The sequence below is a fragment of the Cyclobacterium salsum genome, assembly GCF_010119245.1.
GTDB classification, from domain to species: domain Bacteria; phylum Bacteroidota; class Bacteroidia; order Cytophagales; family Cyclobacteriaceae; genus Cyclobacterium; species Cyclobacterium salsum.
This window is the reverse complement of the sequence record NZ_WNKG01000001.1, coordinates 115,343-230,685: the sequence shown is the minus strand read 5'-3', so window position 1 is coordinate 230,685 and position 115,343 is coordinate 115,343. Positions and strand designations below refer to the sequence as shown.

The window sequence follows — 115,343 nt, the reverse complement described above, 5'->3', positions numbered from 1 at the left end:
ATTCGGCGGTGTACTGGCTTTAAACCGTCCCTTACATCCGGTAAAGCCCTGGAAACAATTACCGACATCGAATAATCGATGTAGGCACCACGCATTTCTTCCTCAATATTGATCGGGATGATGTTCTCGTTCTCTCCTTGAGCCATAATTAAATTTCCTCGCTAATAACCTGCAAGATAGCAAAAAGAACAGGTTTAGAAAAATATAATTTTTCTAATATAGCTCCAAACGGGTATTCAGTTTATTTTCATGGAGTTAATATCCCAATTTTAGTCAAAAAATTTGGGGTTTGGGTTAAGAAAAGCTTTTTTTCACCCTTAGATTACCATTGCCCGACTTTTCGGTTTTGTCTGTTCCAAATGGAACTACCCCGGTATTCGACCCCATTGTGTAAATGTTTCATGACTACCCGGCAGCCTCCTACTTTACATTTTTTGGTACCTGGCAAGCTGATGGACACGCCTACCTGAAGATTGTAAACGCGTTGAAGTAGGGATTGTGTTTCCGGAATCTCCGGATTGGTATACGCAAAGGAGCGGAATTCCACTGCTGGCTTTATAAAGGCCCTGGTATATTCTGAAAAATCGTATTCCAACTGTAGTCCCAAACCGTAATAAGGATCCGGAGCACTCAGGTTTGGATCCACGGATTTTCGAAGCATCATGGAACCAAATTCTCCTTCTACCATAAATCGCCAGGGATAAATCTGTCTTGCCCGCTGCTTTAGCTCCGACTGCATGTAAATGTTATTCTCCGAGTAATTTCGATATTGCCAGCGGAGAACGGAGCGACGCTTGCCAGCATCCCACAGTATTAACCCCAGGGTGCCATACAGCTTGTCGTAGGTATAGGCCTGCTCCTGGAAATCAAAGGAATATCCCTGAGCCTCCAACGGAGAAATCCGCCCCCATTCTCGTCCATAGCCAACGCCCAGACTAATAAAGTCAAATACATTGATGCGCATGCCGATATTTAGTGGATACGCAAAATTTCCGCTACTTAAGGACAAGGTATCTCCTGCTGCCAAATCCATGGTCTGCTCCATACCGCTACTGATCGGATAAGAACCGGGCATTTCACTTGAAAAATCAAATTCGTGCTCCTGATATCCCGCTCCGGTAGACAGTTCAAAGGAGAAGTTACTAACCATGTTTCTAAAAACATTCCCTAGTTCGTTATCACTTTTCCGACCATTTAATTTCCGTTCAATGCCAAAAATATCTTCCTGAGCAACAAGAGGACTAATAAACAGGCTGCTGCCCATCATAAGCAGCCACACAAAAAGCAGGGTATTTTTCCAGAGAGATCTCATACCGGTTTTTCCTAACTAACGTAAAAAACAAAAAAACCCTCACAAAAGGGAGGGTTTTTTTCAATTTTATTTTGAATTGGTCTTATTCTCCTGCGTCCGGCTCCGCTTCTTCAGAGTCTTCACTTCGCTTTTCTTTCAATTCGGCCATCATCATGTCTACCTTTTCTTTGATTTCCGGATTTTCCTTGATGGCTTTATTCACTTTATTATAGGTAGCGACTCCCAGAATCTCATCGTTTTTGATCAAACCGATTTTAAGATCCCTTACCTCATTTCCAAGCGAACTCATAAATTCCAGGATAGCCTCGTAAGCTGTTTTTTCTTCGTCAGTCACCTCGATTTCAGCCATTTTTTCCTCGTCTTCCCAGGCATCCTTGATTTCATTGTATCGGGCGGCCCCATCTATCACCTCGTTGTCTTTAATCATCGAAACAAGCTCTTCATTTTTTTGCTCATAAAAAGCCATTACAGAATCTTCCATGGCAGCAAATTTTGCCAATTCCTCATCGGTGATCTCCTCTGCAGCTTCATCCTGCGCATGAGCCGTAAATCCGATTACACCAACTAACAAGAAAGCCAATACAAATAATTTTTTCATAATTTCCATTTCAGTTTATTAAACGCTATATACTCACGAATTAAGTTAGAATCCATTTATTTCGCAAATAATAAGGCAAAAAATGCGCCATAATTTATATGTACCCCCTATAATTTGAATTTAAACGATATTTTTTAGCTTTTTAATGGTTTCTTGTGGATTTTTTGAGGAAAAGACAAAATTTCCAGCTACCAGGATATTGGCACCGGCATCAAATAATTTTTTTGCATTTTCCATGCTGACTCCTCCATCGATCTCAATCTTCGCATGAGAACCGGTTTCCACGATTAATTTGGTAAGCCGGTGGACTTTTTTGTAGGTATTATCAATAAATTTCTGTCCGCCAAAGCCCGGATTTACAGACATAAGGATGACAAGGTCCACCTCCCGAATAATATCTTCCAATTGTGATACGGGCGTATGGGGGTTCACCGCAACGCCTGCTTTACAGCCCAGTTCTTTGATGGATTGGATGGTTCGGTGGAGATGCGGGCAAGCTTCACTATGCACCGTAATGTGTGCGGCACCGGCTCTTTGAAAAGCAGCCAGATAATGGTCCGGATTTACGATCATCAAGTGGACGTCTAAGGGCTTGTTCGCATAGCGCTTAATGGCTTCTACCACCGGTAAACCCATGGATATATTAGGCACGAAAACACCGTCCATGATATCTACATGAATGTAATCGGCATCGGAGCCATTAATCATTTCCACTTCCTTCTGAAGGTTGGCAAAGTCAGCAGCAAGAACGGACGGGGCAATCAATGGGTTCATAAAATGGGGGTCGATTTGAAGGAAATCAGATTATAGTTATCTGATACAATACAAAAAAAGGAAAAATTATTCTCATTTCCTTATTTCTTCCACAACTTCATGCGGGCTGCAGAAGAATCATCCTCTAACTCAAGCCAATACATACCCGGGACGAGGGTACCCATATCTACCCGATAAGGATCGCGCATAACGTACCGGTCTAACTGAAGCGAACTGATCAGCTTTCCCTGCAAATCATACAGCGTGAGCTGACAGGAATTTTCCTGGCCGAATTCAACAAACAATTCTTTATCATCCAGCGGATTTGGGTAGATTCTGGACGGTAAATCCACCAGGGTCCCTTCTTCCCTACTATACATCGCTCTAAAATAGTTTGGAACACCATATCCCAATTCCATATCCGGTTGCGCTGCCTGGGAACCACTTTGCAAGAGCTTTTCCATCAGTTCGGATCTTGTAAAATCGGGATTGGCCTGCCACAATCCTGCTGCCAAAGCCGCTACCTGCGGTGCTGAAAAGGAGGTACCACTGGAAAGACTAGTCCCTTCAACCTGGCGCCAAAGGGTCACTCCGGAACCATACGCTACCAATTCCGGCTTGATACGCCCATCACTGCTGGGACCGATGGAACTGAATCCGGCCTTAGTAAACTGATTGTTGATTGCGCCAACCGCTAAAATTCCTTTGGCATCTGCGGGTACGGTGATGGTCTGCCATCGGATATTACCTTCATTTCCAGAGCTGCTGACCACCAGAATGCCTTTCTCAGCAGCCATGCCTGCTCCCCTGGAAATGACCGCCGTGTTGCCGTCTAGGTCTTCCTTGCCGTAATTCATTTCCGGATCATCGAAAGTATTGTAGCCCAGCGAGCTATTGATAATTTGTACGCCCAGGCTATCGGCAAATTCCGCGGCCCGAACCCAATTGTATTCTTCTATACGAAACTCAGAATCCACGTCTTCTGTAATGCATAAAATATAATTCGCCGCATAGGCTCCTCCTACCAATTGGCTGGGGTCGTAGGAAGCCAGTAGGGACAAGGCACCTGTGCCGTGCGTATCGGTACGATAGACCGAAGATACTCCATTCCGTACGAAGTCCCGGGTAGCCAAAATCCTGTTTTCGTTAAAAAGATGCTGCAGTCCAATAATTTCATCGGTATTTAAAAACCCCGCATCAAAGACAGCAATCGTGACCCCCTCCCCCTTGTAGCCATCTTCATGCATTTCCGGAATTCCAAGAATGTGATTTTGAAAGTCAAAGGTATAGCTCGCTTTTGCTTTATTGCCTCGGGCTTGTTTTGGATCCAGGTAATTCTTTGTTCCTTCGTTACCATTTACTTGCTGGCCTCCCCTTCCCACATACAGCACTTCCTCAACGAAGGGAAAGGACCTGATTTTTTCAACAGCCGTCGGGTCCGCCAAAACCACGGATGCATTGAGCCATTTTGAATGGTAGAAAATTTCCTCGACTTCATTGGCTATCAAGGAGGCATACTGACGGGAAACCGGTAAATCAGTACTATCCAACGCGACGTGTTCCCTTTCCCTCCGCAAAAGGGCCTTCTCGCCCAGCAATTCCTCCGGCCGATCCAAACTATAGGTAGTCGTTGGCTTAAAGCGGTAATGCACCGCATACCGGTCTTGTCCCAGCAGGGAAGTCCAGCTGCTAAACAGGAAAAAAATAAAAATGACAGACCTAGTCTTTCCCATAAGAAATCAATTTTAAATGAGTAAAACGTCCTTCCTGAATAATTTGTTCTCCCAGGCATTCATTTCGGGAACAGTACTTGAATACCTCATAATAGCTTTCTATCAACCCCACCTCTTTGCCATATACCTCGTAACGGATATCCCGCAGCGTTATCTGGTCATCCTCTTCGCTTTGCCTTACGGTGACGGTTTCAGGAAAATAGTTGTTTTCTACCAGGTAATCTCCCATTCTTTCGATAAAAAAATAAGTGGTAGGAAGCGAATTATAGGCATTGCCATTCCATTCAGTGTCCGCTGCCAGCGGGTAGCTTAGCACTATTTCCTGTAGGTTATCATCATGACGAATAATCCGGCTATTGGAAAACGTCAGCGTATAGCTTTTTTCATCGCTCCAACGATTCCGGTCTTCCGAGTACTGCCTCCTTACCCGGTATACCAGGTCATTATCGGCATTCAGGTATTGGTCCACTATTTCATCCCGGTAAAAAAATTTGGTGGTTTCAAAATCCTCTTCACCAAAATACCGGGTATTGTCAACCTGATACTCCCAAAAATTCCCAATTGCCAATGGATAATAAGTGGAAGTAATGATGGGAGGTTCTTCCCGCAGCACCTCACAGCCCATCGCAAAAATCCCTAACAGCAGCATCCAACTGCTTTTTTCCAAAACTTTCATTCTCTATCTTTGAAATCTTTGAAAATTACATAAATAATACTCCAAATCGAAATGGCTCTAAAAACTTTTGTAAAGATAAGCAATGTAAACAATTTAAGCGATGCGAGGTATTGTGCGGGAATGTATGTAAATCTGATGGGATTTTGCCTGGAGGAGAGCTCAGAATACTTTGTCTCCCCCGTCGAATTCAAAGAAATCACCGGTTGGCTTTCGGGCCTGCAATACGTAGCTGAGTTTAACCTTTCCCATCCGGACCAAATCCTTGAAACACTTCGGGAATACGAGGGCTTCAAATGGATTCAGGTACGCGAAAAACACCACCTGCAAATGCTGGAAAACAGTGGTTATGGATTGATTTATTCCTACACCATCAAAAAGGCAGCCGATTGGGAAGACATGCTGGCATTTTCGAAAAGCCTGGGAGAACACGAGATTATTCTAAATCTGGAAGCGGACACCGGAGTAGATACGATCGGAGAAAAGGAAGTGGAAATGATTGCGCAACTGGCAACAAACTGTGAGGTATTGCTGGGTTTTGGATTTGATGCTACGAACATTGACTCCCTTCTTGAAGCCACGGATATAAAGGGCATTAGCATGAAAGGAGGGCATGAAATCCGACCTGGAATTAAGGATTTTGATGAATTGGCCGATATTCTTGAGGCACTGGAAGTCGAAGATTAAAGGGGAATCAAGGAAAATTCGATGTATTTGATGGTTTCTCCTTTTTCCATAAACATTTTCTCGTAGCGTGTCCGAATACCGTGATGTTCTTCTTTCCATTCGGATTGGTAAAAATCCCTGGTTTTTCGTTCTACACTTATATCCTGCCTGCCGGAAAGAAGTGCTTCTGTGTAGGTATAAAGGCCGGTGTTATCGGTTTTAAAATGAATCGTTCCGGCGCCATCCATGATTTGCCGGTAGATTTGAAGAAACCGGGGGGAAGTGAGCCTTTTTTTCTCATCCCGGTCTTTGGGTCGGGGATCAGGAAAGGTAATCCATAATTCATCAATCTCGCCGGGGCCAAAAGACGCTTCCAGATTTTCAATCTGCGTTCGCAGAAAAGCCACGTTTTCCAGGCCCTCTTCGGAAGCCTGACAGCTTCCTTTCCATATCCGGGACCCCTTGATATCTACTCCGACAAAGTTTTTCTCCGGATAGTGCCTGCCCAGGCCCACGGTAAATTCCCCTCTGCCACAGGCAAGCTCTACCACCAATGGATGGTCGTTTTGAAACTGTAGTTCCTTCCATTTGCCCTTTATTTCCTCAAAACGCTGTTTCCCGGGTTGTACCACATTGGGATTGGCTTCATTTTGCCTGAAGCGTTCCAGTTTATTTCTACCCATACCGATTAAAGTTCCTTTATTTCTGCAACGACAAATGTACTGCCTCCAACGAAAATCAAGTCATCGATCCCGGCATTTTTTTTGGCATAGGCGATGGCAGCATTTACATCCGTTATGCAGGTTCCCTGTAAGCCATGCAAGGCCGCCTTTTCTTTTAACGCTTCCGCAGGAAGGGATCGGGGCTGGTCTGCCTGGCAGAAAATGTACCGTGCCCCTTTGGGCAAAAGTGCCAACACCTGCCCCTGGTCCTTATCCTGAACCATTCCCAGGACCAGGTACAGGTTGCGATGTGGAAGGCGGTTGAGTTGTTCTATAATAAGTTTAATTCCATCTGCATTATGTGCTGTGTCACATACTACTAAGGGGTTTTTTTCAAGTATTTGCCAGCGCCCTTTCAATCCGGTATTGTCCCTTATTGCTGCCAATCCTTGCAGAAGTTGGCCGGAAGAAATGTTATATCCCATTTCATTGAGCCTGGAGGTGGCCAGCAAGATTCCCGGCAGGTTTTTGGCCTGGTAATCTCCCAATAAATCCATCGAGACTTCCCAGGTGCTACCATCGGCTTCCCGGATTTCATAGCGCGCCAGGGTTTCCATGTCAGCCGCTTGCTTCCATCCTTTGGGCAGAACTTCAAAGCATTGGTCAGCAAAAAACAGCGGGGCATCTTTTTCCCGGGCGGCCTGCTGAAAAACAGGAGTTGTCGATTCCTGGGTTTGCCCGATGATTACCGGTACCCCTTCCTTGATGATACCCGCTTTTTCGCCCGCAATTTTCTCAAGCGTATCCCCCAAGAACTGAACATGATCCAGGCCAATATTCGTAATCAGACAAAGCAGGGGCAGCAGCACATTGGTACTGTCGAACTTGCCGCCCATTCCCGTTTCGATGACCGCAATATCGACTTTTTCCCGGGCAAAGTAGGAAAAGGCCATGGCCACGGTCATTTCAAAAAAACTGGGCTTTAGCGTTAACAAAAATTCTCGTTGCTCGTCCACAAAGTGACATACTTCTGTTTCCGGGATTTCCTGGCCATTGATTTTGATCCGCTCGCGAAAGGACTTTAAATGGGGAGAGGTGTACAAACCCGTTTTATACCCGGCTTCCTGAAGCACCGAGGCAAGGGCATGGGCCGAACTGCCTTTTCCATTGGTACCGGCAATATGGATACTTTTGAATGCCTGAAGCGGATTTCCCAGCCGTTCACATAGTTGGAGGGTGTTCGTTAGGTCTTTTTTAAACGCCGGAGCCCCGACCCGCTGAAACATGGGTAAAGCCTGGTACAAAAAGTCAAGGGATTTCTGATAGTTCATGAAAAAGGCTTAATCTACGCGGATAACAAAGGTAATTCTCCCGGTGGAATATTCGGCAGTGGGGTTTCCACTTTGTCGTTTAAAGGAAAGGCCATTGACCACGGTTCGATAGTAATTCAATACTTCATTGCTGACGTTGTATTCAAGAGGGATGGCTTGAACGATCCGGCCGTCGTCGTTGACGGTAATCCGGAATACAATGCGGCCGTTTCGGTTGGATAGATTATCCTCAATGGAGGGCCTGGAGGCAAAGTCCCAGCCGGCCAAGTCCAGGTTGTAGCCGGAACCATCGCCTGTATTCCCGCGTCCGGATTGCAAGATGGACCGTCCATCTACGGTACCTTGAGGGTTACCTTCATTGCCCTGCTGATTGGAGGTCCCTTCATTGTTTCCTGCAGCGGGTTGGTTGGAGGTTCCTGTTTTACCTCCCCCACCAAAAATAGCACGCGGATCCACGGTAGGCTTTTTCTCTTCCACTTTTTCCGGAGCCGTCTTTTCGGCCGGTTGATTTTCTACCCGGTCTTCGGTAGGATTCTCGTTTGTTTCGGTAGGCGTATCCGGAGTCGGTTCCGGTTCTTCGTTGGTTTGTACGGGGCTGGGAACCTGTGATTGCGGCTGCTGTCTGGGTTGACTTTTGCTGGGTTGGGCTGGTGTGGGTTGCGGTTCGGGAGGGCTAACCGGTACCACATTTTCAGTCGGTTGGGAAGCTGGATCACCCGGGGCTGCTGCTTCTTCGATCGCCTCCGTATTGGAAGTAGATTCCGTCGTTGCCTGCTCGCTATCCATTCCGGCATCCGAGAAGCCCAGGTTCAATTCCAGGCCAAATTGAGACATGGGAGGAACTGGTTGTTTCCAAACCACAATAAAATAAAAGCCTACCAAAATCAATGCGTTTACTAAAAACGTGATGAGGATGGCTTTCTTCTTATTCTCCAGGGTTTCTTTCCGGTCTTCCCAAACTTCCATTTTGAAATCTTACTTGTATGGTTTTGTGGCGATGGTGACGTTGGCTTCGAGTGAGGCGGCGATCCCTCCTACCTCTACTAGATGCTCCACCGGTACTTCCTGATCGATGTGCAAGACAACGTACCCTTTCTTCTCTTTCAATAACGTTGTTAACGCTTCTTTAATTTCATTTCGGCTTACCTGCCGGTCATTTACTGCATATTTGAGGTCTTTGGTGATACTTACGGTCACTTCCTGCATCACGATATCGGAGGCCTCACTGCTCGGAAGGTTTACGGGTAAGCCCGAGGGGGTAATGAAGGAAGAAGTAAGCATGAAAAAGATCAACAGCAGAAAAATGATGTCGGTCATCGATGACATGCTAAAGGCGGCTTCGATTTTATTTTTTGACTGTAGGGCCATATTATTTCTTATCCTGAAGTAAATCTATAAATTCGATCGTGGTATATTCCATATTATGGATCAGTTTGGAGACCTGTGTAACCAGGTAGTTGTAACCCAGGTAAGCGACGATCCCGACCACCAAACCCGTAGCGGTGGTAATCATGGCCTCATAGATCCCGGTAGAAAGCAGTTTGGGAGAAACCATTCCTTCTTCCTGTGCCACTCCGATAAATGCCCGGATCATTCCAGCGACGGTACCCAAAAACCCGATCATCGGCGCAGCACCCGAAACAGTTGCCAGCAGCCCCAGGTTTTTTTCCAACTTATAAATCTCAATTTTACCAACGTTTTCGATGGCCACCTCAATGTTTTTCAAAGGACTACCAATGCGTTCCAGCCCTTTGCTAATCATGTTTGCCACCGGGGTTTCCTCTCCCTGGCAAATCATCTTTGCCTGCTCAATATTTCCACTCTGAACCATCATCTTAACCTGATCGATCATGCCTTTGGGGGTTTTGGAGGCTTTTTTTAAGGTGATGACGCGCTCAATAAAAATAAAAATGGCTAAAATAAAGAGCAAGTAAAGCGGGATCATCATGTACCCCCCTTTGATCAATAACTCCAATAGGCCAATATCGGATGACCCGGCCCCCTCCATGAGAGCAAGTGAATCGACGGCCTGCTGGCCGTCTGAGGTTGACAACGTTTGTAATAGGATCATATTAATATTTCAGTACCCATAAATTTTCTTCGTATTCCGTTTGGGAAGTATCCATGGCCTCCAGTGCCAGGTCAAGGTTTTCATACTGTCCGACTGCCAGACGGTAGAAATGGATGCTTCCATAGGGATGCACCAAAAACGTTTCCAGTCCGGCTTTATTGAGTCGTTCTGAATAATCTCTGGCAAGATCATCATCAATGAAACTACCAACTACCAAAAAATACCTCGGAGAATCGGCTCTTTCGGCAATTTCTGTCAATACCGGCGTAACCGCTTCAACCGCTGGGGCTGGGTCTTCGGTTACCGGGTCAGGAACAGGCGCAGGTTCGGGTGTTGCCTCTGCCGGTTCTTCTGATTGGGCAACCGGTGCATCACTTTCTTCCGGATTTGGGTTAAAATAGCCGAGATTACCCCAATAATAAGCCCCAAATCCAATTAGTAAAACCAAAAGAAGGATAAGCCACAACGCCCAGTTGGAACGCCGTTCTTTTTTCTCTTTTTCAATACTTTTTGATCTTCCCGTTACCGTTTTACCCTTTCCTACCGGCACCGGTACGGGAGATGCAGCCGTTTTGGCAATGGGACTTTCCAGTGGCCTGACGGAAACCGGAGGTAGCCCAAAGTCCTCATCGTTATTTGGTTGGCTGTTTTGATCCTTGGATTTATTTTCAGACATATCAAAAAAGATTGTTTCAATCTGCTAAGCTAAAGTAAAACCATCAAATCGACAATATTGGCACCATATTTCCCCGATTTCACCTACCCTTGCTAAACGACTATGCAAACTAAAATTTAAACCCAACGCCTCCAATCACCTGAATGGTACGCACGGGATAATAGTTAAAGCGTTCGTACTGCTGGTTTAATAAATTATTCCCCTTAAGGAAAGCCGAAAACCGGCTGGAAAACGCATAATTCGCATGTAAATGCAAATCCAGCAAGGGATCCAGGTCTCGTTCGGTATCGGAGGCTAGATTGATGGCATTGATTCCTCCCAGTGCATGCAAGTTGGCATAAAGCGTCCATCGTTCATTGGGAGTAAAGGAATTATTTATACGTACCTCCCACTCTGGCCGGTGCCAGGCGATCCCGATCTCATCCAGGGTGTATTGGTAAAAATGCAAGGAAGCATCCATTCGGTAGATTTCATCAAAACTATAATTTAGCTTTCCGTGGTATTCCAGCACCTTGGTGTTGTTATCATAAATGAGCTGAAACCGGGTACTATCCATCGCATTGTTTCCATAGAAATGCATATTGGTAAAATCTCCGTATTTCAATCCAAGTCGGTAATTGAAAAGGTCATTGGCATTACCAGAAATACCGGCATCAACCTGAAAATTCTGGATGGTATTCCTGAGCTGCTCAGATGGCCCTAAAAAAGGATTCTCCCGGATAAAGCTATAATAGGTGTTTCGCTTTACATCTCCCTCGTAAGTTCCATAAATACCAAATTCAGGCATCAATTGATACGAAACGGATGCTACTGGCAATACATAAAACTCCTTTAATTTGTTTGGAACGATGTCGTTTTCATGAATCACATTTGCCCCTATTTTAATGTCCAGCCCTTCCTGCCGGTACTGAACAAAAGGGTGCAGCTTAAAATAATTTCTATTGATGGCTTCGTAATTCACATCACTGGGAGAAGTAAATGCCAATTCGGTTTCTATTCCCCCATTTAGGTTGTCGTTAGCGCGAAAGCCCGCAGCGGCCTTCACCAGGGCCTCACTTTCCTGGGCCTCGTATCGGTCATTAAAAAGCCTCAGGGAAAGGCTCGCCGAGTAATTGAATGGTTCTGCCTTTTCAACTCTTCTCAAACCTATCTGCGTATGAATGGTATTAAAAACCTGCTGTATGGTATCGGCAAGCACTGTATTTTCAGGTTGAGGGGTGTAGCCATAAAAATGGTACATATCTCTTTGGTATCCCAGTTTACCAAATATTTCGACGATATCTTTATACAAACTGCCATTCAAAAAAATATCCGTATGATCCTCTGCCGAATTCTGCCCATCCACCGGCCCGGTGTAAAATCCCTCATGCTTTAGGTGCAAACCATAACCAGCTTCTTCATAGGGCTGAGGAAAAAGATCCAACTGGAAAAATGGAGCGGAGTAATTTCCGAAACCCAATTGGGCCATCCCCATGGTTTGGTCCGTTTCAGGCTTCGGGAAAGGTTTTTGATAGGGCTGGGTTTCCAGTGCCACCGGAGCCAATGGAAAAAAATAATCGTTTACCTGATAGGTATAATCGGTAGAGGTACTTACCGGCGGTAAAGCGGGACTTTTTTCAAAAACCCGGGACTGTTTGGGAAGGCTTAACACCCTGTCTTTCCGGATAATAAACTCCGTATCCCGGATTTCTCCCCGTTCCGGCTCCCCCGTATCCTGACTCTGAACAGGTACCACCACTACAACTGCCAATACAACTCCTGAGACTATTAACTGTATGAACTGCTTCATTCTGCGGTCGTGTTGATGGTTTCCAATAATACTTCAGCTTCCGTTCTGACTGATTCCATGTCCGAATTTTCAATCACTGATTCCAGAGTGGCTTTGGCCTGGAACGTTTCATCCAATGCGATGTAATTTTTTGCCAGCAGTATAAATTGCTTACCGTACCACAACTCATACGAGCCAAAAGGCTGGGAGTACTCGAAAATCAGCTCATTGGATGCCTCATAGGCACCTGCTTCATGGCTGAGCGAAGCAAGCCGGAAAAGGGCTTCAGCACCTTGTTCCGATTTGTAGTTATCGACCAATTCCCGGTAAACCGGTTCTGCCTGGGCCGGCTGATTACTGTTTTCCAAAGCCTTTGCCTTAATCAATAAAGCGCTGGGAGCCGCATCTACGGTAATATTGCCCAAGTCCAGGATTTTATCAGCATGGCTGACCGCCTCCGTGTAGTTTTCGGATTCAAAATGGGCTACCATCAATCCATAATACGCTTCGTATTCCTCCGCGGTGCTTCGCGCATTTTCGGCGGTAAATTGGAAATAAGGGATGGATTTGGTAAAGTTTTCCCGCTCAAATTCTATAGCAGCAATCTTTTGAAACACCCTGGTTTTCAATTGGGTATCCCCGGAATTTTCCAATTCGTAGTACAATTCCAGGGCTTTGTCGGTATTTTCCATCCGGAAATGAGCATCGGCCAGGTAATACCTGGCTTCAGGTACCTGAGAAGAATTGGGATAGTTCCGGAGAAAATCCTCTAATGCCCGGACTGCCTGCTGGTAGGATTGGTTAAATAGCAAGCTTTTGGCAGCCTCAAACTCTACATTCTGTAGATTACTGCTGGCGGGATTGGATTTCCGGTATTCTGATAGGTAAGTAGAAAACTCCTCAGACCTTCCCTGAAGGGAAAGACTCTCCTGCAAGCCAACCAGCGCCGTTTCCCCATTGGATGCATTGGGAAAACGGTTCAATATCGTCTTGTAATCGGCAATGGCCTGATCATAATCTTTAAGCGAATAATTGGCCACCGCTCTTCCTTCCAAGGCATAAGGTATAAAGGGGCTGTTGGGTTTTAATGAGATAAGGTTGGAAAAAACTTCCCTGCCCAGCCGGTAATTCAAATCTTCCATATGGATTTGGGCTTTTTGAAACAAGGCATCTTCCAGGTAAAGACTATTGGGATACTTGTTTATTACCTGGTCCAGTTGCCGGATGGCTTCCAGGTTTCGGTTTTGAAAGTTAGCCACGACTCCTCCTCTAAAATGCGCATAATCACTGTAAGGGCTGTCTTCCTGAATGGCTCTTCGGAAAGTGGCTGCCGCTTCTTCAAATTTTTTCTGTACGTAATAAGCGTCTCCTAACCTTATCAGGGCATCGTGATACTGTTGCTTTTCATTGCTGCCTCGTAGCTTATCGGTATAGGCCTTAAACTGATTTTCGGCTTTTTCATAGTTTGACTGATTAAAATAGGCGTAACCCAAGCCATAATGCGTCTTGATTAGGGCTGGATCAGCTGCCGGTGGATTCATGGCCAAAACCCGTTCGTAGGCTTGAATGGCAGCATCCGCTTGGTTGTTGGCGGCATAAGCCTCTCCTTTCCAGTATTGAGCCAGCGTTTGCAGGGACTTATCCTGGGGGAAATCGAGTGATTTGTTCAGCATCTGAATGGCTTCACGGTGGTTATTGTCCCGGTAATACACCATCGCTTGAAAAAAGCTTACTTTCTGGTAGGCTTCCTTTATCCGGGGCGATTTCTGCTGCATGCTTTCTATATGCCGAATGGCCCTTAGGTAATTGTTGGTATTGATAAGCGCATCGCTGAGTAAGTTCTCCGCTGCTGAGGCTTGGGTACCGTTCGGGTACTCATCCAGATACTGGTCCAGTGCGGTGATGGCCTCCTGAAATTTACCCATCTCAAGATTTACCTTGGCATAGTTGAATAAGGCTTCTTCTTTTAGTTCCGGATTATAATCCATCGTAAAAGCGGCACTGAAACTGTTGGCTGCGAAGGGTAAATTCTCCTGCTGAATGTAGGAATGCCCCAGAAAATAGCTGGAAATCTGTCCCAAGGCATCTTTTTTCAGGGCTACTTCCTTAAAAAAGGTACTGGCCCTCTCATATTGATTGCTTTCGTAGTGTGCCACACCGGCTTTGTATTGCTGGTCTCTGGATAACGTTCCCTTACTGGCAGCGACGAAGGACTGATAGTATCCCGCTGCCTCCGGATAGGCGTTGTTATCGTAATAGGCCTCTGCCAGCAGCAATTGAATTTGCTCGCGGTTTTCCAGGCCTGCCTTACCGATCAAGAGGGAAGCATAATCAATTAGGCGTTGCAACTCCCCCTGCCGATAATAAATGGCAGACAACATGTAGGGAACCTTCAGGCTATATTCCCTGGATTTTTCCGCCTCCTTAAAATTGGTGACTGCTGATTCAAAATCATCTTGCTGAAACGCGCTGAAGCCTGCATAATAATACGAAGATGCCAGGAAAGGACTTCGGTATCGTTTGGCCCGCTCAAAATAGCGTTGGGCTTGTTGGTAATTTTTCAATTGAAAAAAAGCATAGCCTGTTTTGAAGAAAAGCTCCGGATGGCGCTCTTCGCTAAGGGCGACGTTGCTCAACAAACCAAACTTCTCAATGGCTTTTCGGTAGTTTCGGGTGGTAAAATAATGATTGCCCAGAATCCAGGCCGCTTCATGTCCCAGGATTTCTCCGGGATATTCCAGCAAAAAGGCTTCCAAAGCCGATGACCCTTCCGGAAAATCCCCCTTCAAAGAGGAAAGAGCGAGGTAATAGGAAATCTCCATCGTTCGATCACCCTGTTGATTATGGAGCTCCATTCGTTCAAATGCTTCCCGGGACGCAGCAAACTGATCCTTCTTAAATAAATCCAGGGCCGCCTGGTATTCCAACTCGGGATGCATCTGACTAAGACTGGCCTGCGCCCATGCCTGCATTGGTGCCCCTGCCACTAAATAAAATGCGAATATTACTAACCGTATCCTGTTCATTATCCGGATCAATGAAGAATTTTAAAAATGAGTTCTTTCAGAATTTTTGACTCTTCCATATTGTTGGCCGCTATGCCTTTTGAACGTAAATCTGCTTCTCTCAGGTATCCGATGATATCAATAATCTTGCCTAAAGGATAATTTTTTGCAGCAACGGTGTATTCTTTTATAAAGTAGGGATTAACTTTCAGTACGCCGGCCAATTCTTTATCTCCCATTCCCTTGTTGGCTTTTACCTGGAGCAAGCGGCTAAAATGCATGTAAAGCAGGGATAACAGGGGAATCAGTGGATGGGATTTAGCATTCTGTGCGAAATACCAAATAATGGTATTGGCTTTATTCACGTCTTTGTAGCTAAGCGATTTGGTGAGCTCAAAGTTATTAAAGTCCTTACTAATCCCAATGTATTGCTGGATATGGGCGGTGCTAACGGTTACCGGTTCATCAAAATTGATAAGCATTTTATCAATTTCATTGGTCAGCACTTCCATATTATTTCCAATGGATTCCGCCAGGACCTGACAGGCCTTGGGTTCAATCGTAAATCCCTTTTCCTTCACATATTGATCAATGTAGGGCGCCAGTTTGTATTCCTGTATCTTATCCGATTTGACCAACACCGCTTTTTTGTCCAATTCTTTGGCCAATGCTTTCCGGCCATCCAATACCTTGTATTTATGGGCGAAGACAAGAATGGTACTGGGCAGTGGATTATTAATGTAATTGATCAGCAATTGATCTCCCTGCTCCCTGCCCAGTTCCTGAATATTTTGCGCTTCCTTTACAATAACCACCTGCCGGTCAGACATCATGGGAAACCGCTTGGCATTGGTAAGAATTTCACCTATGGTTGTATCCTTTCCATACATGATCGTTTGATTAAAACCACGGTCCTGTGGTGCCAGGGCATTTTTTTCAATGAACCCTGTAATTTTATCTATAAAGTAGGGTTCTTCTCCCTGAAGAAAATAGATGGGGGCAAACTTATTTGCTTTCAGATCTTTGAGAATACTTTCCGGCTTACTGGGCATACCTGATTTAAAAATGGCTCGATAAGAGATCAAATATAAAAAGAATATAGGATTAACAAGGATGAAAGGAAACATTACCTTGCTTACTTTTGTATATATAGTGTATCAAAGAAAAGCATGGTGGAAACGTTGGAAATTGGAATTACTTATTATAAAGAAGGCAAATTTGAGGAGGCATTGCAGGTATTTGATCGGTTGGTAAGTTTGGAGGGACCCAAGGCCGATTACCTGCACTACCGGGCAAGGGTACAATCCCGACTTGGATCCTTGGAACAGGCCATCAGCGATTTTGATGCCTTGATGGAATTGGAACCTTACAATACGACCTTTATCAGTGACCGGGCTGTGGTACTTCACCTTCTGAAACGAAATGACGAAGCCATGCGGGCATTTGATCAGGCATTAAACCTGGATCCTCAAAACCCATATCGATACTCTAGCAGGGCCTATTTTAAGGATCGTATCGGTGATTTTCAGGGCGCTATTGAAGATTACGAGCGCGCCATTGCACTGGATCCGGAAGATGCGGTTGCTCAAAACAATAAAGGGATAATAGAGGAAAAATTGGGGCATCTGGGCGCTTCCCGGAAGAGTTTTTCGGTCGCCGACGAACTTACCGGTCATTCACCTTCCGAATCGCCTGAACCGAAACCGGAAAAGGCAGACGGACCACGAGCATCAAACCTGCCTTTCCAGTTGGAGCAAGAGGAAAAGTCCAATAATCTGAGCCACTTTTTCACTACGCTGAAACAGCTATTTACCGACAAAGAGACCCGAAATGAGTTCAAAACCTTTATTCTGACAAAGATTAAAGGTTCTTGATCACAAATAGCGGCTTATTGATAAAGTAAGACATCTTTTTGGAAAGATTACTTGTAAATAATTGTTCAAACCAGGTTTTCTTTTTGCTCAGGGTAAAGAGGATATTTCCTTTGGCCGTGATCAGGTAGTTCTCCAGGCCTAGGCCTGGCTCGTCTCGATAAGATTTCAGTACAAAATTCACTTTTTCATAGTGGATAAAAGGCTGAAGCTCCTCTACCATACTAAGATGAAGGGCTTTATCTATGGATCTTATTTTGGTACTGACGTGAACTACGTCCAATTCCGCATCATACATCCGGGCGATTTCCACCACCCGCTGAATGGCCAGCTTATCCTCTTCCAGGTAATTGGTTGCGTAAACCAATTTTCTTGGCACCTTGAAAAAGACCTTTCGCGGGATGATAAAGACATCGCAGGCTGCCCTCAGCACTACTTGACTGGATTTAGTGCCAATGTAATTCTCCTTGAATTCATTAACCCCTTCGGTACCCATGATGACCAGGTCTGCCCCTTCACTTTCAGAAAATTCCAATATGGTGGCTACTGTTTTTCCTTCCTGTATGACACTCTCACAAGAGGAAAGCCCCTTCGCCAGGCTTTCTTCCTCCACGGTAGCTTTTAACGATTGCAACTTTTTCTTTGCGGTATGCAGGCTTTCGTCCAAAATATTTCCGGGAAAAAGGTTTTCGTAATCTTCTCTATCCGGTACATGGAACAGAATCAGCTTTGCCTGCAATTTTTCTCCCAGTTTGGCAGCATATTCGATCGCATTTAACGAACATTCCGAAAAGTCGGTGGGGCAAAGAATGGTGTAGGTTTTCATAAAGAAATAATAGGTTTAATAGCCCTGCTCTTTGTTAATTTGATTCATCAGGGGAAGGTTTTGCTGCAGGTTCCGGTAATTTTCCATAATCTGCGGTGCTGCCGCTTTATGGTTGGTGATACTGGCAATATGGGGAGTAATGGTAATCTGCTCCTGCTTCCAGAAGGGATGATTAGCAGGTAATGGCTCTTTCTGAAATACATCCAATAGGGCTCCTGAAAGGTGACCGGATTCGATGGCCGGAATTAAATCCGCTTCTATGAGGTGTTTTCCTCTGGCCACATTAATCAGATAGGTGCCTTTTTTAAATTTCCGGAACAAGTCCTTGTTCAGAAATCCCTCGGTTTTTGGGGTCAGTGGTAGCAGGCAAACGACCACATTCACTGCATCTAAAAATTCCTGAAGCTGTCCTCCATGAAAATAGGGATGCCTGAAACCGGATTTAGGGCGATTCCCAAAGCCAATCACCGGAATACCTAAACCGGCCACTTTGTCGAGAACATCGCCGCCCAGTTCGCCGACTCCCATCACCCCTACGGTAATGGGGATTTCGGGATTGCTCATATCCCAGGTTTTTGACTGCTTATCCCGGACATAGCGAAGAAACTGCCGATGGTAATTTAAGATCCCCATCACCACATAATTGGTCATGGAAAAGGTCAACCTGGGATCCACTATCCGGGTAATGGGCACATTGTCAGGAACGTAATCCGCCATGATGTGATCCACGCCGGAACCCATGGAGCAGATTAGTTTTAAATTTGGAAATTCGGTTAAAATTCCTTTGGGATGTTGCCAGAGAACCACTACTTCTACGGATTCTTTCTGATTGACATCCGGATAAACCTGAAGTTCAATATGAGGATCAATTTCTTTGAAAACCGCAATCCAGGCAGCGATTTCTTGCTTTGATTTAGTTGGTGCAATAATTGCAAGTCCCATTGAAAGAATGTTGTCGTTTATATTAAAAACCAGTTAAAATAATTTTCGGATGTTCGTAGTAGCCATGGACTCCGGTTGGACCGACTCACCGTAAGAACTACGAAAATCCACACAAATATTGATGGTAATTTAACTATCTTTGCCCACATACCTGATACCACTGCTATAAAGAAAAAACCAGTCGTATAAACCGGTTATGTTTTGTCGTCATTACATCTTCAAATTAATTATAAATATCTATGAAAACAAAAAAAATGCTTTTTCTAGCAACTATTTTGTCATTGGTTCAATTAGTAGCTTTTGCTCAGATCAACATGCCGCCGGCAAGTCCTAACAGCAAAGTATCTCAACAAATGGGATTGACCGTCCTGCACCTGGATTATTCCAGACCGGGAAAAAAGGGACGGAAAATTTTTGGAGAACTGGTGCCGTTTGGGCAGGTTTGGCGAACCGGTGCCAATAATCCCAGCACACTTGAATTTGATTCCGAGATTCGCGTAAACGGGCAGGCACTACCTGCGGGAAAATACGCCCTTTACACCATTCCGGGAAAAAAGCAATGGACCGTCATTTTTTCCAAAAAGACCGAACTATGGGGAGCGATGGGGTACAGTGCAGAAGATGATGCCCTTCGTATACAGGTACCGGCAAAGAAGCAAAAACCAGTGGTGGAAACCATGACCATTCGATTTGTGGATCTTTCGGATACCGGTGCTACCGTTAACCTGTCATGGGATAAAACTCAAATTGAATTCCGAATCGAATCTGAAGTAGACCCGATTGTCATGAAACAAATCAGGGAACAGTTAATTGACCAGGAATCGGATAATCCCGGCCTGTATTTTCAAGCAGCTAATTATTACTTCACCAATGACAAGGACCTGAAAACCGCACTTGAATGGATCACCAAATCCGTGGACCAGGACGCCAAGTACTATACGGTGCACCTTAAAGCGAAAATTCAGGCAAAATTAGGTATGGATGACGAAGCCATCGCTACGGCAGAAAGATCAAAAACCATGGCCGAAGAAGCCAAAAATCCTGATTACGTAGGATTAAACGATCGATTGATTGAATCACTTAAATAATAATGACACATTGGAGCTGCAAAAAAAGCAGCTCCAATGTTTTCTATTCAGTTGAGTCGCTGGCCGATTTCGGTTCCGGTCCACGCCATCCCTGAATCAGCATGGCCATCAGCATTACCAATAAGCAACCAATGGCGTTGTACCAGAGGTACCCTACATCCACCGCAAAACCATACACGGTGGTTCCATTGAAGTAGTGCAGGGTTAAAATCATCAATTCTGCAATAATGGCTGCGGTAAACACCGCCTTACCCCCTACCCATTTCAGAAAAAACCCAACCAGAAAAATGCCCAGAATAGTACCATAAAACAAGGATCCGAGCAAGTTTACCGCTTGTATCAGGTTTTCAAATAAGGTGGCATAGGTGGCAAATAGCACGGCAAACAAGCCCCAAATAGCCGTAAACCATTTCGAGGAAAGCATGTAATGCCGGGAGCTCCCTGAGGTGTGCAGGGAACGCTTGTAAATATCGATGGTGGTGGTAGACGACAGGGCGTTTAGCTCGGATGCGGTAGAAGACATGGCTGCGCTGAAAATCACTGCGAACAACAGTCCCACAATCCCATTTGGCAGGTAATCCATTACAAATCGCATAAATACATAGTCGGTATCGTTTGTCTCTGCCAGTGGATCGTGTTTGACAATTAACGCTTTAACTTGCTCCCGTACCTGCTCCTGTTGTTGAGAATGTTCAAAAATCTCTGTTTGATACCGCTCCGTTTCGATGGTATTGTCTGATTCAATGGCTTGTAACATCTCCTGAATGCGTTCGCTCTTGCTTTCAAATACCTCCGTATATTCCTTTTCCAAGACGTCAAACTCCTCCAGGTATTCGCTCTGCTTGAGCTTATCCAACTGAATGGTATTAAAGATGACGGGAGGCTGAAAAAACTGGTAAAACACAAAAACCATCACCCCGATAAACAGGATCACGAACTGCATGGGAACTTTCAAAAACCCGTTCATCATCAACCCCATCCTGCTCTGGGTCAGCGACCGTCCCGTCAGGTACCGTTGGACCTGAGATTGGTCGGTTCCGAAGTAAGAAAGAAATAAAAACAACGCCCCGGTCACTCCTGACCAAAAATTATAGCGATCCGACAGGTCAAAATCAAAATTGACAATGTTCAATTTTTCCATCTTGCCTGCCAAATGCAAGGCCTCGGTAAATTTCACGGGAATCATTTGGATTACGATGATTCCTGCTAAAATCATCCCTCCCATCATGACCGTCATTTGTTGCTTTTGGGTAATGGATACGGCTTTTGTCCCCCCGGATACGGTATAAATGATCACCATCAGGCCGATAAATATATTGGTAATCGTCAAATTCCATCCCAAAAGAGTGGATAAGATAATGGAAGGAGCGTAAATGGTGATTCCCGCCGCCAGGCCACGTTGAATCAAAAACAGGCCGGCGGTAAGGGTTCGGGTTTTAAGATCAAAACGGGTTTCCAGAAATTCATAGGCTGTGTATACCTTTAGCCGGTAATAAATGGGTAAAAAGACAACCGAAATGATGATCATCGCCACTGGCAATCCAAAATAAAATTGGATAAACCGCATGCCATCTGCATAGGCCTGTCCCGGTGTACTTAAAAACGTAATCGCCGAAGCCTGGGTGGCCATAATGGAAAGCCCGATGGTCCACCAGCTAAGATCATTCCCTCCCCGGAGGTACTTGTCCATGTCTTTGGGGCCGTACGTTTTGTAAATGCCATAGGATGCAATGGCCAGCAAGGTGCCAAACATGATGGCCCAGTCGAGGTAACTCATGAAAAAGCCAGGGTTAACCAATAAAACAACCCGATCAGTATGGCCAGTACCACCACCTGCATCCAGTACAAACCGGTCCAATGCCGAAAGTCCTTTTCCTTACTCATTGCCTTGTTCGATTAAATTTACAAATAATTTGATGGCGCCCGGCACGCCTGCCGGTAATAATCGAAACCAGGAAATGCCCGAATAACTGTAATGTCCGGATCCATAGCGGGTCACTAAAAGGGATCCCCGTGTCGGTGGTTCGTTCGGATCCTGCATTTCAAGAGGCGTTTGGTAGCGATCATCCCAATTCCCGGGAAAATACAAGCCCCTTTCCTGTACCCATCCCTCAAAATCACTTTCGCTGATCTCATTTGGAAAATTCAATACCGGATGTTCTTCCAACAGTATTTTTACCGGTGATTCCTCTACGGTAATTCGGTCTCTGGATAGTTCCAGGGGATAGGGCCCAAAATCTCTGGACAGCAAGGGGGAGCTGGTATTGTACTGAACGATCAAATTACCCCCATTCTTGGCATAGTCCATCAATGCCGCCGTCTGATTGGCCAGGTTTTGGTTCACATTAAAGGCCCGAATTCCCACTATCAGCGTGGAATAGTTCCTAAAAGTCCCAGGCCCCATGTTACTGTTTTCCAAAATTTCCACGGTATAGCCCAGGTTTCTCAACACTTCGGGAATATCATCTCCCGCACCCGGTATGTAGCCGATGGTTTGGTTTCGCATGTCCATATTTAGCCTGATGAGGTTAAAGGAAGCCTCGGGAAAATAGGTCAGGTTGGGAATATGAGGATGCACAATTCGTTTTTTCCCCTGTTCGTAAACCGTTCCATCCCTGGTCTTATAAAATACCGTATGGGAAGATCGCGCTTCCCCGTTTGAGTTGGTCAACCTTAGGCTAAAATAGATGCTTTTATTGGCTGTATCCTCTAAACGCTCTTCTACGACATAATCTCCGCTATCCAATCCGCTGATGCCCAGCGTTCCTTCTTCCAATTCCCCTTCGAATGAAAGGGTAACCCCTAGCTGCGCTTCCTGCTCTCCCAGTAAAAAAACGTTTTCCTGGTCAATGGAAAGCGATATTTTTGGCACCACGGTAAAAGGTTGAATGATTTCTCCGTTTACCTGATCATTGTAGCGGTATTGTAGCGGGATGTTTACCTCGAAACGTTGGTTTTCAATCCTAAAATGCAGTTTTCCCGAAACGGCAGGATCATTAAAGGGTTTTCCTATCATTTGCTGAGAATCAACGACATAAAGGCTTTCCCTGGGAGGGCTTTTCAGCCAGTAAGGCTGCGATACAGGGTGGGTTGCCGGTACCTGGAGTTCCTGCTCCCATTCAAAGGGCTGATTATCCGCTACCCTGCCCGCTAACTCATAGGCGGAATCCAATACCTCAAATTTCTCCAACCGTACCCCCCGATCCCCCGGTAAATTGACAATCAGTTTCCCTTGAATCTGATCTGATGGAAACGACAACTCCTTGTTTGCCAGAAACAACGCTTTCCAACCCAGCACATCCAGAATAATCTGATCTAGCTGGTCTTGTTTTTCCTTGACCCAGGGTAAGCCTTCCTGAACCTGGTTTAACTGAGCTTTCATTTCCAATAAGCGGGGTAAGTTGTTTATGGGATTTGTAAAATCAAAGGCATCCAGGAGCGCTTCGACTTTTTTAACGAATGCGGTACCTCCCTCCAGGCCTTGCCAACGGTCCGGAATCCCCTCGAAGGGGTCGTTTTCAAAAGGCGCACCGGCCACAAATTCGAGAAAATCGCTACTTTCTCCTATGCTGGCCGTGGAGCCGAAGCCTTGAGATTTATGCATGGTACGGCTATCAGCAGCAATCTGCGAATAACTGGTACCCAAAAGGAAATTGAATTCACCGACCGGAAAGGTGTGGTAGGGAATATCGGGTTTGGGTTCGTATTGCCCTCCCCAATTGTAAGCATTCCAGAATATCCGTTTCGGAGACCAGGGTTTCACCCATTTCAACTGCTCGGGAAACGCATCGGGATTTCCCGCCAGCTCAAAAGCCTCTCCGCCAAGAATGGCTGAGGTGGTATGGTGGCCGTGGGTAGTTCCAGGAGTGGTATTAAAACGGGTGATGAGCAGGTCCGGTTGAAAATTACGAATGACCCATACCAGATCGGATAGTAACTTATTTCGATCCCAATTACTGAGTGTTTCATCAGGATTACGACTGTATCCAAAATCAATGGCCCGGGAAAAAAATTGACGGCCACCGTCAGTTTCCCTTGCCTTAAGCAATTCCTGCGTTCGGATCATTCCCAATTCAATACCCAATTCCTTTCCGATCAGGTTTTGACCCCCATCTCCGCGAGTTAGGGACAGGTATCCCACTTCTGCGTGAACGGAATTAGCCAAATAGGCGATCAGCCTTGTGTTTTCATCATCCGGATGAGCAGCCAGGTACAAGACCCGTTTGGTTTCACGGAGTTTCAGTAATTCATGGTAAATTTCGGAACTGCTCTGGGCGTTTGTGAACGAATAAAGTCCCGGGAAAAAGCCCAGGAAGAATAGGAATACGAAAGGTAAAAGACGAGTTGGTGTAGGTTTCATATTTCAAGCTAAGCATAGTGTAAGCGATCCAAAAACTAATTTACATTAGTGGGCATATAAGCAGTTTAAAAACCCGAGGAAATTTATTCGGACGGAAGTACTGCTTGGTAAAGTAAATATTTACCAGTATATTCTGCCTGTAAGATAAGTAAATTTTACCATGGCCATTACGAAAAAACATAAAGATATTCCGGGAAATCCTTCTGCAACCGCTAGCGGGAAGGTGAAATTGAATAATCGATCCCAAGGCAAACCATTGAAGGTATTAACAGATGTTGATTGGAATTTCTGGAAGGAAAATGGGTATGTGATTGTCAAAAAGGCAGTTCCAATGGACTACACCCAGCGTCTGCAAAGGCTCTTGTGGGAATTTGAGGAGATGAACCCTCAGGATCCTAAAACCTGGTATGCTGCGAACAAGGAGGAAATGAAAATGAAAGAGCTCACCAACAGCGGCATGGTGGAAATATATAATCACCAATACCTTTGGGATATCCGTCAATATCCCAAAGTTTACGAAACATTCTCCGATATATGGGGAATTGACGAATTGTGGGTAACCATAGATCGGGCCAACCTCAATATCCCTGCCCGACCGGATTTTGAATTCAAGGGGTTTATCCATTGGGATTACGATCCGGAATCAGACGAAGATAACGTGCAAGGCTTGGTGGCGCTGAATGATCAGACCGATCCCAATGTAGGTGGATTTCAATGCGTACCGGAACTGTACCGCAATTACGATTCCTGGAAAAAAGACCAACCGAAAGATCGGGACATTTTTAAACCCGATGTCAGCGGCTATCATCTGACGAAAGTAAAACTGGAGGAAGGAGATTTGCTGATTTTTAATAGCAAGTTGCCCCATGGTATTCGACCTAATCGCAGTAAAGACAGCGTTCGAATGGCTCAGTACATCTCCATGATGCCAGCGGAAAATGAAAATGAAGAACTAAGAAACTGGCGGATCAGTTCCTGGCGGGACCGCATTGCTCCGGATGGTTTTGCGTTTCCCGGTGATCCCCGAAATTGGGAACAAACCAACTATCCGCAGGCCAAACTTAGCCCGCTGGGTAGAAAACTATTGGGCCTGGAGCTGTGGTAAGCCTACCAGGTCCACCAATAGGTGAATTTTAGGGCTAAGGTTCTGTTTTTTACGTAAAACGGCGCTGGTAAATAGTTGTCCGTAAACACCAGATACAAATCGGAAGCCGGCTTAAACCGCCATTGAAACCGGGTATTTAGGTTGATATTGTCAATTTGTTCGTTGTACTGGGCAAAAGCCGTAAAAAACAAGGTATTGGTAAAGGTTACATCCACGCGGGGCCCCACTAGCCAAAAACGGGTATCTCCCCAGGGTTCCGGCAAATCCAATTGGTTATAGTTACCGGTTAAGGCCAATCCTACATAGGGCTGAAAGCGGTATCCCAATTCCCCGGAAAAGTTAAATCGCTCCCCCTCTGCAAAATAGCCCCCGTATTGGGAGGATAGCGAATACGTAAAAAGACTTTGAGGTTTGGAAACGTATTCCATGCCGACGGAACTCCAGGTATGATTGGTAAAGGCCGCCAGGGTATCTCCACTAAAATTGGTTGGGTCAAAGGGTTGTTGCAACCAAATCCGGTTATAGGCATACCTCGCCGTCAAATTACTCTGACTTCTAAACCGGACCGTATAGCCCAGTTCGGTAATGTTGTCGGTCTGTTCCCAATTCATATTGTAAAATAAAGATGTATTGACCGTGGGACCGTGGCGCAGGATTTTTTTGCTTTTGGGGAAAAACAAGTAAGCCGTATTGGGATTGATCCGGTAGTAACCATTTCTGGGAACATACCCCACTTCGGCGGTGTATCGGGGCGAAACGTACTCGTGTTTCCACTCCCAGCTGAGGTTTCCGCTGGAATATTTCAGGTTGGCGGCATGCACCAGGCTTTCTCCGGTTTGGTCGGGACTAAATGATTTTAAGAAAAAAGCCTTTCCAGTCCATAAGTTATTGGAAGAAGCCAGGTTGTATTCCAGCCCCAGGTTTCGATTATATGACGTGGTTCCAGCAGCATCGGTCCCATTGATCCCGGGAATCTCTCCAATAGATGCCCTATTGACAAAAATAGCCCCAATATTAGATCGTTGCCCCACGCGCCGCTGGGCTGCCATGACCGTAAAATTCTGAGAAGGAGTCTGCGTCTCTTCCACCTGCCCCGTTTGCATGTTCATGGCTCCGATTCGCCAATCCCGGTTGATTTTTCCGCTTAATCGGGCACCAAACTGAATAGGTGCATTCAGCCCAATCCGTCTGGAAAAGAAGGGACGTATGGTTTCGTAACCAAAATTGGCAAACAAATCCCCATTTTCAAGGAAGAATTGCCTTCTTTCTGGGAAAAACAATTCAAATCTGTCCAGATTGGTAATTTGCCGGTCCACTTCCACCTGAGAGAAATCAGGATTTACGGTTAGGTCCAGGTTTAAGGAAGAACTAATGGCGATTTTTGCATCTACTCCTACCCTGTTTTGATAATCGGTAGGCAACCCGCCTTCACGGTCTTTCACCCTGCCTCCCATAGCATAGGGAATGATGGACACGTTCATGCCTGCTTCTGGGGGCGCCTCGTCCCAAACCAAAATTCCGGTATAAGCCAAAGAAGCGGAGGGAAATTGTCTGGGAACCGGTGCCCAGGCCGATTTTTCGGTGGTCTTCAGATCCAGCCGGCTGAAATTAATACCCCATTCCTTAATCCCTTTTTTATATCGAATGGATTTAAAGGGAATGGCCGCTTCAAAGACCCATTTGTCTTCATAATTCTGAACTTTGGAAATCCATTTATTGTCCCAGCTTAAATCTACCTTTCCCCCTTCATACATGATGCCATCCCACTGGGCACCGGCGGCATTGGCACCGAATGAAAAGCCATTGGTCTGATCATCAAAAGTGTCCATAAACAACAGGAAATTGTCATTTTTTCCAAACGAAAAATCCCGCCGCAAGGATTCTACATAGTAAGGCCCCGGCACCGCATGGTGGTTGATAACCAGCAGGTACAGGTGCTCCGAATCGTAGGTCATCATCACTTCGGTTTCTACCTGAGAATAACTGGTATCCATGGGAAGAATCATGTAAAAATCCTTGGCCACCTCTGCATCCTCCCAGGCTTGTTCGTCCACCATTCCGTCGATCGAAATGGACGAACTGGCACGCTTGATATGCAACTTGTAATCGTCATTGATCTTTTGACCCAATGCCGGAAGGCATAACATAACTCCCACTAAAATCAACCAACCATTTCGTAACGCTTTTCCCATATTATTCAACAGCCAATCCGGCAGACGGACCGTACCCATGCTTAGATTAATACATTTTTGAAGCGCAATTATAGCCTAAATAATATAATTACAGGCTTTTTTTTGGGCTGAATTCTGAAATAATACCGAATTTTACGTTGATAGCCCATGGAAGGTATAAGTGGTCAGTTTTTTACGGTGACCTGTTTGATTTCGCCCGTTACCTTGTCTTTCAGGATTACTTTCGCTTCGCCATTAGGCAGTAGTTCTTTTTTGATTAGATAGTACTTTTCATCGTAAGAGACCTGGCTTTTTTCTTCGGAGCCGCTACCTTCTCCTCTCCAGTCCTCCAGCTTCACCGTTTCCCATTTCTTGCTTTTGGCAGAGAGAAAGGCGGCATCCAAAATGGCATTCACCACATACCCATCATAAAAGGTTTCCAATGGTTCCCTTCCCTGCTCCATGGCATCAAACATATCGCTAAACATTTGCGGATAGCCGAGTTCATGTGCCTCGTCACCAACCGGAAACAACCAACCGGAATCAGATTCAGCTTTTTCGGCAATATAGTTTTCTCCTTTTCCCGTCGTAAACATCTCAAATCCAGTGCGTAAAAAACTATTTAGCCAAACCGTACCCTCTGTGCCCATCACCTCGTCCCGTAAATCCATTCCGCCCCGAAAGGTCCAGCTTACTTCAAATTGCCCGATGGCCCCGTTTTCATACTTCACCAAACCAATGGCATGGTCCTCCGCATCAATGGGGTGCACCTGGGTGTCCGCCCAACACATCACTTCCATAGGACGAACCCCTTTACCTATAAAGTTTCGGCTTATTTCTACACAATGGCAGCCCAAATCAATAATGGCTCCCCCACCGGATTTTTCCTTATCCCAAAACCAATCGCTGTGGGGACCCGGGTGCGCTTCCCTGGATTTGGTCCAAAGGATTTTGCCCAGACTTCCCGCTTTTATGCTGGCCAGGGATTTCAAAAACTTGGAGGTATAACACAGGTCCTCCAGATAGCCGGCAAATACACCTGCTTTTTCCACCGCTTCCAACATGCGTTTGGCTTCGCTGGCATTGCGACCCAGGGGCTTGGTACACAAAACCGCCTTATTAGCGGCTGCACAGGCCAGGACGGCTTCTTCGTGTAAATGATTGGGTAGCGCCACAATCACAGCATCCACCGCTGGGTCTTGGATGATTTTTTCCATTTCACTTCCGTAACTACTCAATCCATAATCAGCCGCAAACTTTTCGGCGTTAGCAATGTTTCGGGAGTAGACGGAGAGAATCCGGTCCTTTCGTCGTTGGTCGTGAAGGGTGTTGGCATAAAAGCGGGCAATAAAGCCCGAACCGAGCATGGCGATATTCATGGATCTGTTTTTTTGGGTTTGAAAATAAATGTAGTAAAATTGACGGGTAATGAAAATGGATGTGCCACGAATCTAGCGGTTTTCTCCATCGATCGAAAAGTAACCATCCATTTAACCAACCATGAATTTCCCAACTCCAACATGCACAGACTGATCAAAGCCGATACCCTACCCGTATTTTTGGAATGGATCGCAGATAGGGCGATGGAATGGGAGTACCTTCCTAAACAGCACAAACTGACGATATATAAAGCAGGAACACGTGTGGGTGCGTTACGGCTCCCTCTAAATTATCAATGGGAGAATGAAACCGGAAAAACCTTGCCACAGGAAAGGAACTGGGTACTGTTTATGGTTCGCGCCGGAATGGCCGCCGTGGGGTATTTTGAACGTGGCGACAACCTCTCCCATCGGGTTTTTCGGGCCTATATGGTCCGAAAAAAACAAGGAAAAAGCCAAATCAAATACTTGAAAACCAAAGGGAAATCCAGGGCTGGTTCAAGGGTCCGTCTGGGAGAATCGGAGGTTTTTTTCCAGGAGATTCATGATAAAATCACCGCCTATCTACGCCATCATCCAGTGGATGTGATCGGATATTCCTGTTCCAAAACCTTGTGGCCGTTTATTTTCAATGCCGGTACCGGCTTGGATAAAGAGGATCCCAGGCTTTACAAGATCCCGGTACATGTGCAACATCCCACTTACCAGACCCTTCTGCAGGTCAACGAAACACTACAAGAGGCAACACTGGAATATGGAGAAGAGCTATCAGATTGGTTTAAGGATTTGGACAGACCCGGTGAGCCTCTTGACCGGGATAAGGAAGACGATCAGTGGTAGTCCGTATCCCTGATGAAATTTGGAGAACTTCCGTAGGCCTTTGAGAAAAATTGCCTCGGTCCCATTATCTTTGTTTTCGAAGTAATCAACAACTATGCGATACGATATAACCATTATTGGCGGAGGAATTGTGGGATTGGCCACGGGATTAAAGATCAAAACCCAGCGACCGGATCTGTCTGTCGTAATACTGGAAAAAGAAAACTCCTTAGCCCGGCATCAAACCGGAAATAACAGCGGGGTAATTCACTCCGGGCTTTACTACAAGCCTGGAAGTTTGAAAGCCAGAAATTGCATTGACGGATACCGGCAGCTCCTGGAATTTTGCGATACGCATTCGGTTCCCTATGAAATAACCGGCAAGGTAGTCGTGGCTACGGAAAAGGCACAGTTGCCCCAGTTGAAGTTTTTGATGGATCGGGGTTTGGCAAACGGACTTTCCGGCATCAGGTCCATCAGCCCGGAGGAGTTGAACGCATACGAGCCCTATTGTCAGGGGCTGGGAGCCCTGCACGTTCCCCAAACGGGAATTGTAGATTATACCGCGGTTGCCCTTGCCTATGCCAAGGCATTTGAAGATAAGGGAGGGGAGATTCTAACCTCTCATAAAGTATTGAATATTAATACACTAAAGGAATCTATCTTGATCACTACTTCACAAGAAGAAATCCGCTCCGGGTTGCTCGTTAATTGTGCCGGATTGTATGCCGATAAAATTGCTGAACTACATGAGGGCCAATCTCCCGACATCCGGATTATACCCTTTCGAGGAGAATATTATAAGATCAAAAAGGAACGGGAATACCTGGTAAAAAACCTGATTTATCCGGTTCCTGATCCCAATTTTCCCTTTTTGGGGGTGCATTTTACACGCATGATGGAAGGTGGCGTGGAAGCCGGTCCCAATGCCGTAATGGCCTTTAAAAAGGAAGGTTATAAAAAATCAGATTTTAATTTAAAAGAATTTTATGAGGCAGTGACCTGGCCAGGCCTGCAAAAGGTAGCCGCTAAATATTGGAAAACGGGACTGGGCGAATACCATCGGTCTTTCTCTAAAAAAGCTTTTACTAAAGCCTTGCAAGCCTTGTTACCGGATATTCAGGAAAGTGACCTGGTAGCCGGGGGCGCAGGTGTACGGGCTCAGGCCTGTGATCGGGACGGTGGCTTGTTGGATGATTTTGCTATTCGGGAAACGGCTAGCGCGGTCCACGTCATCAATGCGCCTTCGCCTGCCGCCACCAGTGCCTTGTCAATCGGTGACAAGGTTTGTTCTCTGGCGCTTTCAAAAATGGAATAATTCAGGCATTTTTTATTGATGATGCCATTTCCAAAAGTGAATCGTCGCACGGATTAAATCCTGGTACTCATCAATGGTTAGCGGTTTGATCAGGTAAGCATTTGCTCCCAGCCGAATGGCTTTTTTGACATCCACTTCATTGGAACTGGTAGAAAACACAATCACCGGAACTAACTCCCAACCGGAGGTGGATCGAAGTTTTTCCAACACCTCGAATCCATTGATTTTGGGCATGTTAATATCCAACAAGACCAGCGATTTTTCGATACCGTGGTGGGATTCCATAAAGGACAAAAACGCTTCCGGATCGGAATAGCTACTAAAATTCGGGCACTCTAATACATCTGAAAGGGCATTTTCAACAAGGAGGGCATCAACTTCACTATCGTCTACCATCAATACATTTATGTTCATACTTATCGTAACTCTTTATATGCTTTTCGTTGATTGAGGAGTACCTATTTCAAGGCTGAAACCCCATTCGACTCGCCATTTTAAAAACAAAGATAATTCACGGAAATCAATTCCGCTATTTTCCCAGAGACAATCGATTTGCTTATATCCAATAAAAAATAAAGGGGCTAAAATCAGTTATCAATGACTGCAAAAGTGGAATAGATTCTGAAAAATAGGCAACAGAAAGCCGGCACTTACCGGTACCGTTTTACTTCTTCCAATACCGCGTGAACAGCATCCTGGAATTCTTTCTTATGTGCTTCAATCCCCTCTCCAAAGCCATGTTCCTGCATAAATCGTTTCCCATTACCCAAGACCACCGCTAGTCGTTCCAAATCAAACAATCCCAGCGTGGGTTTAATTTTATGCCTGGCCTGCTTGATGACCGGCAGACTTTTTTCTTTAATACCGATCAGATAACTATTCTCTAATTCGATCAGTGCTACTTCAATAGCTTCCAAAAGCTGTTTTCTAAAGTCTATATCGCCTTCCACCATATTATCAATTTTCTGGAAATCGATATTCTTATACTGTTTATTCATACGTTATGCTTGCGTTGAAGATTTACCTGCCAAAAATCCGGTACTCCAGGCTGCCTGAAAATTATACCCTCCAGTGATCCCATCCACATTCATGACTTCTCCCGCAAAGTAAAGGCCCGGTATCTTTTTGCTTTCAAGGGAATTGGGATCAACTTCGTCTAAGGAGATCCCTCCTGCTGTAACAAATTCTTCCTTAAAGGTAGTTTTTCCTGAGATTATTAATGGAAATTTGAATAGATTTTCTATCAATTTATTTATCTTTTTTTTACTGATGTCTTCCCATTTCAGTTCTTCTTCGATAGTAGCCGAAGCCGCCAGGAAATCCCAAAGTCTGGCGGGAATTCCAAATAAGGGATTTTTTCGTATTGTCTTTCGGGCATGCTGCCTTTTAAACGATACCAGTTGCGTGGCAAGTCCTTCTGAAGAAAAATCCTCATCCCAACGAATCAAGGCTACTGCCTGATAGTGCTTATCATGCAACCAATTGGCACCGAAAGCGGACAACTTCAATACAGCGGGGCCGCTTATTCCCCAATGGGTAATAAGAATGGGGCCGGAATAACTCAATTTACTTCCTTCAAAACGAATGAGTCCATTGGGCATGCTTATACCTTTGAGTTTAATTAAACCGGCCTCCGGAGCATTAAAGGTAAATAAAGAAGGAACCGGCGGCACTAACGAATGCCCCAAGCGCTCCAATAATCCATATCCCTCTCGCTTGGCCGACCCTCCCGAACAAATAATCAGGCGATCCACCTCCTCGGAAAAGGCTTTTCCTTCCATCTTGAAACCCTCCCTTTGGACTTCAATATTCACGATCGCCTTGTTTAATTCGATGCGCACCCCCAGTCGATTGGCTTCATTAACCAATGCCGAAACGACAGACTGGGAATCATCGCTTTTAGGAAACACCCTTCCATCGGATTCTGTTTTCAAGGGCACTCCCCGGCTCTCAAACCAGGAAAACGTATCCTTCACTGTAAAATGCTCGAAAACTTTTTTTAAAAACCCGCTTCCTCTGGGATACCCTTTAAGTAGCTCATTGTTTTTAAATGTTCCTTGGGTTACATTACACCTACCCCCACCCGATACCAATACTTTCGAAAGAACTTTCCGGTTTTTCTCAAAGAGTATAACTTTATGTCCGGAACTGGCGGCATGTATGGCGGCAAAAAAACCTGCAGCGCCACCACCGACCACACCAATTGTCATAGGTAAGGGCTATTAGAAAGTGAATGTAGCGTATTAACCACAAAATTATCTATTTTTAAGGAATTCCATGTCAAAACAGCGAAAAAAATTAAAAAGAAGGCATAAAACAAGACGAAAAAATTCCGTTTGGCTGCTTCTGATTATCACCTTGGTACTCTTTTTCCTGGCGTTGCTGAGCGTTGAGGAATGGAGAAGAAACAAAAGCCAATTCTATTCCGGGAAAAAGGATACGCCAAAAGAAACTACCCATGAAGAGGCTTCTAATCCGGATCAGGAGCAATCGATTTCCAAAAAACCTCCGGAGAAATTAGCAGATAGTCAGGGATTTGATCCCGAACTAATTTCCTTACTTCTTATAGCCAATATGCCGGACGGGGTAGCCGTTCAACTCGTGGATCACGAATCTTACTTGCTTGCCTATCAGGAATCCTATGAACAGGCCGCCTGGGTAGCCTATCAGCTAAGCCGGGATGAGTTATCCGGTCCTCACCGACGAAAAGATGTGTTTCGGGAGGACAAGCTCGTGGCTACCGGTTCTGCCCATCCGGATGATTACCGCTTATCCGGTTTCGACAGGGGGCATCTGGCACCGGCTGCCGATTTCAGTTTCTCCGAACAGGCCATGGAGAAAAGTTTTCTCATGAGTAACATCTCCCCTCAATTGCCGGGATTCAACAGAGGTGTCTGGAGAAAATTGGAACAACAAGTGCGTGCCTGGGCCAGGGAATACGAACAGGTGCTGGTGATTACCGGTCCCCTATTCACGACAGCGACACCAAAACGTATTGGCGAAAATGAAGTTCTGGTGCCTGATTATTTCTTTAAGGTACTATTTGAAATTCATCCGCCCTCGTATAAAATGATGGCTTTTTTGTTAAAAAATCAAAAATCAACCCGACCTTTATTGGATTATGCTATTTCTGTAGATAGCTTAGAACAATTTTCCGGGATTGATTTCTTTTTTCACCTTCCGGATAGTATTGAAAATGAATTAGAAAAAAAAGTATCCTATGAAGATTGGTTGGAATAATGGTAAAGGCTTTTTGGTATTGCTTTTTCTCAGCCTGAATGTTGTCACGGCACAGGCTCAGCACCGGCCCAGCCTGGGTTCTACTTCCCGATTGATGGACCGGGCCATTGCTTCCATGGCCAATGAAAAATACCAGGATGCCAATACTCATTTTCGGGAGATAATCGCCAGTAACCTGCCGATCCCCCCAGAGATGCCCTATTATTTTGCAGAAACCCTCTATCAATTGGGCCAATACCATAATAGCGATAATTTTGTCCGCAAATACCTGGACCTGAATGGATTCGAAGGCGAGCACTATGCGGAAGCCAGGGCACTGCTGGAGAAACTAGCAGCTCCCATGGCAGCCATTCGCTCCTGTGAATTCTGTGATTCCAGAGGATACCGATACCAAACTTGTACCACCTGTCATGGCGAGGGCCATACCGAGCAACCTTGTTCGCTTTGTAGAGGACATGGAGTAATCGGTTGCAGTCGCTGTGCAGGAGATGGCCTGGTTACCAAAAAAAATGTATTCAATATCGTGGAGTATTTTGAATGCGAACGCTGCTCCGGGGAAGGCAGGCTTACTTGTACACAATGTGACGGCAGCCTGGTAGAGCAAGGAGAATGCCGCACCTGCGATGGAAGCGGAAAGCTCGAATCGGAGACGATTTGCAATCACCAGCAGGAATAATAAAAACAGCCGGCATGCATCACACCATGTCGGCTGTTTTATCTAAAATCCAAACTAACTTACTGACAGTAGTTACTCAAGCCTTCGTTAGCCGTATCGTAACCATTATCCAAAGCAGTCCTAAAATCCTCACAGGCCTTAGCTACCTCCTCCGTGGCAACATACAACATGCCTCGATAATAATAATACTGTCCATTTTTAGGACTCATTTTGATCGCAGCATTGTATTCGCGAAGTGCTTCCTTCACATTTCCTATCCGATGCATGGATCTTGCCTTTAGAAAGTAAGCCATTGAGGGGGCCCCAGAAGTTTCCACTGCATTGTCTGCATACATCAGGGCCAATTCCGGATTGTCATTTTTGTGATACAAATTAGACAAACTCAGCAACACCTGGATGTTCTTAGGCTCCTGAGCCAAGGCCTGTTTAAAGCTTTTTTCTGCCGCTTTAAAATCGTCCAACTCCTCGTGCGCACGCCCTTTATTATAGAGGGCTTTTACATTATCCGGCCTTTTTTCCAGGTAATTGGCGTATGCCATAATCGCCTCCTCGTATTGTCCTTCACTGTAATACTTATCCCCTTCCAAAGAGGCGCTGTCACCACAGGAAATCAATACCAGGGCGACACCAACGGTAATAAATAGGTTGTTAATAGAAATCATAAATTAGGTTAAATTCATTATACAGCTACACTGTTTTCCCTTAAGGCTTCATTAAGCGAAGTTTTCAGGTCGGTGGATGCTTTGCGCTTTCCAATGATCAAGGCACAAGGCACCTGAAAATCCCCAGCCTTAAACTTTTTATTTATAGAACCGGGTATAACGACCGATCTGTCAGGAACATATCCTTTATACTCTTTGGGCTCGTCCCCGGTCACATCAATGATTTTAGAACTGGCAGTAAGGGTCACACCTGCCCCTACCACTGCTTCACGACCAATGCGTACGCCCTCTACGATGATGGCCCTGGATCCGATAAACGCTCCGTCTTCTATAATAACCGGGGCCGCCTGGATGGGTTCCAGCACACCGCCTATTCCTACTCCTCCGCTCAGGTGTACATTTTTCCCTATTTGAGCGCAAGATCCAACCGTAGCCCAGGTATCCACCATGGAGCCACTGTCTACATAAGCACCAATATTCACATAAGAAGGCATCATTACCACTCCTTTAGCAAGAAACGCGCCATATCTGGCTACTGCATGGGGCACCACCCGAACGCCTTGTTTGGCATAGTTGGTCTTCAGGGCCATTTTATCGTGAAATTCAAAGGGTCCCACTTCGATGGTACGCATTTTCTGAATGGGAAAATAAAGAATTACAGCTTTCTTTACCCAGTCGTTTACCGTCCAGGATCCATCGGCTGCCGGAACAGCTACGCGCAACGAACCGTTGTCCAAATCTGCGATAACCGTCTTAATGGCGATTTGAACATCTTTTTCGTCTAATAAATCCCGGTTTTCCCAGGCTTTTTCTATAATATGCTGTAATTCTTCCATAAGTTATAATCTATTAGCTTTGTTTGAATAGTTCTAGTTATATGAGCAAAAAAATCCCGGTAATCTTAGCCGCTGTCCTCAAACCTGTAGATGATTCCAGAATGTTGTATAAGCTGGGATTTTCAATGCGTGAAACAAATAAATACGACCTAAACATCATAGGTTTTTCTTCAAAAAAAACGCCAAAGGTTAAAAATATCCGATTAATTGAAATTTTTTCGAAATCCAGAAGCCACCCGGGTCGGTTGCTGGTACCCTTTTTCTTTCTTTTTCACCTTTTCAACATCCGACCCGGACTGGTAATGATTACCACCTTCGAACTGCTACCGGCGGCGGTGCTGGGAAAATGGTTTTTGGGATACAAACTCATTTATGATGTACAGGAAAACTATAGCAAAAATATTCGCCATAATAACACGCTGCCCCCATTGATCAGCTTCCCTGCTTCCTACCTGGTCCGGCTAATAGAGGCCTTGGCGAGGCCGTTTATAGATGCCCATCTATTGGCCGAACAGTGCTATCAAAAAGAAATGCCGGGTCTTCGGAGTGCTACGGTGGTCGAAAATAAGGCTGAATTACCACATAAGCGCCTTCCTGCCTTTCAATTGTCCCACCCCTATGCCCCTCAATTTTTACTTACCGGTACCATTACGGAAGTGTATGGCGTAGGAGAAGCCATCGCCTGGTTTCGCAAGTTGCGCAAAACCGTTCCTCTTGCGCAGCTGCACATCCAGGGACATTGCCCAATGAAAAGCCTTGCAAAAACCCTTCGAAAGAAGGCCGCTGCAGATCCCCATATCCACTTGGAAATTTCGCCGCAGCCCCTACCGAAAATACAGATAGAAGAATCACTTCGCGCCGCGGACGTGCTGCTATTACCCTATCGCCTGCTGCCCAGTATTGTGGATAAAATTCCCACGAAATTGTATGAAGGGATTGCCTTGCAGAAGCCCATTCTGATGAGCAAAAATCCCCTCTGGGGCTCTATGTTAAACAGGTATCCGGCAGGTATGGAGATCAACTTTACCGAGCTGCAGGACCTTCCCGCTACCTGGCGACGGTTTACTTCCCTGACGTTTTACCAGCAAGCTCCCGGTGAAGAAATCGACTGGCAGGTAGAAAAAAAACGCCTGTTAACACTGCTGGAAAAGCTGTAAAGAATTCAAATTGTACTTTTTAAAGATCACGCAATAACCCCATTCTTGGGCTACACTCCTTCTATTTATTTCATTATATCACTGATTTATAGGTTTTTATAACTTTTTATGATCGTCTTAAAATTATTTTTAGACTAATCTAAAAATCATAAAACACCGGGATGGTAGTTATCCACAAGCGATTTAGATTCAAATTAAACTTTTTTTTAGACCAATCGAAATCTTATATTTGTCAAAAATTCACCCTATGCAAGTCCTGAGTACCACGGAAGAGAATTACCTGAAATCCATTTTCCAGCTATTGAAGGAAGGGAGCGAAAAAGTCGGGACCAATGACATCGCAGAATTGACCGGAACCAAAGCTGCTTCCGTCAGTGACATGTTAAAAAAGCTGGCAGCGAAACAGCTCCTCTCCTATCAAAAATATCAGGGTGTCAGCCTCACGGAGGAAGGTGCCAAAACAGCCTTGCTCATCCTGCGTCGGTACCGGCTTTGGGAGGTGTTTCTGGTGGAAAAGTTAAAGTTTAACTGGGATGAAGTAGCGGCCATAGCCGAGGAACTCGAACACGTAAAGGCGCCGCCACTCGTCAGGCGTCTGGATGAATACCTGGGCTTTCCGAAATTTGATCCCCACGGGGATCCCATACCGGATGAATTTGGAGAATGGTCCCATACTCCCAGAATGATTCTTCAGGAAGTGTCGCCGGGAAATGCTGGAAAAGTGGTGGCCGTCACCAATAGTTCGGCGGCCTTTTTAAAATACCTGGATAAGGTAGGGATCTATATAGGTGCCAGGATTGAGGTGGTGGATAAAGTGGAATTTGATGGTTCCCTGGAATTACGAGTCGACGGGGAAAAAACGAGCTTCCTATCACGGGAGGTAGCGGCCAACCTACAGGTAATCCTGCACCCATCTTAAAAGCTGCGGAACCTGAAGAATCGTTTTATCGTTTACCCGAAAGATTCGCTTCATTTGTGAAATGGGGAGTGAAAATCGTAGGTTAAAGTAGAAAAAATAAAAACACAGCAATGAAAAAAATTTTGGGAATGCTGGCAATGGGGCTTTTAATCAGCAGTCAATTGCAAGCCCAGGAGAAGGAAATTACCTGGTATAGTTTTGAGGAGGTCATCGATAAGGTAGAAGCAGATCCCAAAATGATCCTGATAGACGTGTATACCGACTGGTGTGGCTGGTGTAAAAAAATGGACAAAGACACCTTTACCGATAAAGACGTGATCGCTTACGTAAATGAGAATTTTTATGCGGTAAAACTCAATGCCGAGGACAGCAAGAAAAAATTTGACTTTCGGGGCCAGGAATACTCGGAACAGGGAATGGCCCGTGCCATGCGGGTGCAGTCCTATCCTAATTTCGTCATTATGGATGCTGCCATGGAAAACATTACCCAATTGCCAGGGTACCGGGAAGCCAAGCCTTTTGTCAATTCACTGGTGGCACTATTGGAAAATTTCAAGCATTAAATGGCCGCTCCAATCAGCCGAATCGATGATACCATCGTGGCACTCGCGACACCCCAGGGCGTAGGTGCCATCGCCGTCATCCGCCTCTCCGGTACCGAAGCCATACGGATATGCAACCGGGTCTTTTTTGGCAAAAACCTGGAAGAACAAGCCAGCCATACCATCCACTTCGGTACCCTTCGCGATGGGGATAAAGTGATCGATGAAGTACTGGTATCCGTATTCATTTCGCCCCGCTCCTTTACCAAAGAAAACGTGGTGGAAATTTCAACCCACGGCTCCTCCTACATTATCAACCAGGTCCTTCGCTTGCTGATCCGTCAGGGTGCCCGTCCGGCAGAACCGGGAGAGTTTACCCAACGGGCCTTTTTAAACGGGCAGTTCGATCTGGCCCAGGCGGAGGCTGTGGCCGATCTGATCCATTCCGATTCGGAGGCTTCTCATCAGGCCGCCCTGCATCAGATGCGGGGAGGTTTTAGCCAGGAAATCCGCGAATTGCGTGAAAAGTTAATTCATTTTGCCTCCATGATCGAACTGGAGTTGGATTTTACGGAAGAAGACGTGGAATTTGCCAGCAGGGATGATTTGCGGGTATTGGTTGAAAAGCTGCTGCGGGTCGTGGAAAACCTGATCAGCAGCTTTGACTTGGGCAATGTGATTAAAAACGGCGTGCCCACGGTTATTGCCGGCAAACCCAATGCAGGCAAATCCACCCTACTCAATGCCCTGCTGAATGAAGAAAGAGCCATTGTCTCCGATATTGCCGGCACCACCCGGGATTTGATCGAGGATGAAATCAATATTGGCGGGGTGATGTTTCGGTTTATCGATACCGCCGGACTTCGCGAAACCACCGACACCATCGAAGCGATGGGCGTAAACCGCACCCGGGAAAAAATGAAATCCGCCTCCCTGATTCTCTACTTATTTGATTTAGGCGACACCGATATGGTGGAAATCAACCGGGACGTAAACCAACTGGAAAATATAGGCGTGCCTTTTATTAAAGTAGCTAATAAAATGGATAAGGCTAATAGTCAATTTATCAGTGCATTAAAAGAAAAATACCCGGATACTGTTTTTATCGCTGCCGGCAAAAAAGAAAACCTCGACGAGCTAAAGGAAAAGGTGCTGGAACTGGTTAATCTGGATAAATTCCGGACCGGCAACACGGTGGTCACCAATATCCGGCACTTCGATTCCCTGACCCGCACCCGGGAATCACTGTTGGATGTATTGGGAGGGCTGGACCAGGAAGTGACCAATGACTTTTTGGCCATGGATATCCGCCGCTCCCTGCACTACCTGGGTGAGATCACGGGGGAGATTACGACAGATGATTTGCTGGCGAATATTTTTAGTAAGTTTTGTATCGGAAAGTAACCTTTGAGGTTTTCAAAACCTCGAAGGTTTCACCGTGAAAATTAGTGATTGATTCTCGATTTCAACAATACCTAAAATGACCGTCGAAGAATTAGCCCAGTACCTTTCCTCCAAAAAACCCGGATTCCAAACCCAAAATGGCCTGTCCATTTATTTGATTGACGGGTCGATTTCTTCCAATTATGATTTTGAAATGGAAGAACTGGAATTTTCCTTTAGTTTATTTTCCGAAGCGGAAAGTCTGCATGACTTTATGGAGGGGTTTAGGGTCAAAAGTATAAATGATTTTGAAGCATTGGGCTACGAAAATAGCTGGATCCGGTACCTCAACCGGGAAGCAGATATGGAGGTTACCCAGATGGAATTCGAAGAAGGCCCCCTTCGTTTTCGATTACACAAAATGAAAACCCTGGTATTCTCAGCCTCCTTGCATTACTATGATGAAGTGTATGAACACTTGAGAATGCCGGAAGATTTTATCACTTATTTTCTCGGTAATCAGGCCAAACTTAATGTGGCCATTGCAAATCGGTATAAGTTTTAAACAAAACCATCGTCAGTCTTGAAATTATCCGAAAAAAAATCGACTCGATTAGTTTTCAATATGAAAACTTTTTAATACATTTAAATGTTTACAACAACCTGACTTGAAAAACATTATTGCAATCCGAAACCTGGTTCAGTTTTACCAAAAACATCCAGATGCCAAATCTAGTCTGGAAACATGGCTTTCTATCACCAAACATGCAACATGGTGGAAACCTTCGGATGTAGTTAAAGACTTTACGGACGCTGATCCGGTAAAAAACAATCGGGTGGTGTTTAACATAGCCAGGAACAAATACAGGCTGATCGTTCAAATAAGTTATCCCAGGCAATGGGTTTTTATCAAATTTATCGGCACCCATTCGGAGTATGACAGGGTAGATGCAACCACAATTGACCAGTATTAAAGTAAAATCAAACCAGAATCATGAAGTGGAATAAAATAATTACAACTGAACAGGAATATGAAAAGGCTTTGGCAAGGCTTACCAAAATCTTTGAAGCGGATCCAGACAGTCCCGATGGAATGGAAGCAGAATTGTTGGTTACCCTTATCGAGAAATACGAAAAGGAGAATTTCCCAGTGTCCCTACCAGACCCGATAGATGCCATACGTGAAACGGTAGAAAGGAAAGGGTTAAAAGACAAAGATTTGATTCCTGCCATTGGAAGCAAAACCACCGTAAGCCTGGTGCTTAATCGAAAAAGGGCGCTTACTATTGATATGATCAGAAAGCTCTCAGAAATGTTGGGCTTACCTGTTGAGGTGCTTATTCGACATTATAAAATAGCCGGTAAGCCAGAGACAGCCAAACAGTAAATACGAAAAAATAAAGGACCTTCAAAATACCTGAACCATGATCAACTCAGAAATAGAATATACTGCCATAATAAAATGAATTGAGGAATTACTTTCTGTTCCTGAAAACATAAATAATCCAGAAGCAAAGGGTACGAGGAACTGAATTTGCTTTCCGATATGGTGGCAGATTATGAAGAAAAGCAGCACCCAACCCAGCCTCCTCCCTCTTATAAGCCATAAAACTTAGAATGCATGAACGTGGCTTAAGTCAAAAAGCACTTTCTCAATATTTGGGGGTAAGCAGTTCCAGAATCAGCGAATATCTTAAACTCTTGTACCGGCTGGATCCTGTCTGGTAGCTACCACCGCTTCAACATACACGGCCTTTCCTTCTACACTATATATGATCTTATAATTCCCTTCAACCAAGTAGCGGTATGAACGGCTTACTGTTTTATCTGTATCTTGAGGTGATCCAGATTCTGGAAAAGTTTCCAATTGACGGGTTCTTGCCAAAATAGATATGGCCAACATCTTCGCCGCTTGGGGAGATTTGGCAACAAGAAAATCATAGATGGCTTCTAAATCCCCTAAAGATTCATCAGTCCAGATTACTTGTACTTTCTTCACTGATTAAACTTGCTTTCGAAATAAGTCTCCATATCTTCCTGGCTATGGGTCCTCCCACTTTCTATGTCAGCCTCTGAGCGTTTTAATTTGGATTCCAGTTTTTCTCCCATTCTCGAATGATATGCCGATTCCATGGAAGATTTACGTAAGTTATCAATTTTTTCGACCATGGCTTCATCTTGCCTGGTTAACCAATTGATCAGTTCTATTTTTTTAACAGCTAAGTCCATTCCTATCATAATTACATTTAAAGATAACGATAAATTATAAAAAATGATTATGTGAATAATCCAAGCCACTGTTTAGTCCTTAAAAAATCACTGTTGAATTCTGTACCGTATTTGTACCGGCAATAAGTTAACTTATTGTAAAATAAGCAATTATACTTTCTGTATCCAAAATAGGAAAGTATAAATCATTATAAAAAGCTACAAGAAATGACTAGTAAAAGCCTCTATCACAATTGATTATAGGCTTTTTTATTATTGGAGGGTTCAATTCATTTACCTATTTTCTCAAATTCCACACTTGTGAGGAATCGGTCCCAAGCCAAATAGAAATAATCTATTAAAATTTTAGGTGATGAGTGGGGTTAATTTAAAGCAAAAGGTTACTTTTGTTACAGGAGAGTTATTTTAACCGCAATAAATATGAATTTACCAGGAGAAAAACACCTGCCTGAATGGCATAAAATTCCCGGATTCCCATTTTTCAAAGGCAGGAAACGCTGGTCCTTTGTCAATGTGGAAGATGAATTGGGCTTTGCAGTAATAGACTTTAAATTTTAAAACAATGAAAAACCTATTCTACCTCCTTTTGATCCCTCTTATTTTTTCCTGCAATAGCGAACCTTCTGAAAAGGCTGAATCAGTAAATATCCTTGAAAATCTGACCTTTACGGTGGATACAGTTCTGGTAGATTCGGGTGATGATATTTTCATCCTTAGCTCAGGACTAGGAGCTAAAGCCCTTGACCAAGACGAAAACGAACTGCTGTTTTTTGAAAATGAACCATTGAACCTGGTAGAAGTAGATTTGAATGACCTCAAGTTGGTTCGCAAAACACCATTTCAGAAAGAAGGGCCTAATGGAGTCGGGGGGCCTTACAGGGTTAGGTTTCAGTTGGGACCAGAAGGAGATTTATTTATTAGCGGCAATAACACGCAGGGAATATTTAATACCAGCGGAGAAATGGTCGAAAGTCTACAAGTGGTGCCGGAAGGAATTGACCCTGAACTAGCCAATAATCTACATCTGTTGTATAATAATCCCGTTTTTGATTTTGAGAATAGTAGAATCTATTCCCAACCATCCAGTGAGGAAACTGGGAAGCACCTGCTATTTATTATCGATCCGATTACCAAAGAATTTCGAATGGAATCAATACCCGAAATGAAAGCGGTGAAGGAATTTACAGGTACTTTGGTCGTAGATGGGATGATCAACTTTTTTTGGGTCGACAGCCATATGTATATCGAAAATCGACAGCTTTTGCTCACCGTTGGTTCGATGAGCGCCATTTACCGGTTGGATCTGATGACGGACAGCTTGAAATTTGTTGATATTCAGCACCAAAACTTTCCTAACCGGATGGCCTTCTCTGTAAATAATTCTCCTGTTGACGAAGCAGCATTTAATGAAGATCGAAAAAAAGTTTTCGAGCATTTGAACTACATGGAGCCCCGCTGGGATGAGACCAGAGAAATGTTTTTACGACTGGGCCGAAAAACTTTTACGGGTGAAAAACCAGGAGACCCCTCTACTTATACTTATGAGGTTTTTCTTTTCGCTTATGATCAAGACTTCAATGTTTTGGGTGAAACCAAAATTGAAGGCTTATCACAAGTTCCTGCAAATTACTTTTGGAAAGACGGCCAGCTCTGGTCCTATGTCAATATCGAAGACGAATTGGGTTTTGCAGTCATTGATTTTACGTTTTAGACCTCTAAAAAAATCATGAATGGGAAGGATGGAAGGAAAATCGCCTCGGAGAAGGTTCGGGTTAAAACTAATCACTTACTTTTTCAAACACCAGGCGGTGGTGGTCCCAAATTTCCCGTTCAAAAGCAACTTTGATAGGTGCAACTTTCAAGTTGCTTAGGCGTTTACGCATCGATGGGTCAGTGAACAGTTGAGGAACAAGCTGTAGGTAGGCCCAGTACTTCTTCCAGCCAAAAGATTTCAGTTTTTGCCGCCAAACTTTGATGGTTTCAATGTAGTCCAGCCTGCCGCTATGTTCGGTAACGAGCTTAAAATACGGAGCTGCATTTTTTATGATTTGCTCTTTTCCATAAGGGATCCAGGAACCGGGGAATTCATTCATAATCAGCGCTAACAAATATTCATTAGAATCCTTAGGTGCATGTATATCGGCACTGTCAATGGCAATCATGCCTTTATCAAAAACCATGGATTGGATAAAACATCGCTTGCCCACCGGAAGTAGACTGCTGACAATTTTAAAAAAGTTTTGATAAACCTCATCTTGTTTACCCGCTCTGTACTCATCCACTGAACAAAAATGTTCGAATGCCCCAACCGAGGCAATGGCATCAAACTTTCCAAAGGTAGCCGGGCTTAGGTCGCGGTAATTACAAATATGTACATCAAGGCCATTGCGCTTACAAGCATTGTATTGACCCTCCGAAAGTGTAATACCAGTTCCTATTGCGCCCAATTCTTTGATATAGGTTAAAAACGGCCCCCAACCCGAACCGATATCCAGTACCCTATCACCCGCTTTTATTTCCAGGTTTTCAGCAATAAACGTATGCTTATTTCGCTGGGCCGCTTCCAGTGAAAGTGAAAAATCACCATCATACTTAGCCCCGGTAAAATCAGCCGTTTCCCCCACGCTCCACCTCCATATTTTGTCCATTTTGGAATAGGTATAATCGATATCCTGCTTGCTGGCCATATTTAATGATGTTTTGGTGGGTAAATATTTTATATCTAAGCCATTGATGTTTAATTTGAAAACTCATGTTTGGAGTCTATTGGTGAACCAAACGGTAAAATCATCACTGTGGAACAACTTCAATAAACAAGGTTTTACTCGCTACACTATTTATGGTCCTATAATCTTCGTCAACCAAGTAGTGGTATGAACGGCTTACCATTTTATCGGTCTCTTGAGGTGATCCGGATGCTGGAAAGGTTTTCAATGGACATGTTCTTTTTTTACTGCTAAGTCCGTTCCTATCACATTTTCATTTAAAGATAACGATTAATTATAAAAAATAATTTAACCGATAGCATGATCCCAGACACCTATTTTCCTTGAATTTCACTGTTTAATGCTGAAGTGGATTTGTACGGCAAATAGTTTACCTGATAAATTAAGAATTTTAATTGGTATGAGGATAACCTTATACCCTCTATAACGACTTACCTGAAATTATAAATTGCGCTCTAAAAACCGTTGCAGTGCTGGTCCGCGCAGGTTTTTTCCAATTATTTTTCCTTCCGGGTCAATCATAAAGGATGCTGGAATAGCCGTAATGTTGTACAAGCGACCTGCTTCGCTATCCCACATTTTGAGGTCCGATAGCTGCGTCCAAACCAGTTTGTCGTCGTTAATGGCCTTAAGCCAGGCATCCCGATCGCTATCCAGGGATAGTCCTACAACGGTAAACCCTTTATCTTTAAATTTATGATACTGGGAAACGATATTAGGATTCTCTTCACGGCATGGCGCACACCAGGCCGCCCAAAAATCCAAAAGAACGTACTGGCCCCTGAAGTCGGAAAGCTTGACTTCTTTGCCTTCCGGTGTCAAGGAGCTAAAGTCCGGCGCTTGCTGACCGATACTTAATGGTTTTATCTCTTCAATATGTGAGGCAAAGGATTGCACATCTTGATTGTTTGGAAACTTTTCCCGGAATTCTTCCATGTGTTTAATGATTGCTTCCTCATGTGCTGTCGGGTCAACGGAATACAAAGTCATCATTCCATAAAAACCGGCCAGATTATTTTTGTTCTCCAAAAAAAACTGCAGCACCTTCTCTGATAACTCGCTGACATACCTTTCATTCTTGGCCATCAAATCATTCTGTATCGATAACATCGTTTCGCCGCTATCTATCCGCTTTTCAAAATCACCATGTAATTTAACCTGTTGTTTATCAAATTTTTGACGAATCGCATCAAGCTTTTGTAGTTTAGCCGATGTTTCCGAACCCTTTACCGTGTAATGGTCAGGGTTGGACAGGTCAGCGTTGAATTCGACTTTTTCTCCATTTTTTAGTACCAGCATAAATGATCGCTCTCCCACCAATAAGGTATATAAAGCCTCATCAGGCGTACTTCCTTCGAAATAAAACCCACCATTACTTTCTAATTCGATGGCGTGGGTAGCCGTTTCTCCTTTTAGCAGCCGTACGTTTTCAAGTTCACCTGCATTTTCTATGCGTCCGGTCAAAATAAATTTATCTTGAGCTACAGCCTTAGCGCTTTCCTTGTCTGCGGCATTGCATGACATGAGTAAGATCAGGATTAAAGCTTTTATTAAAATTATTTCTGATTTCATTGTATTAATAGTTATTGGTCGCTGATTAATCTTTTCCATTCAACGTCTCTAAGCCACAACTTAGAAAGGAACATGGTTTTATATATCCAAATCAAATGCTTTCAATGGTACCTACACTTTGCTCCTATTATTCAAATACAAGCATACTTCTTCGGTAATCATATTTTTGATTTTTCGGCTGTTTTGTTAAATCCTTCTATTGCCTGGTCATTCTCCAAATTATCCTGGAATAGGGTTCCAAGGTTTTCAATGCAAGCCTCATGCTGGGGAGCAAGACCCTCTGAAGTAGGTCGGTAGTAATAAAAATTGATTTTAGCTTTTCATGCTTCAACTGTTGAAAATAGAATTTGATTCCGTTTTCCCCGAAGAATTTTTCGAATAATTTTGTCATGGCAACTAAGATAAAAAGAACGGGAACAGGGTTTACCCACTTTTTTATTCCTAAGAGTCGATATCTTCAAAGGACGGCTGATTATATATCTGCTTAAAATCAAAAAGTCCCTATGATGAATTTTTGAGCAATCAAAAGTAGAAATGGAACGGGATTTTTTGAAAGTGGGCTTCAAAATGGGGAAACTAACAAACGGTAATTGCGCCTATTTCTTTTTATAAAAATGAAGACCCGGACCCTGTCGCACTCCCTCCCATGGGTCGCTGATCGATGAAATATTTCAAATGGAAGGAAAAGAAACCTCTTTTTCTTACTTTGTGATGGAATCAGATCAGGTTACAAATGAAAAAAATAGGTTTAATCGGTGGCACTTCATGGCATGCTACCATTGTTTACTATCGTCTTATTAATGAGTTGGTAGGAGAAAGGATCGGTACGCAGGGAAACCCCGAGCTGCTTATCTACAGCTTGAATATAGAACTGATGCGGGCCCAGGATAAAGAAAAAATCAATGCCAAATACCTGGAAATTGCCCAAACCCTGGAAGCGGCAGGTGCAAAAGCCCTGGTCATCTGTGCCAATACGCCGCATATGGTGTACGATTTCGTGCAACCGCACCTAGGCATTCCAATATTGCACATCGCAGATGCCGTGGGGAAAGAGGCAAAGGAAAAAAAGCTACAGACACTGGGTCTCTTGGGTAACAGGCCTACCATGACTGGTGATTTCATTCCTTCTCGTTTAGCAACGAAATTTAGCCTACAGACAGTCATCCCTGACGAAGGCTACATCGCACAAAATCATTGGTACGTCTCCAATGAATTGACGCAGGGCATTTTCAGTGACGGGGCAAAAACGTTTTTTATGGAACAAATGGAATTGTTACGGCAAAAAGGAGCGGAGGGTATTATTCTGGGATGCACGGAGCTCCCAATTCTTATGAATGAAACGGATTTTGATCTGCCAATGCTTGCTACCACAACGCTTCATGCAAGGATGGCTGCCGATTTCATTTTGGAATGATTTCAGCAAAAATGGTTGGTAACCTTTATCGGGAAAAACGAAAAGGATGGGTACGCTGTTAACTTGACAGTTCAAATTGAAGGCCAAAGAAAAGTCTATTGTATCATCCCCCTGTTACCTCCCGGATCACGCGAAGCCAGTTTAAGCCAAGGATTTTTTTGATTCGCTTATCGCTATAACCGAGCCGCTGCAAGGCCAGGGTGATCTGGGGAAAATCGCTGATATCCTGAATTTCCCGAGGCAACTCAGGACCGCCATCTAAATCGGAACCTATGGCAACATGGTCTTCTCCCACTAAATTCACTCCATAGTCAATCACCTTCGCCAACTGATCTACATGCATCCAATAGGGGTCCGGAATCGTTCCCGTGAAATTCAGGGGAACCTCTTTCATCAGTTCCTGATCCACTTCTTCAATGGTCTTCAATTCAGCTCCTTGAACGGAAGCGGGTGTGGTCTCTTTTGTATCTGTCTGCCATTCCCAGTATTTTGGGTTGTTAAACAGGCTGCCAAAGTGAATCCCTATTACGCCCCCTTTTGATGCCACTGCTTTCGCTGCTTCGTCAGTAATACAGCGCGGATGAGGTACGATGCTGTAAAAACCACCATGACTATAGATAATTGGATGCTTACTCGCCTCGGCCGTTTGCAGGATCGCCTCATTGGATGCATGGGCAATATTGATAACCATTCCAAGACGGTTCATTTCGGCGATGATGTTTTCCCCGAGCTCATTAATACCACCCCATCGTCTGACATCATTGCAGGTATCTATAAACGCATTGGTGGTATTGTGGGCGGTTAGCTGCATGGACCTAAGGCCTAATCGATAAAGTGCTCTTAGTAGGTTGATATCTCCGTCCAGGTCAAACGGGCCTTCTAAATCCAGAAATGCCGCAATCTTTCCTTTCTTGGTGATGCGTTCGATATCCGAAGCGGTAAGGGCAAGCTCGATCACCGCATGGTTCTTTTCGATTTGGTCCAGCGCCAGGTTCACCACGCGAAAGGTGTTTTTTGTCTCGAACCTTCCGGGATAATAGTGTTCAGGTGTATACACAGAGAAAAACATGGCATCTACACCACCTTCTTTAGCCCTTGGCAGATCGACGGTCCCATCGGTATAGCGCTGTCCAATATCGGTACCGAACAGCAGCTCGCGGGTCATGACGTGCGTATGCCCGTCCATCACCAAGGCCTGGTGATGTAAATCATTTATTGGCTTGGTGGGGGGATCTGCAGGAAGACTCATTCCGGTGGCAGAAGCAGCTTTTAAGGTTTCTATTGGAAACATGCTTCCTGCAATCGGAAGAAGTGTTAAGTTTTTTATAAGGTCTCGGCGTTTCATGAGGTTATCAGATTATCAATTAGGAGTCAAAACCCCTTATATAGGGCCGGCTCGGGGGCCGATCACCTTTATTAAATTGAGCACCCCGGGTGGATTGGTAGGTCATATCCATGTAAGGGGTTTCGATGGTACGTCCAATGGGCGTGAACCGACCATTTTCCCAGTTGGATTCCATGTAATGGTTTACAATTCCGGTGGAGAGAAGCAGTCGCTCAGCAGGGAAGGGTTCCTTTTTGGTAACCATCATCTCGGTGATCCAGTGCGGTTGGGCATTTGAGGCATGGTATTGATCGAAAGGGCCTGCCCAACCCAGCATAGAGATGATCGTCGGGTCTTTTTGCCCTTCGATTTCGCTGGCGTAGGTCCAACCCACACCCCGGCCAGAGAGTACAGCCGCTTTCGTTCCGTCGTTGTACTCCACCAAACAAAGGTTTGCCTGGGCGTCCTGCTGAAAATGTCCAGGCGCTAGTTCAAATTTTTTCTCCACCGAATCAAGCAATTTGAGCGCCCAGGAATTCCGTTCCACCCATTTCCAGGTTTCAGGCCCTCTGATGGACTGTACGGACCTGACGCCTGTCTCTCCTCCCTTCCTGCGTTCTACAAAGGCTTGAAGTACGTCAATACAATGGAAAATACCCCCTTCGTCTGCAGCTCCTCCCAGTACGATCGAATGTTTTATGGGTGTATCGATATCGAGCTCTATCTCAGGCTTACGGTAGTAGACGGGTATGGAGGAACCACCAGTTAAGGGGAAATCGAGCTCACGGGATTTGTTAAACATCCACTTTGCTTCATCCCAATTGTAAGAGAGGTGCTTGTCATTAAAGACCGGAACGGACCGCTTACTCTGCTCGAAAACCTGCATCACCTGGCTATAGATCAGCCAACGAGGCAAAAGCCAATGTCCTTTCAGGTCCTTTGGATAATCTCCATGTTCTCCCACAATGACCACACCATCCACAGCAAGTTCCTTCCCTCCCAACATAACAGCATCCCCTACGGTACGAAAGAGCGGAATGCCTTTGGCCTTTGCTACTTTCTGGCCCAGTTCGCTTTGGTCATGTTGATGCAGAAAGATAGAAGCTACCTCAACTCGTGATGGTGTATGGGCACCCTGCCACCAATATCCGTCAATCAACTTGGTTACGATCCAGTCTGCATGGGATCTGGTAGCACCCCAATAGCTGGCCAAAACAGCGATGCGGGGCCGTCGTTGTGGAGACTGGGCAGCAGCATTAAACCCGATTCCAGTAAAAGTGGCCAATCCGGCTAAACTGGTTATCCCAAGCATTTCACGTCGTGTTAAGAAAGTGTTGCTCGCTTTCTTTTCGGCAACTGTATTGAAACCGTGGTCCGTGGCTTTATCTTTCGTAGGTCTTTTAGCCATATTGTTTGATGTATTACTGGTAAGATAGTAGAGGGTAAATCGTTCGCCTGGTACAAAACTATACAAATATTTAGCAATCGATTCCTACGTATTGGTCTTTTTCCGGATCATTGGTTCGAGATTAGGAAGAAAATTGAATATTCAGGAGGTCACCTGACGGGAATCCAAGATAAGCTGGAACACAAGGTATTTGATGCCTGGTAGGAAGGACCGATAAACCAATTTTTAGAAACGCATTATCGGTACACATTCAGCCTATTTAGAGAATTAGGATGAAAACGCTTGTTTATCCTACTTCCTTTTGGGTAAGTCAACCTTTGGTTCCTATCCAACCAAGATGGGTGTGTTTAAAATTGTCAGGTAATTTCAGCCCGTATCCAAAAATTCTATCCATCGCAGAATGACCAAAAAAAATGATACCTGCCAAGGTTAGCGCTGAAACGTTAAACATATATCCCAAAGCCAAAATGAGAATGGCAACCAACTTATGGTGAAATAAATTGTAAAGCCAGGCACCTGTTCTGGTGTTGACCAAATAACCTACCATTGATAGGTCTGGTAACAGTAACAAGGCAGGATAAACCCACCAAGAATAGCCTAAATGATTAAATAAGATGATTGAAAGTAAAAACTGACCCAATTCTTCCAGTTTCAGAAGCTTTTCAATGCTTTTAGTCATGACATCAAAATTTGGTTTTTAACTACCTAACGGCTGAAATTATACCATTCCAAGCTGAACGCTTCTCCTGCCAAAAAGGATCGAAAAAGCATTATTACTAACTCCATATACCAAGCTGAATGAGCTTGCAATCATTTCATTATCTCCGGAGCGGAATACCTGCGATCCAGCTTTCCCGCAGGATAATGGAATAATAAACGATGCAAAAAAACCAGATATTAGCGAAAAAGCAAAAACGTTTGTTTTGGGCATTTGAAACGACTGGCTAGGAGTGTTGAATTCGGGCTTGGGTGTCTTCATTCACTTGCAAGCATAAATTCGGTTTTTCCGGCGCCTCATTGTGAGCGGTCCAATTTCTATATAGAAGTAGTCAACGAAGCTGGCTTTCAAATCAATTAATCAGATCCAACCCATTTTGCCAGCTGTATCCTGTCTGACATCGATCGGCGCTTCAACCAACAATGCTTTTTCTTGCCACGCTCTCAGATCGCCCAATCGTTAATGCTTTTATCTTACCCTGAGGAGCACCGGTTACTTTTTCCGTGGTGTCGAGAGAAATATAGGCCTTCTAATTCCAAACGTCAAATTTCTCATTAATTTGACGTTTGCTTACGTTTGTATCGTTCATACCGGAGTTTTATCTCATAAAGTCCTCTCGAGCCTTCGTCTCCTGCTTCTTTGATTTGCTCTGGTTGATCGGTTACAAACTCAAATGAATTTTCGAAACTTTCCACTTTACCGGTTTTAAACGCTTCCTCAATATGCCCCGCATTTATCATGAAGTTAGCAAAGCCAATCTCCTGCTTTTCATCTATCAGTTCAAGAATAATCAGTTCAATATCATCAAACGTGTCGACATTGAGCTCCTCAGTGACGAAATCAACAAAATCTCCACCACCGAAGCTAATGGTTCCGGCCGCTTTCCTAGCCAGTTTGGCCAGCCTTTTGAGTATGCGGAATATTCTTCTGATGAGCCGTCGAATTTCGTCATTTGACTCGAAGAGCATTAATTTACCTTCAAGTTCAATGTATTCATCCAAGTTAAAGGTGCTGTTCTTCGCATCTTGCCTGTTGGGTGAGAATCCGGCCTGGCCAAGATATGCCAATCGGTTCACGAGGCGTGTTTCGTCTCTATCTAACAAGTGCTCGGACTTTTCATCGTCCTCCTTGCACAAATTCCGCATATCACTCAGCACGTCACCTTCGTTAACATCTTCTCTCGGTCTTCTTGTAGGCACAATAACTGGAAACACGGACTTTTTAAACATCACATCTCCCTGAAATACAAAAGCCAGTTCATCATCAAACAGGTCGTAGAAAAAGGTTCCATTTACATCCTTACATTCAATGGTATGTATACTTATAGCATACCCCACGCCTTTTTCGTTAAAGAGATTTGTAATCCGGTTTTCGAATTCGGGATCCTTTGGCGGAATTTCGTCATCCTTATCCGGCCTTTTGGGACTGATATCGTCATCACCGTCTTTGCGGCTTTTCGTGGTGACAGAAATATTACCTCTGTCATCAATAGTTACTGTTTTTTCGGAAATATCTTCATTTCCTTTTTCGCCTTCATCGCCCTTTCCCTCGGGAGGTATCTTTTCATTAGAAAGAGCGCTTCGGGCATCATCATCTGTTGGGTCTGTCAAAATTCGTCCTGTTTCAGCACCATCTTCTTCCTCCAACTGAAAGGCCCATTTATCAAATCTTCCTGTCCGGTTGTTGATCTCATTCATCAACACTCTTTCATCAAAAGTTTTCACAGATGCCAGAATGGAACCCTTGCCTCCCTGATTAAGCACTTCATCAAACCTGCCAAGTTTGTTCTCGTCTTTTGCATACTCTGTCAATAACCGCCCTATAAACTTTGCAGCAGTAGGTTCAGCCTTGTAAGCCCCAAAAAATACTTCGTCTTCTAAAGTAAGCTCTATATTATTTCCCAGCTTTACAAGAACATTCAGCATCCTCCCGAACACTTTCTGTGCCGATAAGTGGGTATTGATAATCCGATTCAAAGATTTTTTTGCCAACAGATCCATGCGTGGATTAACTTTCCTTGAAGGCTTAACGTCAATAGCTTCCTCTATACGGTCACGAAAGGATTTCTTTATGCCAATCTCCTCTAGATGTACCCTAAACGCTTCTTTGTTCGGATAAGGTAAGCGCGCTATAATAAATTCGATGTTCTTTTTGGTAAAACCATCAATACCCACCAGCGATTTTCTTAGGTCGGCAGGTTTGTTTGCAAAGTCATTGATGTTAAAAAGTCCCATAGTTAATTGATTTCAAAGGTTAACCAATGGTTTGGATTTTTTTTGATTATTTTAGCTCAACGTTCCGATTAAAGCTATCTTCTGAAAATAGCATTGCGTACATACAGCCTGTGAGTAGTAAATTCTACTCCTGTTTTCTGTTAAAACAATATAGGTATTTCGAACTAGAAATCAAGCGGTTATACCATATTTTTACTGGAAATCGCCAGGAAATGGCGGTAAATCTCTGCGGAGGCAGACCGACTATGCACTAGCAGTACCAGTAGCAACCGCAAATTGGTGCGAGATGGAAGTAAACGAATAGCTAACCTGTGAAGATAGGTATTCACCCTTATCCGGAGGATTGATCCACCTGGTTTTAGATGTATTTCCTGAATGCTACTATTACCTTCAGTTCATCGATGCCTTGCACCTTATTCTTCATCCAATATCGAATCAACCAAGGCATCTATGTCTTGCAAATGCGCTTTTATTAAGTCTGATTCATATCTGAGCGCAGCAGACCTGGCAGCTTTTTGGATTTCCTTTAATTCAACTCTGGCCAAGGCACTAATATCAGATCGGTTATTGGCATCATTTATCATTACCTTTTCCAGCCTTACTACATGCTCCCGCTGTAAGTTTCTCCTAAAAGCGTCGATGTTTTGAGTCGCTGAAAGTTCCAACCATATTCCTTTTCTCAATTCAGAAAGCATAGATGAAAGGCTGTAGGCCTCGTTTCCATTTAATGCTTCATTTTCAATCATTCGCTTCATTTTGTCTTCTTGCAGCAGCCTGCTTAATTGTCCCGATTGTAGGCTCCTCACTTTGGCCAATGCACCCGAAGCTTCAATGTTTTGCAATATGCCATCCTGTAAAAGCCAGTCCGGCGTCACAAATACGTTTTTGTTAATGAACCTTAGTGCTTCTTGCTGCTGGCTTTTTGCTATGTGTGAATAGATAACACCCGACTGGTCGGTGGTTTTGTATTCCTGATAAATGCCTCCAATCAGCATATTTACATGTCCGGCATATCGAGCCCAAACGCCTAAAAGTTCTCCGTAAAGCTCGTCAAGATCGTCATAGGGCTCGCCAGGAGTACTCGTCCATTCCTTGAGATTTTTTGCGACAATTTTGAGGTTAGAAAGGCCATAACTACTGGCTTTAATGGGATCGTCTCCTACGGATTCAGTCTGTGAACTTGGATCATAGGCGTTGTAGCTACCGAAAAGATAGCGCGGATCGCCCTCCTTATCACGTATCCATTTATTGAGCATAACTTGCTCATCCGCTGCCGACTCCGCTTCCCTGATTACCCGGTATCCCCAGTTAATGGCATATGTATCATACGGTCCGAGCATTCGCACCCAACGCACCCCTTCATCCCCAGGTTGTGCGACATAATTATACCGCGTATAGTCCATTATCGAAGCTGCCAATCCCCATTTTTGGGTAAATGTTGCCGAGCGTAACGAGTCAGTGGGATAGGAATGGCTCGCTTTCATATTATGCGGCAGGCCAAGGGCGTGTCCCACTTCATGAGCGATGACCATTCTCATCATTTCGCCTATTTCTGCCTCGGGTGTATGCAATGTTCTCGCAAGCGGGTTAGCTGATCCCGTTTCGAGTAGGTATCGATTTCTATAGGAACGAATGTGATTGTGGTACCATACAATGTCACTTTCAATAATTTCGCCAGATCGAGGATCACTTACACTAGGACCCATTGCATTTCTTGTCGTCGTTGCAATGTAACGTATCGTCGAAAAGCGTGCATCCTCCGGGCTCCAGTCGGGATCTTCCTCTGGGGTTGGTGCCTCTTTTGCAATGATGGCATTCTTAAACCCGGCCACTTCAAAGGCTGCTTGCCAATCTTTCACGCCTTGTATAAAAAAGGGCTTCCATCGGTCGGGTGTAGCGGGGTCAAGGTAATAGATTATCGGTTTTACCGGTTCCACTAATTCCCCTCTGGCATAGGCTTCAGGATCTTTTGGTTCCAATCGCCAACGCCTTATATAAGTCTTTTTGTCCGCTTTAAGGGCTTCCGACCCATAATCCACCTGGCTGAGGGTAAACCAACCGACTCTTTTATCATACAATCGGGGCTGCATAGGTGTTTCCGGTAGTAAATACATAGATTGGCTGACCTCCAACGAAATGGTACCCGTCTTACTATTCGAAGGTGGCTCAGATGCCGCATAGGTCATTTCATGCCTGACTTCAACATTCTCCGGATAACTTGCCATCCTATTTATAAAACTCCTGTTTTTTTCCAGGGCCTTTACCTTGTATTGCTGACGCATGCTTTCAGATACGCCACTGATTGCCCTATTATCGTCTAAAAATAGATTATTTACCGAAATGACTACCGCTGAAGAATCGGAATTAAAAGCTTCAATTTCGAACGACGCTATTATCGGATGGTTGTTATTGGCTATGATGGAATGGTGAATGGGCAAACTGTCATTGGCTACATTGGAATAGGAAATGGAGCGAAGTAAAATGGAGTTATCCACTCTGGACCATTGTACCACTTGTTCATTTGTTTTTGACCCGGCATTCACATAGCCACCACCGAATCCATCAGGGATTTTTGAAATCCGAGTCACCCAAAGCATGTCATCCCCAAACTGAGCGAAGGGAATTTCATAATAATATTCCGAATCTACCTTATGGACCGTAAAAATACCTTCGTCAGAAATTGCCGATGAAGTAATTACTTCCGAATATTCTTTAAAAGAGGAATCCTTTTTGCTTGAATTTTCGGCGGTTACAGGGGTATTTTTATTTTTATTCTTTTTCTTTTGGCTATACCCCGTTTGAACAGACATGAACAGCCCTATCAAGACGATACTTGAAACAATATTTTTCATAAAATTTTGATGTTAAGGTGTAGCAAAAATAAAAATATAAATGAGAGTACAGTAGCATTGCCCAAATGGAAAATAGAAGATTTAACGAAATGCACTGAAATTGATGAAAACGATGGGAATAAATACACTGCGCTATTTACAATCAGTTATTGCGGACGAAAACGTCAGAAGGTCATTAGCAATGGCCAACTAAGAGGTTTGTCCCGAAAAATATCCTAAACGCTTAACTAAAAAAACCCCATAAAAAGCTTTCGATCAGCTTTAAACGGGGTCATACGTAGAGAGTGGGGGATTCGAACCCCCGGTACGCTGTTAGGCGTACGACAGTTTAGCAAACTGCTGGTTTAAGCCACTCACCCAACTCTCTATTTTTCTTTATTTTTTTATTTAAATGATGGGCTTACGACAGTTTATCCGCCGCGGCGGATGGTTTAAGCCACTCACCCAACTCTCTATTTTGATGCAAATATAATCGAATATTTTCCATTTAAACAAAATCAACGGACCAAATAATTGGTGATTTTTCGTTTAAAAAGCGTTCTTTCCGGTAAGGTTCTGTGAACCATTAGGATTAATAACTAGGTACCAGGCTTAACTTTTTTGGATACAAACAGAGCTTTAGCCAGTTTTGACGGGATCGATTCTTTGATTCCCTTTCCAATAATTCATCATCAACATGCATCGACCCGTCAAAGTTGATCAATACCTCCCTCGCTTTTAGTGCCAAATCAAATCGATAATGATCCGTTTGTTTCTGATGTTCGATAAACCGTTCAATTTTTTCTTTCTCGGCTTTCTTTATTAAAATGACATCCAAATACTGGTCTTCAGGGTCCGCATTTGGTGCTAAATGGAGATTTGGACCCATAAAGGGCGTATTCATCACTTCTATCCATACGTATTCTCCGGAATAATCCATTCCATCGACTTCTATTTGGTAGTGGGATGATTTGAGGTCATTAATGGAATCCTTTAATTTTTTCAGTCCAAATGCCACTTTGTCATCCGGACTTTCGTTCCACCGTTTTTTTTCTTTTTTTATTCTGGCTAGTGTATCAGCAAACAACCCCCACCCTACCGATTCAAAAAAATAGTGCGTTTTCCCCTCTTGCTCCAAATAGCCTATACTAAGAGGTGTTGTTTTCTTGTTTTTCCAATTACGTACTATTTTGCCCAAATAATCATCAAGGTTTAGGCTTTCTGCCATATTATTGGCGTTTCCCAATGGCAAAATCGCGAAAGGTACAGGGTTCTGTATTATTTTTTTTAATACTTCCTGTACCGTACCGTCCCCCCCAGCAATTAGCAAAAAATCACATTTTATCATAAGGAAATTGCTTAGATCAACTGATTTTTTATTGAATGCTAGAACATTGGCCCCGTGGTCTTTGAGCCTTTTCACAATACTTGCAATGGATTGACTTCCATCACCTGCCGTTTCATTATAGATAAGGTTGATATGCATCTTTTTCCAATTATTCCATTTTATCGCCCGATTTTTGTACCTTAAATGTAACGTTTGAAACCAAAATTTATGTAAATGAAAATATTAATAACAAACGACGACGGCATATATAGTCCTGGCATTTTAGCTCTTGCGGAAATAGCCGCTGATTTTGGCGATGTCAGAATTGTTGCTCCGGACGTTGAGCAATCATCCATGGGCCACGCCATCACAGCATCCCGTCCACTTTCTTATAAAAAGACCAAAATTGGCCATTTTGAAGCTTTTCGGGTTAACGGCACACCGGCAGACTGTGTATCTCTCGGCTGCTTTCACTGGGATAAGGTGGACATGGTATTGTCTGGCATCAATATAGGCTCCAACCTCGGTAATTCGATGTGGCATTCAGGTACGCTGGCAGGTGCCAAACAAGCTGCCCTTTTGGGCATTAAAGGAATCGCTTTTAGCACCCCGAGCCACCAAGCGGAAATCGAATTTCATGCCATAAAACAATTCGCCTCAAACATATTGACAATCCTGACCGAGGAAAAAGAAAGCCCTTCCCTTGTCAACGTCAACTTCCCAATTAACCCACGTGGCATCGTATGGGCCAGGCAATCTGTCCGCCATTACGATGGTGTAGTCAAACCTGCCGAAGACCCAATGGGAAGACAGCATTATTGGTTTACCGTGGAACCTATTGAAGAAGCAGAAGAAGGAACCGATCGTTGGGCGGTAAACCACGGCCTTGTTTCCCTGACGCCTTTAAGCCTTGATCTTACTAATAATACGGAATTAGAGCGCATGTTACAAAAACATTACTTTCCGAGCCCAATATCCTGAACAAACTTTCGGTCAATGATTCCAGCACTTAAATTAAATTCCCTTTGAAATACTGCTTAAATCATTTTCTTTGCACTTTGTTTTAAATGCATCAAAATGAAAATAATTGCCATCGGCCGAAACTACGCCGCCCATATAGAAGAACTGCAAAACGAAAAGCCTACTGAACCGGTGGTTTTTCTCAAACCGGATACGGCTTTACTGAAAAATAACGCCCCTTTTTACCATCCTGAGTTTTCGGAGGACATCCACCACGAAGTGGAATTGGTGCTGAAAATCAAAAAAGAAGGTAAGTATATTGACCGAAAGTTTGCCCATACCTATTACGATGAAATCGGAATTGGCATCGATTTTACCGCCCGGGACCTGCAGCGAAAATGCAAGGAAAAGGGCTTGCCCTGGGAAATTGCCAAGGCCTTTAACGGCTCGGCTCCTGTCGGGGAATTTCGACCGGTAGCCAATTTTCCCAATGTGGCCGATATTAATTTTCACCTGGATGTAAACGGAGAACGCCGGCAAACCGGCAATACCTCCCTGTTAATTTTTCCGTTTGACGTGATTTTGGCTTATGTCTCACAGTTTTTTACCCTAAAGACAGGAGACCTGATTTTTACCGGCACCCCGGCCGGTGTGGGAAAAGTAGCGATAGGGGATCGATTGGAGGCGTATGTGGAGCAAGAAAAATTACTAGATTTTGAGGTTAAATAAATCCCTACTTTTTATTTTATTATTGTTTTCCGGTATTGCCCTGCTTTCGCAGACGGCAAAAAACTACTACCTGTTTCCCATCAAACCCGGCCAACAAAATTTTCTGGCTGGCAATATGAGCGAGATCCGGCCCAATCACTTTCATACCGGTCTGGACATCAAAACCGAAGGCCGTCAGGGTTTGCCGGTGTATGCCGCAGCCGACGGATACGTCTCCCGCATCAAAATCTCCTCCTTCGGATATGGTAACGTGGTGTACATCAAACATCCTAACGGCAGTTCTACCGTGTATGCCCACCTCCGGGAACTGGAAGAGCCCATTGCCAGTGCCATGAAGGCCAAAATGTACGAGGCCGAACAAAACGATTTTGAGTATTTTCCGGAACCCGGCCTGCTCCAGGTCAAACAGGGAGAGGTCATCGCCTATTCCGGAAACACCGGCAGTTCGGGAGGCCCGCATTTGCATTTTGAGATTCGGGATTCGCTGGATCGGGCCATTGACCCGCTGCATGCAGGATTTACGGAAATAAAGGACAGCACAGCTCCCATTGTGAGGCGCGTGGCCATCACCCCGCTGGACGGAGATAGCCGGGTAAACGGGGAGTTTCAGCGACAGGAATTTTCCCTGATCTATAGCAGCGGTGCTTTTCGGGTTCCCCAGACCATTCGCATATCCGGAAAAGTAGGAATCGAAATATGGGCCTACGACCAGCTGGATGAAATGTACAATCGAAACGGCTTTCCCATATTCGAAATTTATGAGGAAGAGCAGCGACGCTTCCGCGCCAATGTCAATGGGGTTGATTTTTCATTGGGCCGCCATATACTGCTGCACACCTACCGCAATCGCTACACCCGCTTGTATAAGTTGCCCACCAATAAATTTGAATTTTACGAGCCCGATTCGGCGTACAGCGGGGCCATTTCAGCAATGCCAGGGGAAAACAAAGCCATCACCGTCCGCCTGGAAGATGCCTACCAAAACGAAACAGATCTGGTTCTCAACTTTCTGGGAGAAGATGCCCCTAAACTTTTGGGAAGCTATAACGGCACTTCCGGACGGCAATCCGTTGATTACCACGAAAACCAGTTGATCATTAACAGCCCAATTAGCGATCAGGGCAGCCTGGCCAGGTTTTACGTGCACGGCTACAGCATGGAGATTCCCTATGCCTATCAGGGAACCAACAAGCGGACCTATCTATGGGACATGCGCCTGGGCGTACCGGACTCCGTGGATCTGTGTACGGAAATGATTATTCCCGAGGTAAATGCCGTGATTCCCGCTGGAAAAGAAATTCACTTTAACGACGGACAGGTAAGCATTCAGTTTGAAAAAGAGACGCTTTTTGATGATCTCTACCTTCGCTTACAGCCGTTTGAGGAAGAAGGGTTTCCGGGCATTGCCATCAATGAGCCCTACGATTACCTGTGGAATTCCATGCGGGTAGCGCTTTATTTGCCGGATTTCAGGGGAAATCAAGAGCAGACTCACATGTACCGATTGTATGACAACGGCTACAGAAGTTTTGAAGGAGGCGTTTGGGAAGGTAATCGGATTCGATTCTATACGCGTAATTTCGGGAGATTTGTACTGGCCACGGACTCCCTTGCTCCTTCCATCCGGCCGATACGGGTTAGCGGCAGGGGATTGCGATTTGTCATTCGGGATGATTTGTCCGGGATTCAGAATTTTAATGCCTGGGTGGACGGGGAATGGATCCAAATGCGGTACGAGCACAAACAATCCCTGGTCTGGTCCGACGAACCCGATGGAATGGTGCTGGAAGGAGATGTTATTTTAAAAGTCAGGGACCGGGCAAATAACGAGGCCATTTATAAGGGAAAAATTTAATTTATTCCGATATTTGACCCTTGCAATCAAATAACCAACCTAAAAAAAGGTATTATGTCACTAGAAGTAGGCCAAAAAGCGCCGGATTTTGAATCCAAAGACCAGGATGACAAGCCCATCAGGCTTTCCGATTTTAAAGGCAAAAAAGTGGTATTGTATTTTTACCCCAAAGACAATACCCCCGGTTGCACCACCCAGGCCTGTAACCTACGGGACAATTACGAAGCCCTTCAACATGCGGGATATGTCGTTTTGGGTATCAGTTCCGATTCGGGAAAATCGCATAAGAAGTTTATAGAAAAGCACGAACTTCCCTTTCCACTCATTGCCGATGAGGACAAGAGTGTTCACGAAGCATATGGCACCTGGGTGGAAAAAAACATGTACGGAAGAAAATACATGGGCACCGCCCGTACTACTTTTGTGATTGATGAAGAAGGTATCATCGAGGACATTATCACAAAAGTAAAAACCAAGGAACACACCAATCAAATACTTAACTAATTCCAAATCAATGGAAAAACACTCAACCGAACAATTAAACGCTGTATGCTCTCAGGTAAGGAGAGATATATTACGCATGGTGCACGCCTGCCAATCCGGACATCCGGGTGCCTCGCTGGGCTGTACCGAATTTTTTGTAGCGCTTTATTTTGATCAAATGAAGCATGATTCATCTTTTAATCTGGACGGAAAAGGTGAGGATTTATTTTTTCTTTCCAATGGACACATTTCTCCGGTATGGTACAGTGTGCTTTCCAGAAGTGGCTATTTTGATACCGAGGAATTAAAAACCTTCCGAAAGATCGATAGCAGGCTGCAAGGTCACCCGGCGACGGAAGAGAGGCTTCCCGGAATTCGCGTGGCTTCCGGCTCCTTGGGACAAGGCTTGTCCGTTGCCATCGGTGCGGCCCTTGCCAAGAAAATCAACGGCGATGACCGCCTGGTCTATGCCCTGATGGGAGACGGTGAGCAGCAGGAAGGACAAATCTGGGAAGCCGCCATGTGCGCTCCTCACCATAAGGTAGACAACCTCATCGCATCCATTGATGTGAATGGTCAGCAGATTGATGGCCCTACCAAGGAAATCATGAACCTGCTTGACCTGAAGTCCAAATGGGAAGCTTTTGGATGGGAAGTGATCGTTACCGAAAATGGCAACAATATCACGGAAGTCATCCAATCCCTGGAAAAGGCCAAAACCCTGCTGGGCAAAGGAAAGCCGGTACTCAACCTGCTGCATACCGATATGGGATATGGGGTAGATTTTATGGTAGGAACCCACAAATGGCATGGAGTAGCTCCCAATGACGAGCAATTGGAAAACGCCCTGGGACAATTGGAAGAAACACTCGGCGATTATTGATCCCTGTCCGCTTTGATCTAAAACAAATTTGAATAATGGAAAAAACACTCGATACCAAATATACCTACACTGAAAAAAAAGATACCCGTTCCGGTTTTGGCGATGGATTTCTGGAAGTAGGAAAGAAAAACAAAAACGTAGTGGGCTTGTGCGCCGATCTGATCGGTTCCCTTAAAATGGGTGCCTTTCAAAAGGAGTTTCCGGATCGCTTTTTTCAGGTAGGCATCTCCGAGGCCAACATGATGGGAGTGGCAGCCGGACTGACCATCGGAGGTAAAATCCCGTATACCGGAACCTTCGCCAACTTTTCTACCGGAAGGGTGTATGACCAAATCCGGCAGTCCATTGCCTATTCTGAGAAGAACGTAAAAATATGCGCCTCTCATGCCGGTCTAACCCTGGGGGAAGACGGTGCTACGCATCAGATTCTGGAAGATGTGGGCATGATGAAGATGTTACCCAATATGACGGTTATCAATCCTTGCGATTATAACCAGACCAAGGCAGCTACCATCGCCATTGCCGATCACGAAGGCCCGGTTTACCTACGATTTGGAAGGCCGAAATGGCCGATTTTCACCCCTGCGGATCAGCCGTTTGAAATCGGTAAAGCCTGGAAGATGATTGAAGGAACGGACGTAACGATATTCGCGACCGGTCACCTGGTTTGGGAAGCCGTGGTGGCAGAAGCCATGCTCAGAGAAGAAGGAATCTCCGTGGAACTTATTAATATACACACCATCAAACCCCTGGATACCGCAGCGGTGCTGGCTTCCGTAGCCAAAACCGGCTGTGCCGTGACTGCCGAAGAACACCAGTACAATGGCGGCTTGGGTGATATCATCGCTCAGACCCTGGTTCGAAATCAGCCCGCCCCTCAGGAATTTATTGGCGTGGATGATTCCTTTGGTGAATCAGGAAAACCGGAAGAACTGCTGGAAAAATACGGATTGAATGCCGAGAATATCGTCAAGGCAGTAAAAAAGGTTATTGCGAGAAAATAAGCGGTTTACACCACCCCAAAAAAGCGGAAAAATTCATTTTTTTCCGCTTTTTTGGTTTCAAAACCACTAGGTTAATTACGTAGAATCCACTACTTTTATTTCCAACCTATTTCTATACCGATTATGCCTGCTCCTCCCCTCACGATGCCAAAAGCGATTATCGTTTTGCTTTGCCTGCTGGCAGGCCCTTGCCCGCTAACAGCCCAGCAACTTGTCTTTGAAGAAAAGGAAGATGGCTGGCTGCTTACGGAGGACGGAAAACCCAGGTATTTTTACCAGGCAGCTGAAAAAAGCCTGGACGGTCTTTATCCAAGGGCAAACTACGTCCACCCGTTGTACCACACCAATGGAGAGATTCTTACCGAGGATTTTCCGGAGGACCACCCGCATCACCGGGGGATTTTCTGGACCTGGCACCAGCTATGGGTAAATGATCAACGCGCCGCCGATCCCTGGGTCTGTGAAGGAATCCGCTGGGAAGTAAAAAACGTAAAAACAGCCGTCAACCCCAACGGATCCGCCACCCTAGAGGCGAAAGTTATCTGGAGAGGAACAGGCACTGTCAAAAAAAACCTGCTGGAAGAAACGGTTAGGATTGATTACCAGCGCGTATCTTCTTATTCCTACAAATTATCCTTTGCTATTCAATTGAAAGCCCTGGTTAAGGGACTTCGACTCGGGGGATCAGAAGATGCAAAGGGTTATGGTGGCTTTTCTCCCCGGATAAAACTGACCGAAAATGCAGCCTTTTACGATGAAAACGGTGCGGTAATTCCCCAGGAACTCCCGGTAACCGCTGGAGCCTGGATCAACCTAACCGAGGGAGACCCGGAAGACCCCGGACTGGTAATCATGGGAGAGCCGGACAAGCTTCCCTCCTACCAGGGATGGATTCTCCGAGACAAAAACAGCATGCAAAATATGGCTTTTCCTGGCCAGAACCCGATCACACTGGATAGAAAAACTCCGCTAGTGTTTAGAAATCAATTGTTGGTACATCGAGGGCTAAAAAAACAGGAAATCGTCGACCAGTACCGTATATTTCGAAACCAATAATAATGACCGTTCGCTATTACACAAAAAAGGCAATGGTCAGTGACCATTGCCTTAAGTTGGTTAGTTGTCAAAAAAACGGGTTAAACGATTTATTTAACGGGCTCTTCTTTCTTCTCGTCTTCCAATTCCTTACCCATGGCATCAAACTTCTTTGTCAACTCTTCACCAGCGTTGGCACTTTCAAATTTGATCTTGTAAACGACTTCTCCTTCTTCCATCACCTGATGTGCTTCACTGATGGTCAGGTCTTTTACCGTCTCATCGTTCTGGATGGTTTCCTTCACTTTTTCAGGAAGAGTTTCCGGATCGATCTTTGTTGTTTCCTGAACGAGTTCGGTTGCTTCGTTTGGAAGCGATTGGGCATGGATGCCGGTGATTGCAAATACACTCACTACAGCAAGGGATAACATTAACTTTTTCATGATTTTTAAGTTTATGGTGTTAAATAATAGTTGGTTGAAAACAATACTATTTAAATATTATTTTCAATTATCCTTATTCAACTGCCGTGCCAAGTAATTTTAAAAGGTATTGATATTACAAAAACAGCCCTTATTTAAGGTAAAACCCAGGAAATTATAAAAAGTAATTTCTCCGGATTCAATTATGGTCGGTTTCACTTCACACCCTAATTGTGGATAATCAACCCCAACATGTAAATAAACTCACCTATTCCATCTATTTTCTATGACCGGTGGTATAATTTTTTAAAAGATAGGTTTAAGACGTTGTTCTACATTCATCTGGTTTTTCGAAAGGCGCTGCGCCTAAAGAAAATGGTATACAAGGATTCATCAAAAGCAAGTTTCCCCGGAGCGAGTCATTTAGATAGGTTTCCATAATTGGATCATTTTAGCCAGGTAACTTTCTATCGGTCAAAAGCTTTTGGTAGCATTTTGCCAGTAAGGTAAATTTACGTACCAAGATAAACTGAAGGCCTCCTACCAAATTTGTAGCGAAACCCTTATATTTGCGCCTCAGTAAAACCGAGGCCTTCCCAATATATGGATATACAGCAGCAACTTACAAAAACCATTTCTAACGCATTTCAGGAACTTTTTGATCATACATTAGATCCGAAGACCTTTTCGCTGCAAGCGACCAGAAAGGAATTCAGCGGAGATTATACGTTCGTCTTATTTCCTTTTTTAAAAATTACGAAAAGTGCACCGGAAGCAAGTGGAGCGAAAATCGGTGCCTACCTGCAGGAAAAGCTGCCCGAAGTGGCTAGCTTTAATGTAGTAAAAGGCTTTTTAAATATTTCCCTTTCGGCTGCCTATTGGACAGAGGTATTTCTACAGCTTATCGAGGCGGAAGATCCTGGCTCCTTTCCGGCGAAGGGTAGGAAGGTAATGGTGGAGTTTAGCTCCCCTAACACCAACAAACCCCTTCACCTGGGCCATCTTCGAAATAATTTTCTGGGTTTTTCGGTTGCCAATATTCTGGAAGCCTATGGTTATGAGGTAATAAAAGCCAACCTGGTCAATGACCGGGGCATCCATATTTGCAAATCCATGGTCGCTTATGAAAAATTGGGGGAAAATGCCAGTCCCGAAAGCGCCGGATTGAAAGGGGATCACCTGGTAGGAAAGTATTACGTCCTTTTCGATCAGGAATACAAGAACCAGATCAAGAAATTGATAGCGGAGGGAATGACCGAAGAACTGGCGAAAAAAGAAGCTCCCTGGATGAAAGCCGCTCAGGAGATGCTAGTTAAGTGGGAAGCGGGTGATCCCCATACCGTGGATCTTTGGAAAAAACTCAACAACTGGGTCTATCAGGGTTTTGATGAGACCTACCGTAGTCTGGGTGTTACGTTTGACCAGTATTATTACGAGTCGGACACCTATCTGCTGGGTAAGGATATCGTCAATGAAGGGTTGGAAAAAGGAGTCTTTTTCAAAAAAGAAAACGGTTCCGTCTGGGCCGATCTAAGCAGTGCGGGGCTAGACGAAAAGCTGGTATTAAGGGCGGATGGTACCTCGGTATACATGACCCAGGATATGGGCACGGCAGATTTAAAGTACAAGGATCACGGGATTGAAAAATCCGTTTATGTGGTAGGAAACGAGCAAGACTATCATTTTGAGGTGCTATTTTCCATTATGCGTCTGTTGGGGCGACCTTATGGGGAGGGGCTCTACCACCTCTCTTACGGAATGGTAGACCTTCCTTCCGGTAAAATGAAATCCAGGGAAGGGACGGTGGTGGATGCAGACGACCTGATCCAGGAAATGGTGGACACTGCCAGGGATCATACCCAGGAATTGGGTAAAATAGAAGGCTTCACTCAGGAAGAAGCAGAAGCATTGTATCAGATGTTGGGATTGGGGGCATTGAAATATTTCCTGTTGAAAGTGGATCCAAAAAAACGCATGTTGTTCAACCCTCAGGAATCCATAGAATTCCAGGGCAATACCGGGCCGTTTATACAATATACCCATGCCCGGATCGCAGCGATATTACGGAAAGCAAGTCAAATCGAGCTGGATTTTTCGGCCAAAAGCTGTGCCCCCTATACCGACCTGCAGGACACCGAGCGAGTATTAATATTTCATTTGACCGATTATCGGAATAAGGTCGGCATGGCCGCTGAAGAACTTTCTCCGGCGGTAATTGCTCAGTATTTGTTTGATTTAGCAAAAGATTATAACCGCTTTTATGCGGAACTTCCTATCTTTAGTGAAACCAAAGCTGAAGTGCAGGCCTTTCGAGTTGCCTTATCTGCGCAGGTGGCCAAAACAATTAGGTCCGGCATGAAGTTATTGGGAATAGATGTACCCGAAAAAATGTAACTATGAACACGCTAATTTACCTAGTCATCAGCGGATTGTTTGTCATTCAAATGCCGCTATCAAATCACGCTAATTTTGTTTCTGATAAAACCAACCCCACTGAGGGTGAAAACGATTCGCCCATGAATAGAGCCGATGATTTTTACGAGTTTACCCTAAATGATATCGATGGAAACCCGGTCGATTTTTCCAATTTTAGAGGAAAAAAACTTTTAATCGTAAACGTAGCGTCGAAGTGTGGCTACACACCCCAATATGCCGAATTACAGGAATTGTACGAGGCCTACAAAGGGCAACTAACGATTTTGGCTTTCCCTGCCAATAATTTTGGCGGCCAGGAACCGGGGACAAATGATGATATCAAAACCTTTTGTACCGAAAACTATGGGGTAACCTTTCCCATGTTTGAAAAAATATCGGTGAAAGGAGTCGATAAACACCCCCTTTACCGATGGTTGTCCGACAAGAACTTAAATGGTTGGAATAATACCGAGCCTTCCTGGAACTTTTGTAAATATTTTATAAATGAAAACGGTGAGTTGGTCAAGTTTTTTCCTTCCTCGGTAAAACCCATGGACGAGGAAATCATCAAACTAATCAAGTCGTAATTTTAATTTATCTAGAAATAAAAGAATACAAAAATGCCTTCCACCTTAGTGGAAGGCTTGTTTTATTTATTGTTTAACGCTATTTACGTTTTTTTGCATTGGCAACCATTTCCACCAATAAAGCCTGGGTACAAGCCTTTCGGCTAAGAACCTTACCACTGGCGCTTTCCAGCATCATCATGGGGTCCATCATTGCGTTCAAAAACGCTGAGTTTCGTTGGATTGTGTTTATTTTAGCGGCCCTTACCACTACCCTATTACAGATTTTATCGAATTTGGCCAATGATTATGGCGATAGCATCCACGGCGCCGATAGTGAAGACAGAAAAGGCCCCTCCCGTGCGGTTCAATCCGGAGCCATCAGTGCTGCTTCCATGAAGAAGGCTATGATTCTTTTTTCAATTCTTTCCCTGTTAAGTGGCTTGTGGCTTTTGGCCGTCGCTTTGGACGATACCGCACTGTTCCTAGGCTTTCTGGGATTGGGCCTATTGGCCATACTGGCAGCCATCACCTATACTTCTGGCAACAAACCTTACGGGTATGCCGGATTGGGGGACCTTGCCGTATTTATATTCTTTGGCTGGATTGGCGTTATGGGCACCTATTTCCTGCATACCCTTGCCTTTGATGCTTCGCTGTGGCTTCCTGCTTCCGCCGTAGGACTTTTAAGCACCGCGGTCTTAAATATCAACAATATCCGGGACATAGCCTCTGATAAGATGGCCGGAAAAAAATCCATCCCCGTTAGAATTGGTAAAAAGGCGGCCGTCGTTTATCATTGGAGCCTACTGTTCGTTGCGCTGATAATGCTTTTCGTTTTTGTATTGCAAAAGCAAGCCTATGGAGCGCTATTATATTGGTTGGCTGCACCCATGGTACTTCAAACAGCCTGGGCGGTAAAGGCATTTAATGCGCCCGATAAACTGGACCCTTACCTGAAAGTCCTGGCTTTAGGGACCTTTTTATGCGTCCTGCTCTTTGGGCTAGGATGGATGATTTTCTAAACAAATGGTCAAATCCTTATTTAATTTCTCTAGTTTTTTGTAGTTTAACTGCACGTAAACTATTAATTCGGCAAATAACTATGAAAAGCATCTTAGTACCCTTTGATTTTTCTGAAGAAGCAGAAAATGCCTTCCAATTGGCACAGGAAATTGCAGCCAAAGCGTCCTGTAAACTAAAATTGGTTCATGTGATCGAGATTCCTACTGCCCAACATTTCAATACGATGGGGGAAGTAAATATGGAAGAAAATTTTATCGACAAAATCTACATGGTGGATTTAGTAGAAAAGCGAAAAAAGCAATTTAAAGCACTCGAAGAAGCACATGCCGTGAAGCCCTACGACTTCAGCACTACCATATCGTATGGAAACCCTTACGCAGGAATATCCAGTGAAATCACCGAAATCAAGGCAGATTTGGTGATTATGGGGTCCAAAGGTTCCAGTGGATTAGAAGAATTGTTGATTGGGTCTAACACCGAAAAGGTAGTTCGGCTTTCCAAATGTCCGGTCATCACCGTAAAAGCCCCGGTAAAAGCCAATCAACTGAAGACCATCGTTTTTGCCAGCGATTTTGGGGAGGATAGCAAGAAAGTAATGAAAAATCTGAAGGACCTGCAGGAACTGCTGGAGGCTGAAATCAGGCTTGTAAAAGTAAACACCCCCAATTCCTTTGAAAAGTCGAAGCGCTCCATGGATAAAATCAAGGGTTTTATCGACACCAATGATCTTAAAAACGTACAAATAGACATTTACAATGCAGATACCGAAGAAGAAGGCATTATTGAGTTTGCCGAAGAGGTAGATGCCGATATCATCGCCATGGCCACCCACGGAAGAACGGGCTTTATGCACCTGCTTAGCGGAAGCATTGCCGAAGATGTGGTAAATAGCGCCAAAAGGCCGGTCTGGACCATGAAATTTAAAAATTAATCCGTTTCTATGGGTAGAAAGAAAGACAACGATTGGAAAAAAAGAGACGGAGTGGTGTATTCTACTTCGGATTCATTTGATTATGAGGAAGACCATGGGGCCTCAGCGGAAACCCTGTCCCCCCAACAGCAAAACCTGCGCATCCAGCTGGATAAAAAATCCAGAGGAGGCAAACAGGTGACCCTGGTAACGGGCTTTGTGGGGCAAGAGGAGGATTTAAAAGCGCTGGGAAAGACGTTAAAGACCAAGTTTGGCGTAGGTGGCAACACCAAAGAGGGCGAGATCCTGATTCAGGGGGATCACCGGGACAAAATCCTGGAGTACCTGAAGCAAGAAGGCTATAAGGCAAAAAAATCCGGTGGTTGATCCTCCGGATTTTTTTGCTTCGGCCCTGCCCTGCTTAGTCGATTATCTCCACCAACATCCAAAAGCCCTCCGTTTTCACAAATCGTCCGTTTTAGAGGGTTAACATGCCTGTTCCCTACTGAAGTACCATTTTTTTCATGCCTCCGGTCCTTTTTCCCCGATCCGCCTACCGCTCACCCTACCCTGCCTATAAATCAGCTTTTTCTCAGGCAATCTCAGGCTCCCACCTCGCTGGAGCCTCAAAATGGCAGCCTAAAAACCAACAACATCTCTCCTGTTGCTAATTGCTAAAATCTATCGGATTTACATTTAATTGATTGTCAATCAAATCTATTTCCTCATAGAAATTATCCATTAAATTTAATTTGGATTTAATCTAAATAGAGTAATATTTGTACCTGTATTTAAAATTGATCTAAATAAATGATGAAATCGCTGATGCTACCCCTACTGGTGATTGCCCTGCTTCTTTCGAACCATGTGCAGGCATTTCAATCCAACGACACCTCCATGATTACCGCAGGAGGTACCATTACAGAAATCGTATACGAACTTGGTTTCGGATCGGCGATCATCGCCACAGATATCACCTCCACCTACCCCGCTGCCATGCAGCAACTGCCTTCCATCGGCTACCGAAATCAAATCAAAGCCGAGGGTATTTTGGCACTGGGACCGGACCTGCTTTTGATAGAGACCGGATACCTCAATCCGGACGTGGTCGCCCAGCTTAAATCAGCCGGACTGGAAATACACGAGTTTGACAAACCCACCGACGTTTCCGGCACCTACCGCATCATTCGGGAATTGGCAAATTTTCTGAAGGTTCCTGAAAAAGGAAAGGCGCTTACCAAGCAGCTGGATCAGGACATAGCAGCCTTGGAAGCCTACACAGCTGGCCTTTCAAAAAAGCCAAAAATGGCTTTTGTCATGGCCCGTGGCCGGGAAAACGTCTTTGTAGCCGGAGAAGATACCTTTGCCGAGTCCCTGCTGCAAATGGCAGCCATCGAATCGGTTGGTAAGGGCTTCAGCGATTTCATCCCGCTTACCCCGGAAGCAATGGTGTCCATGAATCCGGAATACCTGCTGTTCTTTGAGTCCAGTCTGCGCTCGCTTGGTGGAAAGGAAGCCGTAAAAAATATCCGTGGCGTCGAACAAACTATTGCCTACAACCAAAATGGAATTATTGCCTTTGACGGGCTCTACCTGTCCGGATTTGGTCCGCGGGTAGCCAAAGCAGCATTGGAACTGGCCAAAAGTGTAAACCGCAACTAAGCATGCTTCAAAACCTGAGTTATTCAAAGACGGCTCAACAGTCCCTGGTACTGGCTGCTTTGGGAATCGGACTTGTATTGCTTGGGCTGCTTTCCATCACCATTGGTGCATTTCCCATCCCCTTTGGCCATGCCGTTTCCATTTTATTGAGCCAGCTGGGCATTGATTCGGGAACCTTCACCGAACAAGAGGCCAACGTGCTGTGGCAAATCCGCTTACCGAGAATCTTGCTGGCCATTCTGGTAGGTGGTGGATTGGGGGTGTCCGGAGCGGCCTTGCAAGGGCTTTTTAGAAACCCCCTGGTTGAGCCGGGACTCATCGGCGTAAGCAGCGGGGGTGCCTTGTTTGCGGTCATTTATATCGTTTTCGGCTCCTCTTTCCCCTGGCTTGGACGGATATTTGGAAGCTTCAGCCTGCCCCTGGTTGCTTTTATTGGCGGCTTGATAAACGTGATGCTGGTATACAAAATGGCCAATCAGGGAGGAAAAACGGATATTTCCCTGCTCATATTGGCGGGCGTTGCCTTGACCGCACTATCGGGCGCACTGATTGGTTTGGCCATTTTCTATGCAGACGAGGCCGCCTTGCGAAATTTCACCTTCTGGAGCCTGGGAGATGTGGGGGGAGCGAATTGGGACAAGGTAAAAATAGCCTTTATCCTGATCTTTTTTCCCTCCCTACTGATTATCAAGCAGTTTCGAAACCTAAACGCCCTGGCTATCGGAGAAAACGAGGCCTTTCACATGGGAGTGGACGTACAGCGCGTAAAATACATCGTGTTATTTATGAGTGCGCTGGTGGTGGGCGTAGGCGTGTCGATGACGGGTACCATTGGATTTGTGGGGCTTATCGTACCCCATCTGTTGCGGCTGTCTTTTGGCGCCGACCACCGCCTGGTGCTTCCCGGAGCCTTTCTTCTGGGCGCTTTCCTGCTCAATGGCGCCGATTTGCTCGCCCGAACGGTGGTCATGCCCGCAGAATTGCCCATCGGGATCATTACCGCAATCCTCGGCTCTCCGTTCTTTATCTGGCTCATCCTACATGTAAAAAAACTCAACAGTTGATATGTTAGACGCACAACACATTCAGTATTATATAGGAAACCGGCCCATTGTGAATCGGGCAAGCATTCAAGTGCTTCCCGGAGAACTGACAGCCATTCTCGGCCCGAATGGTGCCGGAAAATCGACCCTTTTCCGGCTGCTATCCGGAGAATTACCCTGCAAACAGGGTCGGATTACCTATAATGGGCAGCCGATAAAAGGAATGAAAACCAGAAAGCTGGCCTCCTTGCGTGCGGTTATGCCCCAGCACAGTACGCTTACCTTTCCCTTTCAGGCAAAGGAAGTCGTATCGCTTGGCCTGATGTACAGCCGGCCCAAATACCCAAAAACAATCGTAAAAGAGGTCATGTCGGCTACCCAAACCTGGCACCTGAAAGATCAGCTGTATGGCAATTTATCGGGAGGCGAGAAGCAACGGGTACAGCTGGCACGGGTATTGGCGCAAATATGGGAAATCAAGGCCACTCCCCGGTACTTGCTTCTGGATGAACCAACTTCCAGTATGGATATTGCCCAGCAGCACCACATCATGCAAATTATCGGGCAACTCAAACAGCGGAATATTGGCATTTTAGCCATACTTCATGACTTGAACCTCGCCGCAAATTATGCCGATAAGGCCCTGCTACTCAAACAAGGCCGGGTACTACACCAGGGTGCGATACGGGCCGCAATGACTCCGGAAAACCTGCAAGGGGTGTTTGATTATCCCTTGTCGGTACAATCGAACGGTCCCGGCGCACCGATTTATATCAGCAGCCTTCCTTCATCTGCTACTTCATCAACCAATTATACGTATAAACTCGCTTAATTATGGAAACTACTCTGAAATATCCCTCCGGTACCGCGTTAAAAAAGGCCTGGGAGGAACTAAAGTCAAATCAGCCAAAAATGAGAATACGAGACGCTGCACGCATGCTTCAGGTGTCCGAACTTGAGCTATTGCTGACTACGGATAACCCGGCCCCCATCCGATTGAAAGCCGATTGGGCGAATATCCTCCTTTCCTGCAGGGAGTTGGGAAAAGTGATGGCCTTGACCAGAAACGAGGGTTGTGTCCTGGAGCACAAAGGAAATATTCAAAAAATCACCATCCACGGCACCGCTCCCCACCAAATCGCCACGGTAATCGGGCCCATCGAGCAGCGGGTGTTTTTTGGCAAGTGGAAATACGGCTTCGCCGTGGCCACCCATACGCCCAGGGGCATCATGCGCAGCCTTCAGTTTTTTGACCAGTCCGGCGAGGCCGTGATGAAAATTTACCTACAGGAAAAAAGCAACCAGGATGCCTACGATAATTTGATCCGCGCCTACCGCAGCGAGGATATGCTACAGGGGATTCAGGTACAACCTTTCGAGAAAGAGACTCACGCTAATTCCGTGGATCAGGAAGCTTTTGTCCAGGACTGGGAGAACATGAAAGATACCCATGATTTCTTCGGTATGCTCCGCAAATACAATATCCACCGACTAGACGCCATCAAATGGATCGGCAAAAAATGGGCCTATCCTGTAGATCGCCTATCGGTTAGGAAAATTTTGGACCTGGCTTCCGCAGAAAAATTGCCCATCATGATCTTTGTGGGAAACAAAGGAAACATTCAAATCCATCAGGGAAAAGTACGCACCATCCGGCAAATGGGAAACTGGCTGAACGTAATGGATCCGGACTTCAACATGCACCTGGACGAGTCCTGCATCGACTCGGCCTGGGTGGTGCATAAAAATACCGACGATGGGTTGGTGTCTTCCCTGGAGCTATTTGATGCAGACGGAGAGATGATTGCCCAGTTTTTTGGGCTCCGGAAGCCAGGCCTTCCGCAGAAAGAACAATGGAAACATTTGATCGACCAACTTTAATCCTTTCCCGTTGGTCCACCGGCCATCGGGAAAAATTTTGTCTTTATGTGTAGAATCAATCTTAATAAAAATAGATTTACCTGCTGGCTTCTGGGCTGCCTTCTCTTTCCGTTCCTTACCCTTGCTTCCGATCCGATTTGTATCCGGGATCAGGCAGGCAACCCAATCCGGCATGCCTATGTAAAAATCGGGTCGGATAAGGTTGTTCCCGTGGACAGTACGGGTTCTTTTGAACTGCCGGACAACCTGGAAGTCGACCAGTTGATCGAGGTCTTTGCGATGGGATTTGATGCAAGGCAAATTAGTGTCAAGGAAATAAGTGAATTGAGTAGTTTGCGTTTGACAGAAAAGATTGGGCAAATGGGTGAAGTCGTCGTCGCTGCCACACGTACCGACCGCAGCGTGGAAGATCTACCCATGCCGGTAACGGTCATTTCCCGCGAACAAATTCAAGAAACCGGTGGCATGCGCCTTTCAGAGGTGTTGCGGGAGCAAACGGGACTGCAGGTAGTCAGCGACCACGGTGCCGGGATACAGATGCAGGGGCTATCTTCCGATTACATCCTGATACTCCTGGATGGGGAACCCCTGATCGGTCGAACCGCCGGAACCTTTGATTTGGATAGAATATCGGTTGCAAACATCGAGCGGATAGAAGTACTCCGTGGCCCGTCCAGCGCCATCTATGGAAGCGAAGCCATGGCCGGCGTGATCAATATCATCACCAAAAGCGGCCGGGAGCGTTTTGAGGCATCGCTGGAATCCAGGTACCGCTCTTTTTCCACCATGGACCTGAGCGGGGAGGTGAGCATTAATCAAAACGACTGGTCGGTTCAGGCCTACCTTAACCGCTACCGTACCGATGGATTTGACCTGAACCCCGATGTTCCGGGAAATACCCAGGCACCATTTCAGGCCACGACCGGGCAGGTTAAATTGGGAAAGAAATCCGGTAATTGGGAGTTCAGACTCTATTCCCGCATGTATCGGGAAGATTCGGATAATGTCCTGCAAATCATTGAAAACGGAAAGGAGCGACTGGCGGACATGAGCTCCGAACGTCGGGATTTAAACTTCAATCCCACGGTAACCTACCGGCCCAACGAGCACTGGCAATTGACGCTTCGGAGCATGACTTCCTTTTTCGAAACGCATTCGCTGACGGAGATGCAGGAAGACGGTATCGTCGTAGATGCACAGGATTTCCAACAGCGGTACCACCGTACAGAGCTTCAATTGGACCGGCAACTGGGAAAAAATCAATTGCTAACGCTGGGGATGGGACACCTTCTGGAGACCGTTGACGCAACGCGCTACGAAGACCTAAACCGCTTTGATGCCGGCTATTTGTTTCTCCAGCATCAATGGAATCCAACGGACAGATGGAACATCGTTACCGGTGTTCGGGGTGACTTGCACAGTCAATATGGAGAAAGAATCAGTCCGAAAATCTCCGGGATGTACAAATTCAGCGAGAAATTTAGCTGGCAAGCATCGCTGGGGGCGGGATTTAAAGCCCCTGATTTCCGGCAGCTATTGCTGAATTTCAACAATGCCTCCGCGGGATATTACGTTTTTGGGGCCAACCTGGTGCAGGAAGGCATCGAACGGCTTCAATCGCAAGGACTGGTACAGCAGCTGCTGCTGGATCCTTCTCAATTTGGCGCGCTGCAAGCAGAAAGTTCCCTGGCCATCAACACCGGTTTTCGCTGGAAATTTTCGAACGACTTGCTCCTACAGGGAAATTTCTTCCAAAATAATATTTCCAACCTGATTGAGACGGCTCCTTTCGCCAGACTGACCTCCGGTCAAAATGCCTTCTCCTACTTCAACGTTTCCCGTGTTCGTACGCAGGGAATAGAACTGGATGGGACCTGGCGTCTGACGTCAAATCTACAGGTATCCGCTGGATACATGTATCTGTATGCCAACGATTTGGATGTGTTGGAGCAAATCGATTCCGGAGCGTTATTTCGCAAGGACTCGGAGAACCGGACCCAACGGGTGGGCCGAAGCGATTACGGAGGCTTATTTAACCGAAGTCGCCACAGCGGTAACCTGAAAATCAGCTACCAAGAGCCCCTTTCCGGCATCAACCTGGCGCTTCGCGCCATACACCGGGGGAAATTCGGGTTTGGCGACGTAAACGGGAATCTAATTCTCGACGATCCTTCCGAATATGCGCGGGCAATGACCAGCTGGAACCTTAGCCTCAGCAAGACCTTTAGCAATGGCATACTGCTAGAAACGGGAGGATTTAATCTATTGAATCGACTCAATCAATACGAGCCCAGCAATCCGGGGAGAACCCTGTTTGTGGGTGCAAAAGTACCTTTTCATCAATTAGTAAATACTAAATAAACACCTATTACAATGAACAAATGGAACATGTTGCCGGCAGGCATTCTATTGCTTGCCTTGAGTACAAGTTGTGAAGAAAACACCGTGGAGGAGCCGGAAATTGAGTTACAAGCGGTAACGGTCGAAAATCTTCACGCTCCGGGAGACCTGATGGACCGAAGTACCGGAGAAATCACCGAAGTGCGCCCTTTTCGGTACTTTAGCCTGGAAGACAATCAAATGGTGGAAAGCAGGGAAGGAGACTGGGACATTGGATTCAAAGGAACGACCCTTATCGTGAACAGCGGTAGCAGTGGACCCGGTACGGCACAGGCATCGGTAGTTACGGGTACCTTTGACGAAATATCTACGGTGCCATCTGCTGCGGATTTCAAGAGCGATGGGGAGAACGGATTAGCCATCCCTACCGGTTCCGGCAATGGTTGGTACAATTACAACCCCAGCAGCCATATTATCAGTCCGATTCCCGGTCGGGTATTGCTGATTCAGACCAATGAAGGAAACTATGCCAAAATGGAGATCCTATCTTACTACCAGGACAATCCGCCACTGGCAGAAGTGGATCCCAGAACCACACCCAGCCCCTATTTTACGTTTCGGTATCTGATTCAACCTAATGGAACGATAACCTTCTGATAGTTATTAAAAAACCGAATCTGACAATAGCTTCAGATTCGGTTTTTATTAAAATCAGCTTATGATTTAGCCTCGCCGTAAACGTAACCTTCCGCTTTACTAATATGTTGGGCTACTACGGTAAGCAATACACCATAGATAACTTTGGAACATACGTCGGCGATGGTATAGGTAATTTGTCTGGCCACTACCCCGGTTTCATTAAAAAAACCTCCTTCGAGGCCCGCTAAATGGGGCATTAAATAGGCTCCAGGATAAAGCATCCATGAAACGAGAAATAAGATCCAAATGGTGTTCAGCGTTTTTTGCGCAGCTTCCGGAATCCCTTCTTTGCCTTCATCAATTACTTTCTTCATTAGCCATAAGATGTGGATGAAGAAGATGGTGGAAATGGCACCCCAAATAGCAAAAGTCAGAAAATCGGTTACCTCATAATACTGTCCAATATATCCAGTAATGATCATTCCTGTGCCTGAAAACCAAAATTGATTTCGAATACTGGAAAATTTACTTTTAGTTAGTGACACTACGAAGAGTATTTGAAAAAGCAACATCGGAACATCAATCAACCAATTCAAATACCGGTAGCCATTATTAAACAAATCCTGACCTTCTCCCAAAAAATACCTTCCTGCCTCCTGATTGAAAACAAAAGAAGCGGTCCAGTTTCCTGCTTGTGCGTATAATAAAAGAAACGCAGAAACCATTACTACCACCGACAGCACTGAGGATATCCGAAACCTGGGCGCTACGTAGTTAATTGTCAGGACAAAATATAGTAATGCTGCCAGCATCACCGCATAGCCTAACGTGAGGATATGGGCTACCATTTGGTAGGCCATTTCAGAATACCCGTTTTCCAGTCCAACATAATTTTCAAAAGTGGCATTCCCTAAAATTTCCATACATTTTTGATTTATATTAAGATTGAATATAATAAATTATAAATCGAATAGAGTAGACAGGTATTGGCCTATCCTTTTAAAAGCGGATAAATGTGAATAAACAGATTATTATTGTATATAAAGTCGGTAAACCAGCTACCCGATTCAAATAGGTAACAAGTGGTCGCTTTAATACATCGCTTTTTTGCCACCGAGATTTTTCTGAATGCCCGTTAAAAGGCGAATAGCAGTTTCAGAAAGCGGTTCACTTTGCCGGAGCTCTGCTGCCGGGCCTGGGGCTTCCCAACGTCGGGGAGGAAAAGCAAACGCTGAATTTATTTTCCCAAGAATAATCCTGTAGAAAGGAATTTTTATAGCTTTGCCTCCAACTTTATCAAAAGAGTAACCGAACAGGGACTCCTGACACATGAACTTAAAATTACTCTATAAGATTGCCTTATGGATTAGCGTTCTTGGAATAATCGCCATTATTTCTGATTTCGGGTACGCTCAAAATGACCTTTCCCAACAATTTCTGGATGGGTTTTACTTTGTTGTGCTGGGAATTGGTGTAATCTCCACAGTGCTCAGGTACCTGGAAAACGACAAGCTCATCAAACGAAAAGTTTTTATTTTTGATGTTTTGTCCATTTGCTTTACGCTATGGGTTTTCTACCTGTTCCTTTTCGTAGGCGTACCGTTTGAAACCGATTTGTTGCTTGAAAACCCTGTATGGGTTAGAGTTGCCGTACTTTTTACCTTCATCAGAGAATTTTCAGAAATACGGTTTAACTACAAACGTACGGTATTAAATCCGGCGCAACTTTTCGTCACCAGTTTTTTGCTCATCATACTATTCGGAACCTTCTTACTGATGCTTCCCAAAGCAACTTATGAGGGAATTAGCTTTGTGAATGCCCTATTTACGTCCACCAGTGCCGTCTGCGTGACAGGTCTCATTGTAGTCGATACGGGTAGCTACTTCACTGAGTTTGGTCAAATCATCATTATGTTTCTCATCCAAATAGGCGGATTGGGTATCTTGACCTTTGCCAGTTACTTTAGTTATTTTTTCAAAGGCGGTTCCACCTATGAAAATCAACTCGCTCTTACCGATATCACAAGTTCCAAAAAGATCGGTGATGTCTTTTCCACCCTCAAATACATCATCCTGATCACCTTTGGCATCGAACTGGTTTCGGGACTACTCATTTATAGCAGTCTGGAACCCTTGCACTATCCGTCGCAATATGACCGGGTCTTTTTCGCTGTTTTCCATGCGATTTCTGCCTTTTGCAATGCGGGTTTCTCTACCTTATCCAACAGTTTGTATGAAAGTGATTTTAAATTCAACTACTTTCTACAGTTAACCGTCATCCTGACCTTCGTAATGGGGGGCTTGGGTTTTCCAATCGTGGCCAATAGTGTTAATTATTTGAAATACCGGATAAGAAAACTGTTTTCACGTGGCCGAAACAAAATTGGCTATCGGCCCTGGGTATTGAATTTAAATAGTCGGATTACCTTAATTACAACCTTTTCCATCAGCGCCATTGCATTTGTAGCGTTTTACCTGTTGGAATTTAATAATACCTTATCGGAGCATGAGGGCATTGGAAAAGTGGTAACAGCACTTTTTGGAGCCACCACGCCCCGTACGGCCGGTTTCAATTCAATCGATACCGCTTCCATGCTTTTCCCGACGACCATGATGGTTTTTTTACTAATGTGGATTGGGGCATCACCAGCCTCTACAGGCGGAGGTATTAAGACCAGTACCTTTGCCATTGCGACACTGAATATCCTCAGCTTGGCAAAGGGAAAGGAAAGAATTGAGATTTTTGGAAGGGAGATTGCACGTATTTCAGTTCAACGGTCATTTGCCATAATTTCCCTATCGCTCATTGTTATCGGCTCGGGAATCATGCTGGTTTCCATGTTTGAAAGTGATAAAAGCCTGATTGACATTGGCTTTGAGTGCTTTTCTGCCTACAGCACCGTTGGCTTGAGCCGGGGCATTACAGCAGACCTGGCCAGTGAAAGTAAGTTAATATTTATTGTCATCATGTTCGTGGGCAGGGTAAGCATGTTGACCATAGTTATCGCGCTTTTCAACAAAGTAAAACGAAAAAACTACCGGTATCCAACTGAGGAAATAACGATTAACTAAAAGATTGATCCATGAAATCGAGCATGATGGAGGCGACACACAGAGGGATGATTATAAAGCATGCGAGATTCCATATGGCCACTTAAAGACAATTATAAACATATGAAATTTATCATCGTAGGACTAGGCAATTTTGGTGCTTCTCTATCCCAAAAACTCACTCTTCAAGGTAATGAGGTGATCGGCATAGACAACAGAATGGAGAAAGTCGATTTGTATAAGGAAAAAATATCGCACACCATCTGCATGGATGCCACAGAGGATGTTACCGTTTCCGGCTTGCCTCTTGACGACACAGATGTGGTCATCGTGGCTATCGGAGAAGACCAGGGTTCGAATATCATGACCACCGCCCTGTTTAAAAACATGCAAGTGAAGCGTTTGATCAGTAGGGCCATCAATCCCCTTCATGAAAAAGTACTGGTAGCGCTGGGCGTTGACGAAATCGTTCACCCGGAAGAAGAAACCGCCGAGCGCTGGGCCAAGAAGCTTTGCCTTAACAATGTGGTTGATTCCTTCGAGCTTAGTGATGATTTCAGCATCATTGAAGCCAACGTACCGAAAGAGTGCGTGGGCAATACCATTCGGGAAGTTGGTTTCAGACTTAAGTACAACTTGCTGGTGCTCACCATCATGAAAAAAACGGAAGTAAAAAGTGTCCTGGGTAAAAGCCGAACGGAATTCAGGATTCAAGGCATCGCTACCCCCGATCAAAACCTTGAAGCATCGGATATTCTGGTACTCTATGGTGCCAATAAGGATTTACAGGATTTTTTGAAACAAAGATAAATGGGCTAACGTCTACAGTGCAAACGAACTCCTACTCGATTTTTAGAGGCTACATCTGATTTCCATTTTTTGATAATCATAACTATAGATTCAGTAGAGTTATTTTTTTAAACGATATGGTTTGGAAGGAGTTTATTCCTTAAATAAATCAAATGCCAGGTAGAGCCACCCTTTTCTGGAACAACGCTTCCAAGGCCTTGTTGTCTGAAAAAACGAAAGAAAGAAGCGAAAAAGTAATCATCACCATAGCAGTGGTAGGCTTCATCATTCATCTTTTGCTTATTATCCTGTCTAAACTTGGGATATTTGAAGCGGATTACGCCCCTGGCCTTTTGGACAATCCAATCGCTTCCATTTATACGCCTTTTTCGTTTATTCTCGTCTACGAGGTTTACTTACTGGTCTACTTTCTACCAAAATCCATTACCTTCTATATTGGAAAGCAGTACGAAATAATTCTGCTAATCCTAATACGCAGGCTGTTCAAGGATCTGGCCCAGTTGGATTTACAAAAGAGTTGGTTCAGTAGCCAGGACGATTTGCAATTCACCTATGATATCGGGGCCACCCTGATTATTTTTACCCTGATATTTATTTTTTACTACTTAAATAGCAAACGGACTGCGGTGCAACAGGGGAAATTACCTCAGCAAGAGCAAACCCAGCGGTTTATAAAAACGAAAAAGAAGCTTGCCATTGTCTTGATTGTGGTTTTGTTCTTTCTTGCCGTATACAGTTTTGGTAACTATTTTAACCAACTGTTTTTTGATGTATCCCACAAGGTGGATTCCATTAAGGATATCAATAATATTTTCTTTGACGAATTTTTCACCATTCTGATTTTAAGCGATGTCTTGTTGCTTTTGATTTCTTATACGCATACCTCCAGCTTTCGCTCCGTCATAAGGAATTCGGGCTTTGTTATTTCGACTATCCTTATCAAGCTTTCCTTTGGGACGGAAGGTTTATTAAATAATGTGCTAGTCGTCTCCGCGATTTCCTTCGGTGTCTTGATCCTGCTCATACACAACTTTTATGAAACTATCGAACCCCTGGATAAAACGGAAGATTAGGAGATGGTTTCTGAAACGGCAATGGAGGAATACCAGCTAACCATATCCCACCTTTCGACTGGAGTGCTGATCCAAAAAGAGCCGGGCGTTGGTTTGTTGAAGATTGCCCGGAATGGCGATTCGGTTTCTTAATTCCTTTCCCAAAATGCGTCTTCCCAGTCTTCCTCAACTTTCTGATGAATTTCCTTAACGGCTGCTTCCATTTTCTTCAGGTCTTCTTCCAGCAATTCTACCTGCATGTATTGAAAGAGTTTTCGCTCTTCAAACCGGATATGGGCCTTCAGTTCCGTTGCAAATTGGGAAAGCCGCTCCGTATCTCCACCGGCCTCAAAAATCTGGGTATAATGGGAACGAATGGAGGCATGCTGTTCTTCCGCCTCTTTGCGCATCAGGTCATTTTTGGCCAGAAAACTAAACAGAACCTCTTCTTCCAACTGGAAATGCGGCTCTAGATGTTGCTCAACAAAATAATACAGGTAATCCACCATCCGCTTGGTTTCCACTTGTTTTCTTATTCCCTGCCGGATCTTCCAGGCCAATAGTAACCCAAAATGATGGTCCTGGGAGATTGGAATTAAAGATGGATGTCGCTTTAAGGGCTTGGTCATACAGAATGGAATTTGGAAATGCTAAAAGTAGCAGCGGTTAAGGTCAGCAATTAAAACTGACGTCCATCAGTTTTTTCAGAGGCTAAAGTATAAAAATAATGCTGCAAATAAAAGATAATTATATCCTTTATTTGCAGTACTTACCGCTCGAAGACCTCAATGGCTACGACCGCTGGGGTTTCTCCAACCCCAGCGGTCTTTTACGAGAACAATATTCGTATTTTCAACATCACTTTATTTTAGGGAGAAACTATCGAGGTCTCGAAGACCTCAAAGGTTAGGTTGACGTTTGGGGTTTCCCCAGCCCCGCCTTTTCACTGAACGTCAACGAAAAAAACCATCGAGGTCTCGAAGACCTCAATGGTTATGGAAAAGGTATATTTCTAATTCAAAACTTGTCTTTTAAAAATATACATCGTAATATTGCAATGTACTTATCAGTTAACTTAAATAAGGCCGAGATGGGGGTAACCAAAAGCGATTTATTCAATGAGATGCAAAATGAACTGGCAACCGTAGCCAAAGTCTTGGCGCATCCCGCTCGAGTGGCGATCATTCAGCATTTACTAAAAAGTAATGCCTGCATCAATGGAGATTTGGTACAGGAACTGGGCCTGGCCCAAGCGACCATCAGCCAGCACCTGCGGGAACTAAAATCAGTGGGCATCATACAGGGAACCATAGAGGGCTCCCGTATCAGCTATTGTATCAACCCCGTACGCTGGACTGAAATAAAAAATCAATTTAATGAGTTGTTTGACCAATACCCTACTGCGATCCCAGGGGAATGCTGTTAAGCAACAAAAATACAAACGATCACTTACAAAATAGGAAATACGATGAAAAACGATAAGGATCTAAAAAATCTGGTGAAGGAGCGCTATGCACGCATTGCCAATCAGGAAAAATCCCAAAACGCAGCATCCTGTTGCGGAGCCACTACTCCAACCAACAAGGTATACAACATCATGATGGACGACTACTCCGAAACGAGTGGATACGTGGAAGATGCGGATTTGGGGCTGGGATGTGGATTGCCCACCCATTTTGCGAGCATCAAAAAAGGCGACACCGTTATAGATCTGGGCTCTGGCGCAGGAAACGATTGTTTTGTAGCCCGGCACGAGACAGGTCCGGAGGGAAAAGTAATCGGCATCGACTTCACACCTGCCATGATCCAAAAAGCCCGGCTTAATGCCGAAAAACTGGCTTTTAACAACGTGGAATTTCGGGAAGGAGATATTGATGACATGCCGGTAAATGACGAAGTGGCGGATGTGGTGGTCAGCAATTGTGTGCTGAACCTGGTTCCTGACAAGGAAAAAGTGATTGGAGAAATCTTCCGTGTGCTCAAAGCGGGTGGCCATTTTAGCATTTCCGATATCGTATTGGTCGGGGACCTTCCTCAAGCACTGAAAGAAGATGCTGAAATGTATGCCGGCTGCGTAGCGGGTGCCATTCAAAAAGAAGCCTATCTGGAACAGATTGAGAAATCAGGTTTTCAAAATATCACTGTACAAAAAGAGAAATCTATAAGCATTCCGGAAGATATTTTGGGGAAATACCTCTTACCCGAGGAAGTAACGGCCTTCAATCAGGGCGGAACAGGCATATACAGCATTACCGTGTATGCGGACAAGCCTGGAAATAGCGAGAAAAAGCAAAAAATAGAAATATCAGCAATACAAGCTACTTCCTGCCAGGAAGGATCCGGCTGTTGTTAACGCTTTGTCCAGAAAAAATCCATGAGACGATCTATCCTACCTTTCTCCGTTCTTATTCTCTGCTTCCTCTCTTGTTCCCCGACTACAAAGGAAAACGGGAACATGAACGTAGCTGAAATCACCCCAATCCAAACTGCCATGTCCACCGAAACTAAATCCGATAAAAAAGCCATTTACCCCGAATTAGCGCATTACATCCAATCCCTGGTTCCCGCGATGGAGGATATTCCAGAAAACCGCAAGGAACTGCTACACGAGGTTGCCCTGTTTGTTCGGGAAAAAAAGCAATCCAACGAACCGGCAAACCTCACCTTTATATGCACGCACAATAGCCGGAGAAGTCACCTCAGCCAGATTTGGGCAGCTACAGCGGCTGCCTATTACGGGCTGGAAGATGGTATTCATACCTATTCCGGAGGTACCGAGACTACCGCATTTAACCCCAGAGCCGTGGCGGCCATTGAGCGCGCCGGTTTCCGGGTAAATCACACCAAAGGAGACAATCCCCACTACGAGGTACGTTTTGCCGATGAGGGACAGGTAATCGAGTGTTTTTCCAAAAAATACGACGATCCCTTCAATGCCTCCGAAAACTTTGCGGCCATTATGACCTGTTCCGATGCTGATAAGAACTGCCCGTTTATTCCCGGAGCTTCCCTCCGCTTACCCATCCCCTATGTGGATCCAAAAGAAGCAGATGGAACAGCAGAAGAGGCCACCGTTTACGATGAACGAACCCGGCAAATTGCTACCGAAATGTTTTACCTGATGTCTCAGGTTAAATCCTGAGTCATATGGTAGGAAGTGGTCGTCGTTTCCTGGTTTTACCTCTTTTATGACCACTAAAAGACAATTTAAATTATATGAAGGGAATAGGTTTTTTTGAAAAATACCTGACGGTATGGGTATTGCTTTGTATTGCCGCAGGCATCGTAATCGGCTCCTTTCTTGGCGACAAAATGGGCTATCTTTCCTCTCTGGAAATAGCCCACGTGAATATCCCTGTCGCCATCCTTATTTGGTTAATGATTTATCCAATGATGGTACAGGTGGATTTCAGGTCTTTAAAGGAGGTCGGCCGTAATTCCAAAGGATTGGGATTAACGGTAGTGGTTAACTGGCTGATCAAGCCATTTACCATGGCTTTTTTTGCCTGGATATTTTTCGACCACCTTTACAGTGCCTGGCTAACTCCCGAACAGGCGGATGAGTACATTGCCGGAGCTATTCTACTGGGAGCAGCCCCCTGTACGGCCATGGTGTTTGTCTGGTCATATTTGAGCAATGGAGACCCGAATTACACCTTGGTTCAGGTTTCAGTCAATGATCTTATCCTGTTGGTAGCCTTTGTTCCCATTGTTCAATTTTTGTTGGGGATAACTGACTTTCAGGTACCCTATGACGTACTCATCACCTCGGTACTCGTCTTTGTGGTAATTCCTTTGATCGCAGGTTATTTGACCAATCGCTTCGTCATCAGGCAGAAGGGAGAGGAATGGTTAAAAGAACGGTTTCTTCCCAGGTTAAAACCCCTTTCGATGATTGCTTTGTTGACCACATTGGTCCTGCTTTTCGCTTTTCAAGGGGAACAAATCATTGCGCAGCCGCAACATATCTTACTGATCGCCATTCCACTAACCCTTCAAACCTATCTTATCTTTTTTGTAAGTTGGTTTGCGGGAAAATACCTCAAATTACAGTACAGGGTTTGTGCACCGGCGGCCATGATCGGTGCAAGTAATTTCTTCGAACTGGCAGTGGCGGTGGCCATCGCTTTATTTGGTTTGAGTTCCGGCGCTGCGTTGGCGACTGTTGTGGGGGTTCTTATTGAGGTGCCAGTGATGCTTTCATTGGTTCAACTAGCCAAACGGTGGCAATATTGAAGGGTATTCCTTTATTTTCCAGCCATGCGAATCCCTTTATTCAAAAATCAGTTTAACGTAATTTGATTGCCGTTCCGGATTTAACGGAGATACTTCCCCACTTTTTTAACCCCGTTTTTACCCCATTTACCGATCGCGCTGTCCGGTTCATCGAATAAATCCCGCTGACAGAAATACAAATGCTACTTTTAACCTATAAATTTTTAAGCCGGTAAATCCGGTAATGGTTGGAGCTTCGTAACTCCTTCCAAAATTAACAGCAAAGAAAAAACAGCATACAATGGGACAGTTTAGACTTTTAAGTTTCAGTACTGGTTTACAAAAACAGCAGGACAACGGATTTCAGTTAGCTCCGGAAGAAAGCAAGGTGTTATTACAGCAAATGAAACAATGGCCAACGTTAGACGAGGTCATGGTACTTTCTAATGCGGAACGAACCGAAATTCTTTATTATAGTTCCAAAAGTCAGGAAGATGAAATTTTTCAGGCCATTCGGAGTATTAAAGTGGACGAACAATTGCCTGCATCAAATTTTTTTCAGCAGAATTGTAACGAGGAGTGTGCGTTTTCGCACCTAACAGAACTATGCTTCGGAGTGCAGGCCACCACCTACGGAAGTATTCCGCTCTATGGCGCCTTTATGGATGCACTTGAAGTTTCGGCGCAGGTCGGCACGGTAGGACCCTTGTTAGCCGAGTGGAAAAACTTTTTGGAAAGCACCAACCAGTTTTTAATTGGGGAGGTAAGTTACCAGGCACCCAATTTTTCTGTTTCATTTACGGTATCAGACATGGTTTCGGAATTGGTGAAAAAGATCAAGCAGCCTAAAATTGCCATCATTGGCTTCAATGCCCTGGGAAAAAAGGTGTTTCAAAAACTGAGAAGCAAAGGCTTTGAAAACATAGTCATCGTTGAAAAGAACATACAACCATTTGCTGCACTGAATACGAATGAATTAAATCAATTCATCTATGAACCCATTGCGCAGCTGGGGAATGTGATTCAGGAAAACGATATCCTGATTTCGACTTTAGAGGATGGTGAAGAGGTGTCTATACCGGATTTTTCAGCTACCCAATTTTCTTCAATGAAAGTGCTGATCGACCTGGCTGTAAAAAGCAATAAATTTGATCTGCTTAAAACCCACTCTCACCTGATTTTTTTCGAGCTTTCTGACATTTATCAGGTGATTCAGGGAAAGATGGAAATAAATAAACGTTGGTTAAAAAAGGTAAAACCGCTGCTGGCTCAGCGGAACAAACACTTTTTTCAATTGGTAGATAAAAAAAAAGGCGAGGACTTGTTGGAGACAGCTAAACAATTACTAATCGAAATCGGAGAGGCAGATACCGGATTTCCTAGAGTAATAACCATCGCAAAGCCGTCGGTTAAAAAAGAAACCTTATCTCCTAGCTCTTTTGCAGTTATTCTGGCGAAGTCACTTAAAAAAATACAAACGAATACACCATACAAGGACTTAGTGAATTACGATCGCCTGGTGAATGAATTTTTTATGCGCAATTGATTTTTTAGAATGGCATAATAAGTATAATTATTTTTTGGTTTGGTTGGTTTAATGTAGAAGAGGCTCCGATTGGGGCCTCTTTTTTTAGGCCAGTAATCCACCTATTATTTTGTATGTTAGCAATAGCTCATTAAATTTGCAACATTATGAAGACCCGCGAGCACAATTGCCATACAGCATCATTTTTCCATTTAGCAAATGCTCGCTGGCATCATGCGGGTCACCATTCTTGCTGATTCCGGAATTTGTCCGACCTTCCTCTTGCAGGGAACATTTATTTCCTTCAAAAATTTATAGTCACCAGTGTATTAATAATTCATGGAAAACAATATCAGAATAGCCGTTCAAAAAAGTGGGCGGCTAAGTGAGGAATCACTAAAGCTTATCAAAGAATGTGGTATCAAATTTCACAATGGTGCCGGAAAACTAAAGTCCACTGCTACCAACTTTCCTGTGGAGTTTTTATTTTTGAGAGACGATGACATTCCGGGATACGTAGCCGACGGCGTGGCCGATTTGGGAATCGTTGGGGAAAACGAATTGGTCGAAAAAAACAAGGATGTAACGGTTCTTAAAAAGCTTGGGTTTTCCAAATGCAGGCTATCACTGGCCATTCCCAAGGGAGAGGAGTACTCAGGGGTCGGTTATTTTGAAGGTAAAAATATCGCTACCTCCTATCCCAAAATCCTGGGTGACTACCTGAAATTGAAGCAGGTACAGGCTGAAATACATGAGATCAGTGGGTCCGTGGAAATTGCTCCCAGCATCGGCCTGGCTGAAGGCATTTGCGATATTGTAAGCTCCGGCTCCACTCTTATGATGAACGGCTTGAAAGAAGTGGAGGAGATCTTCCAATCTGAAGCCGTCTTGATTTGCAATAATGCGCTTCCTGTTGAAAAGCAGCAAATCGTAGAAAAACTGCTGTTTCGAATGGACGCGGTGCAAAAGGGCAAGAAAAACAAATACGTTCTCTTAAATGCACCCAATGCATCCATTGATAAAATCATTTCTCTGATTCCCGGTATGAGAAGCCCCACCATCCTACCCCTGGCAGAGGAAGGATGGTCATCCGTGCACTCAGTAATTAGTGAGGACCAGTTTTGGGAAAACATAGAAGAATTGAGAACGGCAGGGGCTCAGGGGATTTTAGTCGTGCCCATTGAAAAAATGGTCCTTTAAATCCAGACTAACCGAGGCTTGCTTTTCTCCCCCGGCCTGAGAAATTTTAAATCGCTTTTCGTTAATTTAAGGGACTAATAATCGACACAACATGAGAATCCTGGTGAACCCTGATAGCAAAACATGGAAAAAAGAACTGGCCCGACCCGTTCAAAAAATGAAGGCAATAGAAAAGATCGTCAAGCCGATCATGAAAAAGGTCAAACGCCAGGGAGATAAAGCGTTGAAAAAATTTGCCCTGGAATATGACCATGCAGAAATCGATTCCTTACTGGTAGACCAGGGCACCATGGATGCTGCTGGCGAGCGACTGAGTCCTGATTTACGGGAGGCAATCCAAACAGCCAAACGAAATATTGAAAAATTTCATAAGCTCCAGGAGATGCCTTCCATCAGTTCTGAAATTTCGGAAGGGGTCACTTGTATGCGCCGAAGCGTGGCCATCCAGAAAGTAGGTTTGTACATACCGGGAGGTACTGCCCCCCTGTTTTCAACGGTACTAATGTTGGGCGTTCCGGCAAAATTGGCCGGATGTAGGGAAATCGTGTTGTGTACCCCCCCGGATCCAAAGGGTGAAATTCACCCAGCCATCCTTTATACCGCTTCCTTAATAGGCATTACAAAAATTGTAAAGGCTGGGGGTGCGCAGGCCATTGCAGCCATGTGCTATGGAACAGACTCCGTTCCTCAGGTAGATAAAATATTTGGCCCCGGAAATCAATACGTCACCGCAGCCAAACAACTTGCCACCCGGCAGGGAGTCGCCATCGACATGCCTGCAGGACCTTCGGAGGTTTTGGTTTATGCCGATGAAAGTGCTGTACCTGAGTTTGTCGCCGCTGATCTTTTATCCCAGGCTGAACACGGAGTAGACAGTCAGGTGGTATTAGTCGGTCCTTCAGAAAAGTTCGTGACTAAGGTTCTGAAATTTGTAGAACTGCAGCTAGAAGAACTTCCCAGGCAAAAAATAGCCAAAAAAGCCCTGGAAAATAGTGTAGCCATTGTTATGGAGAAGATGGATCAGGCTCTTGACCTGATCAACGCTTACGCACCGGAACATCTGATCCTGGCTGTCAATGATGAAGAAATAGCCATTCAAGGCATCGTAAATGCCGGTTCGGTATTTATTGGAAATTTCACCCCAGAGTCGGCAGGCGATTATGCCTCCGGCACCAATCATACCCTACCTACTAACGGTTATGCCAGAAGCTATTCCGGAGTATCATTGGACAGTTTTGTAAAAAAGATAACCTATCAGAAAATCACCCCCACAGGGATTCAATTACTGGGGCCTGCCATCGAAATCATGGCACAACACGAAAACCTACAGGCCCATAAAAATGCTGTAACCGTTCGTTTAAACCACCTTTCAAAAAGTAAGTAAGATGGAATTCGATCTCCAAACGCTTTTGCGTCCACATATTGCCGCCTTAAAACCATATTCCTCCGCCAGAGACGAGTACAGTGGTAAAGAAGGGATTTTTCTGGATGCCAATGAAAATCCGCTGGGCTCTATTACCGAACAGGATTTCAACCGGTACCCGGATCCTTACCAGAATGAATTGAAAGAGAAGCTCTCTAAATTGAAAAAGATGGACAAAAAGCAGATTTTTCTGGGCAATGGAAGCGATGAGGCCATTGATTTGCTTTTCAGAGCTTTTTGCCAGCCAGGGCTGGACAATGTCATCATCCTGCCCCCTACCTATGGCATGTACGAGGTCAGTGCCGGAATCAACGACGTTTTCGTAAAAAAAGTACCCTTAACCCCTGATTTTCAAATACTACCTGATAAGGTGCTGGAGGCGGTTGATGCGCATACGAAAATAATCTTTATCTGTTCTCCTAATAATCCGAGCGGCAATACGCTGAAACGGGAATCCATTCTTCAGGTAGTGGAGCATTTTAATGGCTTGGTGGTCATCGATGAAGCCTACATAGACTTTAGTGCAGAACCGGGATTTTCAAACATGCTGGAGGATTTTCCAAACCTGCTCGTCATGCAAACCCTATCCAAAGCCTGGGGCTTGGCGGCGCTGCGACTTGGAATGGCCTTTGCGTCTCCTGATATCATTGCCATCCTCAATAAAATCAAACCTCCCTATAACATCAGCGGGCTAACACAGGAAACTGCGGCGGCGGCGCTCGAAAATACTGAAAAACTGGAGCAAATGATTCGGGAAATCCTCGTCCAAAAAGAGTCGCTTCGGAAACAATTGGAAAAAATACCGCAAGTAGAGAAGGTCTATCCCTCTCAGGCAAACTTTTTTCTCGTCAAAGTACCCCAGGCGAAAAAAGTGTACCAACGACTGGTAGAAAAAAAGATAATCGTGCGGGACCGATCAGCCGTACAGCATTGTGGGGATTGCCTGCGGATTACGGTAGGAAATCAATTGGAAAACGACCAATTAATTCAGGCGTTACAAACTGTTCTATCTGAGCCGTCCATTTCCGAGGTTGTAAATTCATAAAATCATGAAGAAAAAGGTATTATTTATCGATCGGGATGGCACCATTATTAAAGAACCTCCTACGGATTTCCAAGTGGACAGCCTCGAAAAACTAGAGTTTATTCCCCGATCCATTACCAATTTGAGTAAGTTGGCCGAGGACGGAGATTTTGAGCTGGTACTCGTGACCAACCAGGACGGATTGGGTACCCCGTCTTTTCCCAACGAGGATTTCTGGCCTGCCCAGTACAAAATGTTAAAAACGTTGGAGCAGGAAGGGGTGGTATTTGCCGCCATACATATTGATAAAACCTTCGAGCATGAAAAGGCAGCTACCCGGAAACCCGGCACCGGTATGCTCCTCTCCTACCTCAATGGAGATTACGATCTGGAAAATTCCTATGTGATCGGCGATCGAAAAACGGACGTCCAGTTGGCAAAAAATATGGGATGCCAATCTATCTTTTTCGGTAAAGAGCAAGAACCCGATGCGGACCGGTGTTTTGACTCCTGGGATGAAGTGTATGCTTTTTTAAAATTGCCGCCAAGAAAAGCCCACATTACCCGAAATACATCGGAGACTAAAATCGCAATTGATCTAAATCTGGATGGTTCGGGAAAAAGCCAGGTGCATACCGGTTTACCCTTTTTTGATCACATGTTGGACCAATTGGCCAAACATGGCGGCACAGATCTAAGCATTAAGGTAGACGGAGATTTGCATATAGACGAGCACCATACCATAGAAGATACGGCGCTGGCCCTGGGAGAGGCCTACCTTCAGGCTATGGGAGACAAAAAGGGAATCTATCGTTATGGATTTCTATTACCCATGGACGACTGTCTGGCGCAGGTAGCAGTGGATTTTGGCGGGCGGCCCTGGTTGGTATGGGAAGCCGATTTCAAGCGGGAAAAAATTGGAGACATGCCAACAGAAATGTTTTTCCACTTTTTTAAGTCCTTCAGCGATACGGCAAAGTGTAATCTGAATATCAAAGCCGAAGGAAATAACGAACATCATAAAATTGAAGCTATTTTCAAAGGACTTGCCAGGGCCATCAAAATGGCTGTACGAAAAGACCTTCAAGCCCTGGATCAACTTCCCAGCACCAAGGGTACTTTATAAAAAACCAAGGGCTATCCTGTCGTTTGGATAGCCCTTTTAAAAAATAACCACTTTTTTTCTTATTGCTGTACGCTTTCGGTTCCTACTTAGCAGGACCTGGAATCCGTTTACCAAGTATTTTTCGGTGGTTAAAACCTCAAGCGTTTATTTTCCGGTATTTACGAAGTCTCTCCATTATTGGATCGAATAGCTGGTATTTTTTGTTCGGAAAAATATTTTTACTATATTTAAACTAACATGTTAATAACCAAACTACCTCTAACCTCTCTTTATGGTACCTGTTGGTGTCTGTTGTTTCTCCATATTAGTTGTATCGGTAACTACAGAGATGCAGAATCCTTGTACTTAAGTGGTAACTATGAAAGGGCTATAAAGGAATTTGACAGGGTCCTATTTATAAGCGGAACGGATATAAAAGCGCTTCATCTACGTGCAAGGTCCTATGAGGAACTAGGGCTACACCGGGAAGCATTGGCAGATTATCATAAAATTTTAGCCCTGGAACCTACCTATGCACAAGCTTATGCTGGCATTGGAAAGATCGCCTGGGAACAAGAGGATCTGAAAACAGCAGAAAAAAACCTTCTACTGGCCGCCATGCACGATCCCAAAGATTATGACATCCTGTTGTTATTGGCTCGCTCCCTGATCAAAAACGGTAGGTACAAAAGTGCGGTTGAGTTTTTGGAAGAGGCCAGCCATCTCCAACCTAATGAGCCCGAGCCTTATTTTTACAAGGGCATTGCCATGGCCTACTCAGGAGACGGTCTGGGAACAATTGTTTCCTTTAACAAATACCTGGAAATAGAGCCGGATAACCTTACTGCGCACTATAACAGAGGATTTGCCCTGATGAAACTAGGCTACATAGATTGGGCTGTGGAAGATTTTGACTGGGTACTGGAGGAAGAACCGAAACACTACGATGCCTTGGCCAGGAGGGCACTTTGCTTAATAGAAGAAAATCCACGCCAGGCCTGTTTTGATCTGGAAACCGCTGCAATGAATGGTAATCTTCTGGCCAAATCAAACCTTCCGCGATGCGCGGAAAGTCGCTAACCCTTAGCAACTGAGGTAAAACCATTTTTTTTACAACTTTTAACTTCTTTGGAAGGCTAATATTTTCCGTATCCCAAAGAAAATACGGTTTTTAATTTTACTTTTGTTTTCCGGTATATGAAAAGCAATAAATTAGTCATTATCCCTACTTACAATGAAAAGGAGAATATCCAGGACATCATTCGTGAAGTTTTGGCGCTCCCGGAGCATTTTGACGTGTTGGTCATCGATGATGGCTCTCCGGATGGCACGGCAGCTTTGGTAAGGGAAATGAAAACCATTTATTCTTCCAACTTATTCTTAAAAGAACGACAAGGGAAACTAGGTTTGGGGACGGCCTACCTGGAGGGCTTCACCTATGCCCTGCAAAATGGGTACGAATACATTTTTGAAATGGATGCCGATTTTTCCCACAACCCCCGGGATCTGAGCAAATTATACGAGGCGGCTTTCCGGGATGGGCACGACATGGTAATTGGCTCCCGGTACGTATCAGGGGTAAACGTAGTTAACTGGCCCATGGGAAGGGTCTTGATGTCCTTTTTCGCAAGTAAGTACGTGCAATTTATTACCGGTATTCCCATCAGGGACACAACCGCTGGATTCGTTTGTTACCGAAGCCGGGTACTGGAAGCCATTAATCTGGAAAAAATCCGGTTTATCGGTTATGCTTTCCAAATAGAAATGAAATTTACGGCATGGAAACTAGGATTCGACATTTTTGAGGTGCCCATTATTTTTACAGACCGAACCAGAGGTACCTCGAAAATGTCCAAACATATTTTTAGAGAAGCTGTTTTTGGCGTGATCTACCTGAAGCTAAAGAGCATGATTAAAAAATACCGCCCGGTCAATTAAACTTGATGGATTTGATCGGGTTTACATTACTGATAATCATCGCAGGCAGGAACAACACGACGGTTGTCACGCCCAATACCAACACATTCAGACCAATAATAGTCGGCCAATCCCAGAATACCGGTACATAGCTCATGTAGTAATTTTCTGCATTTAGGCTTACCCAACGGGTTTGTTCCTGAATAAACCCAAACCCAAGTCCTATTAAGTTCCCTAAAAACAGGCCTCTCCCGATGATGCGGATGCCATTCCAAATAAAGATATTTCGGATTTGTTTGTTCGTTGCGCCCAGTGCTTTTAATAGTCCAATCATCGATGTTCTTTCCATGATCAGGATAAATAAAATCGATACCATATTAAAGGCAGCCACAAAGAGAATCAATGCCAAAAACACATACACATTATTATTAAGCAGCTCCAGCCAGTCAAAGATTTGAATAAATTTATCCGTCACCTTTACCAGTCGCAGGTCGTAGTCAATAAAATCGTACAATTCAGCTTGGAAACGATCAATTTGTGCCGGATCGTTCAAAAAGACCTCAAAACCTCCTACCTGGTCTTTGTCCCAATCATTGAGTATCCGGATGAGTTGGATGTCACCGAGGACAATTTTATCGTCAAAATCCTCCAGAAACGTTTCGTAAATCCCTACTACAGTAAGTCTTCGGAACCGGGGGGGATCCTGTACAAAGTACATCGTCACCTGGTCTCCGAGTTCCAGGAGCATTTTCCGGGCGATCTTTGAACTAAGAATGATTTCATTGGAAGCGGAACGCCCTTCAGAAAATTGGATAAACCGACCTTCAACCAGGGAATTCTTGAAAGAGACACTATCAAACTCAGGTCCCACTCCTTTCATCATCACTCCTTCTACCTCCTCTTCTCCCTTGATCAAGGCAGGCTTATTCGCATACCCCTGCACATGCCGTATATATTCTAGCTGTTCAAAATTTGTATAAAAATTGCTCTCGGTACTGGTTGGAGACTCATCCAGGGCCTGGCTCATGACAAACCTATTGACCTGGTAATGGCCCGTAAAAGAAAAAACTTTATCGGAAATAACCGTTTGAAATCCTTCCAGTATCAAAAACGAAATAATCATGATCGAAAGCCCTAACGCAATACTGGCTACGGCAATCCGATGAATGGTACCGGTGAAACCTCCCGTCTTTTTAAAACTGATTCTTTTTGCAATGAAGTAGGAAAGGTTCAATGAAGTCGTTTATTTTGTTAGATAAAATGCAAATTAACATGAAGGATATAAAATTAATACTTCTATTGACATTTTTGTTCGGGAATCTGACTTTTTGTACCAGCCGGTCCGATTCCAAAGAAGACGAGCAAAAGATGGATTCCCTGGATTCGGCCAACCCCATCAGCCCCGGGGCAGACAGGCCCCAGGTTTATTTGCCGAAATTAAAAGACAAACGGGTAGCCCTTGCCGTGAACCAGACCAGCGTTCTAACTCAAAAGCAGAACCAACATCTGGTTGATTTCTTGTTAGCGGAAGGAGTGGCTATTCAGAAGGTCTTTGTACCGGAGCACGGCTTTCGGGGAGATGCCGATGCCGGTGAAAAAGTAGAAAATCAAGTAGACCCTCAAACAGGTTTACCTTTAGTCTCTTTATATGGAGACGCTAAAAAACCATCCCGCGAAGCCTTGTCCGATGTGGATGTGGTGCTATTTGATATTCAGGATGTGGGCGTGCGGTTTTATACCTTTATCAGTACCTTGCATTACCTGATGGAAGCCTGCGCAGAGCAAGGAAAGCCTTTGATGATCATGGACCGTCCTAACCCTAATGGCGACTACGTGGACGGCCCCATATTACAGCCTGGATTTGAAAGTTTTGTCGGCATGCATCCCATTCCGGTCGTACACGGGCTCACGGTGGGTGAATTAGCCCAGATGATCAATGGAGAGGGTTGGCTTAAAAACGGGGTCCAGGCAGAGATAGATATCATTGAAATCGATCAATGGAAGCATTCGGAGCCTTATGCATTGCCCATAAAACCCTCCCCCAACCTTCCCAATGACCTTTCTATACGACTTTACCCCTCACTTTGCTATTTTGAAGGCACCAATATCAGTTTGGGAAGGGGAACCTTATTTCCTTTTCAGGTTTATGGCTATCCGGACCCAAAATTCGGTGACTTTACCTTCACCCCTGTAAGCATAGAGGGCATGTCAAAAAATCCCCCACAGCAAGACAAGCTTTGCTACGGCAAGGACCTCCGATCGGAACCGCTTTCCCATCAATTTACCCTGAAATACCTTCTGGAGGCCTATCGTATAGCGGATAATGGGCCCGCTTTTTTCAATACCTTTTTTGATAAACTGGCGGGAACGGATGCGTTGAGGAAAGCCATTTTGAATGGAGATAATGAAGCTGAAATCCGGGAGTCCTGGAAGGAAGAACTAGACCAATACCGTCGAATGAGAGCCAACTACCTGATTTACGAATAAGCCCAAGATGAAAAAAGCGCTTCGAATTATTTACATGGGCACACCTGACTTTGCGGTAGCCCCGCTGGAACTACTGATCAAAGAAGGTTGGAACATCGTGGCCATTATCACCGCGCTGGACAAGCCCCAGGGAAGAGGAAGAAAACCTAAATCCTCCCCGGTCAAGCTCCTGGCAGAGATGCACAGGATACCCGTACTTCAGCCCCCCAATTTAAAGAATGAGCAATTTTTGGAAACGTTAAAAAGCTTCCGGGCCGACCTGCAGGTAGTGGTGGCATTTCGGATGCTCCCGGAGGTAGTTTGGTCCATGCCTCCTCTGGGAACGTTTAACCTACATGCTTCCCTGCTACCGGATTACAGAGGTGCCGCACCGATCAATTGGGTCTTAATCAATGGGGAAAATAAAACGGGTGTCACCACTTTCTTTTTGCAGCAAGAAATTGATACCGGAAATGTACTCTTTCAGGAAGAAGAATCGATCTTACCGGAAGACAATGCCGGTAGTCTGCACGATAAACTGATGCAAAAGGGGGCCAAACTCGTCCTGAAAACGGTAGAAGCCATCGCTTTGGATACGGTGAATCCTAAACGTCAAGATCCCTCTAAATCCCTGCACCATGCACCAAAAATCTACCGTGAAACCTGTGAAATCAACTGGAAGCAGCCTGCATACGAAATACACAACCTGATCAGAGGTCTATCCCCCTATCCCACTGCCTGGTGCAAAATCGGTTCCAAAACATGCAAAATTTTCGACAGTGAGGTCCTGCAAAAAGAATCGGATCTGAACCCCGGGGAATACGCCACCGATAATCAAACCTACCTTCATTTTCAAACGGGAAAAGGGATGGTGGCCGTTCGTGAACTGCAGTTAGAGGGTAAAAAACGAATGAGAATTGCAGATTTCTTGCGAGGAAATCCGCTGACAAAAAGGGATGGAAACTCAGGAGGAACTGCGTAATAGTAGGATTTAACGACCCAAATAGCGTATATAGATAATGGCAATTCTATGGCTAGCGTAAAAATCGATTGATTTTCCAACGGTCATTAAACTTACCTGTTTTTACGCGGTCTAACTTTCTGAATGGTACCCTTAATAGATGCAAAACTTTTAGAGATGATAAAAACCCCAGAAACCCGGGACAAGGGGTATCGGGTGCTTATCGAAACCTATCAGAAACGAGTTTATGGCCTGGTTCGAAAAATGGTCATCATCCATGAAGACGCCGATGATGTGGTTCAGAATACCTTTATTAAAGCATTTAAAAACATCCATAAATTCAATCACAAATCCTCCCTGTTCACCTGGATTTACCGAATTGCTGTAAACGAAAGTCTGAATTTCCTGGAAAAGAAAAAAAGATGGACTTTTTTTTCAATGGAAGATCATCACGAAGTAATGGAGAGCTACCTGGACAAATCCCCTTTAGTAGATGGCGACGAAATACAGCGGAAACTACACAAAGCCATTATTCGCTTGCCGGAAAAACAACGATTGGTGTTTAATTTGAGGTACTTCGAAGAACTTCCTTATGAGGAAATCAGCAAGATGACCCAAACCAGTGTAGGTGGCCTGAAAGCGAGTTATCATCATGCTGTAAAAAAACTTGAAGAAATTCTGAAGGAGGAGTAAACCTTTGGGTAATAATTCTGTCTAAAACGTAGTATGAGCAAATTTCCAAAAGAAACAATACATAAGGTTCCGGAAAACTACTTTGAAAGTCTTCCAGATAAAATCCTGTCAAAAAGGAAACAACGGATCAAACAATTCTACCTTAGTGGGGTCGCAGCAGCGGCTGTTTGCATCATTGGTTTTTTCTTTCTGATGGTTCGTTCCACTGAGATTGAATGGGTAAATTATCAAGCTGAGATTAATGAAGATGTGGAATATTACATCAGTACGGGAGCTTGGAACGAAGAAGATGTGCTGCTATTGGCAGAAAATCCGAATGATTTGCTGGATGCAATTGCAGAAGAAGAGTGGAATTACCAACTTGGTGAAGAGGGGGAAGAATTGTTGTTGAATGAAATTTTGTATTGATATGAAATCGACACGATTAAAATCATCATTAAACACACAGGGCAATGATTATTTTAATCGTCAAAGATTCTCCCGATTTGGTATCGGGACAGGCAGGTGACCACTAAAAGACAATTAAAAACAGATGAAAAAATGGATCATTATAGTCCTTCTGGTTGGGTTTAGCCTTAACGGATATGGGCAGCGGGAAAGAAGTATAGATAGAGAAAAGCTGGATGCCGCAAGAGTGGCTTTTATTACTAATCGACTTTCGCTGACTCCGGATCAAGCAGAGCGATTCTGGCCGCTATTTAATGAATATCAGGAAAGCAGGGAAGAACTGATGCGGGATTTGCGCGGTATATCCAAAAAAGGGGAAGAGGAGTCGATCAGTAATGCCGAAGCGAGTCAATTGATTGAGCAGCGCTTTTCCTTGCAACAAGAATTGCTGAATCAGGAAAAAGAATTTATGGAAAAAGTGTCGGAAGCATTAACTCCGGTACAAGCTTTGCAATTAAATGAAGCAAATCGAGATTTTACACGCCATATATACCGGATGCAACGGAGGAACAGGGAGAAAAACCCACGGGAATAACCCAGCGACAACTAATAAACCAACGAAACCACCTTTTTACAAGGCATGGTAAACTACCTTAAGAACCGGCAATGAGCCGGTTTTTTTGGTTTATACCCAGTAATTTTTCTTTATTTGTACCATGCAGCAGGCAATATCACTAGTAGCATTAAATGAGCTGATAAAAAACACCCTCGACACGACGCTTTCTCCAACTTATTGGGTGATTGCCGAGATTGGCGAATTGAGGGAGGCTGTGAAAGGGCATGCCTACCTGGACCTCATTGAGAAATCCGAGGTGGGAATTTTGGCAAAAATCCGGGGAAATATCTGGTCTTATACCTATCAGGCAATTAAAAGAAAATTTGAAGCGGCCACGGGTACCCGTCTAAAGAGCGGAATGAAAATTCTGGCACTGGTAACGGTTCAGTTCCACGAACTCTATGGTATAAGCCTGGTGATAAAGGACATCGATCCAAATTTTTCTCTGGGGGAACGTGCTCGGCGAAGGCAGGAAATACTGGATCAGTTGAAATCGGAAGGACTATTGAATCTAAATAAGCAATTCGTGCTTCCAAAAGTAAGCCAGAAAATCGCTATAATAAGCTCCGTAACAGCGGCGGGTTACGGAGATTTTGTGAACCAGTTGGAACAAAATGCTAACGGATACCAGGTACACTATCGCTTTTTTCAGGCATCCATGCAAGGAAAGGAAGCCGCCAAAGAAATCATTCAGAGTATACAGCAGGTAGAAGCGCAGCAAATGAAAGCTCCTTTTGACCTGCTAGTACTTATCCGTGGTGGCGGTGCTCAAACCGATCTGGACTGCTTTGACGATTATGAACTGGCAAAAGCCATCGCCAACGCGGCCCTGCCCATTGTTACCGGAATTGGACACGAAAGGGACGAGTCCATAGCCGATATGGTAGCGCATACCCGATTGAAAACCCCTACTGCTGTTGCCAGCTTTATATTGTCGGGATTTCAGGAATACGAAGACATGGTACGTCGACAAATGCTTTTCGTCGAAAGATACGCTCAGAAGACCTTGAAGAAGAGCTCTGACAGCCTGTTGGGAAAAGTCCATTTGCTAAAAAGCCTCTTTCAGGGAAAAATTTCCGAAAAGAAAAACAACCTGGATCAATTTTCCCGGCAAACCCACCGGCTTTCACTACATGCGTTGGAAAAAATGTTTTTAAAGGTGGAGACCCGGCAACAATCCTTAAAAAGAGCCAGCCATTTTGGTATTCAAAAAGCGCAGAGCAGGTTGGACCAACATGAGAAAGCCATACAACGTGCAAACCCGGAGTTCCTGCTGGCGAGAGGCTATACCCGGACAGAAAAAGACGGAATGCCCATTCATAGAACCGATCTGAATCCAGGAGATAACATCGTCACATTTAGTCAGCAAAACATTATTGCATCTGAAATCAAAAGCATAAAGAAAAATGAGTAAGACCACGGAAAACCTCTCCTACGACGAGGCACTTTCAAGACTGGAAACCATCGTAGCCCAACTGGATGAACAGGATTTGGGCATGGACGAGCTTACCCGTTTGGTGCGGGAGGCCGGTTCCCTGGTCAAAACTTGCCGTAAAAAATTGAAAGCAACCGAGGAGGAGATAAGAAATTCATTTCTGGAGGAAGACCAACCGGAAGATTAATTCAGGAATTAAATCAGTTAAACTTTCCTGGAATTACGTTTGCGGTACATGGTATGTAATCCAAAAATAGTACATTTGCCGGAAGATAATCGGACCTTTTTTTCATGAACAAACCACCCAAAGAAGAGGCAGAAAAACAGATTGCCGCATTGGCGGAGACGATCAATCATCACAATCATTTGTATTATCAGGAAGACCGTTCCGAAATCAGTGATTTTGAGTTTGATCAGTTGTTGGAAAAACTTGTTTTTTTGGAGTCGCTTTATCCGGAGTTAAAACAACCGGATAGTCCTACCCAGCGCGTAGGAGGTACGATTACGAAAAACTTTGAAACTGCCACCCATGCAGTACGCATGCTGTCATTGGGAAACACGTATTCCAAGGAAGAGTTGGTTGCCTTCGATGAGCGGGTGGCGAAAGGGCTGGGACATCGGGATTTTGAGTACCTGTGTGAGTTGAAATTCGACGGAGTGGCGATAAGTCTGGTTTATGAAAATGGCCAATTGGTACGAGCCGTCACCCGGGGAGATGGATACAAAGGAGATGTGGTGACGGAAAACGTCAAAACCATTCGTACCGTCCCCTTGGTAATAAAAAAGGGAAAATCCCTCCCCCCCTACTTTGAAGTCCGGGGTGAAATATTTCTTTCCAGGAACGTTTTTGACAAGATCAATGATGAGCGTATTAGCCGGGGAGAAAATCCGCTGGCTAATCCCAGGAATGCTGCTTCCGGAACGCTCAAAATGCAGGATTCGTCAATTGTGGCAAAGAGGAGGCTGGACTGTTACCTTTATCAGTTGATAGCGGATGAACTCCCCATGAAGAAGCATGAAGAAGCCATTGATAACTTAACCAGCTGGGGCTTTAATGTCTCCCCTACTTTTAGGAAATGCGCTGGCCTGGAGGAAGTAATGACTTACATTGAAGAGTGGCGAGACAAGCGACAGCATCTTCCGGTAGAAACCGATGGAGTGGTCATCAAGGTCAATGATTACCGGCAGCAGGAAGAGCTGGGTTTTACGGCTAAAATTCCCAGGTGGGCCATCGCATTCAAATACAAAGCCGAAAGTGCAGAAGCAAGGTTGCTGTCAGTCACCTATCAGGTTGGGAGAACAGGAGCCATTACCCCGGTGGCTAACCTCTCTCCGGTTTCGTTGGCAGGGACCATTGTCAAAAGGGCTTCCTTGCACAATGCCAACGAAATTTTACGATTGGATTTGCATGAAGACGATGTGGTGCTGGTAGAAAAAGGAGGAGAAATAATACCCAAAATTACGGGCGTTGTACAGGAAAGAAGGTCTAACGACAGTATTCCCATCACCTATATCGATACCTGCCCCGAATGTGGGACGTCATTGGAAAGAAAAGACGGAGAGGCCAAGCATTTTTGTCCCAATGAGGACGGTTGTCCCCCGCAAATTTTGGGTAGAATCGAACACTTTGTATCTAAAAGGGCCATGGATATTGATTCCTTAGGCACTGAACGTTTACGCGCATTGATTCAGCAGGGCTACGTGTCCAATCCCGCCGATATTTATGACCTCCCCGACAAAAAACATGACCTGCTTGGTCTGGAAATTTCTGAAGAACAATATTCGAAAAGTAGCGACGGGTATTTGCTGGTCAGCATAAAAAAAGCCCTGTATGCCCTGGCCCAACAGGTTACCTTAAAAGATATTGAAGGCTTTCTCGATCAGAATACTTCCTTGAATCTGGTCGATAAGCTTTTGAATTTTGCCGAAATGGAGAAAGTCAAACCTGGAAGAGGAAAAGAGAATGCCTTGAGGCTGCAAAAATTGATTGATTTAGTGAGAAATCAGGTGTTTGATTCCGTACCGGATTTTGTGCCTGTTGCCTTTGTCCTGGCCAGCATCCTACCGGAAGGCACAGCTAACTTACCGAACCTCATCGCCCAATCTAAAAACAGGAGCAGTGTACATGATTTGTTAGTCCAGGGAAAACTGGAAATTCCGGAGGCAGCGGCGGAACAAATCAATAAGCTTAAAGGGAATACCTTTCAGGAAGGAGTTGTAACTAATATGATGGAAGGCATTCGGGTATCACTTAGCCAACCCTTTCCAAAAGTATTGTTTGCTCTGGGAATTCGGAATATCGGCGAAAATACAGCCGTCTTATTGGCAAAAAACTTTAAAAGTATCACGCATCTAATGGATGCTTCTGATCAGGAACTTCTGGCCATCAATGGCGTAGGAGAAACCCTGGTTCAAAGTATCCGGGAGTTTTTCAATAATGAAAAAAATGGAAAGATTATCCGACGATTGAAGGAAAAAGGACTTCAGTTTGAGTTGGAAGAATCAGGAATGCATCTGGAGAGCAGGGCATTGGCAGGAAAGAAAATCCTTGCCTCGGGACGTTTGAACCATTTCAAAAGGGATGAAATCATCGATTTTATCGAGTCCCATGGTGGCAGTTACGTGAAATCGGTATCCAAAAATCTGGATTTTATCGTTGAGGGAGAAGAAATGGGACCTAGTAAAAAGGAAAAAGCACTAAAGCTGGGCATTCCGTTGATTACAGAAGAAGCGTTTCTTGAAATTTGTAAAATATCATAAAAGTCTAAAAGAAAATAATGAAATGGATTAGGGAATATTTTGTGAAGAATGCTTTGGAAAAACCAAAGAAAAAGAAGGCCCAAAAGTCCATCTTATTGCATATAGAAAACATTAAAACCATCGCGATTTTAGGTAATAACAAGGATGAAATTGAGCAGATATCGGAAGTTATTCACCGGGACTTGAATAAGGAAATTAAAATTCTGGGTAATTATTACGATGAAAAATCGGAAGATCAACAGGCATTTTCCTACAAAGATTTCACACTAATTGGAAAACCAGGAGAAAAACTAAACCAATTACTTTCCCTTCGACCAGATTTGATTATTTTTACTTCTGAAAAGCTGAATTACTTTACCCTTTATCTGCTTCAATTACAATCAGCGTCTTACAGTATGGGTTTTTTTAGCGAGGAACTGAAACCTTACCTGGATCTGATGCTAAGTGAAGAAAAAAAAGATATACAATCGGGTACGGCATCATTGATTAAGTATTTAAAGCAGATCAACTAGCATAATGAAAAAGTTTAAAGGTACCGGTGTAGCGTTGGTGACCCCCTTTATGGAGGATGGTTCCATTGATTATCCTGCATTGGAGCGAGTAATCGAACACGTTATTCATGGGAACGTAGAATACCTGGTCGTTCAAGGCACAACAGGGGAATCTGCAACACTGTCGGAAACAGAAAAATCAGAAGCGCTTCGGTTTATTAAAAAAGTAAACCGACAAAGGCTTCCAATCGTTTATGGATTAGGAGGAAATAATACGCAAGCCATTATAAATGCCATGGAAGCAATCGATTTCTCAGAAATTGATGCCATATTATCCGTTAGTCCGTATTATAATAAACCCAGTCAAGAAGGGATTTTCTCCCACTACGAGGCCATTGCGGATCATTGTCCTGTTCCGGTAATTCTCTACAATGTTCCGGGAAGAACCATGTCGAACATAAACTACAAAACTACCCTTCGTCTTGCTAATCATCCTAATATAATAGGTATTAAAGAAGCAAGTGGAAACCTGGATCAATGCATGCGTATCGCGAAAAACAAGCCGGAGGACTTTTTATTACTTTCCGGTGATGACATGACCACTATATTTATGCGAAGTATCGGTGCTGAAGGGGTAATTTCCGTTTTAGCGAATGCCTATCCCGAGATAATTGGATCCATTATCCACGGAAACGCCACTTACTCAAAAAAGGGAACGTTTAGTTTACTGGAAATAAATCCATTGATGTACGAAGAAAGCAATCCTGTAGGCGTAAAATGCCTCATGGAAACGTTGGGCCTTTGTAGTGATTATGTTCGACTACCACTCCTTAGGGCTTCTGAAGACTTAAAAAGCAGGATTAATCTGGCTGCTGGTAATGTCAACCGCAAGCATTTCTATTCTCCCCACCTGGATTAAAAATCATTAAAAGGATAAAAAAAGGAACTCAAAATTGAGTTCCTTTTTTTTACCAGATTAAGAGTTTTTGATGTCTTGAACCTCTTTACGGATATCTTGAGCTAAATTTTTTAAATCCTGCATGCCTTTTCTTACCCTTGTACCAGCTGCTTGATTTTTCTTATCGTAAAACTTGTCAAAATCAGCTTCCAGCGACATGATAAGATCCTTGATTTCACTAAATCTGTTCATAATTAAAAGTTAATTTGGTTGATGATGAGATTAATTTTTGATTCAATATAGTTAAAATGTTTATAAATATACAGTCTAAGCGGTTTTTTCTCCTTTTATTCACCAAATGAAGTTGCCAATTCGGTGGTCTTATAGAATCCACTGCTCAACTTACCCTTTATGGCTTCAAATGCCGCGATCGTTTCCTTCACATCTTCAAGAGTATGCACTGATGTAGGAATTAACCTCAATATAATCATTCCTTTCGGAACCACAGGGTAAATCACTACTGAGCAGAAAATATTGTAATTCTCTCTTAAATCTTTACTCAGCGTAGCCGCCTCTCCCACCGTTCCATTAAGGACCACAGGAGTTACGGGTGAATTCGTCGTACCGATACTAAAGCCTTTTTCCTTCAGCCCACCTTGTAAGGCATGGACAACCTTCCACAAATTCTCCCTAAGTTCTGGTCGGGTTCTGAGTATTTCCAAGCGCTTCAAACCTCCTTCTACCATTATTAACGGCAAAGCTTTGGCAAATATTTGAGAACGCATGTTGTATTTCAAATAATGAATGACCTTAGCATCACCAGCAATAAATGCGCCAATACTGGCCATAGATTTGGCGAACGTAGAAAAATAAAGGTCTACTTGCTCTTGTACTCCTTGATCTTCACCACTTCCGGCTCCCGTCTTTCCCATGGTACCGAAGCCGTGCGCATCGTCTACCAATAAACGAAACTGGTATTTTTCCTTGTATTGGACAATTTCTTTGAGATTCCCCATATCCCCTGTCATCCCAAAGACTCCTTCTGTAATGACCAAAATGCCACCGCCAGATTCTTTGGTAAGCCTTTCCGCGCGTTTCAATTGCTTATCCAGGCTTTCCATGTCGTTATGTGGGAATACAAAACGCTTGCCCATATGCATTCGAAGGGCATCAATGATGCAGGCATGGCATTCACCATCATAAACGATCACATCCTTGCGATCTATCAGTGAATCGATCACGCTCATGATTCCCTGATAACCATAATTAAGTAAATAGGACTTTTCCTTTCCTACAAATTCAGCCAATTCATCTTCCAGCTTTTCATGTAAGTCAGTACTTCCTGACATTATTCGGGCACCCATGGGATAGGCGGCACCCCATTTTCGGGCAGCCTCTTCATCTGCCTTTCTTACCTCCGGATGATTGGCCAGCCCCAAATAATTATTCAAACTCCAAGTCAGTACTTCTTTTCCTTTAAATTTCATTCGGGGAGCTATTTCTCCCTCTAGCTTCGGAAAGGTGAAGTACCCTTCTGATATCTCGGAATGCTTTCCCAAAGGACCGAGGTTGGTGTTCAGTTTTTCAAATATATCCAATGTGCAAATACTTTTGATGTTCAACTATTAACTTTCGTTCTGGAATTCAAACCTCCAAAACTACTATTTTTAAGTGGTTTCCGCAAAATTACACCGATTTTTGGTTTCTTCTTTCTTTTGAAGCCACTTACTGGATTATTCCAAATAAGATTTAATAATTTTGTCCGGCTTGTTGGGAAAAAGCCAAAATTGTTTTTTAAATAATAAAAAAACAGGAAAGCGATCTTTCAGCTTTTCATTAGATCTTATGGAAATTAGAAACAAAACAATCGTTTTAGCATCAAAATCACCGAGAAGACAGCAGTTAATGAACGAAATGGGCTTTTCATTTACCATCAAAAACCTGGATGCGGACGAGTCCTTTTCAGAAAGCCTTGATCCAATGGTCGTGGCTGAATTTCTTGCCGAAAAAAAGGCAGATGCTTACCTACCCTATCTGTATGATGAGGAAGTTTTGATAACCGCCGACACTACTGTTATATATGAAAACCGAATATTCAATAAGCCAGCCAACGAGCAAGAGGCCCGGGAAATGCTTCTACTACTGCAGGGAAAAACCCATGAAGTAATCACCGGTGTGTGCATCCGCGACCTACAACATAAAATCGTTTTTTCAGACCGTACGCGAGTAGATCTTACGCCGCTCCAAGACATCGAAATCAATTACTACATTAAAGAATGTCAACCATTTGATAAAGCAGGTGGCTACGGCATCCAGGATTGGATCGGATTAATTGGCATTAGCAGCATCCAAGGTTCCTATTATACGGTCATGGGACTACCTGTGCACAAGGTTTATCAACACCTTAAAGCTACCTATGATTTACGATACTGAATCGTTTTTAGCGGTTAAGTGGAAATTTTTTTTGAAAACTCTTTTAGAATTTTGTCCACAGAGGTTTGTAGGTTTTTGCTTTTTTGTTTGGGTTTGTTGATTTCCCCAACGGCACTAATCCGCATCACCACTTTATCCTGCCTGGTATCGATAAAATCTACCACAAGCTCTCCCATATCGTAATTTTCCACCCTAAATCCGCTATTACCGAATCCATAGGGCATCATCCAGGGATTGTACATGCCCATTCCGTAATAAGGACTCATCATGGGTGTGGAATTAATCTCTTTCTGTCGGTCCGTTAGGTTGGTATTATACCGCACAATTAAATCCGGTTTTTCCATATCCTGCTCAAAACCAAAGGATTTCATGCCTTCCGTAAGCCTGTACTGAAGGTTATCCTCCAATACCGGGGATTCAAAGGCTACTTTGTCATAATATTGATTGATTACAAAAAAGGTTTGATAACCTTCAATGCTGGCCACTTCATTTTTCTCCAAAAATACCCGCACCGGACTGCAAGAAGCAATCCACATCAAAGCGGATACCATCACTATACTGAACGTAAATTTCATAATCTGTTCCTTAATTTTTATCTTCAAGACGAAAATCAAATCAAAAATGTTGTGCTAAATCGGATAAAATGATCCTTTTTAATGTATTACAGCTACGGAAATAATAACCCAAAAAATAATCCATAAATCCTTTTGAGTGATGGTAAAAGCCTGGGACATTAACTGCGATTTGGGTGAAGGAATGCAGAACGACGACCTAATCATGCCCTATTTGGGGAGTTGCAATATCGCTTGTGGTGGCCATGCGGGTGACGAAGGGAGTATACGTAAAACGGTGAAATTGGCCAAAAAACACCTGGTAAAAGTGGGTGCCCATCCCTCCTATCCGGACAGGGAAAATTTTGGAAGAGCTCCCCTTGCAATTGATTTTGAAAGGTTGGAAAAGAGCCTCTCGGCTCAAATTCATGCGGTGAAACGAGCGGCAGAGGAAAGGCGCATACCCTTGCACCATATTAAATTTCATGGTGCCTTATACCTGGAAAGCCTTAGCAATGGCATTCTGGCGGAGAAATTGGTTCAATTCATACAGCAGGAATTTCCAGGTAAAAAAATTTATGCCCCGTTCGGCTCTGCCATTGCCAGGGCTGCCGAACGTAAAAAGGTACCCATTGCCTACGAAATTTTTGCTGACCGGGGCTATCAATCCCCCGTTCAATTGTTGAGCAGGAAGGATCCGAAGGCTGTTTTGATGACTTTATCCGAAATTGAGCAACAAGTTTCCCTTTTTCTGGCAGGACAGCAGGTAAAGACATGGGATGGAAGCTGCTTGCCCATCAAAGCAGACACGATCTGTGTACATGGAGATCATCCGTTGGCAGTGGAAATAGTAACGTTAGTAGCCCGAAAAATTAGCGAAACCAAAAATCTATGAATCATCCCGTTCAGATTATTCCCATCAGTCCCGAAATCCTGGAAATACACTGGCCAGAAAAAATCAGTGAACCTATTTTATTTGAGATTTTGACTACTAAGCACTATTTAAATGAAAAATGGCCCGGTAAAATCCATCGCATGTATCATGGGTATCAAGTCTTGGGGATAGTGTTAATAGAGGGACAAGATTTAGCACCCTGTATCAGCGAGTTGTATGCCGTTCTGAGAGAAACCCTTCAATCCGGATATAATCCTTCGGAATTCAGGACCTGGAAACTACCAGTTTGCTACGACTTAAAGTTGGTTCCAGCACTCAAATGCTACCTTGATAAGAAGTCCATTGAATGGGGCGATTTTGTAGAGATGCACACAGAAAATAGCTACCGCTTGTATTTCTACGGTTTTTTACCGGGATTTATGTACCTGGGGGGCCTGGTAGAGCGACTTCATATTCCAAGAAAGGCCATTCCCGATCGAAAAATCCCTTGCGGTTCGGTAGCCATCGGGGGAAGTCAAACGGGCGTTTACCCCATGGATAGTCCCGGTGGGTGGTACGTAGTTGGCAAAACGCCCATCCCCTTTTTTGGTAAAGGTGAGTTAAGGGTTCCGTTTCGTCCGGGAGATGCCATCCAATTCGAATCCATTTCCCTATCCCGTTTTAACCAGTTAACGCAAAAAGAAAATTTTTCCTGGAAAAAATGGGAGGAAAATGGCTAAGCTAATAGTAGAAAAACCAGGTGTTCTGACCACCATTCAGGATCTGGGTAGGCCTGTTTATACTGGATTAGGTGTGCCCCTGTCGGGACCGATGGACAAAAAATCCTTTTTACTTGCCAATCATTTAATGCGAAAGGCCCCTGCTGATGCTTGCCTGGAGATCTATATGGGTAATCTGGAAATGGTCTTTGACACCGCCTGCCAGGTGGTTCTAACCGGAGCCTCTGTCGAAATTAGCTGCGGAAACAAATCCTATCTCACCAATGAAATCATACAGGTGCCGAAAGCAGAAAAACTGACCCTATCCGGTTTTAAAAATGGCCAATGGGCCTACCTGGCGATCAATGGATCTTTTCTTTCCGAAAACATTATGGGTAGCCAAAGCTTTTATCCAGGAATAACGGAAAAGAGCAGGATAAATTCCGGGGAGGAAGTTCATTATCAGGTTGCCGAAAAAAGCCTACCACTTTTGCATGCAAAGGTAAAATCAAGCGTATTCACCAATTTCAACGACCTACCTGCCTATAAGGGACCATCGTTTCCCCTGCTTTCACCCGATCAACAAAACCGGTTAAAAACCGGCACCTTCACCCTCTCTAGGGAGCAAAACCGGATGGGGATCCATCTGGAAGAAAAAATCAAGCATTCACTACAAGAAATGATAACGACCCCTGTTTACCCAGGTACAGTTCAAGTAACCTCCGCTGGTAAATTAATTGTATTGATGTTGGATGCTCAGGTAACAGGTGGTTACCACCGGGTATTACAGCTACCACAGCGGGCAATAGGAACCCTTTCCCAATTAAGGCCTGGTGAAAAACTCCGGTTTCAGTTGATTGACTTGCCGGAATGAGGTTTTTAACCGTAAGTAAAGGAATACTTCGTCGAAATTTGGATTTTTTAATATCCTATTTTTTAAAAATTAATGATGAAAATCATTTATAGGATTAAAATATTACCCTTAATTTTGATTTTTATTTATTTATTTGATAATATTGATATGAAATTCAACCCAGCCAACTCAGCAACATTTCAATAAGCCCATTTCAACCGAATCCGATTACCACTTTAACCACATTGAAATGATTGAGCCAAGAAGGGATTTTATCCGAAAAGTGGGGCTTGTTGCCCTGGGAGCAAGCTGTTTCAGCAATAGTATGGCGGCAGCCCCCCTGGTCAATAAAGGCAACTTTGAAATCCTGAAGAAACTACGATTGCCGGAGGTAAAAGTTTCCTCTTCGCGGGTAATAAAAGAGAGCGTTGGTTTGAGGCCTTTTCGCCGATCTGGTCCCAGAATAGAAGCACAGGAACTAGGAAATAAATTACTGATCCACAATTATGGACATGGTGGAAGCGGGTGGTCCTTATCCTGGGGTTCCGCCATGCTTGCCTGTGAATTAGTCCCTAAAGATCCCGATTTAAAAAAAATCGGGGTAATGGGTTGTGGGGTATTGGGACTTTCCACAGCCAGAACACTACAAAAAAAGGGCTACCAGGTAACCATTTACACCAAAGATGTCTACCCAAACGTGACCTCTGCCATGGCAACCGGCACCTGGTCTCCTTCGCATAAGTTAATTGACAACGATAAAATTACTGAAGAATTCCGAGAGAAATTCCAAAGGGCCTATTACCATTCTTATTACACCTATCAGCGGATGCTGGGATTGAATCAGGTGGTAGACTGGATGGATAATTACAGTATTAGAACAGGTAATCGTACTAATACGCAGGACAAGCCAGCTGTTCCTCGCCTTAAGGACGGGCTGATAACAGAAGAAATGGATTTTTATCCGAAAGGAGAAGCACTATCCCGAAGGGAAAATCCATTTAGATTCAAAAATGTCACGAAAAACCCTACTACCATTTTCAATATTCCTTCCTACTTGAAAATGCTCTCCAATGATTTTTTACTAACAGGAGGAAAACTTGAAATAAAAGAATTTAACCGGATAGAAGACGTCGATTCCTTGCCGGAAAAATGCATCGTAAACTGCACCGGACTGGGATCCATGAAACTATTTGGCGATGAAGACATGCTTCCGGTTTCGGGTCAGTTATGTTTCCTCATTCCCCAACCGGAATTAAACTACAGGGCAAATATGTCCGGGGTGTATGTCATTCCAAGAAGGGATGGCATCATGTTAGGCGGGAATCACATTGAAGGTAATTGGGATACCCGTCCTGATCCGGCCGTTAAAGATAAATTTCTATCAACCGTTGAAGCGATGATGGAAAGACTTAAGGGGTAAAAAAAGAGAGGAAACCCCAGGTTGGGGCCCGGAGCTTCCTCAGATTGAACTTAGCCACTAACAACTAATTCATTTCAAATCTATGAAAAATTTATTGAAAAACCATTTTTTAAGTCTGCGAGTGTTGGTAATGAAGCCATTACCACCTATTTTATTTTTAAACAAAAGAGTAGGGTTATTTTGGAATACCTGCGACGCTCAAGACGCATTCACTTTCACAGAGATTTCATCGGGGTAATTGCTATTTTGGAATTACAACTTTTATTTTTATAGCTGACTAACCCTAAATGAAATGATCGTATTAAAAAATCCACTACTCGTTGGACTACTGTTTTGCTTCTTTTCGCAACTCCAGGCACTGCATGCTCAGGGCACGGTGCGCCAAAGCGAAGACTCGTCCACCCTCTCCGAAATAACCCGGGAGATGGAGAAAATGCCGGGTTTAATTGACCTTTACTGGGATTCTGAGAAAGGGAAAGTATGGATGGCCATTCCCAATGATGAACAAGAATTACTTTACTACCCGTCTCTGGCTTCCGGACTCGGCTCTAATGATATTGGGCTTGATAGAGGAAGAGTAGCCGGAGCGCATGTCATCCGGTTTGTTCCTGTGGGAGATAAACTGCTGATGCAAGCCGAAAATTATAAGTACAGGGCTTCTTCATCCAACCCCATGGAAAAGCAAGCTGTAAAAGAATCATTTGCCTCCTCCGTATTGTGGGGATTCAAAATAACGGCTAAGGATACTAACCGGATACTGGTAGATGGCACGGATTTCTTTTTACAGGATGCCATTCAGGCAGCAGGCGCCATCAAACGTTCGGGACAGGGCACCTATAAAATAGATCCTTCCCGATCGGCCCTTTACAGGCCAAACACTAAAAGTTTTCCAAAAAACACCGAAATTGAGGCGAGCGTCACCTTTACCGGGGACCAACCTGGAAATTTTATACGGCAAATCGTTCCGGATCCCAACGCCATCCAGTTACATATCCACCATTCCTTTGTGGCTTTGCCGGATCCTGGTTTTGAAATCCGGACTTTTGACCCCAGGGCCGGGGTGAATGGTCTCAGTTATTACGATTATTCAACACCCGTGGACCAGAACCTTGAAAAAAGGATCCTTCGAAGACATCGTCTGGTGAAAAGAAATCCGGAGGCAGCCATTAGTGAGGTAGAGCATCCCATTGTTTACTACATAGATCCCGGCACCCCTGAGCCCATTCGTACCGCATTAATGGACGGAACGGCCTGGTGGGCTGAAGCCTTTGAAGCTGCCGGATTCAAGGATGCCTTTCAGGTCAAATTACTTCCTGAAGATGCCGATCCAATGGATGTCAGGTACCATCTGGTGCAATGGGTCCACCGATCTAGCAGAGGTTGGTCCTATGGTGGCGGAGTGACGGATCCCCGAACCGGAGAAATCATAAAAGGAAAGGTCACCCTGGGTTCTTTACGGGTACGCCAGGATTACCTGATCGCACAGGCACTGGCTGGAAATTTCGATACCACCAACCCTGATAATGAAGTGATGATGGATCTGGCATTGGCCCGGATGAGACAGTTAGCTGCTCATGAAGTGGGCCATACGTTGGGATTGCCCCATAATTACATCGCCAGTGCCAAAGGAAGGACGTCGGTAATGGATTACCCTCACCCCACCCTTTCACTAAATAACGGTGTCATTGATCTTTCAAATGCCTATGCCGAAGGCATCGGAAGCTGGGATATTGCGGCAATTAAAATGGCCTACAGCACCATTCCCACCGGCATGGATGAGCAGAAAGCTTTTGACCAATGGGTCCGGGAGTATCGGGAAGAAGGGTTGGATTTTCTCTCTGACCAGGATGCGAGGCCGGCTGGATCGGCTCATCCGGAAACGCACCTATGGGACAATGGAAACGACCCGGTTGAGGAACTACAAAACACCCTGGAAATTCGAAAAATTGCCCTGGAAGATTTTGGACCAAAAAACATTCCTACAGGAACGCCCCTGGCCAAACTCGAAGAGCTGTTGGTTCCCCTCTATCTTCTACACCGATACCAGGTAGAGGCTGCCGCAAAAGTAATCGGAGGGGTTAGGTATGGGTATGCTTTGAAAGGAGATTCTATGGAAGACCAGCAGGTAGTCCCTCGCGACAAGCAATTGGAGGCCCTGAATCAATTGCTTCGCACGTTGGAACCCTCCACCCTAACCCTCCCGGTGGCAATTCTGGAGCAACTTCCTCCAAGGCCTTTTGGCTATAATCCGGATTCGAGAGAAGTTTTTAAAAGACATACAGGTCT

112 protein-coding genes and 1 tRNA gene (2 of these 113 running past the window's edge) are annotated in these 115,343 nt (G+C 44.5%); 68 read left to right on the top strand and 45 right to left on the bottom strand.

Annotated elements, in window-relative coordinates; all coding sequences use genetic code 11:
* The 6 genes from gyrA to GJS45_RS00925 form a co-directional block, all read right to left on the bottom strand.
* Positions 1 to 146, bottom strand: the beginning of a protein-coding gene (gene gyrA / locus GJS45_RS00950; protein WP_162339574.1) for a DNA gyrase subunit A. 2,371 nt of this gene lie to the left of the window's left edge; 146 of the gene's 2,517 nt are visible here — the first part of the coding sequence; the start codon lies at positions 144 to 146; its stop codon lies beyond the left edge, outside the window.
* 176 nt (positions 147 to 322) lie between these two features.
* Positions 323 to 1,312 carry a hypothetical protein gene (locus tag GJS45_RS00945; RefSeq protein ID WP_235954525.1) on the bottom strand — a complete coding sequence of 330 codons (990 nt, stop codon included), beginning with the start codon at positions 1,310 to 1,312 and terminating at the stop codon, positions 323 to 325.
* A gap of 82 nt (positions 1,313 to 1,394) precedes the next feature.
* Positions 1,395 to 1,910 carry a hypothetical protein gene (locus tag GJS45_RS00940; RefSeq protein WP_162339573.1) on the bottom strand — a complete coding sequence of 172 codons (516 nt, stop codon included), beginning with the start codon at positions 1,908 to 1,910 and terminating at the stop codon, positions 1,395 to 1,397.
* Positions 1,911 to 2,030: 120 nt separating this feature from the next.
* Entirely contained in the window at positions 2,031 to 2,684 is a 654-nt protein-coding gene (rpe, locus tag GJS45_RS00935) for a ribulose-phosphate 3-epimerase (RefSeq protein WP_162339572.1), read from the bottom strand.
* An 80-nt stretch (positions 2,685 to 2,764) separates the two neighbouring features.
* Positions 2,765 to 4,396: a S8 family serine peptidase gene (locus tag GJS45_RS00930; RefSeq protein WP_162339571.1), complete on the bottom strand. Its 1,632-nt coding sequence runs from the start codon at positions 4,394 to 4,396 to the stop codon at positions 2,765 to 2,767.
* Complete coding sequence (locus GJS45_RS00925; protein ID WP_162339570.1) at positions 4,383 to 5,072, bottom strand: hypothetical protein; 690 nt, start codon at positions 5,070 to 5,072, stop codon at positions 4,383 to 4,385. Before GJS45_RS00925 ends, GJS45_RS00930 begins: the two co-directional genes overlap by 14 nt.
* A gap of 51 nt (positions 5,073 to 5,123) precedes the next feature.
* On the opposite strand from GJS45_RS00925, the gene GJS45_RS00920 reads away from it, so the two are divergent.
* The gene (locus tag GJS45_RS00920) at positions 5,124 to 5,756 is read left to right on the top strand and encodes a beta/alpha barrel domain-containing protein (protein ID WP_162339569.1); all 633 of its coding nucleotides are present in this window, start codon (positions 5,124 to 5,126) and stop codon (positions 5,754 to 5,756) included.
* Here the strand turns inward: GJS45_RS00920 and trmB are convergent.
* The 9 genes from trmB to holA form a co-directional block, all read right to left on the bottom strand.
* Positions 5,753 to 6,418: a tRNA (guanosine(46)-N7)-methyltransferase TrmB gene (trmB, locus tag GJS45_RS00915; RefSeq protein WP_162339568.1), complete on the bottom strand. Its 666-nt coding sequence runs from the start codon at positions 6,416 to 6,418 to the stop codon at positions 5,753 to 5,755. The two genes, GJS45_RS00920 and trmB, sit on opposite strands and share 4 nt — an antisense overlap.
* Positions 6,419 to 6,423: 5 nt before the next feature.
* Positions 6,424 to 7,728 (bottom strand): bifunctional folylpolyglutamate synthase/dihydrofolate synthase, encoded by a 1,305-nt coding sequence (locus GJS45_RS00910; protein WP_162339567.1) that lies wholly within the window; start codon positions 7,726 to 7,728, stop codon positions 6,424 to 6,426.
* A 9-nt stretch (positions 7,729 to 7,737) separates the two neighbouring features.
* Positions 7,738 to 8,694 (bottom strand): energy transducer TonB, encoded by a 957-nt coding sequence (locus tag GJS45_RS00905; protein WP_162339566.1) that lies wholly within the window; start codon positions 8,692 to 8,694, stop codon positions 7,738 to 7,740.
* Between the two features lie 9 nt (positions 8,695 to 8,703).
* Positions 8,704 to 9,096 carry an ExbD/TolR family protein gene (locus GJS45_RS00900; protein WP_162339565.1) on the bottom strand — a complete coding sequence of 131 codons (393 nt, stop codon included), beginning with the start codon at positions 9,094 to 9,096 and terminating at the stop codon, positions 8,704 to 8,706.
* Between the two features lies 1 nt (position 9,097).
* On the bottom strand, positions 9,098 to 9,799 hold the full coding sequence (locus GJS45_RS00895; RefSeq protein WP_162339564.1) for a MotA/TolQ/ExbB proton channel family protein: 702 nt from the start codon (positions 9,797 to 9,799) through the stop codon (positions 9,098 to 9,100).
* A gap of 1 nt (position 9,800) precedes the next feature.
* Positions 9,801 to 10,475, bottom strand: a complete 675-nt coding sequence (locus GJS45_RS00890; protein ID WP_162339563.1) for an SPOR domain-containing protein — start codon at positions 10,473 to 10,475, stop codon at positions 9,801 to 9,803.
* A 109-nt stretch (positions 10,476 to 10,584) separates the two neighbouring features.
* Positions 10,585 to 12,264, bottom strand: a complete 1,680-nt coding sequence (locus GJS45_RS00885) for a porin family protein (protein ID WP_162339562.1) — start codon at positions 12,262 to 12,264, stop codon at positions 10,585 to 10,587.
* Positions 12,261 to 15,230 (bottom strand): tetratricopeptide repeat protein, encoded by a 2,970-nt coding sequence (locus tag GJS45_RS00880; RefSeq protein WP_235954523.1) that lies wholly within the window; start codon positions 15,228 to 15,230, stop codon positions 12,261 to 12,263. Before GJS45_RS00880 ends, GJS45_RS00885 begins: the two co-directional genes overlap by 4 nt.
* 47 nt (positions 15,231 to 15,277) lie before the next feature.
* Entirely contained in the window at positions 15,278 to 16,300 is a 1,023-nt protein-coding gene (holA, locus tag GJS45_RS00875) for a DNA polymerase III subunit delta (RefSeq protein WP_162339560.1), read from the bottom strand.
* A gap of 117 nt (positions 16,301 to 16,417) precedes the next feature.
* Between holA and GJS45_RS00870 the strand changes: the two genes are divergently transcribed.
* Entirely contained in the window at positions 16,418 to 17,122 is a 705-nt protein-coding gene (locus GJS45_RS00870) for a tetratricopeptide repeat protein (RefSeq protein WP_202928009.1), read from the top strand.
* Here GJS45_RS00870 and GJS45_RS00865 read toward each other — a convergent pair.
* Entirely contained in the window at positions 17,109 to 17,945 is an 837-nt protein-coding gene (locus GJS45_RS00865) for a universal stress protein (RefSeq protein ID WP_162339559.1), read from the bottom strand. The two genes, GJS45_RS00870 and GJS45_RS00865, sit on opposite strands and share 14 nt — an antisense overlap.
* Before the next feature lie 15 nt (positions 17,946 to 17,960).
* Positions 17,961 to 18,887, bottom strand: coding sequence for a 2-hydroxyacid dehydrogenase (locus GJS45_RS00860; protein WP_162339558.1), 927 nt, complete (start codon positions 18,885 to 18,887; stop codon positions 17,961 to 17,963).
* A gap of 239 nt (positions 18,888 to 19,126) precedes the next feature.
* Here GJS45_RS00860 and GJS45_RS00855 point away from each other — a divergent pair, with 239 nt between their 5' ends.
* Positions 19,127 to 19,975 carry a DUF2911 domain-containing protein gene (locus tag GJS45_RS00855; RefSeq protein WP_162339557.1) on the top strand — a complete coding sequence of 283 codons (849 nt, stop codon included), beginning with the start codon at positions 19,127 to 19,129 and terminating at the stop codon, positions 19,973 to 19,975.
* A gap of 43 nt (positions 19,976 to 20,018) precedes the next feature.
* Here the strand turns inward: GJS45_RS00855 and GJS45_RS00850 are convergent, their stop codons facing one another.
* Positions 20,019 to 21,752, bottom strand: coding sequence for a sodium:solute symporter (locus tag GJS45_RS00850; RefSeq protein WP_162339556.1), 1,734 nt, complete (start codon positions 21,750 to 21,752; stop codon positions 20,019 to 20,021).
* 99 nt (positions 21,753 to 21,851) lie between these two features.
* Complete coding sequence (locus tag GJS45_RS00845; RefSeq protein WP_162339555.1) at positions 21,852 to 24,335, bottom strand: PIG-L family deacetylase; 2,484 nt, start codon at positions 24,333 to 24,335, stop codon at positions 21,852 to 21,854.
* A 160-nt stretch (positions 24,336 to 24,495) separates the two neighbouring features.
* Here GJS45_RS00845 and GJS45_RS00840 point away from each other — a divergent pair, with 160 nt between their 5' ends.
* Positions 24,496 to 25,440 (top strand): phytanoyl-CoA dioxygenase family protein, encoded by a 945-nt coding sequence (locus GJS45_RS00840; RefSeq protein ID WP_162339554.1) that lies wholly within the window; start codon positions 24,496 to 24,498, stop codon positions 25,438 to 25,440.
* Between the two features lie 2 nt (positions 25,441 to 25,442).
* Here the strand turns inward: GJS45_RS00840 and GJS45_RS00835 are convergent, their stop codons facing one another.
* Positions 25,443 to 27,587 (bottom strand): DUF5916 domain-containing protein, encoded by a 2,145-nt coding sequence (locus GJS45_RS00835; protein WP_235954563.1) that lies wholly within the window; start codon positions 27,585 to 27,587, stop codon positions 25,443 to 25,445.
* 209 nt (positions 27,588 to 27,796) lie between these two features.
* A complete protein-coding gene (locus tag GJS45_RS00830; protein WP_162339553.1) occupies positions 27,797 to 28,990 on the bottom strand; it encodes a Gfo/Idh/MocA family protein in 1,194 nt (397 codons plus the stop codon).
* Positions 28,991 to 29,029: 39 nt separating this feature from the next.
* Here GJS45_RS00830 and GJS45_RS00825 point away from each other — a divergent pair, with 39 nt between their 5' ends.
* Positions 29,030 to 29,830, top strand: a complete 801-nt coding sequence (locus GJS45_RS00825) for a hypothetical protein (protein ID WP_162339552.1) — start codon at positions 29,030 to 29,032, stop codon at positions 29,828 to 29,830.
* Positions 29,831 to 29,924: 94 nt separating this feature from the next.
* Positions 29,925 to 31,127: an L-2-hydroxyglutarate oxidase gene (gene lhgO, locus GJS45_RS00820; RefSeq protein ID WP_162339551.1), complete on the top strand. Its 1,203-nt coding sequence runs from the start codon at positions 29,925 to 29,927 to the stop codon at positions 31,125 to 31,127.
* Between the two features lie 12 nt (positions 31,128 to 31,139).
* Here the strand turns inward: lhgO and GJS45_RS00815 are convergent, their stop codons facing one another.
* From GJS45_RS00815 to GJS45_RS00805, 3 genes are all read right to left on the bottom strand, one after another.
* Positions 31,140 to 31,541 (bottom strand): response regulator, encoded by a 402-nt coding sequence (locus GJS45_RS00815; RefSeq protein ID WP_162339550.1) that lies wholly within the window; start codon positions 31,539 to 31,541, stop codon positions 31,140 to 31,142.
* A gap of 236 nt (positions 31,542 to 31,777) precedes the next feature.
* A complete protein-coding gene (locus tag GJS45_RS00810; RefSeq protein ID WP_162339549.1) occupies positions 31,778 to 32,125 on the bottom strand; it encodes a hypothetical protein in 348 nt (115 codons plus the stop codon).
* A 3-nt stretch (positions 32,126 to 32,128) separates the two neighbouring features.
* The gene (locus tag GJS45_RS00805; RefSeq protein ID WP_162339548.1) at positions 32,129 to 33,337 is read right to left on the bottom strand and encodes a BaiN/RdsA family NAD(P)/FAD-dependent oxidoreductase; all 1,209 of its coding nucleotides are present in this window, start codon (positions 33,335 to 33,337) and stop codon (positions 32,129 to 32,131) included.
* A 67-nt stretch (positions 33,338 to 33,404) separates the two neighbouring features.
* Between GJS45_RS00805 and GJS45_RS00800 the strand changes: the two genes are divergently transcribed.
* Together GJS45_RS00800 and GJS45_RS00795 are read left to right on the top strand one after the other, a co-directional pair.
* Positions 33,405 to 34,367 (top strand): DNA/RNA non-specific endonuclease, encoded by a 963-nt coding sequence (locus GJS45_RS00800; RefSeq protein ID WP_162339547.1) that lies wholly within the window; start codon positions 33,405 to 33,407, stop codon positions 34,365 to 34,367.
* Positions 34,348 to 35,043: an outer membrane protein assembly factor BamD gene (locus GJS45_RS00795; RefSeq protein WP_162339546.1), complete on the top strand. Its 696-nt coding sequence runs from the start codon at positions 34,348 to 34,350 to the stop codon at positions 35,041 to 35,043. The genes GJS45_RS00800 and GJS45_RS00795 overlap by 20 nt, the downstream gene beginning before the upstream one ends.
* A 59-nt stretch (positions 35,044 to 35,102) precedes the next feature.
* Here GJS45_RS00795 and GJS45_RS00790 read toward each other — a convergent pair whose 3' ends face one another.
* Both GJS45_RS00790 and GJS45_RS00785 read right to left on the bottom strand, forming a co-directional pair.
* Positions 35,103 to 35,705, bottom strand: a complete 603-nt coding sequence (locus tag GJS45_RS00790) for a tetratricopeptide repeat protein (RefSeq protein WP_162339545.1) — start codon at positions 35,703 to 35,705, stop codon at positions 35,103 to 35,105.
* 17 nt (positions 35,706 to 35,722) lie between these two features.
* Complete coding sequence (locus GJS45_RS00785) at positions 35,723 to 36,541, bottom strand: 2,3,4,5-tetrahydropyridine-2,6-dicarboxylate N-succinyltransferase (RefSeq protein WP_162339544.1); 819 nt, start codon at positions 36,539 to 36,541, stop codon at positions 35,723 to 35,725.
* A 41-nt stretch (positions 36,542 to 36,582) separates the two neighbouring features.
* Between GJS45_RS00785 and GJS45_RS00780 the strand changes: the two genes are divergently transcribed.
* The 8 genes from GJS45_RS00780 to GJS45_RS24015 all read left to right on the top strand — a co-directional run bounded on the left by GJS45_RS00780 (position 36,583) and on the right by GJS45_RS24015 (position 42,270).
* Complete coding sequence (locus tag GJS45_RS00780) at positions 36,583 to 37,698, top strand: glycosyltransferase family protein (protein WP_162339543.1); 1,116 nt, start codon at positions 36,583 to 36,585, stop codon at positions 37,696 to 37,698.
* Positions 37,699 to 37,945: 247 nt separating this feature from the next.
* Positions 37,946 to 38,617, top strand: coding sequence for a metal-dependent transcriptional regulator (locus tag GJS45_RS00775; RefSeq protein ID WP_162339542.1), 672 nt, complete (start codon positions 37,946 to 37,948; stop codon positions 38,615 to 38,617).
* Between the two features lie 110 nt (positions 38,618 to 38,727).
* Positions 38,728 to 39,180, top strand: a complete 453-nt coding sequence (locus GJS45_RS00770; protein WP_162339541.1) for a thioredoxin family protein — start codon at positions 38,728 to 38,730, stop codon at positions 39,178 to 39,180.
* Positions 39,181 to 40,563 carry a tRNA uridine-5-carboxymethylaminomethyl(34) synthesis GTPase MnmE gene (gene mnmE, locus GJS45_RS00765; protein WP_162339540.1) on the top strand — a complete coding sequence of 461 codons (1,383 nt, stop codon included), beginning with the start codon at positions 39,181 to 39,183 and terminating at the stop codon, positions 40,561 to 40,563.
* A gap of 76 nt (positions 40,564 to 40,639) precedes the next feature.
* Positions 40,640 to 41,107 (top strand): hypothetical protein, encoded by a 468-nt coding sequence (locus GJS45_RS00760; RefSeq protein WP_162339539.1) that lies wholly within the window; start codon positions 40,640 to 40,642, stop codon positions 41,105 to 41,107.
* A 103-nt stretch (positions 41,108 to 41,210) separates the two neighbouring features.
* Complete coding sequence (locus tag GJS45_RS00755; RefSeq protein WP_162339538.1) at positions 41,211 to 41,516, top strand: type II toxin-antitoxin system HigB family toxin; 306 nt, start codon at positions 41,211 to 41,213, stop codon at positions 41,514 to 41,516.
* A gap of 20 nt (positions 41,517 to 41,536) precedes the next feature.
* Positions 41,537 to 41,929 carry a helix-turn-helix domain-containing protein gene (locus GJS45_RS00750; RefSeq protein ID WP_162339537.1) on the top strand — a complete coding sequence of 131 codons (393 nt, stop codon included), beginning with the start codon at positions 41,537 to 41,539 and terminating at the stop codon, positions 41,927 to 41,929.
* Between the two features lie 230 nt (positions 41,930 to 42,159).
* Entirely contained in the window at positions 42,160 to 42,270 is a 111-nt protein-coding gene (locus GJS45_RS24015; protein WP_202928008.1) for a helix-turn-helix domain-containing protein, read from the top strand.
* Here GJS45_RS24015 and GJS45_RS00740 read toward each other — a convergent pair.
* Positions 42,236 to 42,541 carry a type II toxin-antitoxin system RelE/ParE family toxin gene (locus GJS45_RS00740; protein ID WP_162339536.1) on the bottom strand — a complete coding sequence of 102 codons (306 nt, stop codon included), beginning with the start codon at positions 42,539 to 42,541 and terminating at the stop codon, positions 42,236 to 42,238. The genes GJS45_RS24015 and GJS45_RS00740 overlap by 35 nt on opposite strands.
* Positions 42,538 to 42,771 (bottom strand): hypothetical protein, encoded by a 234-nt coding sequence (locus GJS45_RS00735; protein ID WP_162339535.1) that lies wholly within the window; start codon positions 42,769 to 42,771, stop codon positions 42,538 to 42,540. Before GJS45_RS00735 ends, GJS45_RS00740 begins: the two co-directional genes overlap by 4 nt.
* A 420-nt stretch (positions 42,772 to 43,191) precedes the next feature.
* Here GJS45_RS00735 and GJS45_RS00730 point away from each other — a divergent pair, with 420 nt between their 5' ends.
* Complete coding sequence (locus GJS45_RS00730; RefSeq protein WP_162339534.1) at positions 43,192 to 43,329, top strand: hypothetical protein; 138 nt, start codon at positions 43,192 to 43,194, stop codon at positions 43,327 to 43,329.
* 4 nt (positions 43,330 to 43,333) lie between these two features.
* On the top strand, positions 43,334 to 44,482 hold the full coding sequence (locus tag GJS45_RS00725) for a DUF4221 family protein (RefSeq protein ID WP_162339533.1): 1,149 nt from the start codon (positions 43,334 to 43,336) through the stop codon (positions 44,480 to 44,482).
* 67 nt (positions 44,483 to 44,549) lie between these two features.
* On the opposite strand, the gene GJS45_RS00720 is transcribed toward GJS45_RS00725, so the two are convergent.
* Together GJS45_RS00720 and GJS45_RS00715 are read right to left on the bottom strand one after the other, a co-directional pair.
* Positions 44,550 to 45,458, bottom strand: coding sequence for an SAM-dependent methyltransferase (locus tag GJS45_RS00720; protein WP_162339532.1), 909 nt, complete (start codon positions 45,456 to 45,458; stop codon positions 44,550 to 44,552).
* Positions 45,459 to 45,938: 480 nt separating this feature from the next.
* A complete protein-coding gene (locus GJS45_RS00715; RefSeq protein WP_235954522.1) occupies positions 45,939 to 47,108 on the bottom strand; it encodes a TlpA disulfide reductase family protein in 1,170 nt (389 codons plus the stop codon).
* Between the two features lie 694 nt (positions 47,109 to 47,802).
* Between GJS45_RS00715 and GJS45_RS00710 the strand changes: the two genes are divergently transcribed.
* Positions 47,803 to 48,483: an aspartate/glutamate racemase family protein gene (locus tag GJS45_RS00710; RefSeq protein ID WP_162339531.1), complete on the top strand. Its 681-nt coding sequence runs from the start codon at positions 47,803 to 47,805 to the stop codon at positions 48,481 to 48,483.
* A 103-nt stretch (positions 48,484 to 48,586) separates the two neighbouring features.
* Here GJS45_RS00710 and GJS45_RS00705 read toward each other — a convergent pair whose 3' ends face one another.
* The 7 genes from GJS45_RS00705 to GJS45_RS00675 form a co-directional block, all read right to left on the bottom strand.
* Positions 48,587 to 49,828 (bottom strand): dipeptidase, encoded by a 1,242-nt coding sequence (locus GJS45_RS00705; protein ID WP_162339530.1) that lies wholly within the window; start codon positions 49,826 to 49,828, stop codon positions 48,587 to 48,589.
* A 19-nt stretch (positions 49,829 to 49,847) separates the two neighbouring features.
* Positions 49,848 to 51,215, bottom strand: coding sequence for a hypothetical protein (locus tag GJS45_RS00700; protein WP_235954521.1), 1,368 nt, complete (start codon positions 51,213 to 51,215; stop codon positions 49,848 to 49,850).
* Between the two features lie 310 nt (positions 51,216 to 51,525).
* On the bottom strand, positions 51,526 to 51,894 hold the full coding sequence (locus tag GJS45_RS00695; RefSeq protein ID WP_162339529.1) for a DUF4260 domain-containing protein: 369 nt from the start codon (positions 51,892 to 51,894) through the stop codon (positions 51,526 to 51,528).
* 593 nt (positions 51,895 to 52,487) lie between these two features.
* Positions 52,488 to 54,167: a hypothetical protein gene (locus tag GJS45_RS00690; protein ID WP_162339528.1), complete on the bottom strand. Its 1,680-nt coding sequence runs from the start codon at positions 54,165 to 54,167 to the stop codon at positions 52,488 to 52,490.
* A gap of 413 nt (positions 54,168 to 54,580) precedes the next feature.
* The gene (locus GJS45_RS00685) at positions 54,581 to 57,019 is read right to left on the bottom strand and encodes a zinc-dependent metalloprotease (RefSeq protein WP_162339527.1); all 2,439 of its coding nucleotides are present in this window, start codon (positions 57,017 to 57,019) and stop codon (positions 54,581 to 54,583) included.
* A gap of 278 nt (positions 57,020 to 57,297) precedes the next feature.
* Positions 57,298 to 57,386, bottom strand: a tRNA-Ser gene (locus GJS45_RS00680).
* A 204-nt stretch (positions 57,387 to 57,590) separates the two neighbouring features.
* A complete protein-coding gene (locus GJS45_RS00675; protein ID WP_162339526.1) occupies positions 57,591 to 58,484 on the bottom strand; it encodes a diacylglycerol/lipid kinase family protein in 894 nt (297 codons plus the stop codon).
* 75 nt (positions 58,485 to 58,559) lie between these two features.
* On the opposite strand from GJS45_RS00675, the gene surE reads away from it, so the two are divergent.
* The 7 genes from surE to GJS45_RS00640 all read left to right on the top strand — a co-directional run bounded on the left by surE (position 58,560) and on the right by GJS45_RS00640 (position 65,295).
* Entirely contained in the window at positions 58,560 to 59,306 is a 747-nt protein-coding gene (gene surE / locus GJS45_RS00670; RefSeq protein WP_162339525.1) for a 5'/3'-nucleotidase SurE, read from the top strand.
* 96 nt (positions 59,307 to 59,402) lie between these two features.
* On the top strand, positions 59,403 to 60,014 hold the full coding sequence (locus GJS45_RS00665) for a fumarylacetoacetate hydrolase family protein (protein WP_162339524.1): 612 nt from the start codon (positions 59,403 to 59,405) through the stop codon (positions 60,012 to 60,014).
* A complete protein-coding gene (locus tag GJS45_RS00660) occupies positions 60,001 to 61,869 on the top strand; it encodes a M23 family metallopeptidase (protein ID WP_235954520.1) in 1,869 nt (622 codons plus the stop codon). Before GJS45_RS00665 ends, GJS45_RS00660 begins: the two co-directional genes overlap by 14 nt.
* Before the next feature lie 54 nt (positions 61,870 to 61,923).
* A complete protein-coding gene (gene bcp, locus GJS45_RS00655; protein WP_162339523.1) occupies positions 61,924 to 62,373 on the top strand; it encodes a thioredoxin-dependent thiol peroxidase in 450 nt (149 codons plus the stop codon).
* 10 nt (positions 62,374 to 62,383) lie between these two features.
* Positions 62,384 to 63,235 carry a transketolase gene (locus GJS45_RS00650; RefSeq protein WP_162339522.1) on the top strand — a complete coding sequence of 284 codons (852 nt, stop codon included), beginning with the start codon at positions 62,384 to 62,386 and terminating at the stop codon, positions 63,233 to 63,235.
* A 35-nt stretch (positions 63,236 to 63,270) separates the two neighbouring features.
* Positions 63,271 to 64,239 carry a transketolase family protein gene (locus GJS45_RS00645; RefSeq protein ID WP_162339521.1) on the top strand — a complete coding sequence of 323 codons (969 nt, stop codon included), beginning with the start codon at positions 63,271 to 63,273 and terminating at the stop codon, positions 64,237 to 64,239.
* Positions 64,240 to 64,362: 123 nt separating this feature from the next.
* Positions 64,363 to 65,295 (top strand): DUF6807 family protein, encoded by a 933-nt coding sequence (locus GJS45_RS00640; protein ID WP_162339520.1) that lies wholly within the window; start codon positions 64,363 to 64,365, stop codon positions 65,293 to 65,295.
* A gap of 89 nt (positions 65,296 to 65,384) precedes the next feature.
* On the opposite strand, the gene GJS45_RS00635 is transcribed toward GJS45_RS00640, so the two are convergent.
* Positions 65,385 to 65,717, bottom strand: coding sequence for a hypothetical protein (locus GJS45_RS00635; RefSeq protein WP_162339519.1), 333 nt, complete (start codon positions 65,715 to 65,717; stop codon positions 65,385 to 65,387).
* Between the two features lie 582 nt (positions 65,718 to 66,299).
* Between GJS45_RS00635 and argS the strand changes: the two genes are divergently transcribed.
* The 11 genes from argS to GJS45_RS00580 all read left to right on the top strand — a co-directional run bounded on the left by argS (position 66,300) and on the right by GJS45_RS00580 (position 78,196).
* On the top strand, positions 66,300 to 68,090 hold the full coding sequence (gene argS / locus GJS45_RS00630; RefSeq protein ID WP_162339518.1) for an arginine--tRNA ligase: 1,791 nt from the start codon (positions 66,300 to 66,302) through the stop codon (positions 68,088 to 68,090).
* Between the two features lie 2 nt (positions 68,091 to 68,092).
* Positions 68,093 to 68,698: a glutathione peroxidase gene (locus GJS45_RS00625; protein ID WP_235954519.1), complete on the top strand. Its 606-nt coding sequence runs from the start codon at positions 68,093 to 68,095 to the stop codon at positions 68,696 to 68,698.
* A gap of 98 nt (positions 68,699 to 68,796) precedes the next feature.
* Positions 68,797 to 69,702: a 1,4-dihydroxy-2-naphthoate polyprenyltransferase gene (locus tag GJS45_RS00620; RefSeq protein WP_162339517.1), complete on the top strand. Its 906-nt coding sequence runs from the start codon at positions 68,797 to 68,799 to the stop codon at positions 69,700 to 69,702.
* A gap of 80 nt (positions 69,703 to 69,782) precedes the next feature.
* Complete coding sequence (locus GJS45_RS00615) at positions 69,783 to 70,634, top strand: universal stress protein (RefSeq protein WP_162339516.1); 852 nt, start codon at positions 69,783 to 69,785, stop codon at positions 70,632 to 70,634.
* A gap of 9 nt (positions 70,635 to 70,643) precedes the next feature.
* The gene (locus tag GJS45_RS00610) at positions 70,644 to 71,000 is read left to right on the top strand and encodes a translation initiation factor (RefSeq protein ID WP_162339515.1); all 357 of its coding nucleotides are present in this window, start codon (positions 70,644 to 70,646) and stop codon (positions 70,998 to 71,000) included.
* A 423-nt stretch (positions 71,001 to 71,423) separates the two neighbouring features.
* Positions 71,424 to 72,275, top strand: a complete 852-nt coding sequence (locus GJS45_RS00605) for a heme/hemin ABC transporter substrate-binding protein (protein ID WP_162339514.1) — start codon at positions 71,424 to 71,426, stop codon at positions 72,273 to 72,275.
* A gap of 2 nt (positions 72,276 to 72,277) precedes the next feature.
* Positions 72,278 to 73,339 (top strand): FecCD family ABC transporter permease, encoded by a 1,062-nt coding sequence (locus GJS45_RS00600; RefSeq protein ID WP_162339513.1) that lies wholly within the window; start codon positions 72,278 to 72,280, stop codon positions 73,337 to 73,339.
* 1 nt (position 73,340) lies between these two features.
* Complete coding sequence (locus tag GJS45_RS00595; protein WP_162339512.1) at positions 73,341 to 74,150, top strand: heme ABC transporter ATP-binding protein; 810 nt, start codon at positions 73,341 to 73,343, stop codon at positions 74,148 to 74,150.
* A gap of 2 nt (positions 74,151 to 74,152) precedes the next feature.
* Positions 74,153 to 75,199 (top strand): hemin-degrading factor, encoded by a 1,047-nt coding sequence (locus GJS45_RS00590; protein WP_162339511.1) that lies wholly within the window; start codon positions 74,153 to 74,155, stop codon positions 75,197 to 75,199.
* A 45-nt stretch (positions 75,200 to 75,244) separates the two neighbouring features.
* Complete coding sequence (locus tag GJS45_RS00585; RefSeq protein ID WP_162339510.1) at positions 75,245 to 77,560, top strand: TonB-dependent receptor plug domain-containing protein; 2,316 nt, start codon at positions 75,245 to 75,247, stop codon at positions 77,558 to 77,560.
* 12 nt (positions 77,561 to 77,572) lie between these two features.
* The gene (locus GJS45_RS00580) at positions 77,573 to 78,196 is read left to right on the top strand and encodes an HmuY family protein (protein ID WP_162339509.1); all 624 of its coding nucleotides are present in this window, start codon (positions 77,573 to 77,575) and stop codon (positions 78,194 to 78,196) included.
* 59 nt (positions 78,197 to 78,255) lie between these two features.
* Here the strand turns inward: GJS45_RS00580 and GJS45_RS00575 are convergent, their stop codons facing one another.
* Both GJS45_RS00575 and GJS45_RS00570 read right to left on the bottom strand, forming a co-directional pair.
* A complete protein-coding gene (locus tag GJS45_RS00575) occupies positions 78,256 to 79,101 on the bottom strand; it encodes a bacteriorhodopsin (protein WP_162339508.1) in 846 nt (281 codons plus the stop codon).
* A 168-nt stretch (positions 79,102 to 79,269) separates the two neighbouring features.
* Complete coding sequence (locus GJS45_RS00570) at positions 79,270 to 79,509, bottom strand: hypothetical protein (RefSeq protein WP_162339507.1); 240 nt, start codon at positions 79,507 to 79,509, stop codon at positions 79,270 to 79,272.
* Between GJS45_RS00570 and GJS45_RS00565 the strand changes: the two genes are divergently transcribed.
* The 4 genes from GJS45_RS00565 (at position 79,508) to GJS45_RS23905 (ending at position 83,244) form a co-directional block, all read left to right on the top strand.
* Positions 79,508 to 81,250: a TrkH family potassium uptake protein gene (locus tag GJS45_RS00565; protein ID WP_162339506.1), complete on the top strand. Its 1,743-nt coding sequence runs from the start codon at positions 79,508 to 79,510 to the stop codon at positions 81,248 to 81,250. The two genes, GJS45_RS00570 and GJS45_RS00565, sit on opposite strands and share 2 nt — an antisense overlap.
* Before the next feature lie 102 nt (positions 81,251 to 81,352).
* Entirely contained in the window at positions 81,353 to 82,039 is a 687-nt protein-coding gene (locus GJS45_RS00560) for a potassium channel family protein (RefSeq protein ID WP_162339505.1), read from the top strand.
* A gap of 152 nt (positions 82,040 to 82,191) precedes the next feature.
* The gene (locus tag GJS45_RS00555) at positions 82,192 to 83,112 is read left to right on the top strand and encodes a hypothetical protein (RefSeq protein ID WP_162339504.1); all 921 of its coding nucleotides are present in this window, start codon (positions 82,192 to 82,194) and stop codon (positions 83,110 to 83,112) included.
* Positions 83,113 to 83,115: 3 nt separating this feature from the next.
* Entirely contained in the window at positions 83,116 to 83,244 is a 129-nt protein-coding gene (locus tag GJS45_RS23905) for a hypothetical protein (protein WP_262887919.1), read from the top strand.
* Here the strand turns inward: GJS45_RS23905 and GJS45_RS00550 are convergent.
* On the bottom strand, positions 83,241 to 83,720 hold the full coding sequence (locus tag GJS45_RS00550) for a hemerythrin domain-containing protein (RefSeq protein WP_162339503.1): 480 nt from the start codon (positions 83,718 to 83,720) through the stop codon (positions 83,241 to 83,243). The two genes, GJS45_RS23905 and GJS45_RS00550, sit on opposite strands and share 4 nt — an antisense overlap.
* A 461-nt stretch (positions 83,721 to 84,181) precedes the next feature.
* Between GJS45_RS00550 and GJS45_RS00545 the strand changes: the two genes are divergently transcribed.
* The 11 genes from GJS45_RS00545 to GJS45_RS00495 all read left to right on the top strand — a co-directional run bounded on the left by GJS45_RS00545 (position 84,182) and on the right by GJS45_RS00495 (position 95,521).
* Entirely contained in the window at positions 84,182 to 84,517 is a 336-nt protein-coding gene (locus GJS45_RS00545) for an ArsR/SmtB family transcription factor (protein WP_162339502.1), read from the top strand.
* A 42-nt stretch (positions 84,518 to 84,559) separates the two neighbouring features.
* Complete coding sequence (locus GJS45_RS00540) at positions 84,560 to 85,444, top strand: arsenite methyltransferase (protein ID WP_162339501.1); 885 nt, start codon at positions 84,560 to 84,562, stop codon at positions 85,442 to 85,444.
* Between the two features lie 21 nt (positions 85,445 to 85,465).
* The gene (locus tag GJS45_RS00535) at positions 85,466 to 86,233 is read left to right on the top strand and encodes an arsenate reductase/protein-tyrosine-phosphatase family protein (protein WP_162339500.1); all 768 of its coding nucleotides are present in this window, start codon (positions 85,466 to 85,468) and stop codon (positions 86,231 to 86,233) included.
* A 74-nt stretch (positions 86,234 to 86,307) separates the two neighbouring features.
* Entirely contained in the window at positions 86,308 to 87,327 is a 1,020-nt protein-coding gene (gene arsB, locus GJS45_RS00530; RefSeq protein WP_202928007.1) for an ACR3 family arsenite efflux transporter, read from the top strand.
* Between the two features lie 280 nt (positions 87,328 to 87,607).
* Positions 87,608 to 88,852, top strand: coding sequence for a Rossmann-fold NAD(P)-binding domain-containing protein (locus GJS45_RS00525; protein WP_162339499.1), 1,245 nt, complete (start codon positions 87,608 to 87,610; stop codon positions 88,850 to 88,852).
* Between the two features lie 318 nt (positions 88,853 to 89,170).
* Positions 89,171 to 90,031 carry an ATP phosphoribosyltransferase gene (gene hisG, locus GJS45_RS00520; RefSeq protein ID WP_162339498.1) on the top strand — a complete coding sequence of 287 codons (861 nt, stop codon included), beginning with the start codon at positions 89,171 to 89,173 and terminating at the stop codon, positions 90,029 to 90,031.
* Between the two features lie 91 nt (positions 90,032 to 90,122).
* The gene (hisD, locus tag GJS45_RS00515) at positions 90,123 to 91,415 is read left to right on the top strand and encodes a histidinol dehydrogenase (RefSeq protein ID WP_162339497.1); all 1,293 of its coding nucleotides are present in this window, start codon (positions 90,123 to 90,125) and stop codon (positions 91,413 to 91,415) included.
* Between the two features lies 1 nt (position 91,416).
* A complete protein-coding gene (hisC, locus tag GJS45_RS00510; RefSeq protein ID WP_162339496.1) occupies positions 91,417 to 92,499 on the top strand; it encodes a histidinol-phosphate transaminase in 1,083 nt (360 codons plus the stop codon).
* Positions 92,500 to 92,503: 4 nt separating this feature from the next.
* Positions 92,504 to 93,604: a bifunctional histidinol-phosphatase/imidazoleglycerol-phosphate dehydratase HisB gene (gene hisB, locus GJS45_RS00505; protein WP_162339495.1), complete on the top strand. Its 1,101-nt coding sequence runs from the start codon at positions 92,504 to 92,506 to the stop codon at positions 93,602 to 93,604.
* Positions 93,605 to 93,841: 237 nt separating this feature from the next.
* Positions 93,842 to 94,663 (top strand): tetratricopeptide repeat protein, encoded by an 822-nt coding sequence (locus GJS45_RS00500; protein WP_162339494.1) that lies wholly within the window; start codon positions 93,842 to 93,844, stop codon positions 94,661 to 94,663.
* 117 nt (positions 94,664 to 94,780) lie between these two features.
* Positions 94,781 to 95,521: a polyprenol monophosphomannose synthase gene (locus tag GJS45_RS00495; RefSeq protein ID WP_162339493.1), complete on the top strand. Its 741-nt coding sequence runs from the start codon at positions 94,781 to 94,783 to the stop codon at positions 95,519 to 95,521.
* Here GJS45_RS00495 and GJS45_RS00490 read toward each other — a convergent pair.
* Positions 95,514 to 96,734 carry an ABC transporter permease gene (locus tag GJS45_RS00490; protein WP_162339492.1) on the bottom strand — a complete coding sequence of 407 codons (1,221 nt, stop codon included), beginning with the start codon at positions 96,732 to 96,734 and terminating at the stop codon, positions 95,514 to 95,516. The two genes, GJS45_RS00495 and GJS45_RS00490, sit on opposite strands and share 8 nt — an antisense overlap.
* Before the next feature lie 38 nt (positions 96,735 to 96,772).
* Between GJS45_RS00490 and GJS45_RS00485 the strand changes: the two genes are divergently transcribed.
* From GJS45_RS00485 to dapA, 10 genes are all read left to right on the top strand, one after another.
* Positions 96,773 to 97,987 (top strand): exo-beta-N-acetylmuramidase NamZ family protein, encoded by a 1,215-nt coding sequence (locus GJS45_RS00485; protein WP_162339491.1) that lies wholly within the window; start codon positions 96,773 to 96,775, stop codon positions 97,985 to 97,987.
* A gap of 7 nt (positions 97,988 to 97,994) precedes the next feature.
* Entirely contained in the window at positions 97,995 to 98,948 is a 954-nt protein-coding gene (gene fmt / locus GJS45_RS00480; protein ID WP_162339490.1) for a methionyl-tRNA formyltransferase, read from the top strand.
* A gap of 123 nt (positions 98,949 to 99,071) precedes the next feature.
* The gene (locus GJS45_RS00475; protein WP_162339489.1) at positions 99,072 to 99,620 is read left to right on the top strand and encodes an RNA polymerase sigma factor; all 549 of its coding nucleotides are present in this window, start codon (positions 99,072 to 99,074) and stop codon (positions 99,618 to 99,620) included.
* Positions 99,621 to 99,653: 33 nt separating this feature from the next.
* Positions 99,654 to 100,028: a hypothetical protein gene (locus GJS45_RS00470; RefSeq protein WP_162339488.1), complete on the top strand. Its 375-nt coding sequence runs from the start codon at positions 99,654 to 99,656 to the stop codon at positions 100,026 to 100,028.
* 124 nt (positions 100,029 to 100,152) lie between these two features.
* Positions 100,153 to 100,602, top strand: a complete 450-nt coding sequence (locus tag GJS45_RS00465; RefSeq protein ID WP_162339487.1) for a Spy/CpxP family protein refolding chaperone — start codon at positions 100,153 to 100,155, stop codon at positions 100,600 to 100,602.
* 121 nt (positions 100,603 to 100,723) lie between these two features.
* On the top strand, positions 100,724 to 102,037 hold the full coding sequence (gene xseA, locus GJS45_RS00460) for an exodeoxyribonuclease VII large subunit (RefSeq protein WP_162339486.1): 1,314 nt from the start codon (positions 100,724 to 100,726) through the stop codon (positions 102,035 to 102,037).
* On the top strand, positions 102,030 to 102,245 hold the full coding sequence (gene xseB / locus GJS45_RS00455; protein ID WP_162339485.1) for an exodeoxyribonuclease VII small subunit: 216 nt from the start codon (positions 102,030 to 102,032) through the stop codon (positions 102,243 to 102,245). Before xseA ends, xseB begins: the two co-directional genes overlap by 8 nt.
* 104 nt (positions 102,246 to 102,349) lie before the next feature.
* Complete coding sequence (gene ligA, locus GJS45_RS00450; protein WP_162339484.1) at positions 102,350 to 104,818, top strand: NAD-dependent DNA ligase LigA; 2,469 nt, start codon at positions 102,350 to 102,352, stop codon at positions 104,816 to 104,818.
* A gap of 17 nt (positions 104,819 to 104,835) precedes the next feature.
* On the top strand, positions 104,836 to 105,330 hold the full coding sequence (locus GJS45_RS00445; protein ID WP_162339483.1) for a DUF6913 domain-containing protein: 495 nt from the start codon (positions 104,836 to 104,838) through the stop codon (positions 105,328 to 105,330).
* A 4-nt stretch (positions 105,331 to 105,334) separates the two neighbouring features.
* Positions 105,335 to 106,228 (top strand): 4-hydroxy-tetrahydrodipicolinate synthase, encoded by an 894-nt coding sequence (dapA, locus tag GJS45_RS00440; RefSeq protein WP_162339482.1) that lies wholly within the window; start codon positions 105,335 to 105,337, stop codon positions 106,226 to 106,228.
* A gap of 57 nt (positions 106,229 to 106,285) precedes the next feature.
* Here the strand turns inward: dapA and GJS45_RS00435 are convergent, their stop codons facing one another.
* Together GJS45_RS00435 and GJS45_RS00430 are read right to left on the bottom strand one after the other, a co-directional pair.
* On the bottom strand, positions 106,286 to 106,459 hold the full coding sequence (locus GJS45_RS00435; RefSeq protein ID WP_202927860.1) for a histone H1: 174 nt from the start codon (positions 106,457 to 106,459) through the stop codon (positions 106,286 to 106,288).
* 95 nt (positions 106,460 to 106,554) lie between these two features.
* Positions 106,555 to 107,805, bottom strand: a complete 1,251-nt coding sequence (locus tag GJS45_RS00430) for an aminotransferase class I/II-fold pyridoxal phosphate-dependent enzyme (protein ID WP_162339481.1) — start codon at positions 107,803 to 107,805, stop codon at positions 106,555 to 106,557.
* A 247-nt stretch (positions 107,806 to 108,052) separates the two neighbouring features.
* On the opposite strand from GJS45_RS00430, the gene GJS45_RS00425 reads away from it, so the two are divergent.
* Complete coding sequence (locus tag GJS45_RS00425; protein WP_162339480.1) at positions 108,053 to 108,640, top strand: Maf family nucleotide pyrophosphatase; 588 nt, start codon at positions 108,053 to 108,055, stop codon at positions 108,638 to 108,640.
* 14 nt (positions 108,641 to 108,654) lie between these two features.
* On the opposite strand, the gene GJS45_RS00420 is transcribed toward GJS45_RS00425, so the two are convergent.
* Positions 108,655 to 109,215, bottom strand: coding sequence for a DUF4136 domain-containing protein (locus GJS45_RS00420; RefSeq protein ID WP_162339479.1), 561 nt, complete (start codon positions 109,213 to 109,215; stop codon positions 108,655 to 108,657).
* Positions 109,216 to 109,354: 139 nt separating this feature from the next.
* On the opposite strand from GJS45_RS00420, the gene GJS45_RS00415 reads away from it, so the two are divergent.
* The 5 genes from GJS45_RS00415 to GJS45_RS00395 form a co-directional block, all read left to right on the top strand.
* Positions 109,355 to 110,086: a LamB/YcsF family protein gene (locus GJS45_RS00415; RefSeq protein WP_162339478.1), complete on the top strand. Its 732-nt coding sequence runs from the start codon at positions 109,355 to 109,357 to the stop codon at positions 110,084 to 110,086.
* The gene (locus GJS45_RS00410) at positions 110,083 to 110,805 is read left to right on the top strand and encodes a 5-oxoprolinase subunit B family protein (RefSeq protein WP_162339477.1); all 723 of its coding nucleotides are present in this window, start codon (positions 110,083 to 110,085) and stop codon (positions 110,803 to 110,805) included. Before GJS45_RS00415 ends, GJS45_RS00410 begins: the two co-directional genes overlap by 4 nt.
* Entirely contained in the window at positions 110,798 to 111,658 is an 861-nt protein-coding gene (locus GJS45_RS00405) for a 5-oxoprolinase subunit C family protein (protein ID WP_162339476.1), read from the top strand. The genes GJS45_RS00410 and GJS45_RS00405 overlap by 8 nt, the downstream gene beginning before the upstream one ends.
* Before the next feature lie 229 nt (positions 111,659 to 111,887).
* A complete protein-coding gene (locus GJS45_RS00400; RefSeq protein ID WP_162339475.1) occupies positions 111,888 to 113,057 on the top strand; it encodes an FAD-dependent oxidoreductase in 1,170 nt (389 codons plus the stop codon).
* Between the two features lie 292 nt (positions 113,058 to 113,349).
* Positions 113,350 to 115,343: the 5' portion of a zinc-dependent metalloprotease gene (locus GJS45_RS00395; RefSeq protein WP_162339474.1), read on the top strand. The gene runs 499 nt beyond the window's last position; only the first 1,994 of its 2,493 coding nucleotides appear in the window; its start codon is at positions 113,350 to 113,352; its stop codon lies beyond the right edge, outside the window.

Bases quoted from the DNA above. Each gene is read 5' to 3' on its own strand.
- GJS45_RS00945 (WP_235954525.1), bottom strand. From the start codon at position 1,312: ATGAGATCTCTCTGGAAAAATACCCTGCTTTTTGTGTGGCTGCTTATG.
- GJS45_RS00940 (WP_162339573.1), bottom strand. From the start codon at position 1,910: ATGAAAAAATTATTTGTATTGGCTTTCTTGTTAGTTGGTGTAATCGGA.
- rpe (WP_162339572.1), bottom strand. From the start codon at position 2,684: ATGAACCCATTGATTGCCCCGTCCGTTCTTGCTGCTGACTTTGCCAAC.
- GJS45_RS00930 (WP_162339571.1), bottom strand. From the start codon at position 4,396: ATGGGAAAGACTAGGTCTGTCATTTTTATTTTTTTCCTGTTTAGCAGC.
- GJS45_RS00925 (WP_162339570.1), bottom strand. From the start codon at position 5,072: ATGAAAGTTTTGGAAAAAAGCAGTTGGATGCTGCTGTTAGGGATTTTT.
- GJS45_RS00920 (WP_162339569.1), top strand. From the start codon at position 5,124: ATGGCTCTAAAAACTTTTGTAAAGATAAGCAATGTAAACAATTTAAGC.
- trmB (WP_162339568.1), bottom strand. From the start codon at position 6,418: ATGGGTAGAAATAAACTGGAACGCTTCAGGCAAAATGAAGCCAATCCC.
- GJS45_RS00910 (WP_162339567.1), bottom strand. From the start codon at position 7,728: ATGAACTATCAGAAATCCCTTGACTTTTTGTACCAGGCTTTACCCATG.
- GJS45_RS00905 (WP_162339566.1), bottom strand. From the start codon at position 8,694: ATGGAAGTTTGGGAAGACCGGAAAGAAACCCTGGAGAATAAGAAGAAA.
- GJS45_RS00900 (WP_162339565.1), bottom strand. From the start codon at position 9,096: ATGGCCCTACAGTCAAAAAATAAAATCGAAGCCGCCTTTAGCATGTCA.
- GJS45_RS00895 (WP_162339564.1), bottom strand. From the start codon at position 9,799: ATGATCCTATTACAAACGTTGTCAACCTCAGACGGCCAGCAGGCCGTC.
- GJS45_RS00890 (WP_162339563.1), bottom strand. From the start codon at position 10,475: ATGTCTGAAAATAAATCCAAGGATCAAAACAGCCAACCAAATAACGAT.
- GJS45_RS00885 (WP_162339562.1), bottom strand. From the start codon at position 12,264: ATGAAGCAGTTCATACAGTTAATAGTCTCAGGAGTTGTATTGGCAGTT.
- holA (WP_162339560.1), bottom strand. From the start codon at position 16,300: ATGCCCAGTAAGCCGGAAAGTATTCTCAAAGATCTGAAAGCAAATAAG.
- GJS45_RS00870 (WP_202928009.1), top strand. From the start codon at position 16,418: ATGGTGGAAACGTTGGAAATTGGAATTACTTATTATAAAGAAGGCAAA.
- GJS45_RS00865 (WP_162339559.1), bottom strand. From the start codon at position 17,945: ATGAAAACCTACACCATTCTTTGCCCCACCGACTTTTCGGAATGTTCG.
- GJS45_RS00860 (WP_162339558.1), bottom strand. From the start codon at position 18,887: ATGGGACTTGCAATTATTGCACCAACTAAATCAAAGCAAGAAATCGCT.
- GJS45_RS00855 (WP_162339557.1), top strand. From the start codon at position 19,127: ATGAAAACAAAAAAAATGCTTTTTCTAGCAACTATTTTGTCATTGGTT.
- GJS45_RS00850 (WP_162339556.1), bottom strand. From the start codon at position 21,752: ATGAGTTACCTCGACTGGGCCATCATGTTTGGCACCTTGCTGGCCATT.
- GJS45_RS00845 (WP_162339555.1), bottom strand. From the start codon at position 24,335: ATGAAACCTACACCAACTCGTCTTTTACCTTTCGTATTCCTATTCTTC.
- GJS45_RS00840 (WP_162339554.1), top strand. From the start codon at position 24,496: ATGGCCATTACGAAAAAACATAAAGATATTCCGGGAAATCCTTCTGCA.
- GJS45_RS00835 (WP_235954563.1), bottom strand. From the start codon at position 27,587: ATGTTATGCCTTCCGGCATTGGGTCAAAAGATCAATGACGATTACAAG.
- GJS45_RS00830 (WP_162339553.1), bottom strand. From the start codon at position 28,990: ATGAATATCGCCATGCTCGGTTCGGGCTTTATTGCCCGCTTTTATGCC.
- lhgO (WP_162339551.1), top strand. From the start codon at position 29,925: ATGCGATACGATATAACCATTATTGGCGGAGGAATTGTGGGATTGGCC.
- GJS45_RS00815 (WP_162339550.1), bottom strand. From the start codon at position 31,541: ATGAACATAAATGTATTGATGGTAGACGATAGTGAAGTTGATGCCCTC.
- GJS45_RS00810 (WP_162339549.1), bottom strand. From the start codon at position 32,125: ATGAATAAACAGTATAAGAATATCGATTTCCAGAAAATTGATAATATG.
- GJS45_RS00805 (WP_162339548.1), bottom strand. From the start codon at position 33,337: ATGACAATTGGTGTGGTCGGTGGTGGCGCTGCAGGTTTTTTTGCCGCC.
- GJS45_RS00800 (WP_162339547.1), top strand. From the start codon at position 33,405: ATGTCAAAACAGCGAAAAAAATTAAAAAGAAGGCATAAAACAAGACGA.
- GJS45_RS00795 (WP_162339546.1), top strand. From the start codon at position 34,348: ATGAAGATTGGTTGGAATAATGGTAAAGGCTTTTTGGTATTGCTTTTT.
- GJS45_RS00790 (WP_162339545.1), bottom strand. From the start codon at position 35,705: ATGATTTCTATTAACAACCTATTTATTACCGTTGGTGTCGCCCTGGTA.
- GJS45_RS00785 (WP_162339544.1), bottom strand. From the start codon at position 36,541: ATGGAAGAATTACAGCATATTATAGAAAAAGCCTGGGAAAACCGGGAT.
- GJS45_RS00780 (WP_162339543.1), top strand. From the start codon at position 36,583: ATGAGCAAAAAAATCCCGGTAATCTTAGCCGCTGTCCTCAAACCTGTA.
- GJS45_RS00775 (WP_162339542.1), top strand. From the start codon at position 37,946: ATGCAAGTCCTGAGTACCACGGAAGAGAATTACCTGAAATCCATTTTC.
- GJS45_RS00770 (WP_162339541.1), top strand. From the start codon at position 38,728: ATGAAAAAAATTTTGGGAATGCTGGCAATGGGGCTTTTAATCAGCAGT.
- mnmE (WP_162339540.1), top strand. From the start codon at position 39,181: ATGGCCGCTCCAATCAGCCGAATCGATGATACCATCGTGGCACTCGCG.
- GJS45_RS00760 (WP_162339539.1), top strand. From the start codon at position 40,640: ATGACCGTCGAAGAATTAGCCCAGTACCTTTCCTCCAAAAAACCCGGA.
- GJS45_RS00750 (WP_162339537.1), top strand. From the start codon at position 41,537: ATGAAGTGGAATAAAATAATTACAACTGAACAGGAATATGAAAAGGCT.
- GJS45_RS24015 (WP_202928008.1), top strand. From the start codon at position 42,160: ATGCATGAACGTGGCTTAAGTCAAAAAGCACTTTCTCAATATTTGGGG.
- GJS45_RS00735 (WP_162339535.1), bottom strand. From the start codon at position 42,771: ATGGACTTAGCTGTTAAAAAAATAGAACTGATCAATTGGTTAACCAGG.
- GJS45_RS00730 (WP_162339534.1), top strand. From the start codon at position 43,192: ATGAATTTACCAGGAGAAAAACACCTGCCTGAATGGCATAAAATTCCC.
- GJS45_RS00725 (WP_162339533.1), top strand. From the start codon at position 43,334: ATGAAAAACCTATTCTACCTCCTTTTGATCCCTCTTATTTTTTCCTGC.
- GJS45_RS00720 (WP_162339532.1), bottom strand. From the start codon at position 45,458: ATGGCCAGCAAGCAGGATATCGATTATACCTATTCCAAAATGGACAAA.
- GJS45_RS00715 (WP_235954522.1), bottom strand. From the start codon at position 47,108: ATGGAAAAGATTAATCAGCGACCAATAACTATTAATACAATGAAATCA.
- GJS45_RS00710 (WP_162339531.1), top strand. From the start codon at position 47,803: ATGAAAAAAATAGGTTTAATCGGTGGCACTTCATGGCATGCTACCATT.
- GJS45_RS00705 (WP_162339530.1), bottom strand. From the start codon at position 49,828: ATGAAACGCCGAGACCTTATAAAAAACTTAACACTTCTTCCGATTGCA.
- GJS45_RS00700 (WP_235954521.1), bottom strand. From the start codon at position 51,215: ATGGCTAAAAGACCTACGAAAGATAAAGCCACGGACCACGGTTTCAAT.
- GJS45_RS00695 (WP_162339529.1), bottom strand. From the start codon at position 51,894: ATGACTAAAAGCATTGAAAAGCTTCTGAAACTGGAAGAATTGGGTCAG.
- GJS45_RS00690 (WP_162339528.1), bottom strand. From the start codon at position 54,167: ATGGGACTTTTTAACATCAATGACTTTGCAAACAAACCTGCCGACCTA.
- GJS45_RS00685 (WP_162339527.1), bottom strand. From the start codon at position 57,019: ATGAAAAATATTGTTTCAAGTATCGTCTTGATAGGGCTGTTCATGTCT.
- GJS45_RS00675 (WP_162339526.1), bottom strand. From the start codon at position 58,484: ATGCATATCAACCTTATCTATAATGAAACGGCAGGTGATGGAAGTCAA.
- surE (WP_162339525.1), top strand. From the start codon at position 58,560: ATGAAAATATTAATAACAAACGACGACGGCATATATAGTCCTGGCATT.
- GJS45_RS00665 (WP_162339524.1), top strand. From the start codon at position 59,403: ATGAAAATAATTGCCATCGGCCGAAACTACGCCGCCCATATAGAAGAA.
- bcp (WP_162339523.1), top strand. From the start codon at position 61,924: ATGTCACTAGAAGTAGGCCAAAAAGCGCCGGATTTTGAATCCAAAGAC.
- GJS45_RS00650 (WP_162339522.1), top strand. From the start codon at position 62,384: ATGGAAAAACACTCAACCGAACAATTAAACGCTGTATGCTCTCAGGTA.
- GJS45_RS00645 (WP_162339521.1), top strand. From the start codon at position 63,271: ATGGAAAAAACACTCGATACCAAATATACCTACACTGAAAAAAAAGAT.
- GJS45_RS00640 (WP_162339520.1), top strand. From the start codon at position 64,363: ATGCCTGCTCCTCCCCTCACGATGCCAAAAGCGATTATCGTTTTGCTT.
- GJS45_RS00635 (WP_162339519.1), bottom strand. From the start codon at position 65,717: ATGAAAAAGTTAATGTTATCCCTTGCTGTAGTGAGTGTATTTGCAATC.
- argS (WP_162339518.1), top strand. From the start codon at position 66,300: ATGGATATACAGCAGCAACTTACAAAAACCATTTCTAACGCATTTCAG.
- GJS45_RS00625 (WP_235954519.1), top strand. From the start codon at position 68,093: ATGAACACGCTAATTTACCTAGTCATCAGCGGATTGTTTGTCATTCAA.
- GJS45_RS00615 (WP_162339516.1), top strand. From the start codon at position 69,783: ATGAAAAGCATCTTAGTACCCTTTGATTTTTCTGAAGAAGCAGAAAAT.
- GJS45_RS00610 (WP_162339515.1), top strand. From the start codon at position 70,644: ATGGGTAGAAAGAAAGACAACGATTGGAAAAAAAGAGACGGAGTGGTG.
- GJS45_RS00605 (WP_162339514.1), top strand. From the start codon at position 71,424: ATGATGAAATCGCTGATGCTACCCCTACTGGTGATTGCCCTGCTTCTT.
- GJS45_RS00600 (WP_162339513.1), top strand. From the start codon at position 72,278: ATGCTTCAAAACCTGAGTTATTCAAAGACGGCTCAACAGTCCCTGGTA.
- GJS45_RS00595 (WP_162339512.1), top strand. From the start codon at position 73,341: ATGTTAGACGCACAACACATTCAGTATTATATAGGAAACCGGCCCATT.
- GJS45_RS00590 (WP_162339511.1), top strand. From the start codon at position 74,153: ATGGAAACTACTCTGAAATATCCCTCCGGTACCGCGTTAAAAAAGGCC.
- GJS45_RS00585 (WP_162339510.1), top strand. From the start codon at position 75,245: ATGTGTAGAATCAATCTTAATAAAAATAGATTTACCTGCTGGCTTCTG.
- GJS45_RS00580 (WP_162339509.1), top strand. From the start codon at position 77,573: ATGAACAAATGGAACATGTTGCCGGCAGGCATTCTATTGCTTGCCTTG.
- GJS45_RS00575 (WP_162339508.1), bottom strand. From the start codon at position 79,101: ATGGAAATTTTAGGGAATGCCACTTTTGAAAATTATGTTGGACTGGAA.
- GJS45_RS00565 (WP_162339506.1), top strand. From the start codon at position 79,508: ATGAACTTAAAATTACTCTATAAGATTGCCTTATGGATTAGCGTTCTT.
- GJS45_RS00570 (WP_162339507.1), bottom strand. From the start codon at position 79,509: ATGTGTCAGGAGTCCCTGTTCGGTTACTCTTTTGATAAAGTTGGAGGC.
- GJS45_RS00560 (WP_162339505.1), top strand. From the start codon at position 81,353: ATGAAATTTATCATCGTAGGACTAGGCAATTTTGGTGCTTCTCTATCC.
- GJS45_RS00555 (WP_162339504.1), top strand. From the start codon at position 82,192: ATGCCAGGTAGAGCCACCCTTTTCTGGAACAACGCTTCCAAGGCCTTG.
- GJS45_RS23905 (WP_262887919.1), top strand. From the start codon at position 83,116: ATGGTTTCTGAAACGGCAATGGAGGAATACCAGCTAACCATATCCCAC.
- GJS45_RS00550 (WP_162339503.1), bottom strand. From the start codon at position 83,720: ATGACCAAGCCCTTAAAGCGACATCCATCTTTAATTCCAATCTCCCAG.
- GJS45_RS00545 (WP_162339502.1), top strand. From the start codon at position 84,182: ATGGGGGTAACCAAAAGCGATTTATTCAATGAGATGCAAAATGAACTG.
- GJS45_RS00540 (WP_162339501.1), top strand. From the start codon at position 84,560: ATGAAAAACGATAAGGATCTAAAAAATCTGGTGAAGGAGCGCTATGCA.
- GJS45_RS00535 (WP_162339500.1), top strand. From the start codon at position 85,466: ATGAGACGATCTATCCTACCTTTCTCCGTTCTTATTCTCTGCTTCCTC.
- arsB (WP_202928007.1), top strand. From the start codon at position 86,308: ATGAAGGGAATAGGTTTTTTTGAAAAATACCTGACGGTATGGGTATTG.
- GJS45_RS00525 (WP_162339499.1), top strand. From the start codon at position 87,608: ATGGGACAGTTTAGACTTTTAAGTTTCAGTACTGGTTTACAAAAACAG.
- hisG (WP_162339498.1), top strand. From the start codon at position 89,171: ATGGAAAACAATATCAGAATAGCCGTTCAAAAAAGTGGGCGGCTAAGT.
- hisD (WP_162339497.1), top strand. From the start codon at position 90,123: ATGAGAATCCTGGTGAACCCTGATAGCAAAACATGGAAAAAAGAACTG.
- hisC (WP_162339496.1), top strand. From the start codon at position 91,417: ATGGAATTCGATCTCCAAACGCTTTTGCGTCCACATATTGCCGCCTTA.
- hisB (WP_162339495.1), top strand. From the start codon at position 92,504: ATGAAGAAAAAGGTATTATTTATCGATCGGGATGGCACCATTATTAAA.
- GJS45_RS00500 (WP_162339494.1), top strand. From the start codon at position 93,842: ATGTTAATAACCAAACTACCTCTAACCTCTCTTTATGGTACCTGTTGG.
- GJS45_RS00495 (WP_162339493.1), top strand. From the start codon at position 94,781: ATGAAAAGCAATAAATTAGTCATTATCCCTACTTACAATGAAAAGGAG.
- GJS45_RS00485 (WP_162339491.1), top strand. From the start codon at position 96,773: ATGAAGGATATAAAATTAATACTTCTATTGACATTTTTGTTCGGGAAT.
- fmt (WP_162339490.1), top strand. From the start codon at position 97,995: ATGAAAAAAGCGCTTCGAATTATTTACATGGGCACACCTGACTTTGCG.
- GJS45_RS00475 (WP_162339489.1), top strand. From the start codon at position 99,072: ATGGTACCCTTAATAGATGCAAAACTTTTAGAGATGATAAAAACCCCA.
- GJS45_RS00470 (WP_162339488.1), top strand. From the start codon at position 99,654: ATGAGCAAATTTCCAAAAGAAACAATACATAAGGTTCCGGAAAACTAC.
- GJS45_RS00465 (WP_162339487.1), top strand. From the start codon at position 100,153: ATGAAAAAATGGATCATTATAGTCCTTCTGGTTGGGTTTAGCCTTAAC.
- xseA (WP_162339486.1), top strand. From the start codon at position 100,724: ATGCAGCAGGCAATATCACTAGTAGCATTAAATGAGCTGATAAAAAAC.
- xseB (WP_162339485.1), top strand. From the start codon at position 102,030: ATGAGTAAGACCACGGAAAACCTCTCCTACGACGAGGCACTTTCAAGA.
- ligA (WP_162339484.1), top strand. From the start codon at position 102,350: ATGAACAAACCACCCAAAGAAGAGGCAGAAAAACAGATTGCCGCATTG.
- GJS45_RS00445 (WP_162339483.1), top strand. From the start codon at position 104,836: ATGAAATGGATTAGGGAATATTTTGTGAAGAATGCTTTGGAAAAACCA.
- dapA (WP_162339482.1), top strand. From the start codon at position 105,335: ATGAAAAAGTTTAAAGGTACCGGTGTAGCGTTGGTGACCCCCTTTATG.
- GJS45_RS00435 (WP_202927860.1), bottom strand. From the start codon at position 106,459: ATGAACAGATTTAGTGAAATCAAGGATCTTATCATGTCGCTGGAAGCT.
- GJS45_RS00425 (WP_162339480.1), top strand. From the start codon at position 108,053: ATGGAAATTAGAAACAAAACAATCGTTTTAGCATCAAAATCACCGAGA.
- GJS45_RS00420 (WP_162339479.1), bottom strand. From the start codon at position 109,215: ATGAAATTTACGTTCAGTATAGTGATGGTATCCGCTTTGATGTGGATT.
- GJS45_RS00415 (WP_162339478.1), top strand. From the start codon at position 109,355: ATGGTAAAAGCCTGGGACATTAACTGCGATTTGGGTGAAGGAATGCAG.
- GJS45_RS00410 (WP_162339477.1), top strand. From the start codon at position 110,083: ATGAATCATCCCGTTCAGATTATTCCCATCAGTCCCGAAATCCTGGAA.
- GJS45_RS00405 (WP_162339476.1), top strand. From the start codon at position 110,798: ATGGCTAAGCTAATAGTAGAAAAACCAGGTGTTCTGACCACCATTCAG.
- GJS45_RS00400 (WP_162339475.1), top strand. From the start codon at position 111,888: ATGATTGAGCCAAGAAGGGATTTTATCCGAAAAGTGGGGCTTGTTGCC.